At 39.9% G+C, this 115,343-nt stretch carries 100 protein-coding genes, 1 tRNA gene and 3 pseudogenes (1 of these 104 running past the window's edge); 52 read left to right on the top strand and 52 right to left on the bottom strand.

What is annotated here, in order from left to right; genetic code table 11:
* The 15 genes from SAE01_RS03930 to SAE01_RS03875 form a co-directional block, all read left to right on the top strand.
* Nucleotides 1-441, top strand: the 3' portion of a protein-coding gene (locus SAE01_RS03930; protein ID WP_147202356.1) for a hypothetical protein. Its footprint begins 198 nt before the window's first position; 441 of the gene's 639 nt are visible here — the last part of the coding sequence; its start codon lies off the left edge, out of view; its stop codon occupies nucleotides 439-441.
* The gene (locus SAE01_RS03925; protein WP_147202355.1) at nucleotides 438-1,259 is read left to right on the top strand and encodes an AAA family ATPase; all 822 of its coding nucleotides are present in this window, start codon (nucleotides 438-440) and stop codon (nucleotides 1,257-1,259) included. The genes SAE01_RS03930 and SAE01_RS03925 overlap by 4 nt, the downstream gene beginning before the upstream one ends.
* A gap of 370 nt (nucleotides 1,260-1,629) precedes the next feature.
* Nucleotides 1,630-2,283 carry a DUF4145 domain-containing protein gene (locus SAE01_RS03920; protein WP_218029084.1) on the top strand — a complete coding sequence of 218 codons (654 nt, stop codon included), beginning with the start codon at nucleotides 1,630-1,632 and terminating at the stop codon, nucleotides 2,281-2,283.
* Between the two features lie 1,191 nt (nucleotides 2,284-3,474).
* Nucleotides 3,475-3,702, top strand: a complete 228-nt coding sequence (locus tag SAE01_RS03915; RefSeq protein WP_147202353.1) for a hypothetical protein — start codon at nucleotides 3,475-3,477, stop codon at nucleotides 3,700-3,702.
* Between the two features lie 627 nt (nucleotides 3,703-4,329).
* Entirely contained in the window at nucleotides 4,330-5,793 is a 1,464-nt protein-coding gene (locus SAE01_RS03910) for a pentapeptide repeat-containing protein (RefSeq protein ID WP_147202352.1), read from the top strand.
* A 525-nt stretch (nucleotides 5,794-6,318) separates the two neighbouring features.
* A complete protein-coding gene (locus SAE01_RS03905; protein ID WP_147202351.1) occupies nucleotides 6,319-7,335 on the top strand; it encodes a methyltransferase in 1,017 nt (338 codons plus the stop codon).
* Nucleotides 7,336-7,576: 241 nt separating this feature from the next.
* Nucleotides 7,577-8,083, top strand: a complete 507-nt coding sequence (locus SAE01_RS24750) for an amidohydrolase family protein (protein ID WP_218029083.1) — start codon at nucleotides 7,577-7,579, stop codon at nucleotides 8,081-8,083.
* 42 nt (nucleotides 8,084-8,125) lie between these two features.
* The gene (locus tag SAE01_RS24745) at nucleotides 8,126-8,512 is read left to right on the top strand and encodes an amidohydrolase family protein (RefSeq protein ID WP_218029082.1); all 387 of its coding nucleotides are present in this window, start codon (nucleotides 8,126-8,128) and stop codon (nucleotides 8,510-8,512) included.
* 137 nt (nucleotides 8,513-8,649) lie between these two features.
* Nucleotides 8,650-9,312 carry an amidohydrolase family protein gene (locus SAE01_RS24740; protein WP_218029081.1) on the top strand — a complete coding sequence of 221 codons (663 nt, stop codon included), beginning with the start codon at nucleotides 8,650-8,652 and terminating at the stop codon, nucleotides 9,310-9,312.
* A 261-nt stretch (nucleotides 9,313-9,573) separates the two neighbouring features.
* The gene (locus tag SAE01_RS03895; protein ID WP_147202350.1) at nucleotides 9,574-10,089 is read left to right on the top strand and encodes a tetratricopeptide repeat protein; all 516 of its coding nucleotides are present in this window, start codon (nucleotides 9,574-9,576) and stop codon (nucleotides 10,087-10,089) included.
* Between the two features lie 210 nt (nucleotides 10,090-10,299).
* The gene (locus SAE01_RS03890; protein ID WP_147202349.1) at nucleotides 10,300-10,776 is read left to right on the top strand and encodes a hypothetical protein; all 477 of its coding nucleotides are present in this window, start codon (nucleotides 10,300-10,302) and stop codon (nucleotides 10,774-10,776) included.
* A gap of 15 nt (nucleotides 10,777-10,791) precedes the next feature.
* Nucleotides 10,792-11,310 carry a hypothetical protein gene (locus tag SAE01_RS03885; protein WP_147202348.1) on the top strand — a complete coding sequence of 173 codons (519 nt, stop codon included), beginning with the start codon at nucleotides 10,792-10,794 and terminating at the stop codon, nucleotides 11,308-11,310.
* Nucleotides 11,311-11,379: 69 nt separating this feature from the next.
* The gene (locus tag SAE01_RS03880; RefSeq protein WP_147202347.1) at nucleotides 11,380-11,733 is read left to right on the top strand and encodes a hypothetical protein; all 354 of its coding nucleotides are present in this window, start codon (nucleotides 11,380-11,382) and stop codon (nucleotides 11,731-11,733) included.
* Between the two features lie 52 nt (nucleotides 11,734-11,785).
* Nucleotides 11,786-11,920: a hypothetical protein gene (locus SAE01_RS25060; RefSeq protein ID WP_262713353.1), complete on the top strand. Its 135-nt coding sequence runs from the start codon at nucleotides 11,786-11,788 to the stop codon at nucleotides 11,918-11,920.
* A gap of 26 nt (nucleotides 11,921-11,946) precedes the next feature.
* On the top strand, nucleotides 11,947-12,480 hold the full coding sequence (locus tag SAE01_RS03875) for a DUF5063 domain-containing protein (protein WP_170234069.1): 534 nt from the start codon (nucleotides 11,947-11,949) through the stop codon (nucleotides 12,478-12,480).
* Nucleotides 12,481-12,931: 451 nt separating this feature from the next.
* Here SAE01_RS03875 and SAE01_RS03870 read toward each other — a convergent pair whose 3' ends face one another.
* On the bottom strand, nucleotides 12,932-13,735 hold the full coding sequence (locus SAE01_RS03870) for a hypothetical protein (RefSeq protein WP_147202345.1): 804 nt from the start codon (nucleotides 13,733-13,735) through the stop codon (nucleotides 12,932-12,934).
* A gap of 524 nt (nucleotides 13,736-14,259) precedes the next feature.
* On the opposite strand from SAE01_RS03870, the gene SAE01_RS03860 reads away from it, so the two are divergent.
* The gene (locus SAE01_RS03860) at nucleotides 14,260-14,949 is read left to right on the top strand and encodes a hypothetical protein (protein WP_147202343.1); all 690 of its coding nucleotides are present in this window, start codon (nucleotides 14,260-14,262) and stop codon (nucleotides 14,947-14,949) included.
* 70 nt (nucleotides 14,950-15,019) lie between these two features.
* On the opposite strand, the pseudogene SAE01_RS03855 reads toward SAE01_RS03860, so the two are convergent.
* Nucleotides 15,020-15,202 (bottom strand): annotated as a pseudogene (locus SAE01_RS03855) (hypothetical protein); the annotation flags it as partial.
* 232 nt (nucleotides 15,203-15,434) lie between these two features.
* Nucleotides 15,435-16,694 (bottom strand): tyrosine-type recombinase/integrase, encoded by a 1,260-nt coding sequence (locus SAE01_RS03850; RefSeq protein ID WP_147202341.1) that lies wholly within the window; start codon nucleotides 16,692-16,694, stop codon nucleotides 15,435-15,437.
* A 415-nt stretch (nucleotides 16,695-17,109) separates the two neighbouring features.
* On the opposite strand from SAE01_RS03850, the gene SAE01_RS03845 reads away from it, so the two are divergent.
* Nucleotides 17,110-17,184, top strand: a tRNA-Val gene (locus tag SAE01_RS03845).
* 296 nt (nucleotides 17,185-17,480) lie between these two features.
* Here the strand turns inward: SAE01_RS03845 and SAE01_RS03840 are convergent.
* The 13 genes and pseudogenes from SAE01_RS03840 to SAE01_RS03780 form a co-directional block, all read right to left on the bottom strand.
* Nucleotides 17,481-19,709, bottom strand: coding sequence for a xanthine dehydrogenase family protein molybdopterin-binding subunit (locus SAE01_RS03840; protein WP_147202340.1), 2,229 nt, complete (start codon nucleotides 19,707-19,709; stop codon nucleotides 17,481-17,483).
* A gap of 9 nt (nucleotides 19,710-19,718) precedes the next feature.
* Entirely contained in the window at nucleotides 19,719-20,702 is a 984-nt protein-coding gene (locus SAE01_RS03835; RefSeq protein ID WP_147202339.1) for an FAD binding domain-containing protein, read from the bottom strand.
* Nucleotides 20,699-21,340, bottom strand: coding sequence for a (2Fe-2S)-binding protein (locus tag SAE01_RS03830; protein WP_147202338.1), 642 nt, complete (start codon nucleotides 21,338-21,340; stop codon nucleotides 20,699-20,701). The genes SAE01_RS03835 and SAE01_RS03830 overlap by 4 nt, the downstream gene beginning before the upstream one ends.
* A 431-nt stretch (nucleotides 21,341-21,771) precedes the next feature.
* On the bottom strand, nucleotides 21,772-22,176 hold the full coding sequence (locus SAE01_RS03825) for a cupin domain-containing protein (RefSeq protein ID WP_147202337.1): 405 nt from the start codon (nucleotides 22,174-22,176) through the stop codon (nucleotides 21,772-21,774).
* 34 nt (nucleotides 22,177-22,210) lie between these two features.
* A pseudogene (locus tag SAE01_RS03820) lies at nucleotides 22,211-23,094 on the bottom strand (aldo/keto reductase).
* Between the two features lie 156 nt (nucleotides 23,095-23,250).
* Nucleotides 23,251-23,997, bottom strand: a complete 747-nt coding sequence (locus SAE01_RS03815) for an SDR family oxidoreductase (RefSeq protein ID WP_147202336.1) — start codon at nucleotides 23,995-23,997, stop codon at nucleotides 23,251-23,253.
* A gap of 19 nt (nucleotides 23,998-24,016) precedes the next feature.
* A complete protein-coding gene (locus SAE01_RS03810; RefSeq protein WP_147202335.1) occupies nucleotides 24,017-24,499 on the bottom strand; it encodes a cupin domain-containing protein in 483 nt (160 codons plus the stop codon).
* 11 nt (nucleotides 24,500-24,510) lie between these two features.
* Nucleotides 24,511-25,677: an alpha/beta hydrolase gene (locus tag SAE01_RS03805; protein WP_147202334.1), complete on the bottom strand. Its 1,167-nt coding sequence runs from the start codon at nucleotides 25,675-25,677 to the stop codon at nucleotides 24,511-24,513.
* Nucleotides 25,678-25,709: 32 nt separating this feature from the next.
* Entirely contained in the window at nucleotides 25,710-26,057 is a 348-nt protein-coding gene (locus SAE01_RS03800) for a cyclophilin-like fold protein (RefSeq protein ID WP_218029079.1), read from the bottom strand.
* A gap of 131 nt (nucleotides 26,058-26,188) precedes the next feature.
* Nucleotides 26,189-26,761: a DapH/DapD/GlmU-related protein gene (locus SAE01_RS03795; protein WP_147202332.1), complete on the bottom strand. Its 573-nt coding sequence runs from the start codon at nucleotides 26,759-26,761 to the stop codon at nucleotides 26,189-26,191.
* Between the two features lie 64 nt (nucleotides 26,762-26,825).
* Nucleotides 26,826-27,704, bottom strand: coding sequence for a helix-turn-helix domain-containing protein (locus tag SAE01_RS03790; protein ID WP_147202331.1), 879 nt, complete (start codon nucleotides 27,702-27,704; stop codon nucleotides 26,826-26,828).
* Between the two features lie 168 nt (nucleotides 27,705-27,872).
* Nucleotides 27,873-29,420, bottom strand: a complete 1,548-nt coding sequence (locus SAE01_RS03785) for a sensor histidine kinase (RefSeq protein ID WP_147202330.1) — start codon at nucleotides 29,418-29,420, stop codon at nucleotides 27,873-27,875.
* A gap of 17 nt (nucleotides 29,421-29,437) precedes the next feature.
* Complete coding sequence (locus SAE01_RS03780) at nucleotides 29,438-29,836, bottom strand: response regulator (RefSeq protein ID WP_147202329.1); 399 nt, start codon at nucleotides 29,834-29,836, stop codon at nucleotides 29,438-29,440.
* 227 nt (nucleotides 29,837-30,063) lie between these two features.
* Between SAE01_RS03780 and SAE01_RS03775 the strand changes: the two genes are divergently transcribed.
* The 9 genes from SAE01_RS03775 (at nucleotide 30,064) to SAE01_RS03735 (ending at nucleotide 37,898) form a co-directional block, all read left to right on the top strand.
* Entirely contained in the window at nucleotides 30,064-30,645 is a 582-nt protein-coding gene (locus SAE01_RS03775) for a Crp/Fnr family transcriptional regulator (RefSeq protein WP_147202328.1), read from the top strand.
* Between the two features lie 188 nt (nucleotides 30,646-30,833).
* A complete protein-coding gene (locus tag SAE01_RS03770) occupies nucleotides 30,834-31,769 on the top strand; it encodes a ring-cleaving dioxygenase (protein WP_147202327.1) in 936 nt (311 codons plus the stop codon).
* Between the two features lie 142 nt (nucleotides 31,770-31,911).
* Entirely contained in the window at nucleotides 31,912-32,532 is a 621-nt protein-coding gene (locus SAE01_RS03765; RefSeq protein ID WP_147202326.1) for an alpha/beta hydrolase, read from the top strand.
* Between the two features lie 70 nt (nucleotides 32,533-32,602).
* Nucleotides 32,603-33,316: a pirin family protein gene (locus SAE01_RS03760; RefSeq protein ID WP_147202325.1), complete on the top strand. Its 714-nt coding sequence runs from the start codon at nucleotides 32,603-32,605 to the stop codon at nucleotides 33,314-33,316.
* A 23-nt stretch (nucleotides 33,317-33,339) separates the two neighbouring features.
* Nucleotides 33,340-33,906: an NADPH-dependent FMN reductase gene (locus SAE01_RS03755; protein ID WP_147202324.1), complete on the top strand. Its 567-nt coding sequence runs from the start codon at nucleotides 33,340-33,342 to the stop codon at nucleotides 33,904-33,906.
* A gap of 256 nt (nucleotides 33,907-34,162) precedes the next feature.
* Nucleotides 34,163-35,080 (top strand): site-specific tyrosine recombinase XerD, encoded by a 918-nt coding sequence (gene xerD, locus SAE01_RS03750; protein ID WP_147202714.1) that lies wholly within the window; start codon nucleotides 34,163-34,165, stop codon nucleotides 35,078-35,080.
* Nucleotides 35,081-35,225: 145 nt separating this feature from the next.
* On the top strand, nucleotides 35,226-35,795 hold the full coding sequence (locus tag SAE01_RS03745; RefSeq protein WP_147202323.1) for an RNA polymerase sigma factor: 570 nt from the start codon (nucleotides 35,226-35,228) through the stop codon (nucleotides 35,793-35,795).
* Nucleotides 35,788-37,008, top strand: a complete 1,221-nt coding sequence (locus tag SAE01_RS03740; protein ID WP_147202322.1) for a carboxypeptidase-like regulatory domain-containing protein — start codon at nucleotides 35,788-35,790, stop codon at nucleotides 37,006-37,008. Before SAE01_RS03745 ends, SAE01_RS03740 begins: the two co-directional genes overlap by 8 nt.
* A gap of 47 nt (nucleotides 37,009-37,055) precedes the next feature.
* On the top strand, nucleotides 37,056-37,898 hold the full coding sequence (locus tag SAE01_RS03735) for a DUF2911 domain-containing protein (RefSeq protein ID WP_147202321.1): 843 nt from the start codon (nucleotides 37,056-37,058) through the stop codon (nucleotides 37,896-37,898).
* Between the two features lie 466 nt (nucleotides 37,899-38,364).
* On the opposite strand, the gene SAE01_RS03730 is transcribed toward SAE01_RS03735, so the two are convergent.
* Entirely contained in the window at nucleotides 38,365-40,101 is a 1,737-nt protein-coding gene (locus tag SAE01_RS03730; RefSeq protein ID WP_147202320.1) for a family 43 glycosylhydrolase, read from the bottom strand.
* 609 nt (nucleotides 40,102-40,710) lie between these two features.
* On the opposite strand from SAE01_RS03730, the gene SAE01_RS03720 reads away from it, so the two are divergent.
* Entirely contained in the window at nucleotides 40,711-41,859 is a 1,149-nt protein-coding gene (locus tag SAE01_RS03720) for a 1-acyl-sn-glycerol-3-phosphate acyltransferase (RefSeq protein ID WP_218029078.1), read from the top strand.
* A gap of 114 nt (nucleotides 41,860-41,973) precedes the next feature.
* Here the strand turns inward: SAE01_RS03720 and SAE01_RS03715 are convergent, their stop codons facing one another.
* Together SAE01_RS03715 and SAE01_RS03710 are read right to left on the bottom strand one after the other, a co-directional pair.
* The gene (locus tag SAE01_RS03715) at nucleotides 41,974-43,026 is read right to left on the bottom strand and encodes a VOC family protein (RefSeq protein ID WP_147202317.1); all 1,053 of its coding nucleotides are present in this window, start codon (nucleotides 43,024-43,026) and stop codon (nucleotides 41,974-41,976) included.
* Nucleotides 43,027-43,077: 51 nt separating this feature from the next.
* Complete coding sequence (locus SAE01_RS03710) at nucleotides 43,078-43,767, bottom strand: TIGR04283 family arsenosugar biosynthesis glycosyltransferase (RefSeq protein ID WP_147202316.1); 690 nt, start codon at nucleotides 43,765-43,767, stop codon at nucleotides 43,078-43,080.
* Nucleotides 43,768-43,962: 195 nt separating this feature from the next.
* Between SAE01_RS03710 and SAE01_RS03705 the strand changes: the two genes are divergently transcribed.
* Complete coding sequence (locus SAE01_RS03705; protein WP_147202315.1) at nucleotides 43,963-44,196, top strand: hypothetical protein; 234 nt, start codon at nucleotides 43,963-43,965, stop codon at nucleotides 44,194-44,196.
* Between the two features lie 302 nt (nucleotides 44,197-44,498).
* On the opposite strand, the gene SAE01_RS03700 is transcribed toward SAE01_RS03705, so the two are convergent.
* The 4 genes from SAE01_RS03700 to hppD all read right to left on the bottom strand — a co-directional run bounded on the left by SAE01_RS03700 (nucleotide 44,499) and on the right by hppD (nucleotide 49,152).
* A complete protein-coding gene (locus tag SAE01_RS03700) occupies nucleotides 44,499-45,374 on the bottom strand; it encodes a flavin reductase family protein (RefSeq protein WP_147202314.1) in 876 nt (291 codons plus the stop codon).
* A gap of 9 nt (nucleotides 45,375-45,383) precedes the next feature.
* On the bottom strand, nucleotides 45,384-46,397 hold the full coding sequence (locus SAE01_RS03695; protein ID WP_147202313.1) for a fumarylacetoacetate hydrolase family protein: 1,014 nt from the start codon (nucleotides 46,395-46,397) through the stop codon (nucleotides 45,384-45,386).
* Between the two features lie 197 nt (nucleotides 46,398-46,594).
* Complete coding sequence (locus SAE01_RS03690; RefSeq protein ID WP_147202312.1) at nucleotides 46,595-47,752, bottom strand: homogentisate 1,2-dioxygenase; 1,158 nt, start codon at nucleotides 47,750-47,752, stop codon at nucleotides 46,595-46,597.
* A gap of 266 nt (nucleotides 47,753-48,018) precedes the next feature.
* On the bottom strand, nucleotides 48,019-49,152 hold the full coding sequence (hppD, locus tag SAE01_RS03685) for a 4-hydroxyphenylpyruvate dioxygenase (protein ID WP_147202311.1): 1,134 nt from the start codon (nucleotides 49,150-49,152) through the stop codon (nucleotides 48,019-48,021).
* Nucleotides 49,153-49,539: 387 nt separating this feature from the next.
* Here hppD and SAE01_RS03680 point away from each other — a divergent pair, with 387 nt between their 5' ends.
* The 6 genes from SAE01_RS03680 to SAE01_RS03655 all read left to right on the top strand — a co-directional run bounded on the left by SAE01_RS03680 (nucleotide 49,540) and on the right by SAE01_RS03655 (nucleotide 53,232).
* Nucleotides 49,540-49,821: a DUF427 domain-containing protein gene (locus SAE01_RS03680; RefSeq protein ID WP_147202310.1), complete on the top strand. Its 282-nt coding sequence runs from the start codon at nucleotides 49,540-49,542 to the stop codon at nucleotides 49,819-49,821.
* Between the two features lie 183 nt (nucleotides 49,822-50,004).
* Entirely contained in the window at nucleotides 50,005-50,934 is a 930-nt protein-coding gene (mdh, locus tag SAE01_RS03675) for a malate dehydrogenase (protein ID WP_147202309.1), read from the top strand.
* A 291-nt stretch (nucleotides 50,935-51,225) separates the two neighbouring features.
* Entirely contained in the window at nucleotides 51,226-52,053 is an 828-nt protein-coding gene (locus tag SAE01_RS03670; protein WP_147202308.1) for a tellurite resistance TerB family protein, read from the top strand.
* A 31-nt stretch (nucleotides 52,054-52,084) separates the two neighbouring features.
* Complete coding sequence (locus SAE01_RS03665) at nucleotides 52,085-52,435, top strand: phage holin family protein (RefSeq protein ID WP_147202307.1); 351 nt, start codon at nucleotides 52,085-52,087, stop codon at nucleotides 52,433-52,435.
* A 13-nt stretch (nucleotides 52,436-52,448) separates the two neighbouring features.
* Nucleotides 52,449-52,796, top strand: coding sequence for a BON domain-containing protein (locus SAE01_RS03660; RefSeq protein WP_147202306.1), 348 nt, complete (start codon nucleotides 52,449-52,451; stop codon nucleotides 52,794-52,796).
* A gap of 16 nt (nucleotides 52,797-52,812) precedes the next feature.
* Nucleotides 52,813-53,232, top strand: coding sequence for an SH3 domain-containing protein (locus tag SAE01_RS03655; protein WP_147202305.1), 420 nt, complete (start codon nucleotides 52,813-52,815; stop codon nucleotides 53,230-53,232).
* A 184-nt stretch (nucleotides 53,233-53,416) separates the two neighbouring features.
* On the opposite strand, the gene SAE01_RS03650 is transcribed toward SAE01_RS03655, so the two are convergent.
* The 4 genes from SAE01_RS03650 to SAE01_RS03635 all read right to left on the bottom strand — a co-directional run bounded on the left by SAE01_RS03650 (nucleotide 53,417) and on the right by SAE01_RS03635 (nucleotide 57,835).
* Nucleotides 53,417-54,403 carry a glycosyltransferase family 9 protein gene (locus tag SAE01_RS03650; RefSeq protein WP_147202304.1) on the bottom strand — a complete coding sequence of 329 codons (987 nt, stop codon included), beginning with the start codon at nucleotides 54,401-54,403 and terminating at the stop codon, nucleotides 53,417-53,419.
* A gap of 249 nt (nucleotides 54,404-54,652) precedes the next feature.
* Complete coding sequence (locus tag SAE01_RS03645; RefSeq protein WP_147202303.1) at nucleotides 54,653-55,879, bottom strand: MFS transporter; 1,227 nt, start codon at nucleotides 55,877-55,879, stop codon at nucleotides 54,653-54,655.
* Nucleotides 55,876-56,571: a DedA family protein gene (locus SAE01_RS03640; protein WP_147202302.1), complete on the bottom strand. Its 696-nt coding sequence runs from the start codon at nucleotides 56,569-56,571 to the stop codon at nucleotides 55,876-55,878. Before SAE01_RS03640 ends, SAE01_RS03645 begins: the two co-directional genes overlap by 4 nt.
* A 10-nt stretch (nucleotides 56,572-56,581) precedes the next feature.
* Entirely contained in the window at nucleotides 56,582-57,835 is a 1,254-nt protein-coding gene (locus tag SAE01_RS03635; RefSeq protein WP_147202301.1) for a dicarboxylate/amino acid:cation symporter, read from the bottom strand.
* 287 nt (nucleotides 57,836-58,122) lie between these two features.
* Between SAE01_RS03635 and SAE01_RS03630 the strand changes: the two genes are divergently transcribed.
* From SAE01_RS03630 to rpsT, 5 genes are all read left to right on the top strand, one after another.
* Nucleotides 58,123-59,811 carry an amino acid permease gene (locus SAE01_RS03630; RefSeq protein ID WP_147202300.1) on the top strand — a complete coding sequence of 563 codons (1,689 nt, stop codon included), beginning with the start codon at nucleotides 58,123-58,125 and terminating at the stop codon, nucleotides 59,809-59,811.
* Between the two features lie 282 nt (nucleotides 59,812-60,093).
* Nucleotides 60,094-60,804 carry a YebC/PmpR family DNA-binding transcriptional regulator gene (locus SAE01_RS03625; protein WP_147202299.1) on the top strand — a complete coding sequence of 237 codons (711 nt, stop codon included), beginning with the start codon at nucleotides 60,094-60,096 and terminating at the stop codon, nucleotides 60,802-60,804.
* A 148-nt stretch (nucleotides 60,805-60,952) separates the two neighbouring features.
* Nucleotides 60,953-61,369, top strand: a complete 417-nt coding sequence (locus SAE01_RS03620) for a thiol-disulfide oxidoreductase DCC family protein (protein WP_147202298.1) — start codon at nucleotides 60,953-60,955, stop codon at nucleotides 61,367-61,369.
* A 219-nt stretch (nucleotides 61,370-61,588) separates the two neighbouring features.
* Nucleotides 61,589-64,843, top strand: a complete 3,255-nt coding sequence (locus SAE01_RS03615) for a T9SS type A sorting domain-containing protein (RefSeq protein WP_147202297.1) — start codon at nucleotides 61,589-61,591, stop codon at nucleotides 64,841-64,843.
* A gap of 149 nt (nucleotides 64,844-64,992) precedes the next feature.
* On the top strand, nucleotides 64,993-65,253 hold the full coding sequence (gene rpsT, locus SAE01_RS03610) for a 30S ribosomal protein S20 (protein ID WP_147202296.1): 261 nt from the start codon (nucleotides 64,993-64,995) through the stop codon (nucleotides 65,251-65,253).
* A 100-nt stretch (nucleotides 65,254-65,353) separates the two neighbouring features.
* Here the strand turns inward: rpsT and SAE01_RS03605 are convergent, their stop codons facing one another.
* Nucleotides 65,354-66,043, bottom strand: a complete 690-nt coding sequence (locus SAE01_RS03605) for a response regulator transcription factor (protein WP_147202295.1) — start codon at nucleotides 66,041-66,043, stop codon at nucleotides 65,354-65,356.
* A 30-nt stretch (nucleotides 66,044-66,073) separates the two neighbouring features.
* Between SAE01_RS03605 and SAE01_RS03600 the strand changes: the two genes are divergently transcribed.
* Nucleotides 66,074-67,798, top strand: coding sequence for a M14 family metallopeptidase (locus SAE01_RS03600; protein WP_147202294.1), 1,725 nt, complete (start codon nucleotides 66,074-66,076; stop codon nucleotides 67,796-67,798).
* 200 nt (nucleotides 67,799-67,998) lie between these two features.
* Here SAE01_RS03600 and SAE01_RS03595 read toward each other — a convergent pair whose 3' ends face one another.
* Complete coding sequence (locus tag SAE01_RS03595; protein WP_147202293.1) at nucleotides 67,999-68,715, bottom strand: head GIN domain-containing protein; 717 nt, start codon at nucleotides 68,713-68,715, stop codon at nucleotides 67,999-68,001.
* Nucleotides 68,716-69,000: 285 nt separating this feature from the next.
* On the opposite strand from SAE01_RS03595, the gene guaA reads away from it, so the two are divergent.
* The 4 genes from guaA to SAE01_RS03575 all read left to right on the top strand — a co-directional run bounded on the left by guaA (nucleotide 69,001) and on the right by SAE01_RS03575 (nucleotide 75,037).
* Nucleotides 69,001-70,539 (top strand): glutamine-hydrolyzing GMP synthase, encoded by a 1,539-nt coding sequence (gene guaA / locus SAE01_RS03590; RefSeq protein WP_147202292.1) that lies wholly within the window; start codon nucleotides 69,001-69,003, stop codon nucleotides 70,537-70,539.
* Between the two features lie 39 nt (nucleotides 70,540-70,578).
* Nucleotides 70,579-71,772, top strand: a complete 1,194-nt coding sequence (locus SAE01_RS03585) for an ABC transporter substrate-binding protein (RefSeq protein ID WP_147202291.1) — start codon at nucleotides 70,579-70,581, stop codon at nucleotides 71,770-71,772.
* Between the two features lie 212 nt (nucleotides 71,773-71,984).
* A complete protein-coding gene (lpxB, locus tag SAE01_RS03580; protein WP_147202290.1) occupies nucleotides 71,985-73,088 on the top strand; it encodes a lipid-A-disaccharide synthase in 1,104 nt (367 codons plus the stop codon).
* A gap of 362 nt (nucleotides 73,089-73,450) precedes the next feature.
* Nucleotides 73,451-75,037, top strand: a complete 1,587-nt coding sequence (locus tag SAE01_RS03575; protein ID WP_307725112.1) for a hypothetical protein — start codon at nucleotides 73,451-73,453, stop codon at nucleotides 75,035-75,037.
* Between the two features lies 1 nt (nucleotide 75,038).
* On the opposite strand, the gene SAE01_RS03570 is transcribed toward SAE01_RS03575, so the two are convergent.
* A complete protein-coding gene (locus tag SAE01_RS03570) occupies nucleotides 75,039-76,517 on the bottom strand; it encodes a M28 family peptidase (RefSeq protein WP_218029077.1) in 1,479 nt (492 codons plus the stop codon).
* A gap of 190 nt (nucleotides 76,518-76,707) precedes the next feature.
* Between SAE01_RS03570 and SAE01_RS03565 the strand changes: the two genes are divergently transcribed.
* Nucleotides 76,708-77,727, top strand: a complete 1,020-nt coding sequence (locus SAE01_RS03565; protein ID WP_147202288.1) for a glycoside hydrolase family 43 protein — start codon at nucleotides 76,708-76,710, stop codon at nucleotides 77,725-77,727.
* Between the two features lie 189 nt (nucleotides 77,728-77,916).
* On the opposite strand, the gene SAE01_RS03560 is transcribed toward SAE01_RS03565, so the two are convergent.
* The gene (locus SAE01_RS03560) at nucleotides 77,917-79,638 is read right to left on the bottom strand and encodes a tetratricopeptide repeat protein (protein ID WP_170234067.1); all 1,722 of its coding nucleotides are present in this window, start codon (nucleotides 79,636-79,638) and stop codon (nucleotides 77,917-77,919) included.
* Between the two features lie 261 nt (nucleotides 79,639-79,899).
* Here SAE01_RS03560 and SAE01_RS03555 point away from each other — a divergent pair, with 261 nt between their 5' ends.
* Nucleotides 79,900-80,103, top strand: coding sequence for a KTSC domain-containing protein (locus tag SAE01_RS03555; RefSeq protein ID WP_147202286.1), 204 nt, complete (start codon nucleotides 79,900-79,902; stop codon nucleotides 80,101-80,103).
* 37 nt (nucleotides 80,104-80,140) lie between these two features.
* On the opposite strand, the gene SAE01_RS03550 is transcribed toward SAE01_RS03555, so the two are convergent.
* The 3 genes from SAE01_RS03550 to SAE01_RS03540 all read right to left on the bottom strand — a co-directional run bounded on the left by SAE01_RS03550 (nucleotide 80,141) and on the right by SAE01_RS03540 (nucleotide 83,813).
* Nucleotides 80,141-80,941: a TspO-related membrane protein gene (locus SAE01_RS03550; RefSeq protein WP_147202285.1), complete on the bottom strand. Its 801-nt coding sequence runs from the start codon at nucleotides 80,939-80,941 to the stop codon at nucleotides 80,141-80,143.
* A gap of 259 nt (nucleotides 80,942-81,200) precedes the next feature.
* The gene (locus SAE01_RS03545; protein WP_147202284.1) at nucleotides 81,201-81,467 is read right to left on the bottom strand and encodes a hypothetical protein; all 267 of its coding nucleotides are present in this window, start codon (nucleotides 81,465-81,467) and stop codon (nucleotides 81,201-81,203) included.
* A 162-nt stretch (nucleotides 81,468-81,629) separates the two neighbouring features.
* Nucleotides 81,630-83,813 carry a family 1 glycosylhydrolase gene (locus SAE01_RS03540; protein ID WP_147202283.1) on the bottom strand — a complete coding sequence of 728 codons (2,184 nt, stop codon included), beginning with the start codon at nucleotides 83,811-83,813 and terminating at the stop codon, nucleotides 81,630-81,632.
* 855 nt (nucleotides 83,814-84,668) lie between these two features.
* Between SAE01_RS03540 and SAE01_RS03535 the strand changes: the two genes are divergently transcribed.
* Entirely contained in the window at nucleotides 84,669-86,357 is a 1,689-nt protein-coding gene (locus tag SAE01_RS03535) for a pectate lyase family protein (protein WP_218029076.1), read from the top strand.
* 247 nt (nucleotides 86,358-86,604) lie between these two features.
* On the opposite strand, the gene SAE01_RS03530 is transcribed toward SAE01_RS03535, so the two are convergent.
* Entirely contained in the window at nucleotides 86,605-88,632 is a 2,028-nt protein-coding gene (locus SAE01_RS03530) for a site-specific recombinase (RefSeq protein ID WP_147202282.1), read from the bottom strand.
* Nucleotides 88,633-89,528: 896 nt separating this feature from the next.
* Between SAE01_RS03530 and SAE01_RS03525 the strand changes: the two genes are divergently transcribed.
* Nucleotides 89,529-90,041, top strand: coding sequence for a DinB family protein (locus SAE01_RS03525; RefSeq protein ID WP_147202281.1), 513 nt, complete (start codon nucleotides 89,529-89,531; stop codon nucleotides 90,039-90,041).
* Nucleotides 90,042-90,253: 212 nt separating this feature from the next.
* On the opposite strand, the gene SAE01_RS03520 is transcribed toward SAE01_RS03525, so the two are convergent.
* The 3 genes from SAE01_RS03520 to SAE01_RS03510 form a co-directional block, all read right to left on the bottom strand.
* Complete coding sequence (locus SAE01_RS03520; RefSeq protein WP_147202280.1) at nucleotides 90,254-91,612, bottom strand: PhoPQ-activated pathogenicity-related family protein; 1,359 nt, start codon at nucleotides 91,610-91,612, stop codon at nucleotides 90,254-90,256.
* A gap of 326 nt (nucleotides 91,613-91,938) precedes the next feature.
* Nucleotides 91,939-93,024 (bottom strand): porin family protein, encoded by a 1,086-nt coding sequence (locus SAE01_RS03515; protein ID WP_170234066.1) that lies wholly within the window; start codon nucleotides 93,022-93,024, stop codon nucleotides 91,939-91,941.
* 233 nt (nucleotides 93,025-93,257) lie between these two features.
* On the bottom strand, nucleotides 93,258-93,767 hold the full coding sequence (locus tag SAE01_RS03510) for a PPC domain-containing DNA-binding protein (RefSeq protein WP_218029075.1): 510 nt from the start codon (nucleotides 93,765-93,767) through the stop codon (nucleotides 93,258-93,260).
* A gap of 397 nt (nucleotides 93,768-94,164) precedes the next feature.
* Between SAE01_RS03510 and SAE01_RS03505 the strand changes: the two genes are divergently transcribed.
* From SAE01_RS03505 to SAE01_RS03495, 3 genes are all read left to right on the top strand, one after another.
* The gene (locus tag SAE01_RS03505; RefSeq protein ID WP_147202278.1) at nucleotides 94,165-95,115 is read left to right on the top strand and encodes an SdiA-regulated domain-containing protein; all 951 of its coding nucleotides are present in this window, start codon (nucleotides 94,165-94,167) and stop codon (nucleotides 95,113-95,115) included.
* Nucleotides 95,116-95,186: 71 nt separating this feature from the next.
* Nucleotides 95,187-96,173 carry a YihY/virulence factor BrkB family protein gene (locus SAE01_RS03500; RefSeq protein ID WP_147202277.1) on the top strand — a complete coding sequence of 329 codons (987 nt, stop codon included), beginning with the start codon at nucleotides 95,187-95,189 and terminating at the stop codon, nucleotides 96,171-96,173.
* A gap of 522 nt (nucleotides 96,174-96,695) precedes the next feature.
* The gene (locus tag SAE01_RS03495) at nucleotides 96,696-97,136 is read left to right on the top strand and encodes a DUF5990 family protein (RefSeq protein WP_147202276.1); all 441 of its coding nucleotides are present in this window, start codon (nucleotides 96,696-96,698) and stop codon (nucleotides 97,134-97,136) included.
* 110 nt (nucleotides 97,137-97,246) lie between these two features.
* On the opposite strand, the gene SAE01_RS03490 is transcribed toward SAE01_RS03495, so the two are convergent.
* The 14 genes and pseudogenes from SAE01_RS03490 to dnaE form a co-directional block, all read right to left on the bottom strand.
* Nucleotides 97,247-97,588, bottom strand: coding sequence for a hypothetical protein (locus tag SAE01_RS03490; RefSeq protein WP_147202275.1), 342 nt, complete (start codon nucleotides 97,586-97,588; stop codon nucleotides 97,247-97,249).
* A gap of 774 nt (nucleotides 97,589-98,362) precedes the next feature.
* Complete coding sequence (locus SAE01_RS03485) at nucleotides 98,363-98,650, bottom strand: DUF3303 domain-containing protein (RefSeq protein ID WP_147202274.1); 288 nt, start codon at nucleotides 98,648-98,650, stop codon at nucleotides 98,363-98,365.
* 568 nt (nucleotides 98,651-99,218) lie between these two features.
* Nucleotides 99,219-101,597, bottom strand: a complete 2,379-nt coding sequence (locus tag SAE01_RS03480) for an ABC transporter permease (protein WP_147202273.1) — start codon at nucleotides 101,595-101,597, stop codon at nucleotides 99,219-99,221.
* 547 nt (nucleotides 101,598-102,144) lie between these two features.
* Nucleotides 102,145-102,807 (bottom strand): DUF805 domain-containing protein, encoded by a 663-nt coding sequence (locus SAE01_RS03475; RefSeq protein ID WP_147202272.1) that lies wholly within the window; start codon nucleotides 102,805-102,807, stop codon nucleotides 102,145-102,147.
* 143 nt (nucleotides 102,808-102,950) lie between these two features.
* Nucleotides 102,951-105,332 carry a hypothetical protein gene (locus SAE01_RS03470; protein ID WP_147202271.1) on the bottom strand — a complete coding sequence of 794 codons (2,382 nt, stop codon included), beginning with the start codon at nucleotides 105,330-105,332 and terminating at the stop codon, nucleotides 102,951-102,953.
* Nucleotides 105,333-105,336: 4 nt separating this feature from the next.
* Nucleotides 105,337-105,849 carry a MoxR family ATPase gene (locus SAE01_RS03465; RefSeq protein WP_147202270.1) on the bottom strand — a complete coding sequence of 171 codons (513 nt, stop codon included), beginning with the start codon at nucleotides 105,847-105,849 and terminating at the stop codon, nucleotides 105,337-105,339.
* Nucleotides 105,850-105,864: 15 nt separating this feature from the next.
* Complete coding sequence (locus SAE01_RS03460; protein ID WP_147202269.1) at nucleotides 105,865-106,365, bottom strand: AAA family ATPase; 501 nt, start codon at nucleotides 106,363-106,365, stop codon at nucleotides 105,865-105,867.
* A 7-nt stretch (nucleotides 106,366-106,372) separates the two neighbouring features.
* A complete protein-coding gene (locus SAE01_RS03455; RefSeq protein ID WP_147202268.1) occupies nucleotides 106,373-107,716 on the bottom strand; it encodes a toll/interleukin-1 receptor domain-containing protein in 1,344 nt (447 codons plus the stop codon).
* Nucleotides 107,717-108,145: 429 nt separating this feature from the next.
* The gene (locus SAE01_RS25180; RefSeq protein WP_371860447.1) at nucleotides 108,146-109,486 is read right to left on the bottom strand and encodes a helix-hairpin-helix domain-containing protein; all 1,341 of its coding nucleotides are present in this window, start codon (nucleotides 109,484-109,486) and stop codon (nucleotides 108,146-108,148) included.
* A pseudogene (locus SAE01_RS25175) lies at nucleotides 109,475-109,579 on the bottom strand (hypothetical protein); the annotation flags it as partial. The gene SAE01_RS25180 and the pseudogene SAE01_RS25175, both read right to left, overlap by 12 nt.
* Before the next feature lie 59 nt (nucleotides 109,580-109,638).
* A complete protein-coding gene (locus tag SAE01_RS25170; protein ID WP_218029074.1) occupies nucleotides 109,639-109,812 on the bottom strand; it encodes a type II toxin-antitoxin system death-on-curing family toxin in 174 nt (57 codons plus the stop codon).
* Entirely contained in the window at nucleotides 109,758-109,946 is a 189-nt protein-coding gene (locus SAE01_RS24730; RefSeq protein WP_218029100.1) for a Fic family protein, read from the bottom strand. The genes SAE01_RS25170 and SAE01_RS24730 overlap by 55 nt, the downstream gene beginning before the upstream one ends.
* Nucleotides 109,943-110,128, bottom strand: coding sequence for a hypothetical protein (locus SAE01_RS03440; protein WP_147202267.1), 186 nt, complete (start codon nucleotides 110,126-110,128; stop codon nucleotides 109,943-109,945). Before SAE01_RS03440 ends, SAE01_RS24730 begins: the two co-directional genes overlap by 4 nt.
* A gap of 237 nt (nucleotides 110,129-110,365) precedes the next feature.
* Nucleotides 110,366-114,004 (bottom strand): DNA polymerase III subunit alpha, encoded by a 3,639-nt coding sequence (gene dnaE / locus SAE01_RS03435; RefSeq protein ID WP_147202266.1) that lies wholly within the window; start codon nucleotides 114,002-114,004, stop codon nucleotides 110,366-110,368.
* A gap of 250 nt (nucleotides 114,005-114,254) precedes the next feature.
* Here dnaE and SAE01_RS03430 point away from each other — a divergent pair, with 250 nt between their 5' ends.
* Entirely contained in the window at nucleotides 114,255-114,995 is a 741-nt protein-coding gene (locus SAE01_RS03430; RefSeq protein ID WP_147202265.1) for a C40 family peptidase, read from the top strand.
* Nucleotides 114,996-115,343 lie beyond the last annotated feature (348 nt).

Here is a 115,343-nt window from a genome sequence, read left to right as displayed (position 1 = left end):
CAATCTGAAGATGAAGAAACCAACTACGTTGTGTATCAATCCGTTGCGTTTATAAATAACAAGCTAGTTTTAAATGACGTCGTTAGTTTAATTCATAAGGGATTTCGATTTACTGTTAATTTCGGACTTGAATCTTTCACCTTAAAAAAAATTAAATCTTATCTCACAACAACTACAAAGCAAAGTTATGACATAAGTTATGTTAGAAGAAAAACAAGTAAAGCAGGTACAAGCAAGACGTTTGAATTACTTGATTCTTATTATGAATTATTCCCAAGATTTGAAGACATTTTTCTGGAAGCTCTTTTTATGTTAGACATAATGACGAGCAATTTTATTGTTGCAACGAAAGATGAGTTAGAAGCATATTTTTTACAAGCGAAACTGAAAATTAAAAAAAAAATAAACAACCGAATAAAGAACAACCCAAGTTTGAAGTGAATGATAAAAGCGAGCAGTCAGATGAACAAATTGAACTTTCAAATCTAATCGGGTTGGACAAGATAAAGCTTGAAATAGAAGAGTTGAAAACTTTAGCTCGATTTAGAAAAAAAAGAATTGAATTAGGCTTACCTGTTACACCGTCTACATTGCATATCGTTTTTACAGGTAATCCCGGAACAGGGAAAACTACGGTAGCAAGACTATTAGGGCAAATATATTACGATATCGGTCTTTTGGCTTCAAATAGGGTTGTTGAAGTGAGCAGAGGCGACCTTGTTGGACAATATATCGGACATACTGCTCCAAAAACACAAAAGGTGTTTGAAAGCGCTTTAGGTGGAATTCTTTTTATTGACGAGGCATATTCACTTTTCAAAACAGGAAATGATTTTGGGAATGAAGCAGTTGAAACTCTTTTGAAATTAATGGAAGATAATAGAGAAAAAATTGTTATAGTTATTGCCGGTTACCCAAAAGAGATGGAAGACCTTCTCACTTCAAATCCTGGTTTAAAGTCAAGATTTTCGAAGACACTACATTTTGAGGATTACTTAAAGGAAGAACTTACTCAAATATTTCACAAAATGGTAGCGGACTATCACAATAAACTAACTGAAGGTGCAAAATACAAAATAGAATATTTAATTGACCGTTATTACGACTCAGGACTTTTTACATCAAATGCGAGAGCAGTTAGAAATATATTTGAGGACACAATTAAAAGGCAGTCAATTCGACTATCCAAAGTCGAAAACCCAACACAAGATGAAGTGACAGGTTTCATTGATAAAGATATACCTGACGCATTGAATTAGAAGTACGAACGACGAACAGGAGTATTGCCAATGGTGCTAAGCCGCCCAATGATAAATTTCCTAAAAATTTTTGAGTATGACTGATAATAGAATTAAAGACCTGGAAAAGCAACGTGATAGGCTTCTACATCAACCGTATTAAAGCTAAGTGGAGTTTTAAAGTACATTAATAGGTTAAAGACGGCCCGAAACGCAAAGAATAAGGCTACAGCTAAGAACATGAGTGTTTATAAAACTGCCACCCCACTTTAACCATCCAACTATAAATCGCTATTTTGCTTTTGTGGTTAATTGAACCTGATGTTTACGAATGCCAAAACTTGATAAACACTTAAACCTTGCCTGTAAGCTTAAAATTTCAAAATCAATAATGTCTGATAATCTTTCAAAACTTACTTCATGTGGACATTGTAATAATATTTCCCACATGAGAATTATTGGTAGCGTTAATGATACAGAAGTTTACGAAGACCCCGATTATGGACCTATGGGTGAAGGTGGGACCATCTATAGTGTGTTAGAATGCCCTGCTTGTAAAAGGGTAAATGTGGTCTCTTACGGCTGGCATGATGGCATAGAAAGCGACGACGAAATCAATTATGAAATCTTGTTTCCGCAAGAAAACAACTTCCCTATTGGACTTCCAGACAACATAGCAAGCACTCTTCGTGCTGCCGATAAAATTAAGACTATAGATGTAAATGCCTATGCCATTTTACTTAGAAGACTTTTAGAATTGGTTTGTTTAGATAGAAAAGCAAACGGTGCTACGTTAGCTTTAATGCTTAAAGACTTAGCAGACAACAATGAAATTCCTGAAAAGCTTGTAAAAGTTGCAAGCGGGTTAAAAGATTTTGGGAATATCGGAGCTCATGCTGGAATTGGAGAACTTAGTGAAAAGGAAATTCCCATAGTAAGGGCTTTAACTTCTGCTATTTTAGAGTACATATACAGTGCGCCACATCTTGCGACTTTAGCGGAAAATAAATTGAAAGCTATTAAAATGAAAGGAAAAAAGCCTTAAGTTGAAAGGATGAAAGCCAGCGGGCAAATTGGGTGTTTATGAAACTGTGGCCGTAGGTTAAACCTTTAATTATAAATCACTATTTTGCTTTTTTGGTTTATCGTACCTGACGTTTTTCCAATTGCCACAACTTCATAGAGATTTTAACTTTGCTAGGAAGTCTTCTCGACGACACCACATTAATTATACATCATAACAGGACATGAACTATTGGCATATGCAGCTACACCCTAACGACCAAAGTGGGCAAACTTATAAAAAGAAAAAAGTGAATTTACCATACACTACAGGACTTACTTTTATGCCTGTTTAGACCTGTTAAGGGATGACAAGGCCAATCAAAATCGTATTACAAATATCTAGGATGACTGGAGATACTGAGGATTGTTGCTTAATATTCGGGCAAAATAAATTGAAGAAATAAAACTCTAATCCTGTTGATGCCAGTCTATAAACTCTTATAAATTCCAGATTTTTTTTAAGACATTAGGAAAAGAAAACTATATAAACGGACTCATTCGTAATGAGTGGACTCGAGAAAGTAGCGGTATGCTGTCAATGAACGAAAACGGTTAATAGTGTTGGGAGTTATTAATGGTAGTTAGCTACGAAAGGGGCTATTTAAAACATAAAATTAGCAGAAAGCATGTCGGCTTTAAATATGAAAATCAAAGAACAGTGCATCATTAAATGCATTGGGAATTGAAAAGCTTAACCTAACAATCCTTTTACAAGAAAACCAAATAATACTTTTCCTTTAAAAATCAATTCAATAAGGAAGATGATGTCGATGCTCATAATCAGGAGGTCTATCAGCAAACTTTTGCTTGTACTTCGACTAAGGTTAAAATTAACCTTGCAGTCTTTTGAAAGCAGACAAAGTATCAATTGAACTTATAATAATGTCAACCTTTTTCACTCGTTGAGCTACTCTTAAACTAGGAACATTTTGGCGTCAAAATTATCTTAATGAATAACTTGCGGATTTAATACTTTTGGTAATATCCTTTGTATTGGTTAATGCAAGTGCTACAATTGCAGGTATGGCTGCGGGTAGATGAGGTCTTATCAAATGCATTTAGTAAAGAAGTCTACGTGCCCTTATTTAACAGGGAACCTCTATTCTCAAACTTCGTCATTAATAAAATTAACGGACAATGTGAGTATCTTTTAATAATTAAATTTAAAATTATGGACCCACAAACACAACAAGCTCTTCAAGCATTATACGCAACGCTGCAACAACACCAACAGGCAATAAACCAGCATCAACAAGCTTTGTATTTCCTTTTTGGAGAAATAAACAAAATAAAACAACGATTAGGCATACCAACAAGTGAAGTGGCGATAGCCGAAAAAATAGAATTCAAACTGCCAGACAACTGGCAAAGCTTGACTGAGCAACAAAACAACGTTTGAAAGCGAATATGTCCTAAAGTCCGAGACCAAACGATGACTTAACGGCCGGCAACAAGGGTATTTATGCTAGTGTGGCCGAACATCGTAAATCAGGCGGAAGCCTATAACAGCATCAACTTTATTCAACCGGCAGGAGTACTTCTATGGCAAAAAAAGTGCATTGAAAAGTGCATTCTATTCTGACTTATGCCTCTCTCATTCATCAATTATGCATTCAGAGTCAACAAGTTGCTATTGGAGGTTGAAACCTTTGTCCATCTCATAATCAAGAGCTCTACTAGCAGGACTTTCGCTTGTAGCTCTGGTAGGGTTAATATTAACTTTTGAAGTCTTTTTCAAAGTAGATAAAGTATTACTTGTAACCATTATGCTGGTTGCATTTAAAATGAACCTTTAATCCTGTAAAGAGTTTTGCTTAATGTGCTGCAAATAAGTTCCATCGGACTTGTTGACAAAAGGTGAACGTTTTTAAAACCGAACATTCCTCTGTTCGATTACGCATTTAAATATTTCAGCTGTATCTTTTGTTCCACTTACTATAAAAATTTATAATTCTTGTAATAAAAAGGTACGTAGCAAGTTGTGCAGTGTTTTGCGCATACATTAGAAACTTTAACTCAGGCTGTAATGTCACAGGAAATTTTTATCTCTTATAGAAGAAAAGACACCGGCGGCTATGCAGGCAGATTGTTTGATTATTTGAAAAAAGAATATGGAGCTGAAAATGTTTTATTTGATATAGAAGTTGATGCAACCGTTGAAGAATTACGCAGCTGGGTAAAAAGAGTAATTCCAAGGTCGGCAGTTGTAATAATACTCATTGGAGAAAATTGGCTCGAAAACAGTTTTAAAAGGAGGCGTTTGGATGAAAAGGATGATATTGTGTGCTTAGAAATTGAGCTTGCGATTAAAAATGAAGTACCTCTGATTCCGTTATTGGTGGATGGAGCTAACTTTCCAAACATTTCTGAACTCCCACAGTCAATCCAAAAAATTGCTCTTTATAAGGGTTATGAAATCAACAACAGTTTTTGGAAAGCCAAATTTCAGGTCCTTATACATGCAATATCAAGTATTATTAAAAATCACACGCCTATCATTAATAAAGGAGTAAAAAGTTGGAATTCCTGGCGTAAGGAAAACGAAAGCATACATCCAAACCTTGAGGGTGCTAATCTTGAAAAGAAGAACTTGGAGTATATAGATTTATCATTTTCTATTCTTAGGAGAGCTAACCTGCGTGGAGCAAACTTACGAGGAGCAATTCTTCATCATGCAGATTTTACCAACGCTATACTTGAAGATGTAAATTTAGAAAGCTCTGAGGGAAATGAAACTGACTTTATTCATGCAGACCTCACTCGAGCAAACTTCAAAAATGCTCTTTTTAATAAAGCCGATTTTAGTCACGCCAATATGAATGAGGCGAACTTGACTGGAACATTTTTAGAACAGTGCCAAGTTTTTGGTGTGTCAATCTGGGACGCTAAATTAGACAATGCGCAACAAAGAAATTTGTATTTGGGTGACCCTAAAACTGGAAATACTTTCGCTGTGGACAGCATTGAGACTGCAGTGGTTATACATTTATTACTTAGTGGTGGTGGCATAAAAAATATTGTTGACACAATTACTTCTAAATCTATTTTGATACTTGGCAGGTTTACACCTGAAAGGAAAGTTATTTTAGATGCCTTAAGGGATGCACTACGAAAGCATAATTATATCCCTTTACTTTTTGATTTTCAAAAACCTCAGCTAAGGGATATAACAGAAATTATTTCATTATTAGCTCACATGAGCAGATTTATTATTGCAGACCTAACAGACGCTACAATGATTATGCATGAACTAAGTTTTATCATTCCGAATTTACCATCAATACCTATTGTTTCAATTTGTGAAGCTAACTGCATAATAACATCCATGTTTGAAGCATCTCTTCGGTATCCTTGGGTACTGAAACCTGTTTTATATAAGGATGAGAAAGAAATTATAGAAAAGGTTTATGAAATTGTTATTGCTCCGGCTGAAGAAATAATAGCTGCAAGGAAGAATAGCTTAATCGAACGAGATAAAAATTTACAATAGCAGAGCGAACATTAATCCGCTTTTGTAAAAACTGTACTCGGATTATTAAAATTTTTAGATTGAAATAAAAGCAGAGATAGGACCTTACAAATTAGGCGGACGAACACTTCCTCGTCGTATTCTTTCAATCACCTCGAGTACTTTCTATGGCAAAAAGTGCATTGATTAATGCCTTACATTCACAGCTATTCCGCTTTCTACATTTATGGTTCGTTTTTAATGGGGTAATTGCTTTTGGATGTTAAAACCTGTATCCATCTCATAGTCAGGAGGTCTACTAGAGGGCTTTGGCTTGTATTCTCAGTGAGGTTAATATTAACCCTTGAAGTCTTAGGAAAGTAGATAATGTATCACCTGTACTCATAATAATACCACCCTTTTAACTCGTTGTGCTACTCTTAAGTGTGTAGGTATAGTCGCGAGAATTATTTAATTAAAACAACTTGCAGATTTAAGACTTTAGTAATATCTTTTTGAATAAAAGGGAGTTAGTAATTTATTAGGCTTCATAAAAAACAAATTAATATGACTCATGAACTTCCACCTCCCGTGCAATTAATGGGAATGCTATTTGGTTTTGCCGCATCACGTGCAATAGGAGTCACTGCCGAATTAAAAATTGCTGACTTATTAAAGGATGGGGCAAAAACTTCAGAGGAGTTGGCACAGGAAACTGGTGTTCACGCACGTTCACTTTATCGAGTGTTACGGGCTTGTGCAAGCGTAGGGGTGTATGCTGAAGACAATGAAAAAAAATTTTCGTTAACCCCTTTAGCTGAACCATTACGGAGTGATGCCCCCGGAAGTTTGCGGGCTTTTGCCGAAATGATAGCGTGTGATTGGCAATATCAGACATGGGCAGAACTTCCATACAGTGTTAAAACAGGCAAGCCTTCCTTTGAAAAAGTATTTGGTATGTCTTCGTTTGATTATTTCTGGAGTAACGAAAAGGCTGGGAAAGTTTTTAATGATGCAATGACTAGCAATAGTGCTTTTTCAAGTGTTGCTGTGGTTAATGCCTATGATTTTTCTCCCCTTGCAAAATTAGTAGATGTCGGTGGCGGACATGGTTTTCTATTAGCTTCTATCCTTGCTAAATTCAGCAACGTTAAAGGAGTTTTGTATGATACACCTGCTATCGTCACAGAAGCAGAAAAACTTTTAAAGGAACACGATGTAACAGACAGATGCGAAACGATAGGTGGGGATTTTTTTACATCTGTACCCGCAGGTGCTAACGCTTACATTATGAAACATATTATTCACGACTGGAATGATGAGCAATGTATTACCATTCTTCAAAATTGCGAGAAAGTAATGGCTGAGAATGGAAAGGTATTAGTGGTAGAGATGGTAGTACCCGAAGGCAATGAACCATCACCTGCAAAGTTTCTTGATTTACAAATGTTGCAATTTTTACCTGGCTGTGAAAGAACTAAAGAAGAATACAGTGTATTGTTTGATAAAGCAGGTCTGAAGTTATCACGCATAATACCAACCATGTCTCCTTTCAGTATTATAGAAGGAGTAAACAAATTATAAACGGCACTACCACGAACTACTGCCAACAAGAGTTATTGCCAATAGTGGGGGCTGGACTTTGGAGCAATCAGGAAGTAAATCACTACGTCTTTTGTTCGCCGAGGAACCACTTTCAAACCTCAGCATAAATAATGAACTGAGTTGGCAGTAAACATTTTTTAACTACAAACTATCGGAAATACTGGTTAGTGCGGTAATGCTATAGAGACCGAAAGACCTTTCAACCATTGAAATAATTTTTATGAAAAATAAAATATCATTTCTACTTTTTGCGACCATGTTTGGTTTTACAACATTTAGCCAAACATATGTTGCCAATGTAAATGTTGTGGATGTGATAAACAAAAAACTAATACCCGGCCAAACGGTTGTTGTAACAAATAATATTATTTCGGCAATCAAACCTATTGGTAAAATAAAAATCCCGGCTGATGCAAAAATAATTGAGGGTGTGGGGAAATATTTAATTCCGGGTTTAACAGATGCACATGTACATTTTTTTCAAAGTGGAGGTTTATACACAAGACCCGATGGGCTCGACCTTCGTAAATATAGTTCCTATGAAAAGGAAATGGATTGGGTTCATAGTAACATGGAAGATTTACTGCGACGTTATATGCAAATGGGAATAACATCTGTAATTGATGTGGGAGCAACTTATAGCTTTCTTAAACAAAGAGATTCATTTGTGAATAAAAATTATTCACCTACGATTTATATGACAGGTCCTTTGCTTACTTCATATTAGCCAAATGTTTTTAAAAACTTGCAAAATGACGAGCCCTTTAAATTGTTTACTTCAATAGAAGATGCAAGAAAAATGGTACTGGAGCAATTGCCTTTTCATCCTGACTTTATAAAAATATGGTACATCGTAAGCCCTGATAGTATTGAAGCGAGTGCAAAAAAATATGAACCTATTGTGAGAGCAATCGTTGAAGAATCGCATAAAAACAACTTGAAAGTAGCAGTACATGCAACAGAAAGAATTACAGCACAACTTGCGGTAGAAAGCGGATGTGATTATCTGGTACATGATGTGGAAGATGAAGTAGTCTCAGATAACTTTATCAAATTACTGAAAACAAAAAATGTTATCCTTTGTCCTACATTAATCGCTGCTGCTGGATATGATAACACATTTGGACAAAAAGCAATTACTCTTTTTACGATTTAACTAAATCAAATCCAAGGCAAATCGGTTCCCTGGACGACCTAAAGAATTTACCCGATACTGCCTATGTAAATCGTATCAAGCAATGGATTAATTCTCCAAAAAGCATTTCTACTTCTGCCCGTGCAGACTCCATTAGAATGATAAACCTTAAAAAGATGATTGATGCAGGAGTAACAATAGTAGCAGGCACCAATGCTGGCAATATAGGTACACAACATGCTACATCATTTCTGAGCGAACTTAAAGCCATGCAAAAAAGTGGACTAACCAATTGGCAAATTCTTCAGTCAGCTACAATTAATCCGGCAAAAATATTTAATAACAAAAACAATATAGGCAGTATCTCTATTGGCAAAAAGGCGGATATGGTTCTGCTAAACTCCAACCCTATAGACAATCTGGAAAATCTTACTAAAATTAATTTAGTATTTAATAAGGGCTATGCGATAAACCCGGACACGTTGGTGAAGGAAACACCATTGGCGTTGGTACAAAGACAACTAAATGCTTACAATGCAAGAAATATAGATGCTTTTTTAGAACCTTATTCGGAAGGCGTCGAATTGTATGAATTTCCCCAAAAATTGATAGGGAAGGGAAAAGAAAACATGAGAAAAGAATATAGCGAAATGTTTAATAATTTATCCAATTTACATTGTGAAATAAAAGAGAGGATAATTCAAGGCAATATTATTATCGACAAAGAAAGTGTCTCGGGCATAGGAAAAACAAAAGTGGAAGCAACGGCAATTTATCATATAGAAAATAACAAAATAGCAAAAGTTTACTTTGTTCAATAGATAAAAGCGCAGTGGGTAATGAGTATTAGTCTGGGGAGTAAATCAGTGTTCAGCTATAAATCCCTATTTTGCTTTTTGGGTTAATTGTGACTGAATGTTTTTCCATTGCCACAACTTCATAAACACTTTAACGTTAGTGGCCATATTATGATGACCCTGAAATTTTTAACTGCTTTCTTATTAATTGGATTTTGTTCATGTGGACAAGGCGCCTTAAAGTCCAAAGTTCACCCTGCTGCCGTTCAGCTAAACTATCAAGCAATGACACTCGTTGCTTACATACAAATTCCCGATAGCTCACGCAAAGCAATTTCCCTACTTGATAAAGCAACTACGGTTGATAGCAATTATTTCCTTGGACATTACAACAAATTGATATTTTATAATCAGCTCAAACAGTATGACAAGGCTATCTTTACCGTTAATAAATTGCTTCAACTCCGTCCTTCAGCACACGACCTTTATTTGACAGGTGGCATTTTGTATGAACGGGTTAGTGACACCGTTGCTTCTTCAGTCTACTTCAAGAAGTCTTTGGAAATCTGTAATCGTGTGTTGGACACGATGAATACGGAGAATAGAGATTATGAGATGTTGCTCGGCAACAAGGCAACAAATCTTATTATGTTGGAAGACCAGAAAAGTGCAAACTTGCTTTTAAAGAAATTTTATGATAACCAAACGGATGAAGAACAAAAAAAATGGTTGGCATCTTTAATGAATAAAAACAAAAAGCAATTGCTTGAGCTTTGGGCGAGTGTCCAATACAGCCACTAACAACAGCTTTTATGCAATAGTGGCTATAGGAATAACATTAACAGAATATCTTTAATGAGCTTAACAACAGTAGTAGACAGTAGAACAACAAATACCACTACTGCATAAAGCTGAAAAACGTTACCAGCAATACTTTTGGACACACCCAAATAACAATAAAGGGAGTAGCAATTTTAATTTATCTTACTTCTTAGGGACTAAACATTAATTATGAAAAAAATAATTCTGCTCACAATTTTTACTTGCTTATTCAGTAACGTTTTTACTCAAGTAACGCCATTTAAAAAAGAATATACAATACGGCAAACAAAAGATTGGATTGTTTCAAGTTTAACAAGCGTAGTCTTGTGGGAAAATAATAGCAAGATTAAACCGACGTTCCCGATTTCTGAAACAGCATTTACTATAGAGCTTAAAAACTATAGACGGATGAATAATATACCAGTGTCAATGGCATATGAATTTTCTCTAAAAAAGGCTGAAACATTAGAGGACCTTGATTTAATAATGGACGTAGGAAGCAACAGCGGCGAGGATTTTATTGTTTTTACTCGTAAATCGGATGATAAATCCATTTACCTAAATATTAATAAGGATAAAATGACCACAGAACAAAAACATCGATATATAAAACATCTCAACAACGCATTCTTAAAGCTGAGAGGATTGGAGTTTTTAATTTTTTAGTTTAAGAAAGGAAAAATGAAAAATATTTTGTGGTTCATCATTATTTGTGTTTCAATTTCATGCAATGTTGAGACTGTAAAACAGAAAGACATAACAATTGATAGCTTAAGAGCCGCAAACAGAAACCTTCAAAGCATAATAGATAATTATTCTTATACGGTCAGAGACCTTAAAGAGGAATTAAGTAAAAGCAAAGCGAACGAAGCTAAGGAAGTTCTTTATCAACAAAACTCTGCAAAATTTGCATATGTAGTTATAAACTTTACCCGAAGCTATCCCCCTTCAGCAGGAGGTGAAATAGTAAATTTTAATTACTGTACACCTATACAAGAAATTGAAGATTATTCTAACGATAAAAAGTATCGTCTAATTGACAACCAATTAAATTTTTTCAAAAGAAATAACAGTATGGATAAAGTCTATGATTTTCGATACGATAAAATTAATAAGGCAGATTGTTTCGTTTTCCATAATTATGCTGAAGCATCAATAAGTTTGAAGTCCGTGCAAAATAAAGTTGATTTGAGTTATTAAATTTAACGTCTTCCGAACATCCGAAACCGTGAATAAACTAAAAATGTTGAGAACTAAAAGAAATTCAGTATGAACTATCTAACTAAAGAAAAACATGACATTTGGTTAAAAGAAGAATTTCCCAAGCTTCAAATTTCTTTATATAGTGAGGAAGATGAAATGTTTTCAAAAGACACGGGACTGAAAAATGAAATATTTCCGATTATTGACACAATAAATAACAACACTAAGAACTTAGTGTATCGTGCGATTATTAAATTAACGAACGAAGAAATTCAAAAGCAATACAATGCAACAATGCGTGATTTGCAAATTCTAAACACTGTAGGTCGCATAACTTACCAAGTAGTTATCGTTCAGGTTGATAATGAATTAAAATATAAAGAACACGGACATTATACAATAGGTAGTATTCTAATGTAACATTCCGCTTAGTACATTGCAAAGTTCTTACCTTTTTTGCCATCGGTTTTGAGTGAAACAGGAAGTACTGCTGGTAACAGAGTATCCTATGCAAGTGTGGCAGGACGTTATAAATTGGGGGGACGAATATCACGGCATCAGTATTTTTTCAATCAGCAGGAGTGCTGCCAATACCACACCTGCATAAATACCTAATCGTTACCAGCAATATTTGTGACAGACACTAAACCTTTACCAATTGACGAAATTCTTAGAACAAAAGAGTTTAAATCCTTTGTTGAATGTGCAGAGAACTTCTGCCTGTTTATTGAGAAAGGCACTGCTGATGCAGAAAAGGAATTTCTAATTGCAACACAATATCATCTGCTGACACTTTATAATCTTGGTCGAAATCTTCCATCAGTTCAGCTTGAAACAGATACAGAGTTTGATGTAAAACTTGACGACAAAGAAATGAAGGCACAACTACAGCTTATTGCTAATCGAGTACCTTTCAGTTACTATTGGGCTGTTCTAAATCCAGTTGACCTTAATAATTTAGCGGAGACGGGTACAGGTGACTTGGTCGATGATTTAGGTGACATATATAAAGACCTGAAAGAAGCTTTGATTTTGCATGACAAATCTGAAATAGGAGCAATGGAAAATGCAATTTTTCAGTTCAAGTTTGGTTACGATAATCATTGGGGAGAACATTGCATTGAAGCTCTTTATGCTATTCATCACTACTTATCTCAAAACAGATAATACTGCTGGTAACAACAGCTTGATGCAATAGTGGCTTAATCAAGTAATTTAAACAGAATATCTTTAATGAGCTTTAGAACAGTAGGGAAACTACATAACAACGAATACCACTACTGCATAAAGCTGAAAATCCCGCCGGCGATAGAACGGCGAAATTGCTTCAGAGTAAACAGTTCAATAATCAGAACCGATTAACTTGTCCGTTAAACTTACTCCTTAACATCTGGATTTGCATTAGTTGCATTATTTGCACGTCGATTGGTAAAATGCAAGAAATGCAGAAAATGCAAGATTAGTAAATAATGCAACCAACATTCGGTTTTAAAAACATCAAAAACTGCCCGCATTAACAATTTCAAACTACATAAAGGATAGATATCAGGAGTAGTATTCAGGGTAGTGTTATCAGTTATAAGACTGATTAATGAATGTGCTAAACTTTATAGAGGTACTATATAAGAGTGAACTTTGCATAATTTAGCATTACTTTCTTTTCATCTCCATCGCCGAAAAATATGGTGGTTATGGGATTATTATAAGAGCCTTGCATTTTTGTAACTGTTCCTGTTCCAAACTTTTCATGTAAAATTTTATCTCCAACTTTAATTTTAGCAAGTTCATCAAGCGGGTAGGTGTGCCTGGGATTATAACTTATGATATTATTTATATCAGTACCATGTTTGGGTGTATCATTGACAATGGGATAATTAGATTGAACTCTTAGCTCTTCAAATCTTACTTGTAAACTCTTGATTGCATTCATTATTATCTCTGTATCAGGAGAAATTTGAACACTATTTTCAATTTTTGCTGGTTCGATACCTAACAAACTTACTAATGAGTTTATTTCTTGCCCAGCCGTTTCATAAGTATTTTTAATTGTATCAGCTATAACTTCAAAGTTTGTTTGAACAGTATCAACACGCAAAGATTCATCATAGGAAACATCCCTGAATCCTGATATATCAAAAATCCTTTCAGTTATTAAATCTTTAATTAGTGTAACTGGTTTATTAAATGCTTGCCGTATACCTAACTCGTACATAACATTTGGATTTCTACCACTTAAATCACACAGTGCCATATCTGCTTGAATGATGTTTTTCACAATATCTAAAGCAATATAATTGGTGTTTAATACATCATCCGCCCTAGTTGGTTTAAAACCTGCTAGTTCACATGCTGGCTTAATTATAAAATCGTAAACCCTTTTAAACTGACCTACTTCATAATTTCCATTATCACTTATAGGCATTATTATTAAAACAAATTTTGTCCATTAGGGCTAATATTTACAGGGAGATAATAAATAGGAGAACGAACAGCAATTTAAATGTTTTAATCTGACCGATAACATACCTATAATTTTTTACTATAGGGTTGAAATGATAGTTATATTGCCGGAAAATATATGCAACCTTTTAAAGCGACATTTAAAAATAAAAAAGACAGTAGCACTTTTGAAGGAATGGTGATTCATTTAAGTACAGAGTTAATTCCAAACGAAGGTATAAGACCGCTCGTTTGGTATCTGAACAAAGACAATAAATTAGACTGGATTGGTTTTAGAGAATACGAAATAACCAAAATAGATGATACTACTAATAAACCAATTTTTAATATTTATACTTAAATGGTATAATAAAAAGGTTATCAGCAGAGTAAATAAAGAAATTAGAAAATAAGAGCTTGTATAGGGGTCATACGTTGTTATAAGTTTATGTCTAATAGTAATTTAGCAAAAAAGATTTTCAGATTTGTCACATATAGTATTACAAGATGAAGAAGTTTCTACAATATACATGGCGTTTGTTGGCCATATTTACTATTCTTCTAATAATCTTTCTCATAATCTTCACTTTAAATTTTTATAATTACCCTATCTCAAAAAAAATAGAAGATTGGGCTTCTTTCGCAACATATATAACTGGTATTTTCAGTATAGTCATAGGAATAGCTAATTTAGGCTTAGTTGCATTTATTGCTAATGAAGTAAATAAGTATGACAAGGAAAAAGAAACAAAAAATATTAATAGGTCCGTAAGGCCTTTCCTTGATTTTGAGCTAAGGAATGGTTATAAGGAATTGTATATTAGATTGAAAAATGATGGATTAGGTGTTGCTGTCATTAAGGAAATAGTAGTGAACGATAGCTCAAGCAACAAAAGTTATACGAATATAAAAGCTGCTTTAGCAGTACCTATTGCCATTAACTTTACTGCTACCGGCGATATAGTAGGTGATAGTTTTAATCTCGGAAGGGATAAGTCTACCGACCTAATCGAAGTGTATTATGATACACAAGAACCAGAACATAAGGCTATATTTTCAGTTGAGGCTACAAAGATTTTACAAAGGATACAATTTTTTACCATAACAGTTAAATATACAGACATGTTTAACAGTGAAGTTTTTGAGGCAACTACTAATTGTGCAAATTCTTTCAAGGGTGCTGAAACACGAAGCTGATAGACTGAAGTTAGAAAAAGAATGACAAAAGCCATTCTTGAAAACTTCCTGCTAACACCTCAACAATCAATTAAATCACAAGCATTTTATTTGCTGGTTCAAATTCTAAAAGACTTGAAGACATCTCTTTCACATAAAAATCAGGAAGACTATGCAAATAATTTTCAGTAGTAGCAGTATTGGTATGACCCATTGCATCTGATATTGCCGACACATTCACATTATCCAATTTCATCTTGTTAGCAAATGAATGGCGAGCTAAATGCTAGAACAGATGAACTTCAAAACCTAGCTCCTTCCCTATCGGTGCTAACATCTTATTTGAAACTCTTTTATACCTTTGATAGCATTATTGATTTGCTCAGCGGTCATTCCATTCTTAGCTTAGATCCAAGGAAAGGCAGCGACAAACGAGGAGATGCTTAGTTAGAAAAAGAATGACAAAAGTCATTCTTACAAATTTCCTGCTATTAGTAAACAGTGAACTAAATGACAAGCAATTTATCTGCTGGCGCAAACTTTAAAAGGTTTGAAGACATCTCTTTAATATATTCATCAGGTAGGGACTTCATATAATGTTCGGTTGTGGTGGTGGTGGTGTGTCCTAAAGCGTCCGAAATAGCAGTAACAGCCACTCCATCAATTTTCATTTTTGTAGCAAAAGAATGTCTAGCTAGGTTTAAACACAAGTGGACTTCAAAACCGAGCTTCTTGCCGATAGGAGCTAAGAACTTATTTGAGATTCTTTTATACCTTATTATTGCTTTATTCATTTGTTCCTCCGTCATTCCTTTCTTACAAACAGGGAAAATATATTCATCAGGCTTTGTAGATACGTTCCCCCATTTTTTTATAATCTCTTTTGAGAGGTCATGCATGTACACTTTTATTTCTTTTTCTGATTGGGTAGTATGCCGGGTTTTATGACGGACAAAAATTATCATATTGCCTTGAACATTTTTCCACTTCAACATAGCAACGTCCCGAAAATTGCAGCCATTTGTCAGGTAGCAAAAAAAGAAATAAGCTTTTGCCCGAGTTTCCCGTTTGCCAACAGTAGGATAATTGAGTAAAGCTTTCAATTGTTCAGGATATAAAACGGATTTAGAACGCACACGGGAACTCATTATATACCCTCTAAACGGAAAATATTTCTCAGCTACAATTCCTGATTTTACAACGTCTGCGAATACAGTACGCAAGGCACGTAAATAAAAATTAGCAGTAGTTATTGTCTTTCCACTATTAACCATAAACTCAGTGTAGCCCTTCAAAAATTTTACATCGATTTCCTCAAAATAAATAACAGCCTTATACTTTAGCAAAGACGATAAAGCAAGCTTAGAATTAACCTTTTGTGAGAAGCGCTCCTCTTTGTGCAATTCCAAAATTTTCATTTGAAAGAAAGGCGTAATGCTTGTTTTAGTACTAGTTAATAAATCTGTATTTGATTTGAATAAGCGTGAGAAGCTTTCTTGTGAAGGGTTAATCAGCCTTTCTAGAATAGTTTCCGCTTTTGTCACATATTCATTAATCTCTGTTCTCAAAAACTTTGTTTCAGTATTTAAAGCCCTTGCTGATGAAATCGCTTTATCAAAGTCTTCTTTTGTAGACCTCAGCTTTAACGAGATTCGAAATTGTTTGGCCTGAAGATTAACTGTAAGCATCACCCGTGACATCTTTGTTTTTTGATCCACGGCTCTTTTATCCCAAAATAGAGATACTGAATAGTTTGGCTGACTCATGTTGTTTTGTTTTTTTTTAATTATGAAATAGGTTATCTAACCGACAGCACAATTATATTGTCCAAACACTTAGGAATTTCATGGCAGCCTAAAACGTCAAGAAACACATGGAGATAGGTACATGATTGATAAAAGATGAAAGGAATTGGTGCATCATTAAGTGCATTCAGAGGGAAATTAATTTGAACAAGACGTGTTTTGATACAATTTTATCTTGGGTTTTGAAATTTAAAAGATTGAGGAAATAAAGTGAAAGTTGAATAATAGTGAGCATATGGGTTCGAAACACGGACCCTCTGGAACACTGCAGCAACAAGGTTTTTTTAAAAATATTTTCTAGATAATTTTTGTTTTTCAATAAGGTTCATCCCTATATTTGCACTCCCAAAACGAAAGGAGTAGGGATAAAAGAAAAGGGAGCATAGCTCAGTTGGTTTAGAGCATCTGCCTTACAAGCAGAGGGTCCGCGGTTCGAACCCGTGTGCTCCCACACAGAAAAAGCACTTAGACAGGTAAAACTGCTAAGTGCTTTTTTATTTGCAATACTTGTTGCTTCCCTATACTGTCTGCCTGGTAATTGAGAAAGAGTAGAGATGATTTCAATTTTCATACTTGTCGCCCCATTTCCATATTGCCTTTTTAAGCCTGTTATCAATTCCAACAAGTTTAATTTTGCATATTGTGCCCGCGGTCTTCCAGCACTAATGGACAAACCATAAAATGGTAATATTATGGCTAACTCGAAACATTATATCGTCACCGAAACTTATTCCTCTATCATCCTTTTCAGACCTCTAATAACTTATCCCTTGTTATAGGTAGTTCACGAAGGCGTTTTCCGGTAGCATTGAAAACAGCATTCGCAATGGCGGGTGCTACTCCTACCAGAGCAATTTCGCCAAGACCCTTTGAACCCATAGGACCGATAATTGGATCTTTTTTGTTAACGAATAAAACGTCTACGGTAGGGATGTCGGCATTAACAGGAACGTGGTAATCAGCTAAGTTGTTGTTAATAGGCCTGCCGAAGCGTTGGTCAATTACCATGTCTTCCATCAGTGCCATACCAATACCTCCAACAGCACCGCCGATCATTTGGCTTTCCGATGTTTTAGGACTAACGATGGTGCCAGCGTCAGCACAAGAAACTACGTGATCAATCTTAATTCTGCCAGTTGCCGGATGAACTCTCAATTTCACAAAATGCACGGAAAACGAATAGCTGGAGTAAGGCTGTTCAGTTCCTTTAGACTCTTTGGTAACTTCCACCGCAGGCAACCCGTTTTGTTTAAAAAACTCGCTGTAGCTTAATCTAACTGACGTGTCGCTTTTTAATGACAGCCCGTTTTCTGAAAAAAGAAGGTCTTCCGCTTTTAATTGCTGCGAGTTCGCTTTGCTAAATACCGAACCTGCTTTGCTGGCGAGTGCTGCTATTTGTTCTTTCATTGCAAAACAGACATCGTGTACTGCCGAACCTACCGTTGCGGTAACATTTGAACCACCTTGCATCGGTCCGGGAGGTAAACCCGTACTGCCCATTTCTATAATAATTCTGCCAGGAGGCAAACCCATAATATCGGCAGCAACGGCTGTCATCATGGTAGCAGTGCCAGGGCCCATATCGTTAACCGAACATTGTAAGCGTAGCTTACCTTCTGGTTGCAATATGCCTTTTACAGACGCTACCCAACGCATCGCTCCAAACGATCCAGCACCCATTCCATATCCAACAAGCCAGTCGCCGTCTTGATTAGTCCTCGGCTGCAATTTCCGGTTTTTCCACCCGATCCGCTCGGCACCCATCTCATAGCACTCCTTTAAATATTTGCTTGACCACGGCAGGTTCTTTTCCGGGTCGCTGTCTGCATGATTGCGAACGCGGAATTCAACGGGATCTAATTTTAACGCATGCGCCAATTCATCCATCGCTGACTCTAAGGCAAATGCACCCGTGGCTTCGCCTGGCCCACGCATCCAAATGGGGGTGCAAACGTTTAGTGGTACAAGGCGGTAACGGGTAGTAACGTTAGGACAGGCATACATAAACCGGGAAATATTTACAGTTGCTTCTGTAAATTCTTCGTATGCAGAGGTATTTCCGGTGGCCTCATGTGTGAGACCAATTAATTTACCGTCTGCTGTTGCACCCAGTCCGATCTTTTGCTTTGTTGCAGGGCGGTAGCCTACATTGGTAAACATCTGCTCCCGATGTAAAACTAGCTTCAGCGGTTTGCCTACTTTTTTAGCCGCCATCACTGCTGCAATTTCATACGGCCAGGTTCGCAATCCCATCCCAAACGCTCCACCAATATGTCGGGCATGAACAGTTACATTTCCCAAAGGCAATTTAAATGCGTCACTAATCGATTTTTGCGTCGCTTGTACACCTTGTGTTTTTGTATAAACCGTTACCTTTTCCGCGCCTTCCCAAAAAGCTACGATGGATCCAAGTTCCATCGGGTTGTGCACTTCTACCGGGTGATAATATTCCTGCTCTATTTTAACGGGTGCGTTTTTATAACTGTCTGCTTCGCCTCGCGTGTAATCTTCCTGGCGCGGCCCTGTTGGAACTTTAGCGGTTGCCAGGTTATCTTCTAAACTCGTTTTGTGTGTTGCTTTCTCGTATTGGGCCTTCACCAATTTTGCTGCATGAAGAACACGTTCATAAGTATCGGCGACGACAAGCGCAATGGCCTGGTCATAATAAAAAATTTCATTGGTAGCAAAGAACCGCAGAGGTTGTCCCCCAGTTGGCGGTTTTGAAGGATCTTTTCCTGTAGTGTAACCGGGCAGTTTAGGGGTGTTGAAATAGGTAAGAACTGCGAGAACTCCAGATGCTTTTTCGGCAGCTTTTGTATCGATGCTTTTGATACGACCTTTTGCAACAGTACTGCCCACCAGGAGGCCATATACTGTGTTTTGTATTTTGTGATCTGCTGCATAAGATGCAGTGCCCGTTACTTTAGCCCTGGCATCTACACGATCGATACGATCTGGTGCTTTGTCTTTTTCCATAAAAGAATATTATGATTTTCCTGTTGCAGTTTTTAAAGCTTCCACAAGAGTGTTTGGTGCTAATTTTAGTTTGAAGTTATTAAGGCCGAATCCTTTGGCACCTCTAATTGCCAGTGCTGCTGCTTGTTTATAATTTACTTCGGTTGCAGCCTTTCCTTTTAAAAAATTCTCTACTTCAGTAAGCCTCCAGGGCTTATGCGCCACTCCCCCTAAGGCCAGCCGAATGTCTTTAATAGTACTTCCTTCTAGATCTACGGCTACCGCTGCAGAAACCAATGCAAAGGCATAAGAAGTTCGGTCGCGCACTTTTAGATAATGCACGTGCTTATTCAATTTGTTTTCCGGTATTTCAACTGCAACTATCAATTCTCCCCTTTCCAACGTATTGTCCTTTTGAGGCAAGTTTCCTGGCAGGCGGTGAAAATTTTGGAAAGGAATACGACGATCACCTCTTGGACCAGACAGAAGTACAGTTGCATCCAACGCAACAAGGCCTACGCTCATATCGCTGGGATGAACAGCAATGCACTTTTCAGTATCAGTAAATATCGCGTGCATCCTATTAAATCCTTTTAATGCACCACAACCTGTTCCCGGTTCACGTTTGTTGCACGGCATATCAGTATTGTAAAAATATGGACAGCGGGTACGCTGCATCATGTTTCCACCAACCGTTGCCATGTTGCGTAATTGTGCCGAAGCACCCGCTTGCACTGCCAGGGCAAGCAGAGGTTGTTCCTTGCGTACCAATTCATTGTCGGCCACTGTACTGTTTAGCGCAAGTGCGCCTATAATCAGTTTGTTGCCTTCTTTTTTTATTTCCTTTAGCGGAAGGTTGTTAATGTCTACCAGCTTTTGCGGAGTCATCACACCTTTTTTCATTAAATCCACGAGGTTGGTACCGCCGGCGAGCCAGAGGGAATTATTATCCTTCACTATTGCATCTACTGCGGCTTTTATTGTGGAAACACGGACGTAATCAAAGTTTATCATAACGTTTGCCCTCCCTTTTTTACATCTGCAATAGCTTTGACAATGTTGGGATAAGCGCCACAACGACAAATGTTCCCGCTCATATATTCGCGGATCTCATCGTCGGAGTTTGCGTGACCTTCACGAATACAGGCAATACCTGACATGATCTGGCCGGGCGTGCAATAACCACATTGAAACCCATCGTATTTTATAAATGCCTCCTGCATTGGATGCAGTTTTTCCCCATCGGCTAATCCCTCGATAGTCGTAACTTTTTTTCCTTCTGCCGTCACTGCAAGTGTTAAACAAGACAGAACCCGGTTGCCATTAACATGTACAGTACATGCACCGCACTGTCCGTGGTCACAACCTTTCTTAGTTCCCGGTAATGCCAATTGCTCCCGAATTAAGTCGAGCAGAGTGGTACGAGGTTCAACCGATAGATCGTGATTAACACCATTTATTTGGATAGCTAACGGCATTTTTTCGAAGTAGCCTGCTGCCTTTTCATCCAAACCCTCTTCAGCCGCTTTTAAGAAAGCAGGCGGCGTAACAGCAAGTGCTGTAAGCAACGAAGATTGTTTAAAAAAGTTTCGTCGACTTTCATTCAGATAATTTTCTTCAGCTTGATTCTGACCAGAACCTTTTTTTGCCATAATTAATTATTTTTTATTGGCTGATATAACCTGGAGTAATATGAACACTTGCATCTATATCGAGGTTTAAGAAATTAATGTATGCCCGGGTATCAAAGGTATTTTAGCCAATTTGAGGCCAGTTATGAAAATCAAACCAATGATTATCGAATTCAAATCTGTTCCAAAACCAACGAGACTGTGTTTAACGAAATGGCAGATAGGAAAAATGTACTGAAGAAAATTGTTTATTTGAAAAAACGTCATCATAAACACTCAAAGCTTGAAAGGACTCTATTTAGTGGTTTCACGAGCAATTGGGTCTTTAAACATTTCAGGCATAGCGTCACATTGTAACTTATTGTCGCTTGTATTTTTTAAAAACAAAGCTTGCGATACGGGATAAGCAATGAGTTTCAATCTTGCCCAGACCCTATGCTTTTAATTTCAATTTATAGTTTAGCATACGTTATGTCGTCAACAGGTTCCAACCATTCTGGCTTACCGGCAGTGATGGCGATATGTTCAAACCAACTATCTTTTGTTGCTCCGTGCCAGTGCTTAATGCCATCATGGGTAACAATTACATCACCGGCTCTTAAAAGTTGTGCCTTTTCTCCTTCCTGCTGATACAATCCTTCACCACCGGTTACCAGCAAGATTTGATAACCATCACGATGAATATGCCAGTTATTTCTGCAACCAGGTTCAAAAGTTACATTGCTAATGGAAACACCTACTTTGGGGTCAGCAACCAATGTCGCCAGGTAACTTTGTCCTACAAAATATTGTCCATAAGGATTTTTCTCACCTGAGGGAAATATGATACCGTTTTTAACTTCTTCATGTTTTGCCATTTTATACCTCCTTAAAGATTTACTAGATGCACGTTTACCGACCCGTTAGCTTTTCGCCAGCTTCTGTGTACCTCTCACCATGTACGGTGATATGAGAAGCAGCCGCGTTTATCTGTTGTAGGTCTTCGCCGGTCAGTTCAACATTTACCGCACCTAAGTTTTCTTCCAAACGGTTGAGCTTCGTTGTACCGGGAATGGGGACAATCCAAGGTTTCTGCGCCAGGAGCCAAGCCAATGCTACCTGTGCCGGTGTAGCGTCTTTCTGTGTGGCAATTGTGCTAAGTAGTTCTACCATTGCCTGATTGGCTTTGCGGTTTTCCTCTTGAAAGCGTGGCAGGGTGTTGCGAAAATCGCCTTTATCAAATTGAGTGCTTTCATCTATTTTGCCGGTTAGGAAACCTTGCCTAAAGGGCTGAACGGAACGAAGCCGATGCCTAATTCTTCGAGTACCGGTATTACATCCTCTTCGGGTTTTCTGTGCCACAAAGAGTACTTGCTTTGCAAAGCTGCTACTGGTTGTATTGCATGTGCTTTTCTAATGGTTTCAGCACCAGCTTCAGATAAACCAAAGTGTTTTACTTTCCCTTCCTGAATTAAGTCTTTCACTGCTCCTGCAACATCTTCAATCGGTACATTCAAATCTACCCGGTGTTGATAGAACAAATCAATGACATCCGTCTTTAATCGTTTTAAACTTTCTTCTGCCACTTTCCTAATGTTTTCAGGACGGCTGTCCAATTCAGACCACTTTCCATCAGCTGCAGCTTTCCAGCCAAATTTCGTTGCAATAACTACCCGTCCTTTGAATGGCTCCAATGCTTTACCAACCAGTTCCTCATTGGTGAAGGGGCCATACACTTCAGCCGTATCAAAGAAGGTCACGCCTTTTTCAACCGCTTTGCGGATTAAGCTTATCATTTCGCTTCTATCCGGAAGTGGGGTGTAACCAAAGCTCATACCCATACAGCCCAATCCAAGTGCCGCGACTTCAAGACCTCCGGTTCCTAACGTACGTTTTTGCATACAATAATTTTTTATTTGAATAAAGCATTACCGCTATAAACTCGACCTCTTTTAAAGTTCCTGCGATGTCGGACGGAAAATAATTTCATTGATGTCTACATCCTCGGGCTGGCTGATCGCAAAAGCCACCACACGAGCAAAACTGTCAGAACTAATTCCAACGGCTCCCACATAATCTTCGTTTGCCTGCCGAACGTTTGCATCTGTGATATGCTCCAGCAACTCTGTTTTAACAGCACCGGGACAAACAATTGTTGTGCGGATATTGTAAGGATTCACTTCCATGCGTAAGCCTTCTGTCAATGCACGAACGGCAAATTTGGTAGCAGAATAAACCGCAGAGCCGCTAAATACTTTATGACCTGCTACAGAAGATGTGTTGATAATTTGTCCTGACTTCTGCTCTTTCATGTAAGGGAGAACGGCCGCAATGCCATTGAGAACACCTTTAATGTTCACATCGATCATCTTATCCCATTCATCAAGATGGAGGCTCTCCATTAGCGATAGCGGCATAATACCAGTATTGTTAAGCAAGACGTCTACACGTCCAAATTGTTCAACAGCTGCATCCACCAGTTTCTTTACCTGGTCACGCTGTGTTACATCTACAGCAAAGGCAAGTGCTTTACCACCGTCGTCAACGATTTCCTTTGCCAACTTTTCAATTCTGTCGGCTCTTCTTGCTCCGAGTACTACAGTTGCTCCAAGCGCTGACAAATGTTTTGCAGCCGCTTCACCCATACCACTACTTGCTCCTGTAATTATTACTACTTTACCTTTTATATTATTTTCCATAACTCTATTTTTTTACTTCTTAATTACTGCTATTGTATTCCTCATCCCTCACTTTTTGTAACCAGGTAACAATACCTTTTTCTGTCTTAGGTAAAATATACATCTGTTGCACACCGGTATCAGGGCTTGCACCATGCCAATGCAATACATTCGGTGGACATTTTATTAAATCACCTTTTTTCATTGTTCGCCGCAGCTGCCCTTTTTCCTGATAGTATCCAACACCATCTGTTATAATCAGTATCTGACCTGATGGATGTGTATGCCAATTGCTCCTTGCTCCCGGTTCAAAATAAACGTTTCCTATAACCGTGTTATAGATACTGTCATCTGCAACCAATGGGGTGTTAAAGGCAGCGCCTGTAAAGTGTTCAGCAGGACCTTTTTCACCTTTGGGAAAAATAGCTTGGAACTCGGTTGACTTGTTTTCTGATTTATTTTCCATACAACTAATTGTTAGCAATGCCATAGAAGCAATTGCGGTTATCATTAATATTTTCATACTACCATTGTTTAATGTGTTGACAAATTAGTTTCTGCTGAATGTGGTTCATTGACCTTTGCTAATTTGTTCAACTTGACCTGGTTCAAATGTTGGTTAAAGAATGCTGTTAAATTATCAAAAGGAATTTTATCTAACCTATCATACAAATCAACGTGGTCTGCACCTGGTACAATCACCAACTCTTTAGGCTCTGATGCTAATTTGTAAATGTCTTCTGAATAGTAACGTGAGTGTGCATTTTCTCCTGCAATCAGCATAATTGGACGTGGTGAAAGCAACTCAAGGTTTGACATCATAGGAAAACTGAAGAAAGGCATTGGTGTTGTAGCTGTCCATGCAGCTACGGAGTTGATTGACCTTGGATGAAAACCTCGTGGTGTTCTGTAATAGTTAAAGAAAGCAGCTAAAACAGGGTTTGGATTAGCCGGTAGTGTATCAGGAAGTACGCGATTTCCTTTAACGATATTTCCCTTTTCATCAAACGGAACTTCATGTAAACCTAATGCAGCTTTACCCGTTTCTACATCTGCCCAACGTTGTTGGCTTAAATAATCAACCACCTTTTTACGCTGTTCCAAAGTATAGTTGTCTTTATAGCTGCGGCTAATGCTACGTGACATATCATACATAGAAGTGGTAGCTACCGCTTTGATACGGCTATCGCTTGTAGCGGCTGTAATTGCCATACCTGCCAAACCACAAATACCTATAGCGCCGATGCGGTTGCGGTCAACTGATGGTAGCAACCCAATATAATCTACCGCTGCACTAAAGTCTTCTGTAAAAATCTCCGGTGAGCCAACGTTGCGAACATCTCCGTCACTTTCACCTGTAAATGAAGGGTCAAATGCTAATGCTACAAAACCTCTGGATGCCATTTGGTTTGCATAAAAACCTGATGACTGTTCTTTTACTGCACCGAACGGTCCGCTTAGTATGATAGCTGCAAGTTTTTGATTACCTATATTTTTTGGTGTATACAAATCACCCGACACGGTAATACCATAACGGTTCTTAAATGTTACTGCTTGTCTTTTCACCTTATCACTTAACTGAAAGGTGTACTGTTCTTTTTGTTCTGAATTATTCATACTATTACTTTCTTGACTTTTTTGGGAATAAGCCTGACCGAACATCGCAATCCACAGGACTGCTATAATTGCTATTTGTTTCATTATTATTGTTTTTGTATTCTTTAATATAATTGCTATCCTATTTCAAACTTTACTGTTTTATTACCTGAACCTAATGCAGTTGCTAACCCTGTAGGATTTTCAATTCGTGCAAGCGTGGTGTAGTTATACCTTGTTGAAAATGTTTTGTAAAAAAGCACTAAAGTGTTTGAGCCGTATAACATTAAATCCCCTGCTTGAATAGTGCCTGGGTTTGAAGCATTAGCAGATAGATTTGCCGGCAAGTCAAAATACTTTTCATTACCGTTCAGTTCTTTCATGTTAATCGCCATCGGCAACTTTTTCTTAAATGCGGTTACAGTTGCGTTGTTATAAAGTGTTGCAGTGAAAGCATTTGCGCCGATGATTATTTTTAGTTTCATACTGTCAGTATTTAAAACGTTATTGGAAATGCTTGTCACCTCGTTAGTTTTATTGCAGCAAGCAAAAACCTGGATGCAGATTAAACAAGCTAAGAATGTCATTACTGGTTTCATAATGCTCTTTTACTGATTCAAATGTTTTTGATGTGCCTGGCTGGAACGCCACCAACAACACTATTTGCATCAACATCCTTAGATACTACAGCACCTGCAGCCACCACTGCATTTTCACCAATAGTAACTCCGGGCAGTATGGTTACGCCTGCACCGATCCATGCATTTTTCTTAACGTGAATGTGTCCGGGAACAAGTGATTGTCTGTCATTGGGATTAATTGGATGTCCTTCCGATAACAACTTAACGTTAGGAGCAATCAATACATCGTCTTCGATGGTAATTCCACCAAGGTCAAGGAAAACACAATCAAAGTTGATAAAGACGTTCTTGCCAATTTTCGTATTCTTCCCGTAGTTGATATAAAGCGGTGTGAAAACGGCAACGCTTTCGTCAATTTCTGAACCTGTAATTTGACTTAGTAAGTCGCGAATTTCTACAGCATTAGAAGAATTATTTAGCTGAACCAATAACTTCTTGGTGGCAAAAGAAGCATCCCGTAGCTGGAAGGCTTCCGGGTCTTTAGCTGAGATAGGTTCGCCATTCTGGAGCCGTTCAAAAATACCTTTTTTGTACTGATTTAATAACATCCCGCAAAGCTACCCTACCCTTTAGCCGAACCGGTAACGATAATCAAACCAATACTTAAGAATTTCAAACTTCCTGTAACCTTAACGTCTTTGGATTAGTCCCTGTAAGCCTTTTGAAAAAATTATTAAAGTAGGTAGTGTATTCAAAGCCAAGAGCATAAGCAATGTCTGCAATATTCCAGGCCGTATGCTGTAGCAGAGCTTTGGCTTCGCTCACAATCCGTTCGGTTATATGCGTTGTTGTTGACTTACCGGTTACTTCCTTCACTGCCCGGTTGAGATAGTTTACATGCACGTTGAGATGCTTTGCATAATCTTGTGCTGTTTTTAATCGCAACGGATGATCTGCGCTCTCAACAGGAAATTGCCTTTCTAAAAGTTCAAGGAAAACAGAAGTGAGACGTGTTGCCGCATTTTTGTGTTGGTCGTAATGTTCTGAAGGCTGCAGTTTCAACGCTTCATGAATAATTAGGTTGATGTAGTTACGTATAAGGTCGTCTTTGTAGGTGTAATCACTCTTTTGTTCCTCAATCATCTTTCGGAAGATGGTGTTTAGAAACTCCCTCTGCTGTTCGTCAATTTTTAAAACCGGTGTACCACCTATCTTAAACAAGGGAGAATTCTGCAAGCTTTCTGAACGGTCGGATGCTTTGAAAAAGTCTTCTGAAAAAAGAACTGTATAACCTACATAAGTAGTGGAGATTGTCTCCCAGGAATAAGGAATGTTCGGATTGCCAAAAAACAAAATACTGCCTTCCTGCTCAAAACTTTTATCGGAATAGTGGATTTTACTTTTTCCTGTAGTCAGGCAAATTTTGTAAAAGTCCTTCCTGCTGTATAGCCGAATAGCTCCACCATCACTTTCGATTTGAAAAACATTGAAGCCTTTCAACTTTAGCTCATTATTAAACGTGGACAGAGAGCGCACATTTTTGTTTTGCATTTAGCTAAGTTAAAAAAATCAAAACAAGCAGATGTGCTAAAACTTATACAATACTGTAATTAACTGTGTAAAAACGAACAAGTGATTGGTTTTAAGGAATTAATGGAGAGAATGGGTATGTAGCAAGAAAAATTCGCCGGCTTCCGTTTGTTTTGCCTTAGCACAGCTTCACCTTAAATCTACAACGGGTAAATAGACATAGAATACCGCCCCTTTACCTAACTCGCCTTCAGCACTTATAAATCCGTTATGGTTTTCTACAATTTTTTTGCAAAGAGCGAGACCAATACCTGTTCCTGCATAATGCTGTTTGCCATGCAGCCTTTGAAAGAGAGAAAATATTTTGTCGCGGTACTGTTTTTCAAAGCCGATGCCGTTGTCTTTAAACTGGATCAAACAGTATACACCGTTAGTAAGATTTTTTGGAGCATTCGTAATCTGACTCCTTTCAACGATTTTAGAATCTATAGTAATGCAAGGGGCTTCTTTTGAGAACTTAAGCGAATTACTGATAAGGTTAGAAAACAACTGTCCCAACTGCATATGATTACCCTGTACTTTAGGTAAAGGTTCATTGGCGATTGTAGCCCTTTTTTCCTCAATTAAAAGCTCGAAATCCAGCTTTACTTCCCGGAGCACCGCATTTAGATCCACTTCAGTAACATCCGGTTTGTCTTTCGAGAGACGGCTATAGTTTAATAACGAACGAACCAGTTCCGACATCCGCTTCGCTGATAAGTCTAATTTATTAAGATACTTCTCTGCAAATTCCCTGTCGTCAAAATTCTCTTTTATCAAGTCCGAGAAGGTCTGGATTTTGCGAAGAGGCTCTTGTAAATCGTGAGAGGCAACATAGGCAAATTGCTCCAGTTCACTATTTTGTATTTCAAGTTCAGCAGTATATTCAGCTAGTTTTTCTTCTGCAATTTTTTGTTGAGTAAGATCACGTGTTACTTTCGAAAATCCTATCACTGTGCCGCTCTTGTTATGCAAAGCAGTGATGGTGATACTACCCCAGAATTTAGACCCGTTCTTCCTTACGCGCCAACCTTCGTGCACTGCCCGGCCAGCTTCTTTTGCCGTCGATAAGAGATGCCAGGGCAATCCTTTTTCCCGATCCTCACTTGTATAAAAAATTTGAAAGCTGCGGCCAATAATTTCTTCGCTTGAGTACCCTTTTATCTTTTCAGCGCCCGCGTTCCAATTTTCAATAACCCCATCAACACTCAATAATATGATAGCATAATCCTGTACTTCAGCAATCATTTGATGGTACCGCTCCTCGCTTATTCGCAGGTTGTCTTCCGCCTCTTTTCTATCCGTTAAGTCCCTTGTAACCTTACAAAAGCCAATAACATTCTTGTTCTCGTCATGTATTGCGGTAATGGTGATACTTCCCCAAAACCTAGATCCGTCTTTTCGTTTTCTCCAACCTTCCTGGCTTGCCACCCCAGTATCTTCAGCTCGCTTCAATAACCTTTGAGGCAAATTGTCTTTAAAATCCTCCGGTAAATAAAAAATACTAAAATGCTTTCCGATGATTTCCTGTTCCGAGTATTGTTTAATTTTTTCAGCTCCTTTGTTCCAGTTTTGGATAAAACCATTTTTATCCAAAACAATAATGGCATAATCCTGAATTTCCTCGATCATCCTTCGATAAAGGTTGCCCTGGGTTGCAATGCTCCTTAGTTCCAACCGGTTTTCTCCCACACCCATATTATTATTGTTACGAATTATTCTACTGAAGATTGAAAAATATGACGAAGCTTTTCCTTCAGTTCCGACATTCTTATTGGCTTGACAATGAAATCTTCTGCTCCAAGTTTTTTGCTTTCATTCACCCTCTTTTCTTCTGCTGTAGTTGAATACATGAATATTCTTGTGTCGTTTAATTTTTCAATTTTTCTAATTTCCGTTAAACACTCAATGCCATTCATTCTTGGCATATTGACATCAATAAAAATGTAATCTGGCGCAACTTCCCCGTCGGAGCCAAGTAGTGCGATTGCCTCTACGCCATCGCCGGAGGTTTTACAGTCGATGCTGTTGTCCAGGTTTTTCACGCACATCATAAATATCTCCTGGTCGTCCGGATCATCATCGATAATTAAACATCTTTTTACTTCGCTCATGTTTAAGAAAGTTCTTTGAAAATTGCTGCAAGTATAAACAACCTTCTACGAAACTATTCATTAAAATCTTATCGCCGTAAGTATTAATGTATCACGTGGACGATTGGCGGTAAACAGAAATGGAAATCGGCGATGATGTTTAAAAGTGCGAAGATTGTATACGGCGTGCTCTTGCAGCAAGCCAGTTTTTTGAGTCTTACCCTAACTTCACATACCAATGCTTTCGAATGTTCGACCTACTTTATAACAAAATAAGGGCCTTTTCAAAAATTGATGAAAATCAGTTTGATCACCTAAAAACTTTCTTTGTTCTAAAGAAACTGAGGAAGCGGCAATATTTGTTGCAGGAGGGTGATGTTTGCAAGTACCAGGCGTTTGTTGACAAGGGACTCTTGCGTTCATATACTGTTGATGAAAAGGGCAACGAACACATTTTGCAATTTGCTTCAGAAGGTTGGTGGATGGCAGACTTGTCGAGCTACCTGACGAACGAACCCTCCTTTTTAAACATCGACGCGCTAGAGGACGTTGAGCTGCTACTTATAACAAAACCTTCGTGGGAGCAGGCAATGAAAGAAATCCCCCAACTCGAACACTACTTCAGAATTATTATTCAGAACCACCTTGTGGCAACACAAAAAAGACTGATGCAGTCATTGGCTGAAAGTGCAGAAGAAAAGTACAATCGATTTCTTGCCACTTACCCTGAATGCGTACAGCGTGTACCTCAACATATGATTGCGTCGTACGTTGGAGTCTCAAGAGAAACACTCAGTCGTATACGCAAACAAGTAGCGGCGCGTAAATAAGGTGATCTATGTCACATTAATTTATTGCGCTAGCTCAATGTATAAGCCATCCCCACCGTAGTAGCTTTGCTTTATCAAATAGAACCAATACATCGATACCCCGTTTACAGCAGCTGTAATTATCAGCTAGCGGTAAAAGATAAAATGGATGTAGAGGTTTAATTAATAAACAAGCTTAATTAAGATTTATGGAAAACAGAATATTAGGTCTTCACCACATAACAGCAATAGCTGGCAGCGCTCAGCGTAATTACAATTTCTACACAAAAGTATTAGGGCTCAGGCTGGTAAAAAAGACAGTAAATTTTGATGATCCTGGTACCTATCATTTTTACTTTGGTGACGAGCAAGGCACTCCCGGAAGTATCTTAACATTCTTCCCATGGGAAGGTATAGGCCAAGGTCATGCAGGTAGTGGCATGGCAACAAACATAGGCTACTCAGTTCCAGCTGGGAGCCTCGATTTTTGGGCTGATCGCTTTAAAAAGTTCAATGTAAAACAAGGAACTGTAGAGCAAAGGTTTGACGAACAGTTTCTTCCATTCCAGGACCCTGACGGTTTACAAGTTGATCTGGTTGTTTCACCTAATGCCGATAATAGAAAGGCCTGGGAAACGAGTGATGTAAAGGCAGATGTAGCTACAAAAGGTTTTCATAGCATTACCTTAACGCTACGAAATGTAACTCCTACTGCCGCCGTCCTTACCGACGTCTTTGGTTACAAATTGCTTAAGCAAGAAGGCAACCGCTACAGGTTTGTGACCGATGCAATAGAAAACGCATCTATAGTCGACATTATAGAAGCACCAAATCTGGCTCAGGGCAGAAGTGCGGCCGGCACTAATCATCATGTGGCTTTTCGGGTAAAAGACGACAACATCTTAATGGAGTTCAGGGAGAAGATAGCAAGTAAAGGTCTTCACATCACTCCCAAAATAGACCGGGATTATTTCTTCTCATTGTACTTCAGGGAACCAGGTGGTGTGTTATTTGAATTAGCTACAGACAACCCTGGTTTCACCAGGGACGAACCGCTGAGTGAACTGGGAACATCTTTAAAACTTCCTAAACAGTATGAGAACGATAGAAAACAAATAGAAAAAGTGTTACCCGTGCTACAATAGCAAGTCATGAGTGATTGGATGTTGTGAAATGAACTAAACGATTGGAACTTCCTTCGACATTGTTGTGTCACTCACTTCAACTTGTAGATCTTCTATTCATCATCCTGGCAGCATTTATAAAATTGAATAATTACAAATAATCATGCATCAAAAAAATATAGTCGCAGCAGGCAAGCCGGTAACGGCAACAAGCAAAGTGCTTGTCATGCTACATGGCAGAGGTGGAAGTGCTGAAGATATCTTAGGGTTCGCGACACACCTACATGTGAAAGAATTTTCATTGCTTGCTCCCGAAGCAACTAACAATACCTGGTATCCTTATTCCTTTTTAGTGCCCCCATCTCAAAATGAACCATGGCTTTCATCAGCATTAAAACTTATTGAAGAATTAGTTGATGATGTACTGGCCAAAGGTGTTCCTTTAGAAAATATTTATTTCTGCGGCTTTTCACAGGGTGCTTGCTTAGCGCTAGAATTCGTTGCCCGAAATGCAAAAAGATATGGAGGTGTAGCTGCCTTTACCGGTGGATTGATCGGCGACAAGATTTATAGCGAAAATTACAAAGGAGATTTCGAAGGCACTCCCATTTTTATCGGCACCAGTAATCCTGACCCCCACGTTCCTGTTGCAAGGGTGAATGCTACAACTATCACTTTGAGGAACATGAATGCAGCTGTGACAGAAAAGGTGTACAACAATATGGGCCATACCATCAATGAAGACGAAATTGAGCGTTCAAACAAGCTCGTTTTTAAAGCGTAGCCGCTAAAAGCAAATAAGAAAAATCAACTCTAATCAGGGTGTATCCAAAATAGTTTATAAAACCGCACGTATGAAATCACAAGTATTTAGGAAAGACGAAAGAGGCATTAAAGACATTGGCTGGTTAAAGAGCAATTTTTATTTCAGCTTCAGCGACTATTACAATCCTGTAAAAAGCGCATTTGGAACCCTGTTCGCTTTTAACGACGATTATGTTGAACCGGGCAAAGGTTTCGGTATTCACCCTCACGTAAATATGGAAATCATTTCTGTGTTGCTTAAGGGGAAGATGAACCACATCGACTCGTTAGGCTACAGTACTACAATTGAAGAAGGTGGTGTGCAAATTATGAGCGCAGGCACGGGACTACGACACGAAGAATACAACATTGGTGAAGAGGATGTAAATTTTTTGCAGATATGGATTTTGCCCAAGCTGCAAAACATCGCCCCGAGATACCAGGTACGGAGCTTTCCAAAAGAAAAAAGGATGAACCAGCTTAAGACGATCCTATCGAACGAAGAAGGCCTGGAACATTGCTGGATAAATCAAAATGCAAAGTTCTCTCTTGGACATTTTGATACCGCACAGGAAGTGGTTTACAACTTAAATCCGGCCAACAAATGCTTGTTCATTTTTTCTATTGAAGGAAAAATAAACGTAGATGGTACAGACATCAATGAACGGGATGCGATTGGTGTTTGGGAAACAGGCACAGTGCCTATTCACTGTGACGCCGGCGCCCACTTTCTTGTTATAGAAACTCCCGTCAATCAAAAGTAAGAACCAACTCAATCGAAGTAACCATGAACAACATTAAGATAATTACATCAACCACAAGGGAAGGAAGAAAAGGAATTTCTGTCGCAAATTGGATCACTGGCTTGGCTAAGCAGAATAACAAGTACGCTATTGAATTACTTGACCTGGCTGAAATCAATTTACCCTTCATGGATGAGCCTTATCATCCGCGTCTTCAAAAGTACCAGCATGAGCATACAAAAAAGTGGAGCGAGACAATTCGTACTGCAGATGCATTTATTATCGTATTAGCAGAATATAATTTCGGGTTCCCTGCCCCTATAAAAAACGCTATTGATTACCTATACAACGAATGGATGAATAAGCCCGTTGCTTTTGTAAGCTATGGCGGCGTTTCAGGCGGTCTTCGTTCGACGCAAATGCTGAAGCAGGTTCTTACAGCAGTTCACATGATGCCCGTGGTTGACCAGGTGAATATTCCGTTTTTTGCAAACCATATTGATAACAACGGAATTTTTGTACCCAATGAGACAGTAACAAAATCTGCAGAAGTCATGCTTAAGGAACTGGAGCGTTGGAGTGAGGCTTTAAAAGCCATGAGGACGGCGTAGCTGCGATTCAAATTACCTATGCGGCTACTTTGAATGTTTTACAGATGAAAAATGGTTTCACCAGAAAATAAAAGACGTTTCTTTTTAAAGGAACAATCGACTTATGGTGATTGTTCCTTTTTATTTTTCATCTATTTCCCTGTCGTCGTTTATAACCTTCGCTCCGCCCTCTTTAGCATTTAGCGTTTCAGCGAAAGACTTTAAAATTCATTTAAACCTTACTTTGCGTTCTCAACATAACTGGGGTAGCGTCAAGATGTGGGATTCGTACAAAAAAGGTTTTAAAGCTTACTTACAACTCGAAAAATCGTTGAGTGATAATTCAGTGGAAGCTTATTTGAGAGACATCGACAAGCTCACTTCTTTTTTGATAGCAACCGATGAAAAGATTTCTCCTGCCGAGGTCGACCTGAAATTGTTGCAGAAATTTTTAAAGTGGGTAGGCGAATTGGGAATGACTGCTTCCACGCAAGCGAGAACAATCTCAGGCATAAAAGGCTTCTACAAATATTGCTTAATTGAAGACGTGGTAACTACCGACCCGACAGCGTTGTTGGAAGCTCCTAAACTGAAAAGAAGTTTACCTGATATTTTAAGCTTTGATGAAATTGAAAAGATAATTGGTCAAATCGATCAAAGTAAGCCGGAGGGCGGCCGCAACAAGGCTATTCTCGAAACAATGTATAGCTGTGGATTACGTGTAAGCGAAATTGTAAACCTCCAGATTAGCTGTCTCTATTTAGATGTTGGTTTCGTACGCGTTATTGGTAAAGGAAATAAAGAAAGGCTTGTTCCGATTGGCACTGACGCTATCAAATACATAAAGCTCTACAAAGACAACATTCGGGTTCATGTACCGATAAAAAAAGGTAGTGAAGACATTTTATTTGTGAACAAGCGAGGCGGTCAATTGTCAAGGATCATGATATTTTACATCATTAAAGACCTGGTCAAAAAAGCAGGTATTACAAAAGTTATCTCACCCCACACGTTCAGGCATTCTTTCGCAACTCACCTCGTTGAAGGTGGTGCTGACCTACGAGCGGTGCAGGAAATGCTGGGTCATGAAAGCATTACTACAACTGAGATTTACACACATCTCGATCGCGATTTTCTCAGGAGTACTTTGCAACAATTTCACCCTGCTTTTAATCCACGAACAAAATCAGGTTAAAAAGAAAATTGCCAATGCAGGTAAAAGCTGAGCGAAGATTTCTAGTACAAGAGTGCGACGCAACGAATGTTGAAAGAAGGTATCAGGCCGGCTACCTAATCTGGCTTCTCTCTTTGTTTTTTCTTACATTCGACCGCAATTGTACATGGGAATATTAAAGAGCATACGTACTTCTCCCCTTTCTGACGCGGAGTTGCTGGAGCTATACCAGCAGAACCAGCAGCAAGATATTTTTGCACAGTTATTTCTCCGCTATTACGACCTCGTTTACGCTACGTCCGTAAAATATTTGGGCGACCAGGATGCTGCTAAAGATGCGGTGATGAATATCTACCAGGAACTTGTTGAAAAAGTAAAGGTCCACGCGATTGACAATTTTAAAAGCTGGCTGTATGCAGTGACAAAAAATCATTGCCTGATGCAGATCAGGAAGAATAAAAAGGCGGCTACTGTTGATTTTGACTCTGAAATTATGCAATCTAAAGACTTTTCGCATCTTGAAAACGTATTTGAAAAAGAACGACAGTTAGACAAGCTCGGCGGTTGTATGGAGAAACTGAATGAAGAACAAAGACGGACCGTGCGCTTGTTCTACCTCGAGAACAAATGCTATAACGAGATTACGGCCATCACCGGGTTTGATTGGAACAAGGTGAGAAGCCTGGTGCAAAACGGAAGAAGAAACCTGAAAATTTGTATGGAAGACAATGGCTGATACCCCGTCATATAATCACGCTGAAATTCAACGATACCTGCAACAAAAAATGTCGCGGCAGGAAATGCATGAATTTGAAAAAGCCCTTATGAACGACCCCTTCCTTGCTGACGCGTTGGAAGGATTTTCGGCCAGTGATCCTACACTTGCTCGGGAACACCTGGCTGAAATAGAGCAGCGGTTAACAGCTAGCCACGAAGAAGCCAAAGTGGTTCCGCTACCATCGAGCACTACCGAATGGTGGAAAATCGCTGCTATTATTTTAGTAATTATTTCAGCCGGAGCAATTACCTATTCGGTCGTAAATAATAGTAGCGTTTCAGAAAACGAGGAACAGGTAGCGGCTTCTACACCATCCACTCTTCCTTTTGAAAAAGATAGTCTCCGCCCTGCTGATCATTCTCTGGCAAGCGCAGCGCCTTTGAATAAAAAGGAGCTTTTAGCGAATAAGAAAAATGGCTCTCCAATTATTCATTCTGACGGAGAAGAATTATTAGATCGCCGAGAAACAAAAATTGATGCCGGTAAAGCTGAAGAAACAAACCAGGCCATAGCATCATTGGCACCAACTGCCAATCAAAATGCTGCTGCGCCTGAAATGATGAAACTCCAACGTGGGCTTGCTCAAAACGAATTCAAGGGAACGGTCGTAGATAAAGCAGGTGAACCCTTGCCTTTTGCTGCCATCAAAAGCAATAACGGCAATGCAGCTACAGTGTCAGACGGTAATGGGAATTTTAGCCTAAAAGCTTCTGACAGTGTTTTAGATGTCAATGTTATTTCCCCCGGCTACGCACCTAAAATTGCCAAATTAAGGAGTAACAAGCCAGACAATAAGATTGCTTTGCGGGACGAGGAATTATCATTATCTGAGATGGTGGTAAGTGACCAGTTGAAGAAGAAAAAAAATGTAGTCGCCTCTGTGCAAGTGGATACATCTGTTGCGGCAGAACCGATAGGTGGCTGGAAAAATTTTAAACAATACCTGAACCAGCAGATTGACAGCCTGAAAGCAACGGAACAGCATGAGGGCTTTGATGAAGACATTGTTTTAGAATTTTCAATCGACACGAAAGGACAACCAGTTAATATCAAAGCATCACCTGGAACTGACAAAGCGATCTCTGAAAAAGCCGCCCAAATTTTACGCAACGGACCTCGTTGGAATAATAAAAAGAACGATAAAAAAGTAAAAGTTATAATTGCGTTCTAAACTAAATTCTTACTTCTAGTTACCTTACGTTTGCAAAAATTACCATTATGAATAAATTTTTTCTTATCGGCTTAACTGCTGTTTCATTGTTTACAGCCAATGTAAAAGGGCAGGTTTCGATGCCTGCCGCCAGCACTACCCAGACAATTATCCAGGACTTTGGCATGGGTAGAATTGAACTTACCTACAGCCGTCCGGGTATTAAAGGTCGCCAGTTGTTTGGTGAAAAAACCGAGCTCGCTCCTTATGGTAAACCCTGGAGAACCGGTGCAAATGCAGCAACAAGAATTCGTTTTACCGACAAGGTTACCATCGGCGGTAAGACTTTAGACAGTGGCCGTTATGTTATTTATACTATTCCAGCTGCGGGCCAATGGGATGTTGTGTTTAGCAAAGGAACTGCTTATCCGGGCCAGGATGGCTTTAAGGAAAATGATGATGTGGTACGCTTAAAAGCACCAGCTGCTACCATCGGCGAAACCCTTGAAACTTTTACTATGCTTTTTAGTGAAGTAAAAAATGAGAGTTGCGAGTTGCAAATGATATGGGGTAATACAGCTGTAATAGTTCCGATTACCACAAACATTAAAGATCGTATTCGTACCCAGTTAGAAGCCGCTTTAAAAGGTGACAAGAAGCCATATCAACAAGCTGCTGGTTATTATTATGAGTACGAGAAAAACTATCCGAAAGCGTTGGAAAACATTAATAAAGCAATAGCTGAAAATCCTAAAGCTTATTATATGTACCTGACAAAAGCCAGAATTGAAAAAGACATGGGCAACAAAGCTGCTGCAAAATTGAGCGCTCAAAAAACTGTCGAACTAGCCAGGGAAGGAAAAAATGATGATTATGTCATTTTTGGAAATGAGCTGTTGAAAAATCTATAGTAGCTATTTTAATACTTTGAAGCCTCTGCATTTGCAGGGGCTTTTTTTATGGAGCCAGCGAAAGTAGTATGGGCAGCATTGTTGCGTCGCACACTTGTACGGAGGGAGGTTTGGGGAACGGGAGTTTGTGTGGTTTTGTAAAACTTCACTTTGCAGTGGAGGCCTCATCCTCGTTCCTTCTCCTCGGGGAGAAGGATGCCTCTCGGTAAGAGGTTTATAACTTTTTAAGGCAATTTTGAAAATTTGCAGAAATAAAAAAAGGTAGAGACCCCGATGCGAAATTCGGCAAACAGACAACAGTTATTGCATAAGGGACATCGGCCGGTTGGGTGCTGAGCGAAGCGAAAGCATTCAAAAACATGCGTAGCAGTTTTTGAAACAAGCGGGTGGAGTCCTGTTGCAATAACGAAGCCTTGCGGCTTGAGCAAAAAAGTTAGAAATTTTAAACGGTCAAATGCAAAGGCATCTATTTAACCTCCAAAACCTTCGCTCTTTGCGAAACTCCATTCTCATTGAATGCTTCGATAGAAAAGTAATATTGCTGATCAGTTGTAAGGGCTTTCAAGTTCAAAGAATTCTTTCCGTATACCATCCACGAGCTGTAAATTTTATCAGGAGCAATACCCCACAAAATATTATATCCTTGTGCCCCTGGTTGAGGTTCCCAGGTAATCATTGCATCTCTTCTATCAGTATGTCGTTTCACTGAAAAGTTCTTTACAACAGTTGGCACCTTTCCCTGCCCGATTCCGAAAATCCGTAAATCAGAGATGGACAGATTAGTCATAGGGACATTAATATTTTTGTATCGAACGTAGCGTACTATCTGTGGTGTTCCCAACTCCACATAATCATTTGGAACATCCTTAAAACTATTGCTGCGGTCAACTAAATTGCTCCAGTTTTTTCCATCTAAAGAACCTTCAATTGTATAGCGATGGTACAAGTTTGGAACGCGGCCGTACAAGTCGGATTTATAATCGTGATAGTTCACCTGTACTGCATACACCTTCCCCGGTTTTTCGAGGTCGATCTCCAGCCATTGTTGGTCGTCATTTTTTTCCGCTACCCAAAAGGTTTTTACATTTTCGTCGGTAGTAACCGTAGCAGGAAATTTCTCCATTGAAGACGAAGCTTTTACCGGCTTGTTATAAGACAGCAGCATCCAGCCGGTAAATTGACCCATCTTACCGGCAACGGTAGGCGCATGGTGCGGATAGTCGCCAAACGAAGTATTAGAATACATCAAACCATCCTTATCAAACCAGGCCGGGTACATGCAGATCCGTCTCTCCCATCCCACGTTTATATTTACAGCAGCAGAGGCAAAATGCCAATAGGTATTTGATGAACCAACAACTGTACTTCCATGACCTGCCCCGTTTGAAAAACCTCCGGGCTTATAAAAAACAGGATTATTAGGTGCATACCGATAAGGGCCAAGAACCGAGTCACTCATGTAAACTCCGTCAGCATATACATTAAACTCAGTACCGGGAGCGCCATATTGCATGTAATACTTATTGTTGTGCTTCGTCAGCCACGCCCCTTCCATATAGCCCCCAAGGACAGTATCAGAATGGTTTTCTCCGAACCGCTCCCACCCGTGCTTTTTCATGTCAAGACTAAACAATTGATAGGTAGAATCAGATGCACTAAAGCGATGGTTCTTATCCAATACTTTCGCCCTTATCGGAAACACGTTTGATGAGCCCCAGAACATATAAGCCTTCCCATCATCATCAATAAATAAATCAGGATCCTGTAAATCATTTAAAATTGAGGGTACAGCTTTCCAATCTCCTTTTTTAGGATTGTCAGTATATAACACACTCATAGAACCAGAAGGATCACCGGCAACATATAAAACTGAGTCTTTGTAGTTGTGAGCGGCGGGAGCGTTCGATCCCTGGAAATACCATTTTTCAGGAGTGATAAACGTCCATCTAAGCAGGTCAGTAGAATGCCAATAACCTAACGAACGGGTGACAAACATATAATACTCTCCTCTAAACTTCACCACTGCAGGATCAGCGCCCGAACGATAAGAAATATTTTTATCAGCATTGTAAATCATGTAAGTGTAATCGAGATTAACGGGATTACAATACGTGCTCATCTGAGTCTCCTGCGCGCTAAGCTTTAAAAGAAAACCGAAGCAAATTGTACAGGCGATTAAAAAAATAACCTTCGTTTTATTCATGGGGCAATTGTTGAGTGGCAAGAATACCTGTAAAAATAATGGCTACGGTAAGATAAATCTGAGAAGATTTACTTTGAGCATTTAATGGGTAAAAAGTAAAAAAGGAGAAAAAGGTTAGTCCCTGATGAGCAGATAAAAAGCAGAGGTAATTCCTATAAACAGCATCAAAATCAACATAAGTTTGGTCAGAGTGTTTTGATACTTTCTTCGTTTCCTCAACTCTTTACTTACCGTCATTTTCAATTGAATTTTTGTAAAATGGAAGAAAGTAATAGAGTTCCATTCCTTCTCATATTTGAAGAACAGAATAAATTTTAGGAGAAAGATTAGCGAGAAAATACAAACCAATACAATTTGACTTAACGGTATCAGCTCTCTTAAATTGATCATACTACAATTTTCGTACAGCCACAACAATAAGCGATACTACAAAACCGTGCCGATTATACAGTCGTAATTTAAAGACAAGGGTTGCCTCGAGTAACAATTGCATTGCAATAAGAATTGGCGGCCCTATTATTTGTTCCCTTTATACTAACCCAACAATTTCAGTACTTTCATTTTACAAATCAATTGTTTTCAGTGCTTTACAGCTTGGTAAAATATTTAGTGAGATGGGGACTATTGATTTTCTTCAGAAAAATTGTCTTCGAAAATAGGCTTTCACTAAACAAAGAAGGCCCTTTGTTGATTGCATGCAATCACCCAAACTCTTTTTTAGATGCACTTGTAATTGGTTCTCATTTTAAACAACCAATTCATTTTTTAGCACGTGGCGATGCATTTAAAAATCCGTTTGCAAAAAGATTATTAGGTGCGCTAAAGGTGATCCCTATCTATCGTTTAAGCGAAGGAAAAGAATACCTGGCGCTAAACGACACCACTTTTGAAAGGTGCACAGAAATCTTGAAGGAAGGTGGAATAGTATTGATCTTTTCTGAAGGGCTCTGTTTAAACCAGTGGAAGCTCAGGCCATTAAAAAAGGGAACTGCCCGCATTGCTTTAAATGCCTGGAAGGAAATAAAAATGGGCGACGACTTTCGTGTGCTGCCGGTTTCATTAAATTATAGTTCTTTTTGCCGTTTTAGAAAAAATGTGATTATTCGTTTTGGACGAGCAATAGAACGCAGTGAAATTCTATCAGAAAAATCCGAAGGAGAGCAAATTATTGAATTAAATAAATTGATTTATTCAAGGTTAAAAAAGGGGCTGGTACTGGAAGAAAATGATCAAGGAGTGATCACTTTTTTATTATCAAACTTTTTCTTGTTTAAAAAAAGTAAAACACAGCTGATAGCAGCTTTAAAGGAAAAACAAATCTTTCTTCAAAAAAGGTCAAAACTATCAATCAATAAGTTGAGAGGCACCAAGCAAGTTGCGTTCACCAGTGTCGATTTTATAAAGTCAGTTTCGATTCTTCTTGTACTTTTTATACCGGCGTCAGTGGGATTATTGCTCCACTTGCCTTTGTACATTCCTCTTGTGAGATTTATAAAGAAGAAGACTCGAGGAACAGTCTTTTATCATTCAGCGCTGTTTGGAGCCTCAATTCTTATCTACCCTCTCTATACTGTTATTATTTCCCTGGTGGTGGCGGTTTTCTTTGGTAGTATCACCTTCCCCCTAGCCCTTATTTTACTGCCAACTTTAGCCCTGATCGTTTTGATATGGCTAGATGCTTTAGAACGCACGATCAACTTTTACAACTTGTCCACAACCGAAAGAAAAGAGATACAAAGCTTAGTTTTTGAAAATTAAATAAGCTTTGGACATTGCTGATTTAATAACCAAAAGTATAAGTGAGTGACACAACAATGTTGAAAGAAGTGGCGTGGCTTGTTCAAAAGGATAATACAAAAATAAAAACGCCGACTATTTAACCTTGTTCAAAGCAAGCATCCCTATCATCCAGTCAGGTAACGGGGCTTCACTTTTTCGCGCTTTTAAATTCAGGCTCAGGTTTAGCTTTTTAAGTATAGGAACTTTGTGTGTTTCGACCAGCTCTATCAATGTTCCGTCAGGGTCTTCTGCATAACAAAATCTTCCGGCCGAAGAACCCATCGAAAAAGAATTGGCGCTGTCAACGCTAAAATTATATCCAAGTGCGAGCGATCTTTCTTTAAGCAGGTCCATATGTAATACGTCGAAACAAAGATGGATAAAACCACAGTCGCCCCAAAACCGATCCTCGTAAATTTTCTTTGGAGTAAAGTTCAACGCCTCGACCAATTCAATTTGCACGCTTCCCAGAAGTTTACTAAACGCCCCCTTATTGGCCAGTTGCTTTTTCAATAAAACGCGCTTAAACTGCTGGCCCTGCTGTTGTATAAATGGGAGGTCAATTGCCGGAGCGGTGCCACTATAAATGACTTCATCAATGCCTAATACACCTTGATAAAAACGGAGAGCTTTCTTCATATCTGACACGCCGATTACTGCACCCACTACTCCACCACAAATACTCTTTCCAGACTTAAACCATTCGTCACCTTCAACAATATTAAAGTGATTTCCGTAAGGGTCTTTAAGCCAAAAATGCAGCCGATCATCAGGACTGGCAAACAAATCAGAAATAGTTACTGAAGCAATGTTTTTAAAATGTTCATGCGCAGCCGCAACATTTTTAGATTTTATTCTTGTTGCAAATATTCCAAGATCGCCGAACCGATGCTCACTTTGCTGCCGAGGCGTTCTTGAAGTAAACTGCCATATTTCGAACCCGCCGCCGCCAAACAAATTCATGGAAAGTATTGCATGGCGTTTATGTACCTGGCTCCCAGTATACTTGGTCATAAGAGACGCTTCCGCATAATCATCAAAGATCAGGACGTTCATGCCGAACAAATCTTTATACAAATACTTCGCTTCGTCGGCATTTGTAACTCCAATGCCAACCTGTTGAATACCTGTAATCAAATTTTTCATACGCCTGGATATGAAATTATGTACGAGGGTGAAAGTCCATAAGATTTCTTCTTATCTATACACCAGCAATTCCTTGTATTTACTGACCATTTCTTGCTGCGAACGACCGTCTTTATACATCTTCACAATTGTTCTGTTAGCCCACTGTACTTTCAGCCAACTATTGGTATCATATTTCCGGGCTGAAACAAGTGCATTTTTTGCCAAGATTTTGTACCTGCCCATCTCTTTTGCCCTCGTGACAATGTCGTAATCCTCCATTATGAGCATTTGTTCATTAAAGCCTTTTACAGCATTAAAAGCCGATTTAGTCATAAACAAGGTTTGGTCTCCACCATAACAAACGAACCAATCAAAGCGGGTAAAAAAGGCATTGATTTTTAGAACGGCTTTTTTGCTGGCAAAAGCGGTTCGATAGCGTCCAAAAGCATAACCATCAGATACGGCTTGCTCAATATCTTTTGCAAAAGTTACCGGGGGAAAAGTATCGGCATGAATAAAATATAAAATATCTCCTTGCGCGATAAACGCTCCAAAATTCATTTGTGCGGCCCGGCCTTTATTTACAGATAACACAGCTTTTGCTCCCGCAGATTGCGCAATGCTTAACGTATCATCAGTACTTCCACCATCGGACACAATGATCTCACAAGCATTTTTGTTGCAGTTTCCTGCCAGGTAAGAAACAAGCCGGGCAATATTATCAGCCTCGTTATAGGTAGGAATGACGATGCTAATCATAAGCAATTTTAAAGGATTTTTGTGTAGCCTGCATTCGTTCTTTCATGATGCTCCGGTTGTGTCACTCCCTTGTACGGTATCTTTTATATCGGCAGTCGTTTCATTCGCGCCAAACTTCAGCTGCACTGCACTCCCTACTTAAATCAAAAACGTCAAGATCAAGATAAGGTGTTTTGAGATTTCCTATCTTTATTTATGCTTTTACAATTAGAAAATAATCATCGGGGCGACGTAGATAAGTTGCTGGAGTTTGCAAAACAAAATAATTTAAAGCTTTCGGTAGTCGACGAGAGTGATGCGCCTCATCTTCCCGGAAAACCTCTCACTAACGATCAGGTAAATCTCCTAATAGAAAAGAGTAGGAAAAGCGGAATGATCTCCTTACAAAACGCGCATCAACAAATCAGGGAAAGTTTCAATGCAGATTAATTATACATCTGATGCATTTGAAACATTGATACAACTCGTCAATTTCACCGAGACTACTAATACCACTGGGGCAGGACTAAGGTGGCTCAAAAAGTATGAAGCATTTTTAGAAAAGAAATTGTCAAATAACACTGGGATTAGACTATGTAACAACGCTGCTCTAAACAAACTACATCTACAGTGCATTTATTACAATGTTTGGCTAATTGCATACTCCGTAGAAACTAACCGTATACTAATAGAAGCAATCTTACATAAATCAAGAATAGTTGACTAATGGCCAAAGTTACTGAACGCCAGAACTAACTTATCAAAACCTGCCAAGCCTCATCAACCTTATTTTCATCCAATAGTCGTGCGGCATATTGATGCTTTTTTACTTCATAGTTCGGCTGATCTTCATCCGATTTAGTATCGAGGTTTTCAAGGTGTTTATTTGAAAAAGCCAAATCTGGCGAAGGAACTCGTTGCACGTTTGCAAGCATTCCCAAATGATTACCGGTAAGAATTTTACTGGTGCGAATACTTTCGGGAAGGGCATCTATTCCAATTCCTATAAGTGCATTCGGTTTAGGTACTATGAACAAATTTTCTTTTGAAACTTTACAATACCAATCACCCCCTAATCGTGCTACCAGTTCAAATCTTGTTTGATCAAACTTTTTTTCTGCTGTCAGTAAACTATCCTCTATATGCAAGTAGACCACTTCACAAATAACCAAATTTCCTGCGCCACTTTCTGTGCCTAAAGATTTTATTTCAAGCACTTTGCATTCAAGTTTTGCTTTGCTTTCTTTAACCATGGGCGGTGCTACCATAGTCGCCTGCTCTTTTGTAAAACCTACTTTTGTAAACTCATCCACCCCTTTAGCAAACTCACAACTTGCTAAGGAAGTTTGTTGTACCATATTGTAAGAAACGATATTAATTACTACCTCAGGCACTTCCATTACATTTTGTAAAGTGTGCTTAGTTGTGTTGTCTCTTACCCGCCGCGAAGGAGAAAAAATAACAATTGGCGGATTGGAAGAAAACATATTAAAAAAGCTGAAAGGACTAAGATTGACATTCCCTTCTTTATCGATGGTTGAGGCAAAACAAATGGGTCGCGGAGCAACAACATGCTGCAAATAATACTGCTTTTCTACCGTAGTTAAATCCTTTAAATCAAATTTCATCAGCAACGTTTAACTACTTACATGTTTTCTTTTAAGAATACTCCAGTCAGTTTCTTCAGCGATAATGGTGTTTTGCAATATTCCTAAGTGGGCTATCTCCATCTCTACCTTATCGCCGTTACTTAGCCACTGTTCCTGGTAACTGCTGTCTTTCAATTTGCCCGTTCCGTTTAGTTCGAGGAAACAACCCGTACCGACTGTGCCACTGCCAATGATATCGCCGGGATAAAGGTCAACACCATAAGAAGCACGTTCGATAATTTCGGCAAAAGTCCAATCCATGTCGGCGAGGTTACCTTCACTAACTTGTTTGCCGTTGACTTTGCAAGTCATTTTTAGGTTCCAGTTTTTGCCAATGTGGTTTGGTTTTGCAGGCGCTTCAAATTCTTTCAGTTCGTTAAGCGTCACAAGCCATGGGCCTGTGGTAGTGGCAAAATCTTTTCCTTTTGCCGGTCCTAAATTGAGTAGCATTTCTTCCATTTGCAACCGCCGGGCACTTAGGTCATTCATGATCATTAGCCCGGCTATATATTGATCAGCGTCTTCTGCTTTTATGTTTTTTCCTTTTTTGTTGATGACGATTGCAGCCTCCAGCTCAAAGTCAAGTTTCTCTAAATGATCAGGCATACACATTACGTCTCCGGGCCCTTCAACGCTACGATGGTTGGAAAAATAAAAGATTGGATATTGATCGAATTCAGGAATCATATCAACCTTACGGTTTCTGCGTGCGGCAGCGACATGTTGTCGAAAAGCATACGCATCTCTTAGCGAAGTTGGAAGCGGAACAGGAGCTAACAACTGAACGCTGTTATACGGAATAATATTTCCGGAATAAGGCGAACCTTCTCGCAATGCCGTTACAGCCTGTAAAGCCGTTTGATAATTTTTATCCCAGTTCTTTAAAAAGTCAGCCATGTTAGCTGGCAAATCAGGCGATAAGCTGTTTGTATCGTACAAGTACTCGTCATGCAACAATGCCAACTGGTCGTGACCCGATTTGAAGTAAGAAACTAGTTTCATGTGATGGCTTTTTTGGGTTTTAGAAAAACAGTGCTTCAAACATGAAAAGTAAGTAGCACCTGGTTGTTTTGTTACAGATACGAATACTGTTCCACCTTGTTGACTAAAAATGAAAAGTACAAGAGTGCGACGCAACGAATGTGAAATAGTAGCACAATTGCCAGGTAAAAAAAGATCTCTTTTAACCAGATCCCGAATTATTCTATCCAGCTTTCTGTATAACCCGGCTTCTCAATTTCTATCGCTTGTTGTGTAAGCATAAGGGGGTGAAAAGTGTCGACCATAACTGCCAACTCTTTGGTCTCTTTTGCTCCAATACTCTTTTCAACAGTTCCGGGATGAGGGCCGTGTGGAATGCCTGCAGGATGAAGGGTGATCATTCCTCGGGTTACATTTTTGCGGCTCATAAAATCGCCGTCGACGTAGTACAAAACCTCGTCACTGTCAATATTACTATGATTATAGGGAGCAGGAATTGACAGGGGGTGATAATCGAATAGTCGCGGAACAAAAGAACAGACGACAAAATTATTCGCCTCGAACGTTTGATGAACGGGCGGCGGCTGATGTACCCGGCCGGTTATTGGTTCAAAGTCGTGAATGGAAAACGCATAGGGATAGCAACAGCCATCCCAACCAATTACATCGAAAGGATGACCTGCATAATGAATATTGTACAGTACGCCTTTCTTCTTTGTTCGTACCAAAAAATCTCCTTTTTCAGTATGTGTTTGCAAATTCTGCGGCGGGCGGAGGTCTCTCTCAAAATAAGGAGAATGCTCCAATAACTGACCGTACTTACTCAGGTACTTTCGAGGGAAACGTATAGGGCTGAAAGACTCAACTATGAACAGTCGATTGTGTGCTGTATTGAAATCCACCTGGTAAATAGTGCCGCGAGGAATGATGAGGTAATCGCCATAAGAAAACGGGAGATCACCATACATGGTCTTTAACGTGCCGGTTCCTTCATGCACGAAAATCAACTCATCTGCATCAGCATTTTTGTAATAATAATCTAGCAGGCTTTTTTGCGGAGACGCTAAAACAATATGAACATCATTGTTAACTAAAACAGGAATACGACTTTCTAAAAAGTCAGCGGCCGGTTTAATATTAAAGCCTTCAAAACTTCGATGCTTCAGCATTTTTTCTTCTGCAATCCTTGGTGCTACATCGACAGGGTTTTCTGTTCTTATAATTTGAGTGGGCGGATAAACATGATATAAAAGAGAATAATCGTTTGAAAAACCTTCTGTAGAAAATAGTTCTTCTGAGTATAATGAACCATCAGGTTTTCGGAACTGGGTGTGGCGTTTTTGCGGTTTCTGTCCCAGGGAATAATAGTATGGCATGGCAAACGGTGTTGAAGGTGAAAAGGATGTAGTTCTAAACCATAGCAAAAACATCAGCGAAGGAGCTTTGCAACAACAAAATCACATATGATTATTTCATTTTCTAAACTTAAAAAAGCTACCATATACTTTTTCTTATAATTGATGCACCTATAACCCAGATTCTTCCAAATACGGCGGCGGCAATTACATATTTCTTCTTGTCCAAGGTTACAGTATTCATTCTATTTTATTATTTCGTTCTGCAAACGGCTTTCAGCTACAACTTACAAATTCCCTCTCGCTTCCTGCTCTCTTTCAATTGCTTCGAAGAGGGCTTTAAAGTTACCTTTTCCAAAGCTCTTTGCTCCCTTTCTTTGTATGATTTCAAAGAAAAGCGTCGGTCTGTCTTGAACAGGTTTGGAAAACAACTGAAGCAGGTAACCTTCATTATCCCTGTCAACTAAAATACCTAATTCTTTTAGAGGTTCAAGGTCTTCATCTATGTGTCCAACACGATCGAGCAAATCATCATAGTAAGTATTTGGAACTTTTAAAAATTCAACTCCGCGACTCATTAAGTCTCGTACTGTTTTTACGATGTCGTGTGTAGCCATTGCTACGTGTTGTACACCTTCGCCATCATAAAATTCAAGGTATTCCTCCACCTGCGATTTCCTCTTTCCTTCTGCCGGCTCGTTTATCGGAAACTTTACAAAACCGTTTCCATTACTCATTACCTTACTCATGAGCGCGGAATATTCGGTAGAAATATCTTCATCATCAAAAGTGAGAATATTCTTGAATCCCATCACTTCTTCGTAAAACTTAACCCACTGGTTCATCCGGTTCCGACCGACATTCCCAACGCAATGATCTACGTACAGCAAGCCTGTATCAGTGGGTTGAAAATGAGGAAGACTCCAGGCACGATAACCTGGCATAAAGACGCCGTTATAATTTTTTCTTTCGATAAACAAATGAGCTGTATCTCCGTAAATTTTTACTCCGCTCATAACAACTTCACCGTTTTCATCTTGCAGTCGATGCGGCTCCACATAGCTTTCAGCACCCCGAAAAGTTGTCTGATCCCACGCATCAGTTGCATTGTCGACCATGAGAGCTAAATGCTTTACACCATCACCATGTTTATAAACATGATCGGCTATTGGATTACCTGAGCGAATAGGTGTAGTGAGCACAAAAGTGAGTTTGTTTTGACGTACTACATAACTAGCCCTATCCTTTATCCCTGTCTCGGGGCCGGCGTAAGCAATGGCCTGGAAACCAAAAGCGCTCATGTAATAATGAGCGGCCTGCTTAGCGTTTCCCACGTAAAATTCTACATAATCCGTTCCCTGCAAAGGGAGAAAATCAGCATTATTTTCAATAACTCTTTTTTCTAAAGAAATGGTTGACATGGCAATTCGTTTTTTTAGTTAAATAATTGTAGCACACGGAACGAATGCTACATCAATTGAATAAGAAACTCACAATGCCGTGTCAATTGCAAGCGCCTGCATTAGGCAGACATAGTAATTATGCCTGGTAAAGAAGAGTTTATGTGGATAGTCCGGGCGCATCTTTTATAAAAATAGTTCTTCTTAATTACCTCAAAAATTATTCCTTTACTAGCAACGATTTAGAGCAGTACTTCCTAATTGCCCTTAACAATCTATACAGACGTTTTTAGCTTTGGATGTTTTTAGACCTTTATCCCCCATTCGGGTAAACAATAGGACGTTAAGAACGTAATGAGTCAAGTTCACTTAACAAACAATTTTTATAAACCGTTACAAACTCATTCTATGCAGGCAATTTGGAAAAACGAAATCTTAGCTGAAAGCGATAACACAATCGTTGTTGAAAACAACCATTACTTCCCTCCAGATTCACTGAATAGAAAATTCTTTAAGAACTCAAGTACACATACTACCTGTGCGTGGAAAGGCGAGGCGTCTTATTATTCCCTGGAAGTAAATGGAACTAAAAACAAAGACGCAGCGTGGTTCTACCCCAGTCCAAAGCAGGCAGCAAATCAAATAAAAGATTATGTCGCTTTTTGGAAAGGAGTAGAGATAAAGAAGTAACTGAGCTTTTAATCATTTTAGGAGCTTTTTATTACTTTCTCAAAACACGTATCTCCTGTTTTTAAATTCACTATCGTCCCTTAACCTGGCTCATTTTAAATCTCAAATAACAATATAAAAGCTTTTGCCTTCTACCCTACCTTTACACCTCAAATTATTTCTTACCAAAAATTGATTGTTACGATGAAAATTACTGTAGTAGGTGCAGGTGCCGTAGGTGCTACCAGTGCCGATAATATTGCCCGTAAAGAACTTGCATCTGAGCTAGTCTTGCTCGACATTAAAGAGGGAATTGCAGAAGGCAAAGCACTCGATATGATGCAGACCGCAGCATTATTTGGTTTTGACACTCGCATTACCGGTTCCACAAACGACTATTCTAAAACTGCTGATAGCGACGTTGTGGTAATCACTTCTGGTTTGCCGCGTAAGCCAGGCATGACTCGCGAAGAACTCATCGGCACCAATGCTTCTATCGTAAAAGGTGTAACAGAAAATCTTTTAAAATATTCTCCCAACGCAATTATCATCGTTGTTTCCAACCCAATGGATACGATGACATACCTCACTCTTACCAGCAGCGGCGTACCTAAAGAGCGCATTATTGGTATGGGTGGCATTCTTGATAGTGCTCGTTTTAAATGTTATTTAAGCCAGGCTTTGGGTTGCAGTCCAAACGACCTTAACGCGATTGTTGTAGGTGGTCATGGCGACACTACTATGATCCCGTTAATTCGTTATGCTACCTGGAACAGCGTACCGGTGACAGAATTTTTAAGCCAGGAACAACAACAGAAGATAGTAGCAGACACGATGGTTGGTGGCGCTACGTTAACCAAGCTTTTAGGTACTAGTGCATGGTATGCTCCCGGTGCTGCGGTTGCTGCTTTGGTTGAAAGCATCGTTCGCGACGAGAAACGTTTGTTCTCTTGTTCGGTCAGCGTAAATGGCGAATATGGGCAAAGCGATATTTGCTTGGGCGTACCGGTTATTATCGGTAGAAATGGATGGGAGAAGATCATCGATTATAAACTAAATGAACAGGAACAGACTACTTTTAGTAAGAGTGCAGACGCAGTCAGAAACATGAACGATGTTTTAAAGACTTTGTAGCACCAAATTAAAAACAGAAAACTTTTTCATATTCAAGCCTCAACGGATTTTCCTGTTGGGGCTTTTTATTTTTCTATTAGCCGGGCTGCTAAACCTTAAGAATCTTTTCTTGCGTCGCACACTTTTACTGACGTCCTTTATTCAGCCCTTAGAGGCTTACAGCAACCATAAACAGCTGCGGCAAATCAACTTGAAAATTTCTTCCAACTCCATCCACCCAAGCCGTTAAAAAAACAACCGTTTTTGTCGATTGGCACGAAAATTTTAAATCTATCAGTCAAATCTTTAAAAATGGAAACTTCACAAACAATACTACAAGGCTCAAGTGATACAGAGAAGGGAGCCTATCTCGGTGCCATTGCATCTATTGCAACTGCTGACCGGCAGGCAACGGAAGAAGAAATTGATTACTTAAGCCAGCTTGCCGATGCTGCAAATCTTTCACAAGAACAAAAAGAAGCGGTTATAAGCGCCGCACAGGAAATATCAGATGAAGACGCAAAACGTTGTTTGGATGTTTTAAAAACAAGCGAGCTGAAGTTTTCTCTTGTCACCGATTTAATCGCCTTTGCAAAGGCAGATGGCGAATACACAGACGATGAGAAACAGAACATTCAAAAGATGGCTGATTATTTAGGGGTGAATAAGGAACAGTTTTCACTCTTAGATCATTTTACTGATAAAGCTATTAATACTTCAACAGCTAATACAGCCACTCAACCAGGTTCTCAAAACATCAACACACTTGCTGGCGCCCTAGAGCCCGAGAAAACGGATTTCTTATCATCACTTGGATTGAAAGATAAATTACAAAGCGCCGGCATTAAGGGCGGCGGATTACTAAAAGGACTTATTGGCGTCGCGGCCCCGATGCTATTGGCGAGAATGGTTACCGGCGGACTGAACAGAAACCGTGGGGGTGGTATGTTTGGCGGCGGAGGTGGCATGTTTGGAAATAGTGGCGGCGGCATGTTCGGTGGCGGAGGAGGAATGTTTGGTGGCGGAGGAGGATTACTTGGGGGAGGTTTAGGTTCTATCTTCTCAATGCTAAATGGCGGCGGTGGCGGATACCGTAGATCCGGCGGCCTGCTTTCAAGGATTTTTGGGGGAGGATTCTAAAAACAAAATTATCAACAATTAAATAATAAATATGAACTGGATCTTACAATTACTGATCAATGCAGCAATCTTATTGCTTGCCTCTAAACTGATGACTACAGTTAAAATAAGAAGTTTTGGTACTGCAGTTTTAGTTGCACTGGTAATCGGAATATTAAATGCAACAATAGGTGCCTTACTAAGATTTCCATTGAACCTGTTTACATTTTTCCTGCTTTCATTCTTTGTCAGGCTTATTGTACTTGCTATAGTTATAAAAATAGCTGATAAATTCTTTTCAGGTTTTGAGGTCGCTTCGTTCACAACGGCAATCATACTAGCTTGTATTATGTCAGTCGCAGGAAGCCTCGTTTCTTATTTTTTAATCGGTAATACTTATTAAATCAAACCAAATTATGCACTATTCAAAAATCAAATTACTTGCTGTTGGACTACTGTTCTCAACAAGCATTTTCGTTACCTCTTGTAAAGGAAAGAAGGACAATCACGCAACAACTGATGTAGATACTACGGCTACAACCCCAATTCAGTCGGCTCCAGCTCCGGTAGAGATCTCAGCAGACGACGCGTTGACAACAGGGGCAAAAGATGCAACCAAGGATTATCCCGGGGTGAATGCAACCGTTAACAATGGAGAAATAACACTTACAGGTGAAATTCAAAGAAGCAGGCTGCAGAATTTAATGCAAAGTTTACAGTCTCTACGACCAAAGAAAATCAACAACCAGTTAACTATTAAATAAGCGGAGGAAACATTTTATGGCATTACAAGAAAAATATAAAGAGCTGATAGATGCAGCCGCTGCGGCAGGTGTTCAAAATTTACAGGTTAGGGAACAAGACAACGTGTTATACATTGACGGCGAAGCGCCAAGCGGGCAGGTAAAAGATAACCTTTGGAACATTTATAATAAGATTGATCCCGATTTTAGAGCGGCCGATGTAATTATGAACGTCAATGTTTCCGCAATGTCGGCGGGTTCAAAAGCAACAGTCACAACGCAATCATCTAACCTAAACGTAAGAAAGGGACCTGGTACAGATCAACCGATCGTAGGAAAAGCCGCGCATGGTGAAACGGTAACAATAGTCAGTAAAACTAACGACCAATGGTACCTGGTAAGAACAGATGCAGGGGAAGAAGGATACTGCTATGCACAATACTTATCCGAGGGATAATAAAAATTTCAGGTAAAACAAAAAGAGGCGGTGCACTTGCATGGCCTCTTTGTTTTATACTTTCTCTACTTAAATAAATATCCTGCGTTCTATGTGGAATTAAGATTAGAATTAGTCTCTCTCCCACCCGTTACTGACTAATCTAACTGCTCAAGCTCGAACCACTTCACTAATCTCCTGCTAATTAGAATTTCCCTTCTGCTTTCACTGCCACCTCCGACATGTTATGTTTTTCCATGCACTTGAAATGACCAAGCGGACACTTACTGTAACCAATTTTGCTGCAAGGCCGACACCATAGTTTTTTTATTTCAAAAAGGACGTGTTCGACATTGGTGTTACCAAAGTACGGGGTCATCCCAAAGGCAGGGACGGTATTACCCCAAACACTAATTATCGGTTTTTTGAAAGCAGCAGCAATATGCATCAAACCTGTGTCGTGTGTTACAATAACCTTTGCTCGTCTAACAAGATCTGCACTTTCGTTCAGGTTAAATTTTCCGCAGGAATTGTAAATTTTAATTGGATCGATAGAAGCAATCTCGTCACCAATTGCCCTGTCTTCAGGGCCGCCAAGAAGTACGATCGGATGATTAATTTTTGTGCACAACTCTTTCAGTTTATACAGGGGCAACTTTTTTGTGTTGTGAGCAGCGCCTATAACAATACCCGTATAACCAAGAGATTGAGCGGCAGGTATATCATGATCCGGTACCTTGTCTTGCACGGGAATAAAATAGTCTAACCCCTTTCCATCATTTTTAACCCCAAAAGACTCAACTGCTTCAAGATAACGATCGACAATATGAATAGGCGGCAACAAGTTAATTTTAAGAGCAGTAAGCAGCCACTTCTTTATATTCAATTTATTAAACGAAAAGGCAGGCACTTTACTAAGTGCCTTCTTCACCTTCAACGTACGAAGGTTGTGATGTAAGTCTATAATATGGTCAAACGCCTCTTTGCTTAGTTTATTTATCATCCCGTCAAAATCCTCTTCTAACACGTGCACTTTATCTATGTACGGATTGCTTTCAACTATTCCCTTAAAACTATTTTTTGTAAGGTAATGTACCTCTGCACCTTCCACCTGTAGCTTCAGACCTCTGATAACGGGGGTCGTAAGTACAATATCTCCTATCGAAGAAAACCGAATAATTAAAAATTTCATCGCGCGAAGTTAAGGGTGTTCCAGGTGGAAGACATGTAGGGAAGCCGACATAACTTCCTTTTTCAGCATCGTTGTGTCACTCACTTTTACTATTGATCTTTATTCAACCTATTCTATAAAGAGGCGAAATTATAAGCTTTAAGTTCGGAGGTTGGAAGAGTTGTTGAAATTCATTAAGTCGAACGGAGCGTCGCAACGATGTTGAGAAAAGAACAGATGCGTAATATCAAAATCCTCTTAGGAACAAAGCTACTCCACGTACATCAGATCTTTTCCGAAAGTCTCCCGGGTGAAGTAAGCGGCGATGAGGGTAATGATCATGATGATTACGGCAGTGATTATGCCTCCGGTTATAAAGCCGGATTTTTCACGGAGAAATTTAAACAACAAGATCATTAAAGGCAAAGCGCCTCGAACCATGTTGGGGACAGTGGTTGCGGCCGTAGCTCGTAGATTAGTTCCGAACTGTTCGGCTGCCATGGTAACAAAGATGGCCCAAAAGCCGGTGGAAAAACCGAGGCAAGCACAAATCAGGTACATGGTGAGTGCAGATGAGCCGTTTTGCATAAAGAAGAGAGCCATGCAAATCATCGTCATAATATAGAATATAAAAAGCGCTTTTCTGCGGCTTTTTAGGGCCTGGCTAACGAAACCGATAGCGATGTCCCCCAGCGAAATACCAACGTAAGCAAACATGATTGCCCTTCCCGGATCGATCGGCTCTGATATAGCCATGTTTTTTCCAAATTGGTCAGAAAAGGATACCATAACCCCTATTACATACCAGGTCGGCAAGCCAATTAGAATGCATTTCATGTACTTAAAAAATCTCTCCTTATCAGTAAAAAACATGAAGAAGTTTCCGCGGCTAACATTCATTTCCTTCACCTGGTTAAACATATTACTTTCGAAAACACTAATACGAAGAAGTAATAGCAGCAGCCCCATGCCGCCACCTATATAGTAGCATATGCGCCAATCGAATTGTTTGGAAATAAAATAAGCGACTACAGCGCCAGTAAGACCAAAGCCTGCAACCATAGAGGTACCGAGGCCTCGCTTTTCTTTAGGTAATAATTCAGAAACCAATGTGATCCCTGCACCTAGTTCTCCTGCTAAACCCACTCCGGCAATGAAGCGCAGCAAAGCATACTGATTGACAGTATGAACCATTCCATTAGCAATATTCGCAAGAGAGTATAAAATAATTGATCCAAATAGAACGCTTAGCCTGCCCTTCTTATCACCCATCACACCCCATAAAATTCCGCCAAGCAACAGGCCAATCATTTGTATACTAATGATGAATTCACCACTCGTTAATACCTCACGTTCCGATAGGCCTAAAGAAGTCAGGCTTGTTTTACGGATAATTCCAAAAAGGAGCAAGTCATAAATATCTACAAAGTAACCAAGGGCAGCCACGAGTACAGGAATCGAAAACAAGCCTGCCCTGGCATTTTCGTGTTGGCTCATAACAATTTTTTGTCTTTACCCATGTCTTTTATCAAATCTTCCGAAGCAGCAACTCCTTCGTCCTTTTTACCAAAGAACAATTTAAATAAAACAGGTAGAGTTGTTATAAGAATGATGACTATGGCGATCGCCTCGATATGGTCTTTCAAGCTAAAGTGAAACTGAGTTTCTACCCAACGCTGCAAATAGTACCCTCCGAGCATCATTGACAAAACCCAGGCAGCGCTGCCCAGAATATTGTAGAGAGTAAAAGCGGGTTTTTCCATTTTTACAATTCCTGCCACAATAGGTGCAAAGGTCCGCAGAATAGGAAGGAACTTTGCTATAAAAATTGTTGCCTTACCGTACTTCTCGTAAAATTCTTTGGCGCGCAACAAATGCTTTTTTCTAAAAAGAAACGAGTCTTTCCTTTCAAACAACTGAGAGCCGTATTTGTAACCAAACCAGTAGCCTACCATGTTCCCTAAAATAGAAGCTATTGTTACTAAAATAACAATGACGCTGAAATGTACTCCATAAAATGCCTTGGATAAATCCTGCACATAAATGCCGGCGGCAAACAACAGGGAGTCACCCGGAAGAAAGAAACCAACAAACAAACCTGTTTCAGCAAAAATTACCAGTAGAAGTACATACAGTCCACCGTTGTGTATGATCCACTCAATAAATTGCTGTACAAAACCTTTATCCATGCTAGCTAGATTAATTATTTTCTAAAGAATTCTCCCACTTACTTACGACTGTGGTAGCCAATGTGTTTCCTAAAACATTTGTACCAGTGCGAAACATGTCGCAAAAGTGGTCTATTGGTAGGATCAAAGCAATTCCTTCAGCCGGTATTTTAAACATTGCCAGGGTTGCAGTAACCACTACCAGCGAAGCTCTTGGTACACCAGCAATGCCTTTACTTGTAAGCATGAGTACTAACAGCATAGTTATTTGTGTGCCCAAATCGAGATGCACGCCATAAGCTTGGGCAATGGCAACACTGGCAAAGGTCATGTACATCATGCTGCCGTCGAGATTGAAAGAATATCCTAGCGGGAGTACAAAAGCGACAATTTTATCTTTACAACCAAACCTCTCCAATTCCTCGGTTAGCTTAGGAAATACAGCTTCACTGCTGGTAGTGCTAAAGGCAATTAAGAGCGGACCGGAAATTCGTCGTAGTAGGGCGGGAAGTCTTTTACCTAACACCAAAAACCCTACGCTTAACAGTACCACCCACAGCAATACAATTCCTAAAATAAACTCACTAAAGTAGAGCCCGTAAAACTTAAATATTTCCAATCCGTTCGTAGCAATGACGGCAGAGATAGCCCCAAATACTCCGAGAGGTGCAAAGTTCATCACATAGGTGACCATCTTTAATATAACATGAGCAACAGCATCTAAACCTCTGATTACAATTTTTCCATAATCACCAATGGCCGCTGTCGCTACGCCAAAGAAAATGCTGAAGACTACCAGTTGCAGTATTTCGTTTCCAGCCATTGCCTCGAACACACTTTTAGGAACCACATGCTCCACAAAGTTTTGAAGCGAGAAACCTGTTGTTTTTCCTATTAGGTCTTTCGCTGCATCTGCGTTTGGAGTACCAAGGTGAATACCTTCTCCTGGCTTGAAAAAATTTACCAGCACCAGTCCCAACAGAAGCGAAACAAGAGATGCAGTCACGAACCAAAGTAGTGACTTGCCACCAACTCTACCAACCGTCTTCAAATCTCCCAGTTTAGCGATACCAACCACCAGAGTTGAAAACACCAAAGGGGCAATGATCATTTGCACAAGCCGTAGAAATACAGTAGTTAAGATTTTTATATTGGTGGAGAAAGTAGCTCTCGTTTCAATTGGCGAATAACGGTTAATAAGGTAACCGGTACAGATGCCAAGAGCCATAGCAATCAAAATATAAAGAGTAAGGTTACTTTTAGGCTGCGGCGAGGCATTAAGCATTAAAGGCAGTTTGTTAGTGGTGCAATATAGTACTTATACCTAAACGCGATTAAATGCAAAATGGTTAATAGCAATAAAATTTATTGAGCCGTCAACCCCACAATTCATATTAAAATATTTGATATCAAAATTCGAAATTTCGACACTATTAACCATGGCGAGGTTTTATTGTTTAGAGATGATGCAGAACCTTGACTTTCATGCCTAAACTTCTTAAATATTTAAAGTTGCTTTTAAATAAATCGCTATTTTTCCGGCTAAATAAAACCTATAACTAAAATATCATTATGAGTCTGTTTGTAAGAAAACCAATGAATGTGTTACTAAATGAAGCGCAGGAAACAGGTACTCACACCCTTAAACGAACATTAGGCGCAGGTGGACTTGTAGCACTAGGAATAGGAGCAATCATTGGTGCCGGATTATTTTCAATTACAGGTATGGCTGCTGCTAACCATGCAGGTCCGGCTATTACTATCTCTTTTGTTGTTGCCGCTTTTGGCTGTTTGTTCGCTGGTCTTTGTTATGCAGAATTTGCGTCGATGATACCGGTTGCGGGCAGTGCTTATACTTACTCATATGCGACCATGGGAGAATTCATCGCCTGGATTATTGGATGGGATCTTGTGTTAGAATACGCAGTAGGTGCAGCAACCGTAGGCATCAGCTGGAGCCGATATCTTATAAAATTTTTAGAAGGATTTGATGTCCATCTACCAGTCTCTTTAACCCTCGGCCCTTGGGATGGAGGCATCATTAATCTTCCTGCTGTCTTCATTATAGTTTTAATGAGTTTACTACTAATAAAGGGAACTAAAGAAAGTGCACTGGTTAACGCAATCATCGTTGCATTAAAAGTGGCGGTTGTATTAGTATTCATCTTTCTAGGCTGGAAATACATAAACAACGATAACTACAATCCGTACATCCCTGATAATACGGGCAAGTTTGGCGAATTTGGATTTAGTGGAATTATCAGATCAGCTGCCATAGTGTTCTTTGCTTATATAGGTTTTGATGCAGTAAGTACGGCAGCGCAGGAAGCAAAAAATCCGAAGAAAGACATGCCTTGGGGAATATTAGGGTCCCTGGCAATTTGTACCGTACTATATATATTGTTCGCCCATGTTATGACCGGGGTAACTAGTTATTCAACTTTTGCCGGTAAAGATGGTATTGCGCCAGTTGCACTTGCCATCGACAAGATGGGTACGACAAACGCTGCCGGTGTTATAACGCCTGATTATCCATGGTTAAACCGTGCGATTATTGTCGCTATACTTGCAGGCTACTCTTCCGTTATACTTGTTATGTTAATGGGACAGAGCCGCGTTTTCTTCAGCATGAGTAAAGATGGATTAATCCCTAAAATTTTCTCTACTGTTAATCCTACAACACAAACCCCTGCAAAGAACAATCTATTGTTTATGCTATTCGTAAGCCTCTTTGCAGCATTCGTTCCTGCAAGAGTAGTTGGAGAGATGACCAGTATTGGAACCCTGTTTGCGTTCATTCTTGTTTGTATAGGTATTTGGGTAATGCGCAGAAAGATGCCTGAAATACCAAGAGCATTTAAAACGCCGTTAGTTCCTTTGGTTCCTATTCTCGGAGTCTTTACGTGTCTGTTCATGATGGCATTCTTGCCGATGGATACATGGATACGTCTCCTGGTTTGGATGCTAATCGGGATGGATATTTACTTGGCCTATGGAGCGAAAAACAGTCATTTGGGTAACGGTACTACCACAAGAAAAGGCATGAAAGTGGCCCGTTATACAGGTCTTGTTTTAGCTGCTCTACTAATTGTTGCAGGTCTTCTGCATCAGTATGGTGTCGGCTTTGACGAAGACAGAACCTTGCTTTATATCTCGATCGTATTTGCATTGGTTCACTTTTTTGTATTTGCTAACAGGCTTGGAAGGCCCGAACCAATAGACGATCACGAACCAGCCAATCCTCTAGAGGAAAGAATTTAAATACAGTTTGAATAAAATAAGAAGCCTTTCTGTAAACAGCAGAAAGGCTTCTTATTTTTAGGTTGGCGGGCTGATTCGGTTCTCTTAAATTTGCCACATTTCAATTGAAGACTCTTGGTACCCAGCTTAGGATCCTTAATCATTCTTTTCTTGCGTCGCACTCTTCAACTACTTAACGTTTGATGAACAAAGAATGGCAGTACAAGTGAGTGACACAACGAAAGCCCGGTAAAGAGAAAAAGCAAATCCAGAAAAAAAATTATCAAAAGTGAATTCATAATTATGGGAAGAATATTTGAAGTTCGGAAGTCGACCATGTTTGCACGTTGGGATCGCATGGCTAAACAATTTACCCGTATTGGAAAAGAGATCGCGATTGCTGTAAAGGCTGGCGGCCCAGACCCTGCAACTAACCCTGCTTTGCGCAGGTGTTTTGCTAATGCCAAAGGTGTAGGCATGCCCAAAGACCGCGTGGAAGCTGCGATAAAAAGAGCGCAGGGTAAAGACATGACCAACTATGAGGAAGTGATTTATGAAGGTTACGCCCCTCATGGGATTGCAGTGCTGGTGGAGACCGCAACTGACAATCCCACTCGTACTGTTGCAAACGTGAGAATGCATTTTAGAAAAGGCGATGGCAGTCTTGGTACCAGCGGTTCGGTTGCGTTTACTTTTCACCGGATGGGCGAATTCAAAATAAAAAATGAAGGCCAGGATCTCGAAGAACTTGAGCTTGATATGATTGATCATGGTTTGCAGGAAATAGGCGAAGACGAAGAAGGCAACATTGTCTTAAGAACAGAATACGACGATTTTGGAACTATGGCAAAAGCACTTGAAGACAAGGGCATTACGCCCATATCGTCAGAGCTTACCCGAATTCCGACAACAACTGTTGAACTTCCCGAGGAACAGGCGAAGGAGGTACTAGAATTAGTAGACAGGTTGGAGCAGGATGAAGACGTTCAAAAGGTGTATCATAATCTTAAATAGGGCTTTTATGTGATGTGCATCAAAACAATATTAGACAACTGTTGCGTCGCACACTGCCTCTTTTGCTCATCTTCAGCTGCAATTGCACAGCTTCTTATAAGATACAAATAGCGTTAACTTTGCTGGCCAGATCAATCTGGCCTTTTTTATGCCTCTTATAAACAACGATCAGCATCCCGTTATTTTGTTTGATGGTGTTTGCAATCTCTGCAGCAATGCCGTGCAGTTTGTTATAAAAAGAGATAAAAACGCCTGTTTTAAATTTGCCTCGTTACAATCTTCTTTCGGGCAAAATTTGCTGAACCAGTATCACCTTCCAACAACAGGCTTCGATTCTTTCATACTACTTGAAAACGAAACTATCTACACAAAATCTTCAGCAGCGCTAAGAGTTGTTAAGCAGCTGTCAGGAGCATGGCCCTTACTGTATATTTTTTCAATCATCCCCGCTTTTATCAGGAACACTGTTTACAACTTTATTGCCCGTAACCGATACAAGTGGTTTGGCAAAAAAGAAAGTTGTTGGATTGCTTCCCCCGAATTAAAAAACAGGTTCTTGGATTAGCGCTAAGCAACATTTCCAATACATTTTACTTCTTACTTTATTGCACCAGAATTTGATTCTTCCAAATATTCTATCGCAACACTTTACTCCATTTATTTCTGAAAATCTTCTGTAGCATTCTACAAATGCTACCATCCAATCTTTTGTCGAAAAGCAAAATGCCTATTATTTCCTCCAAACTATGTAAGAACGTAGTTCCTTAAAATTTAAATATCAATTATGAAAACAATGTTTACTTCCAGAAGATGGGTTTACATGCTTGCTTTTCTTTGCTCAACATTATTCAGCTACTCCCTGAGCGCACAGAAATCAGCAGCAAAGTGTGAAGACTTCACTGCAAAAGTTACCAATGGTTCTGTCCTCAACCTTTGTAGTGGCTCATCAATCTCACTGGCAGCAGAGCCTGCAATTTCAGGTTACACTTTTCAATGGCAGGTTCAAACCAATGCAGGGGGCCCTTTTATGAGTATTCCCGGAGCTACCGGCGCTACTTATGCAGTTAATAATCTCGGAGCTTATAGGGTGTACATTACTACCGGATCTTGCGTTGACACTTCTGGTATTACTTCTGTTATCAGGATAACACCTGAAGGAGGAAAAATTGTAGCAGCAACAAAAACAACCATTTGCCAGGGCGAGCCTGGTGGACTGATTGAAGGAAACCAGGTGCCTGGAGCAGATGTAGGAATAATCACTTACTCGTGGGAAAGAAATGAGGCCAACAGCGGGTGGACCACTATAAATGATGCCAGTACGCAGAACTTTACTGCAACACATATTTTCAAGACAACTTCTTTCCGCCGCGTTTCAAATGATAATTGCGGTAATAAAGCTTATTCGAATATTGTTACTTTATTAACCGCTCCCGATGTTATATCAGGATTGATTAGTCCCAAGTCTCAAACAATTACGGCTGGAGCAACACCTTCAACAATAACTTCAGGGAGCGCCCCCAGTGGAGGCAGTGGTAGTTTTTCTTATCAGTGGCAATCGTCGCTATACGAGAATGCAACTTTTACCAACATTGCAGGAGCCACTTCAGCAGATTATTCTCCAGGGCCTTTAACCCAAACAACCTTTTATAAAAGAATAGCTACAGATCTAAGATGTTATACCACTGCAGCAACTTCGGTAGCAACAATTTTCGTGGTTAATGCGCCCCTTCTGCCCGGTACTTACACCTTAAACTCTAGTTGTTTTTATAAGGATTATCCTCTAACAACTCCCATACGGCTGACAACAAATAATGCTCCTACTGGTGGTGTTCCCCCTTATAAGGTAGAGTGGCAATCAAGCACGGACGATAAAAATTTTGTTATCATTCCAAACCAATCAGGCGGGGTATACGAAGTAGGGCCTTTGACACAATCTACTTATTTCCGTAAAAAAGTTACCGATGCAGCAGGCAGCATTGCATATACAGGATCAGAAAAAATAACAATGGTTGAAACTCCACTTACAGGTGGTTCAATTAAGGCAGCCAGCAACGTGGCATGTCTTGGCTCCTCTCCTGCTGAAATTTCAAGTACAGGCTCTCCTACCGGTTATGGGGAGGGATTGTATTACCAGTGGCAGTACATGAACACTTCTTCAGGGGGATGGAAAGACTTCGTTGGACAAATACGGGCAAGTTTTACACCTGAACCAATAACAGAAAAAACCACGTTTAGAAGATTGGCGATAGACCAATGTGGTGCAAACAAAAGAAGCGTTGCGTCTAACGAAGTGACAATAGATATACGACCAGCACTTATCGCCGGAGATATAGAACCAACGTCTCAGACTATTCGTTCCGGAAGAACACCTGTTCCGCTGAAGTCAGTTGCCGATCCTTCCGGCGGTACGGGTTCTTATACTATTGCCTGGGAAAATGCAGATCTTGCTGTAGGGCCATGGGCAACCATTCCTTCACAGGTTGCAGTAAGTTATCAGCCACCTGCACTTACTAAATCTGCTTATTACAGAAGAGCGGTGACTGATAATAATTGCCTTGCCACTAAGTACACTTATGTAGTAGAGGTATATTTAAACACTGCGCCTCCAATTGATCCATGTCACCTTGGTGGTTCACAGTGCGTTTTCCCAGGTCATAAGCCGGGTGCAATTGACGGAGGTAATATGAAAGTTACAGGCGGGGTCCCTCCATACACTTATACCTGGGAAACAAAAGCAATTACAGCAGGTTTATGGAAAGTAATATCTGGAGCTACATCTGAAGGCTATCAACCAGAAAGCATTAGCCAAAGCACTCAGTACAGAAGAAAAGTTATTGATGCAGTAGGAGACTTTGCTTACAGCGATCCTTTCACCATTGAATACCACACGGCAGCATTAGTGCCCGGCAGTATCGCTATAAAATCTTCACATATTGTTTGTGCAGGTTCTGCTGCTGGTTTGATTGAAAGTATCTCTGGTGTTTCCGGTTACGGAGAAAATCCTTTATATCAATGGCAAATGAAGAAGGAAGGTGGTGACTGGATAAATATTGCTGGTGCAAATGAAGAAACCTACCAGCCTGTTAACATAACAGCAAGAACTTATTTCCGTAGAGTGGTAACAGATGCTTGTGGTGGTGTAATTCGTACAGCCACTTCAAATGAAGTCATATATGATTTGCCGGTAATGGTAAAATTGCATGCTGGCCTGGTTGACGGTCCTTTCATTACCTGTGCAGGTACAGCGCCTGGTACAATCAAAAGTGTTTTGGATGCATGTGGAGGTGGAAGCAGCCTTCATTATCGTTGGGAAATGCTACAAGGCGGTTCATGGCAAATGATTGCAGGGGAAACTTCAGCTAGCTATACTCCCGGCCCAATTAACGAGAACACTACCTACAGAAGAAGAGTGTATGATGATTGTGGCAATCTTGGATTTAGTAATGCCGTTGAAATATTTGTGTATCCGCCTATCGAACCAGGCGTAATTGGCACTGCTACACAGCTAGTTTGTTTGAACCAGGCTCCAGAAAAGATTAGGTTGATGACCAATTGCCATTATACTGACGGGGCGGTTACTTACCAATGGCAAACCTCTACCAGTACAAGTGGAGCATGGAGTAATATTACCGGCGCAACTACTTCGGAATACCAACCGAATGCTTCCCCTGTAAACATGTATTTCCGTTTGATGGTTAGAAGTACTACTTGTGCAGCCGTTGCTTATACTAACGTTGCTTCAGTCTTAGTAAATACCGGATGCAGTGCAGCAAACGCCCGCGTTACCCCGACATCATCTGAAATAAAGGTTTACCCCAATCCATTGACGGGAAATTCTATTAAAGTTGAAGGTGATTTAAAGGGTAAGGTTAGCGTAAGACTGCTTAATGCTGAAGGTCGTGCAATACCAACTACAGTATCACAGCAAGGATCAGGTCTGATGAATGTGTTCATACCAGGGGTTCGCTCAACGGGAGTTTATGTCTTAACTATTGCTGATGAGAAAGCAAGCTGGACAAAAAAGATCGTTATTCAATAGAGAAAATTTTTGAACAAAACCAAGAGAGCGTGGTGTACAACCATGCTCTTTTGGTTGTATGTAAATGGTAAGAAAATGCAAATAATGGTAATAAAAATTTGTAATTCTTATTACTTACTGCTACCTTCGCCGTCCTTAAAAAGAAAATTATGGCAAACCATAAAGCTACAAAGAAAGATGTGCGCCAGGCGGCAAAACGTAGAGATCGTAACCGTTACTATGGTAAAACAACCCGTAACGCTATTCGCGATATAAAAGAAATTACTGAACCAGGAGCGTTTACCGAGAAAATGCCTGATGTGGTTTCTATGATTGATAAATTAGCCAAGCGCGGAGTTATTCATAAAAACAAAGCATCTAACTTAAAAAGAAAACTAGCCAGAAAAGTACCGGTAACTAAGGCAGCTTAGTACTTGCATTTCTATCAATATCATCTATAATTAATCCCGCTAATGCGGGATTTTTTTATTGTCATTTGATAAACTCTTATGCCTGGTAGTTCGAAACTTTTTACAACTCCTTTACAAAATAGCCAAAACCCGGCTTGGTATGAATAAGCTTAGTATCGAAAGGCTTGTCTATCTTATTTCTCAAAAAGCTTATATAAACTTCAATAGTATTGGTGCCTGTATCGAAGCTAAGTCCCCAAACTTTTTCGAGAATATCCTGTTTTGAAATCACCTTGCCTTTTGATTTGGCAAGCAGTGCAAGTAATGCAAATTCCTTGGCGGTTAAGTTAATATTGGTTTCTCCACGAACCACGGTCTTGTTAAGTAAATCAATTTCCAGGTTCGAGATATTTAATTTGTCTGTTGGCTCCGCACCAGGTTCTGATCTTTTCAGAAACACTTTGATCCTCGCAAAAAGTTCGTTGAAATGAAAGGGCTTTACAATGTAGTCATCAGCACCTAGATTAAACGCGTCCATCTTGTCGCTTATCTCGCCAAGTGATGTCAGCATAATAATAGGAATGCTTTTTTTTGCTTCCCGAAATTCTTTGCATAGGGCTAAACCGTTTTTATAGGGAAGATTAACATCAAGCAGCACCAAAGAATATTGGTGTTCTTTAAACAGTTTTTCTGCAACAAGTCCATCATACGCTACATCCGTTTGGTATCCCTCTCGTGTAAGTTCTTCCTGAACGATTTGCCCTAACTTCGGCTCATCTTCCGCTAAAAGAATTCTATGATTTAACTCCATTTCTTTTAATAAAATTATAAGGACAAATTAATGAAAAAAACTTTCTTAATTGTAGCTATATTATTACTTACACTACAATCGAAGTCACAAAGACTAACTACAACATTTGAAACAACACAAGGAAGACAGACCACAACTTACTCCGAATGTATAAAATATTATGAAAAGCTTGACGGAAATTTTAATTCGATTTTAATCAAAAAAATTAATGTAACAGATGCGGGCTACCCGCTGCACCTGGTTTTATTTTCAAAGGATAACAACTTCGACATCGAAAAATGGCAAAAAGAAAAAGTGATCATACTGGTTAATAATGGCATTCACCCGGGCGAACCTGACGGAATAGATGCGAGTATGATGTTGGCCAGGGACCTGGCTACAGGAAAAATTAATGCTCCCGAAAATATTGCCATAGCATTTATTGCAGTATATAACATCGGCGGAGCACTTGACCGGAACAGCTTTTCAAGGGTTAACCAGGACGGACCTGGAAGCTATGGCTTTAGGGGAAACGCACAGAACCTCGACTTAAATCGAGATTTCACAAAGAACGACTCGCGTAACGCACGCGCTTTTGCAACTATATTTCATCTTCTAAAGCCAACCATTTTTATTGATAATCATGTAAGTGATGGTGCCGATTACCAACATACAATGACCTTGCTTACAACGCAGCATAACAAATTAGGAGGAACCGTCGGTGAGTTTCTTCATTCTACTTTTGAGCCAGCACTGTTTAAAAACATGGAGAAGAAATCATGGCTCATGTGCCCGTATGTAAATTTTGAAGACGGAAGTCCTGAAAAAGGATGGGTTGCTTTTTACGATCCTCCAAGATATAGTTCTGGCTATACAAGTTTGTTTCAAACAATAGGTTTTGTTCCTGAAACTCATATGCTAAAGCCGTTTAAGCAAAGAGTTGAATCCACTTACGCATTGATGGTAGCAATGATTGAGGAAAGTTCGAAAAAGGCCCCGGAATTGTTGAAAGCTAAAAGGTCTGCTGAAAAAGCAGTTTTGCAACAAACACAGTTCCCGTTACGATGGGTGGTGGATAGTAGCAGGTGCGACACGATCCATTTTAAAGGATATGCTGCTTCTTACAAAACAAGTGAGGTCACTGGCCAGCAGAGATTGTACTACGATCACTCAAAGCCTTTTGAGAAGGAAGTTAAGTTCTACGATTATTTTAGAGGTGTAAATATTGTTTCGGCTCCAAAGGCTTACATCATTCCGCAAGGATGGCACGAAGTAGTAGATATTTTAAAGTTGAATAAGGTTCAAATGGCGCGATTAAATAAAGACACGTCGATTGAAGTCGAAACATATAGAATTGAAGATTATAAAAGTGCTGCAAGACCTTACGAAAAACATCATAAGAACAGCGACGTGGTGGTAAGCACTAAGAATGTTGCGATGAGATTTTTAAAGGGTGATTATGTTATTAATACAAATCAGGCTGCTAAAAGATATCTCGTAGAAATGCTTGAACCTACCGGTGATGATAGCTTTTTTTCATGGAATTTCTTTGATGCAGTGTTGCAGCAAAAGGAAGGCTATAGCAATTACCGCTGGGAAGATGTAGCCGCACAATACTTAAAGCAGCACCCTGAATTAAAACAACAACTGGAAGAGAAAAAGAAAAATGATCCCGCGTTTGCAGCCTCAGCAAATGCCCAGTTGAATTTTGTTTATAAAAACTCGCCGTATTATGAGCCTGAACATATGAGATATCCTGTTTACCGACAATTATAAACCGTTTAGCTTACTACTCGCTACTGCAGAATTGACACAAAAAGTACAAGAGTGCGACGCAATGTGCGCTTAATAGCAGCAACAAAGCCGGGTTCAACAACAATGTTTAAGTACATCCCGAATTGACATAAAGCCTATTTAGCCCCAAATAAAAAAAGGATGCAAAAACAGCCTTTTTAAAAAATTGTAAACTTTTAAGCCTATTGACTCCTATTAACAGAACCACTTCCGGCGATATGAGAATCGACAGTCGCATTGCCTTTATACTTCACGTTTCCACTTCCTGCAACAGACGCTTTTAACCTGTTATCGACAAACAGGTTGGCATCTCCTGATCCCGCGATTGACACTTCAGCATTTTCTGCTTTCAGATCGCCCCCGTCATAATTTCCACTTCCTGAAATATGAATTTCAACATCCTTTGTCTCTCCTGCAATGTGAAGGTTGCCACTTCCTGAAATATGTGTTTCAACTTTCGGAGCATTAATATTTGCAGTAATGTCGCCACTTCCGGAGATGCTAAAAGAAGTGTTATTGTCGGTAGAAAACTTCGAATTGCTTTTAATATTACCACTACCACTAACATTAAGGTCTGTAATCTCGGGCGTAGTTACATAAACCTTTATCGGCTCGTTTGTACTGATGTTTATATTATCCCTGGTTTTAATTTCAAGCCAATTATCATCCATCACCGTTTCTATGTATTGAAGTATGTTATCGTCGCCTTCTATCTTTAACGACGTTGGTCCCTGCTCTATGTACACGTCCATGTCGCCCATAACTTTTATCTTCCTGGCCTCACCAACCTGTCGGTTTTCACTTTTTATGTTACCACTTCCCTTAACCCGTTCTCCCATATTTATACAGGAGCCAAAAAGCATTGCTGCAACAAAAGCAGCGTAAATTCCTTTTTTCATATCAATTAGTTTGTAGCACGAAAATTAGATAAATGATTTAAGAGTTTGAATAATTAAAAGACATATTTCCGCTAAACGGAAAAACAGCGAGCTACACTTTTTTTAATACCTGCATTCGTTTGCTATAGCTGCGTTGTTGCGTCGCAATCACTTCATCTGCATACCCTTTATCAACGGTAGCTTCTATTGCCGCAGGTACCCTAAGTCCCGCAGGTCTAACAGCTAGTAAAATAAATTACCTTCGCACGAACTTTTAGTCTTGACCGCAAGGTTATTTTTATTCTTATGAGCGAAAAAATTCTCATTCTTGATTTTGGCAGCCAGTACACCCAGCTTATTGCCCGTGCAGTGCGTGAGGCTAACGTATACTGCGAAATTGTTCCGTACTACAAACCTTTTGTTTTCGATTCTTCTATAAAAGGTGTTATTCTTAGTGGCTCACCGTTTTCTGTAAATGAAGAAAACGCGCCGGTAGTCGACGTAAGATCTTTTAATGAACAACTACCTGTACTTGGGGTTTGCTATGGTGCCCAGCTAGCTGCAAAACAATTTGGAGGCAGAGTTGAAAAAAGCAATAAAAGAGAATATGGAAGGGCTCAGTTGCAAATTCAGCAACAGCACGACGTTTTGCTTGAAGGCATTTCGAGCCATTCACAAGTTTGGATGAGTCATGGAGATACTATCCTTTCTCTGCCTGAAGATTTCGAAATTTTAGCAACCACAGATTCAATACCAGTTGCCGCATTCAGAAAAAAAGCGGATGATGGCCATCCACTACATGCACTTCAGTTTCATCCGGAAGTCTATCATTCAACCGAGGGGAAAAAAATAATCTACAACTTCCTTGTGAATGTTTGTGGTTGCACCCAAGACTGGACTCCTAATGCATTTGTGCACGAAGCGATTGAAGCCATTAAACAACAAGTTGGCGACGGGCAAGTTATTATGGCCCTTAGTGGTGGCGTGGACAGCACCGTCGCTGCTACTCTTATCAGCCGTGCAATTGGAGATCGCCTGCATGGAATTTTTGTAGACAACGGTGTTTTAAGGAAAAACGAATTTCAACAAGTACTGGACACATATAAAGAAATTGGTCTAAATGTAAGAGGCGTTGACAGAAAACAATTGTTTTACGACGCGCTAAAAGACAAAGTCGATCCCGAAGAGAAAAGGAAAGCAATAGGCAAACTATTTATAGATGTTTTTCAGCAGGAAGCATCAGATCTTACTAATATCAGTTTTCTCGGACAAGGAACTATATACCCGGATGTGATAGAAAGTGTAAGTGTGCATGGTCCTTCGGCCACTATCAAATCTCACCACAATGTTGGTGGACTGCCTGAGAAAATGCACCTGAAATTAATCGAACCTCTCAAATACCTTTTTAAAGACGAGGTACGAAAAGTTGGCCTTGAACTAGAAATTCCGCACGACCAGTTATTCCGCCACCCGTTTCCGGGTCCTGGTTTGGCCATACGAATCTTAGGCGAAGTGACTGCTGAAAAAGTTAAACTTTTACAGGATGCGGATGACATTTACGTAAGGGCGCTGAAAGAAAATAAGCTCTACTCCAGCATTTGGCAGGCGGGCTCCATTCTGTTACCTATAAAAAGTGTAGGTGTTATGGGCGACGAACGAACGTACGAGCATACGCTAGCACTGCGTGCGGTAACCTCAGTCGACGGAATGACTGCTGACTGGGCACACCTGCCTTACGATTTCCTCGCTCACATATCCAATGAAATTATTAATAATGTGAGAGGCATCAACCGCGTGGTCTACGACATTAGCAGTAAACCACCTGCTACAATCGAATGGGAATAGGCACCAATTTTGCAAAACATCAAAAAATTATTTTTATTAATGTCCAGCTTTTATCGTTTCGTTTTACTTACTATTTCTACTCTTTGTATTGTTGCACAATCTCATAGTCAGTATTATGATACGTCGAAACCTGTGAAAGTAGCAGTATTCATTCCTTTGTATGCTGATGATGTTTTTAATGGCACTTCCTATATTCTCGATAAAGAAAATCTCCCTAAAAATGTCCTGCCCGGGTTGGAGTTTTACAATGGAGTAATGATGGCGATTGATAGCTTAAACGCCGAAGGAGCAAAGGTGGAAATTTCTATTTACGACCTGAAGCAGAATAGTAAATCGCTGAGTGCATTGTTGAGATCGTCTGAGTTAAACAATGTAGGTCTTATCATTGCTGCAATCACTAACACTGCAGAACTGAAGTTATTCGCGGATCAGGCGTTAAATAAAAACATACCTCTTATATCTGCCACTTATCCCAACTATGTGGGCGTTAGTCAAAATCCTTTTTTTGTAGTGTTAAACTCTTCCTTTCAGGCCCATTTGCAAGGTTTGTACAAGCACATGCAGCGGTATTATGGCTCTCAAAATATTATCGCAGTAACTAGAAAAGGAGCAACGGAGGATTACGTGAAAAATTACTTTACGACGTTAAATAAGTCCGCACGTCCAGGGCCGTTGAAACTGAAATGGGTAACTGTTGATGATGCCTTTTCAAATATTAACCTGTTGCAAAACAATCTTGACAGTACAAAAAACAATGTTGTCTTTGTAGCGTCTCCGCTTGAAAGGTTTGGGTTAAACGTTGTTGAGTCACTTAGCCTTAATGATAGTTACCGCACAACCACTATTGGCATGCCCACATGGGATAACATTAAAGAACTCGACAAACCCAAGTACGGCAATATAGAAATTGTGTTTTCCACCCCGTTTTTGTATTACTCGCAAAATCAAAGTTTAAGCTCTTTGATTAACAAAAGATATAAAGACAAATACTACAGTCGGCCAAGCGACATGGTCTTTAAAGGTTTTGAGATGATCTACCATTTTACGAAGCTGCTGGATAAACACAGAAATAACCTGGTCAATAATTTGTCTGATAAAAGCTTCACACTTTTCAACCAGTTTATGTTAGAGCCCGTGCGCCTGAAAAGTACGAGCGTAAAGCCTGACTTTCTTGAAAACAGAAAATTGTACTTTATTAAAAAGCAGGGTGGAAACGTTAAAAGTATCATTTAGCAAAAGCTACCTACTCCCAAGCTTTGTAACATTATTATAGCAATTTTTTAATTGCTGGTAATTTTTGTTGTCATGATTTGAACTTCATTCAATATCGTTGTGTCACTCTCTTTTGCGGTAAATCTTTATTGAGCCCAGTCAATACTGATCGCCTCACAATTAGTTTTTTTTATTACAGTAATTTGCAACCGTTAATACTGTAGCACAAAAAAATGAAATACTACATCATCGCCGGCGAGGCGAGCGGCGACCTGCACGGTAGCAACTTAATTAAGCAATTACATCAACTCGATCAATCAGCTGACATCCGCTGTTGGGGAGGGCAAATGATGGAGGCAGCGGGTGCTACGCTTGTAAAAGATTACAAAGACCTTGCATTTATGGGGTTTGTAGAAGTTATCATGAATTTGCAAACCATTCTTAAAAACATCAAATTCTGCAAGCAGGATATCCAGTCGTTTCAACCTGATATTTTAATACTGATTGACTACCCCGGCTTCAACATTCGTATTGCTGAGTGGGCGAAAAAAACAGGGATAAAAACGGTTTATTACATATCACCGCAGATATGGGCCTGGAAGGAAAATCGAGTTCATACCATCAAAAAGTATGTAGATAAAATGCTGGTGATTTTGCCTTTTGAGAAAGACTTTTACAGCAAGTGGGAATACAAAGTCGAGTACGTGGGCCACCCGCTGGTAGAGGTGATAGAAAATTTTAAAGCCACTCATACAACACCACTAGGAGGAGAGAAAATAATCGCTCTACTTCCCGGCAGCCGTAAACAGGAGATTAACAAGAAGCTACCGGTAATGCTGGAGGTAAGTAAAGCATTTCCAGAATACCATTTTATTGTAGCAAAAGCACCGGGTCAGGAAGATGCCTTTTACAAGCCTTTCCTTGCACCTTATACAAATGTCTCGGCATTAGCAGGAAAAACTTATGACCTCCTCAATTGCGCAACCGCTGCGCTTGTAACAAGTGGCACTGCAACTTTAGAAACTGCGTTGTTTGAAGTACCCCAGGTAGTCTGCTACAAAGGCAATCCCCTCTCGTACCAAATTGCAAAAAGAGTAATTAAAGTAAAGTATATCTCGCTCGTTAACCTGATAATGAATAAGCCTGTAGTCAAAGAACTGATACAGGATGAAATGACAACCGAGAATTGTATTGAAGAATTAAGAAATCTGCTTCAAAATCCTTTAAAGCAACAGCAGCTGCAGGAAGATTATAGCCGATTGAAAAATCTTTTGTCAAAGGGTGGTAACGCCTCAGCGAACGCGGCGGAAATAATATACGCGTTTGTAAAAAGCTGATAAAAGAATATCTGTACAAGTGAGTGACACAACGAATGTTGCCTGAAGTTTAATTGTCGGCAAGAAAATACTTCCCCCAAAATCTAAATTTTAACTAAAAAAAAATGGCCTCCCCGTGGAAACGGGGCGGCCTCTAACGATTGCTTGCCATATGAAAATCTTCGAATACTTTATATTTGCGCTGACTGTTACAGCTTAGTTCTTTAACAAGAAGAAAAAGTGTTATTTTCCTTTCTTGTGCTACAAATGTAGCTCGTGTTTTTACGTCAGATAAAACATCTTAGTTGTTGTTTTATCATGGCAAGAAGGTTAAGAAAGTTGTTAAAAGCTTTGCCAGTACGACGTTTCACTATAATTATTAAATGATGCCCAACCGATATTCCGATACTTTATTTCAACTCATACACTCACTCGAAAAAGCAGAGAAAAGAAATTTTAAACTTTATATTAAAAGAAGTTCAGCCAAAGAAGACCTGAAAATTATCCAACTGTTTGATGCACTTGATAAACTTCACGAATATGATGAGAAACTCCTCCTAAAAAGACTTCCTTCCATAGAAAAGCCACAACTGTCTAATTTAAAAACCCATTTGTACAAGCAGGTACTTGCCAGCTTACGTTTACTGAAAACAAGCGAAAACATAGATCTTCAACTACACGAGCAATTAGACTATGCGCGGATTCTATACAATAAAGGTTTATACCTCCAAAGCCTAAAAATATTAGAACGGATAAAAGAACTGGCTCGCTCATTTAACCAAGACAGTTTTTTAATACAGGTTATATCATTAGAAAAGAAGATTGAAACACTGCACATCACACGCAGTATGCAGGACCGTGCAGACAGATTGACGGCCGAGGCAAACGAGATAAATGATAGAAGAAGAGTTATCACACAACTTTCTAATCTCGCCTTGCAATTATATAGCTGGTATATTAAAAACGGTCATGCAAGAAACGAAGAAGACGAAACAGGGGTCAAGAAGTTTTTTACTGAAAATCTTCCGGCCGATGCACATAAGCTAACCGGTTTCTACGAAAAATTATACCTCTGCCAGAGCTATTGCTGGTACGCGTTTATTCGCCAGGATTTTCTCATGTATTATCGTTATACACAGAAGTGGGTAGACCTTTTTAATGAGCAGGAATTTATGATTAGCGTAGAGACCGGCCACTACATAAAAGGAATGCATAACCTGCTAAATGCACATTTCGACTTGCGAAATTTTAAAAAGTTCGATATCACCTTACAGGAGTTCGAAAAGTTTGCTGCGACTGATCCATCTATGCACCACGACAATTTCCGCATTCAGACTTTTGTCTACATATACAGCTCTAAACTTAACCAGCATTTTATGATGGGCACGTTTAAGGAAGGCCTGTCACTGGTGCCGTATATAGAAGAAAAGCTGCACGAATATGCATTGTTCATCGACCCTCATCGTGTGCTGGTGTTTAATTATAAGATTGCCACTTTGTACTTTGGCAACGGCGATTACAGTACCTCGATCGACTACCTTCAAAAGATCATAAACACCAATGCAGATTTAAGAAACGACCTGCAGTGCTACGCCCGACTCGTGCACCTGATGGCTCATTTTGAGTTAGGGAACTTTGACATTATTGAGTACCTCATAAAGTCTGTTGTACGCTTCATGGCGAAAATGCAAAATCTTACCGTTATCGAAGAGGAGATGTTCAAGTTTTTGCGCAGCACCTTTCATATCTCAAGGAGAAAGCTGCAGCCTGAGTTTGTAAAGTTTCTTAATAACATAAAACAGTACGAAAAAAGCCGATTTGAGACTCGCTCATTCGCCTACCTCGACATTATATCGTGGGTAGAAAGTAAAGTTTATGGAAAAACAATGAGCGAAATCATAAAAGAAAAACATGTAAGCAACCGAAGGAAATCAGAACAAAAAACGAACATGGTTGCGATGGATGTGTAGGCTATCGCTCTAATTTAAACCCAGGCTCAACAGCAGGACGTTTGTTTGTATTGGCTACTTTCCAACCTGTTCGATACATCCAATCAGTCATCCTTTTCAACTTCGCGTAATCAATTCTTGACGCTTCATCCATAGGTGTATGATAGTCAGGATGCAAGAGCGTGGTAAAGAAAATAGCAGGATAACCGGCACGGGCATAAGGCAAATGATCGCTTCGGAAGTACCAACCTTCAACATGTGTGGGCTTATCCCATAAAGTATCCAGTTTAAATTTCGAACCTTCATTGTTTGACTGCATAGCCATATTGACCAACTCAGTAGAATTTTTATGAGGCGCTTGAGCTCCCAACAAAGCAGCACTATCGGGGTTATTCCGCCCGATCATATCACCGTTTAAAACAGCAACAATAGACGTCTTAGGAACGGTGGGATGCGAAGCGTACCACTTAGAACCAAGCAGCCCGCGCTCTTCGGCTCCATGCCATACAAATAACGCTGACCGTTTTCCCGGATTTGCTTTGAATGCACGTGCGATTGCCAGCAAGGCAACACTGACCGTGGCGTTATCATCTGCACCGTTATAAATAGAATCGGTGCCGTAAGCCAATCGAACGCCATCATGATCCTGGTGTCCGCTGAACAAAACATATTCCTTAGAAAGCTCCTTATCGCTGCCCTCAATTTTACCTATAATGTTTACTGAAGGGTATTCAAAATGTTCAATGTTAATAGTAGCATTTAACATAGCCCCTTCGTTCTTAACACGATTAATATCGCTTCCATGCAACCAGAAGACAGGAATACTGGAAGCGGCAACTGTGTTTGGTCCGCCCTCAATGTCATACAGACCTCTTTGCATCGCAGGCAATACCTGGTTCCAGCTTTGTTCTCCACGTTCATCTGTAATCAAAATAATAGCGGCAGCACCACGATTAATCAAGTCTGTTCTAAATTTATTCAACACGTAGCCCATGTATCGTCTTTCCCATAAAGACACATCCAGATTAATTCCTTCAGGCGAGGCTTGTATTGCCACAGCTTTACCCTTTACATCGGCTTTATCAAGATCTGCTTTTGCACCATTGCTAACAAAAACAACCGGTGCTGAAACCTTTGCAGGCGTAGTGATGGCTACCAACACATTTTTCCATAGTTGCAAAGAGTCGTTGCCTATAACAACACTTGAGTTCGCTGCAATGCGATTTCGTTTTAAGGAAAAGAACTGAAAATAGGTGCCGTCCTCTCCTACCGGTTTCAAACCTGCGGCGCGCAATTTTTCTGCCCACCACATCGACACCTTTAATTCATCGAGGGTTCCGGCTTCTCTTCCTGCAAAATGATCACTCGCCATTTCATACAGATCCTTTTTTAAGTCACCTTCTTTAATCGCCGATAGAGCTGGCGGTACAAGTGTACTTCTATTTGTTTGCGCATAAGTTGTCGTGCTGATCGCGAAAAAGACAATTGACAATACTTTCATTCTCATGTGTGATACTTGTTTGTGGAAGATGACCCAAAGGTAAAAGAGTATTTCAGAGGATGAGGAGATCGGCGGTAAAGAACTTTCACTACCTCCGGAATGAATAATGCGAATTGGTATGACAGTAGTTTGAAAATATCTTTATCGTCTTATAGAATAAACTGCTTCAAAAGCTTCAAACAACTCATTCATGTATTTGAATACACTGAAAAACAAAAACCTTTACCTATTACCATTGATAGCTGTTGTGTTCGGTTATTGTTCCAGAGGAACTATTCCAACAAAACAACAACTTATCGGAGACGAAGAATATTTGTACATCGCTGACCCTACAATATTCTACGACAAAGGAACCTACTACTTGTACGGAACAGGAGGAGTGCGATACAATGAAGGTTTTGCGGTGTATTCTTCGAAAAATCTAAAAACATGGAAAGGACCAGTTGGTGAAAAGGAAGGCTACGCCCTTCGTAAAGGAGATGCTTTTGGAACTGCACAATTTTGGGCGCCGCAGGTATTGAGGTATAACAATCAAGTTTACATAACATATGCCGCTAATGAGCATATTGGTATAGCTGCAGGAAGCGGCCCTTTAGGTCCTTTTTCATCCACCATTTTGAAGCCTATAGCTGAAGACACGAAACAAATCGATCCCTTTATTTTTATAGATGATGATGGCAAAAAGTATATGTACTACGTGGTTGTTGCAAATGGAGGTAATAGAATTTATGTTGCGGAGATGAGTGACGATATGCTATCCCAAAAGAATGAAACAGCAAAGCTTTGTATAGAAGCGGACACGCAGTGGGAAAACACGGCCAAGGATAAATGGTCAGTAACTGAAGGCCCTACAGTTATAAAACATAAGTCCCTTTATTACCTCATCTATAGCGCCAACGACTTTAGAAGTATTGATTATGCAGTAGGCTACGCCACAAGTGCAACACCTTTGGGTCCATGGAAGAAATACGAAAGTAATCCTATCATCCACCGTTCTGTTACCGGCCAAAAAGGAAGCGGTCATGGCGATATCTTTAAAGGCAGTAAAGAGCAATTATCTTATGTTTTTCATACCCACAATTCTCCCGACAAAGTAGCACCCCGTAAGACTGCTATCATGGGGATTAAGTTTGTCACAGATAGCAAAAGTGGTGTTGATAAATTGGTGGCAGACTCTGCATCATTTCGTTTCTTACGGCAGTTGAAGTAAGGGCTTAAAGACATGAAACTAGTTTTAAAAAAATTGACAAGCAGGGGAGCAAGTTTTTTATATTACATAAACTGTGAAATGCCACATTGGACGCCAGCCTTTCAAACGGGAGGAATATAATTTATCAGGCAGTTCAATACCTAACATTCAAGGTGTATTAACTCCTACTTTTCAATCTGAAAGCTTCCTTTAAAAAACTGCCTGTTTAATTTCTGTGTCTTTTATCAGCCATGCATTTTTGAGTCTTGCATTTGTGCTCGCCAATGCGGCAGCATTACGAGTTGACGTATAGACGGTCTTCAAACCAGTCAACGACCAGCCGTTGTTGGGATTTATAGAAAGGTCTTTTTTAAAAACTTCCTCCGCCATTGTATACTTTTTTGCTTTAAGCAATACATTTCCTAAATACTGTCTTGAGGGCAGTAACCAATCTCTTGGTTCATTATAGATCAGTTTATCTTCAGCATCTACGGCCAGTTGAAAATGAGTTATGGCAGTTGTATAATCGTGCTGCTCTTCCGCTATTATGCCCATTAGCAATTGCTCGGCAATTACAGCAGAGCTATAAGCTGAATTAAAGGGGACAAGAGGCTCTTTTAATGTTTCATTTTTCATCTTCAACTGCAGTGCTATTAACGATGCTCGAGCTTCTGATAATTTATTTTTTCTTGCAAACGCTACTCCTCTTGCAAACTGCTGCAATAGTCCTGTATAGGGCAAAGAGTCTACAATGGAGGTGGTTAAAATTTCGTCCCATTTTCCAAACCTGACATCAGTAAAAAGCTTTGATTGATCGAGGTATTGTACGAGGTTTCCCAGTGCACCGGGTATGGTTAGATAAAACGCCGGAATTTGCTTTGATAGTTCTTTCGATCCATCCATCGCCTCTTTATAATTCCCCGCCATTTGTGCACAATTCAATTTCATATGCAAATTGTGTAAACTATACAATGCAATATTTTCAGTAGTTGGTGCAAACGATGCGCTGTATTTAGCATAACCTTCAACCGCTTTATCATTTACCTGGATGCCTTTGTTATAGTACCCTGTACGAATAAAAATGTGGGAAGGCATATGCGTAATATGCGAAACACTGGGCATGCTTTCCGACAGTAACTCGGCACTCCTTAGAGCATCGGCTGGCCTTGAAGAAGCTTCAACTGCATGAATAAAATAATGATTAGCGCCAGGGTGTTTTGCATTTAAAGTAAGAGCTTGTTTTATCACCTGTACTAGTTCGGGCGTCCATTTTTTAGGCTGGTAATTGTGGTCATATAAATCCCACGGATGCAACAACATTAGCGCATCAGCATACAACGCATTTACATCAACATTGCTGCTGTGCGCTTTATAAACTTTAGCCATCTCATCTCTATAAAAAACATTCAGTTTAGACTGATCTGTTGCTGTATCCCTACTATATCGAACTGCGATAGCATCAATCAAATCCTTTTCGAGTTGCAGGCAATTGCTGGAAAGCTGCTTTGCCTTAACTGCTGAAGAATAAGCTTCAGAAGGCCGCTGGTAACCAAAGTCATTTATGTTCGGTCCAAACGCTAAAGCCTTACCCCACCAGGCCATTGCGCAGGTAGAATCGAAATAAATTGCTTTCTGAAATGACGCCCTTGATTCTATAATATGAAAGGCATAATACATATTGATCCCCTGGTCGAAATAAAACTGCGCGCTGTCGGAAGCTGTTGTGATCTTCCATGAGTAATTACCCCAACCTGATAATGCCGGTATCATGTCTTCGCCTGTCGGAATATATAAGGGAGAGCATCTGATACTAAAGGCTTTCTGTCGAAGTATACTTTGAATAGTTTGAGGAGTATCAACTTCTTTTAACTGTGCCTTTTTAAAAGCTGCAGCAGAAATGAATGCAGCAATTACCGTCAGTAATATGGGCATTTTTCTCATATAAAAAATTATAGGTAAGAAGACTAAAAGTTAGCAAACTAAGCTTGGATGTGCAAGAGGTTCAATTCGCATTTCTTCTATTAAGTACTTTTTTGGCCCAAAATCATTTAAACTAAAACTTCGGGAGGAAGGCAACAAAGAATAAATGCATTCCGCTTTTATGCCTCGGAAACACGAACACTTCGCAGCTTTTAATTGGTTCTTTTGGTACAGTTTTTAAAACGATTTAATAAGTGATAACAAACGTGCGCAATGCCATCAACAGTCATTTTAAAATCAAGCTATAGCGCTGAAACAAAAACGCTAACAATCACGTTTGTTTCCGGACTAGTATATAATTATAAAGATGTTCCCGAAGAAACGTATAGGGCGATGATTACTTCCGGTTCCAAAGGAATTTACTTCAACAATCATATAAAAGGAAAGTATGCTTTCGAAAAGGTAGGAGTTCAATAAAGGGCACTCATTTTAAGATCATCTAACTCAACTATCATCACCATTCACCCCGCTGGAGCTTTGCAACAGGACTGGTTTCCCTGTTTTTATAACCATGAATAGTGGCGGCTACTAATAAAACAATTGATGCAGTTATCGCAGTTATAGAAATAGTTTGATGTACCTGCCATTGTTTAATTGCAATTGCAATAAAAGCCCACACTCCTACCAGTGAAGCTTCTCTTAGATTCCGTTTTCGGATTAGGTAAAGGAACAGAGCAGTGGCAATAACGATCATGGTGATCGTCCACGTTTCTGGGGCAACAAAGCCACCTTGAAAACCAATAGAGACCAGCCACGCTGCAACACAAGCTATGGTAGCTACCATGATCCAGCCCAGGTAAACTGTGATTGGCCACCATACAAAAAATATGATTTGTACAGGGTCGTCATCTAGTTCAAGTCGAAGGCGAACGGTAAGAACACAGAGGCAGATTAAAAGCAGCACTATTACAATTACAGAAAGTCCAAGCCACTCGTTGAGCCAGCAAAACAGCCAGAGCATATTCATCACATTACTTAGCGTGAACCAGTAACTAGTGCGCGCAATAATATTTTTCGGATCACCCTTCCTGAACAAGTACCATTGATAAATGCAAAAGCAAATAGATAGTAGGAATATTAAAGACCAGATGATAAAGGCGTATCCGGCCGGCGTAAAAAGTGTATCGTATTTGTTGCTTATCTCACCGACTGTTTTGTTTATAAACTTTCCTGATCCGCCAACGAAGTTGGAAAACAACACTAGTATTAATGAAACTGTGTTTGCCAGCAATATGTTCCTCGAGCTACTTCGCATAGTATTTTTAAAACACTTTATGTCTTATACAGTTTTTCTGCATGAAAGGTTTAAAGCAATTTCTACGCCTTTAGTCGTCCTTACTATTTTGCTAAAAGAGAAGAGTAGGTTCGATAAGCTTCGGTGGATGAATATAAATAGGGAATATGAATGCGGAGCAGGCAAGAAGTCGTTAAGGAAAGCACTAAGCTTTTGTAATTGTTAGAACGATGTAACGTACTTGAGTGGATTAATAAAGGAAAACGGGAGGGGGTACCGCTTAGAAATTTTCAACAATAATTCTCCCTATTGCATCTGCCACCCAGGGATCAATCAGCTTTTTTTTATCGGGACACCAGTGGCCGTCACCGGTAGAATATAGTTGAAAAATTAAATACTCATTTTCATACGGTGGTTTTAAGATAACATGAAATTGTACGTCCGACTCTTTATACTCATCGCCCTCTTGGTTTGGAGAAATTACACACTCATACACAGAGCTGTTTTTTTCAAAACACTCATACAATATTTTGTTGGATTGAAACATTGAAACTTGTTTAAGTACTTTAAAGCAAATTCATAAAATATGCCAAAAAAGATTAATAGTACCGGGTCTGCTGGTCTGCTTCTAACGTTCAAGCAATCGCTATTACAGCGTAAATACTAACCGGGATTTCTTCACAGCACAGCTCAACCTGGCAATACATTGTTACACAGCAATACCAGTTTGATAATTGCTTCCGTAGGCTTCAAAATAGTGCTGCAATGCAGTTTCAAATGATGGAAGTTTGATACCCTTTTCACTTTCCAATAGACTATTCTGAGGTCGGGGAGCTAAATATCCCATTTGATCTATCGAAACGCCTTGTACGAGCGAAGTATCATAACCTGCCATCATTGCTATAAGCGTAGCAAAATTTGCCCATGATGTTTTTCCACTATTGCTTACGTGGTAAATCCCTTGTGCACAGTCCAGCAAAAGATCGAGAGACTCATGTACGAGGTCAGGCACATAGCCAGGCGAAATGGTTACATCGTCCGCGGCAGTTATTGTACGGCCTTCTCGTAACTCTGCAAGCGTTGTCGAAACAAAGTTCGCTTGATCCCACGGGCCAAAGAAATTACCTGTTCGAATAATCAATGCGTTAGGATTGTTTGCCCTAATCTTCTCCTCCGCCAGCGCCTTGCTTAACCCATAGATATTTAATGGGTCGACAACATCACTTTCTGTATACGCGCCATCCTTTGCGCCGTTAAAAACCTGGTCCGTCGAAAATGTAAGGAACCGAATGTTGTGTTTCTTGCAAATGGAAGAGAGCAAGACGGGGCCGTTGCAGTTCGTGTTGAGACATGCTTCTATATCTGACTCTGCCTCATCAAGTTGAAAGTAACCTGACGCATCCACTATGCTCCACGGCTTTAACTCCCTTATTACCTGCTCCACCGTTTGCTCGTCGTTAGTATTGAGCTCGGTACTGCTAATTAACAGGTGATGAATGTTGCGGTCCTCACAAATGCGGGCAAAGGCAGTTGCCAAAGTATCGTGGCCGAGTATGAGTAGTGGACTACAATTAGCCAGCTTTTTCCTCTTCATTTGAACCACCTTTTTTACACCGTATTGTTGCCTGTTTGCCCGCTGCCACCAGCCTTCATTATCTAATACCGGATGGTAGTAAACTTTATGTTGCGTTAGCTCCTGAATAAAACGGGCTAAGGCCGTGGGCCTCGGGCAGTTTGAACTAACGTTGAACACGCCCGGCTCATATACGCCCCATGGTTCTGTCACCAATTTATTCCAACCGGTTAATCCAAATATTGCCCATGCAGTAATGGCTCTTATGTCAACCCCTTCGTCTTTTACCTTGTTAACCGTCTTCCATACCGTGTTGAACCAGCGCATCTGGTCTTCGCGGGTACTATGGAGATGACATTCTGTAATCGCTAGTGGTATTTGTAAGTGTTCCCACGCTTCATGCAATAATACAGACAGGCCGTTTTCTTGTTTCAGCGGCACTTTTACAATCTCTATATCAGCATATGTATGTTTGCCGTTACCTCCATGATATTGTTCAGGATACTTGTTCATCTCATGGTCGAGATAGCGTTCGGAAGTGATGTAGTAATTGAAACCAGCCACATGTGGAACACAATTATTTTCAGTAAAATAAAGAATTTCACTTTCACTTATTCCTGCCTCAACCAAGGGTTCCCACATGGGATGTTGCTCGTTTACTTTACCGCAGAGGAGGTCATACGATATCCAACGACGTTGGTTTTCGAACTCGGCCTGGTATGCAAGTAGAGGCGTGCTGTAACTCTTACCAAGGTCCTCCGTTTGTATAAGCTTTGCATTAGGCTTAAACTTCCTGATTTCCTGCATCGCCATTACCGTTGCTTTACACTCGCTCAGCAATACTTTATAAAAGCTGTAATCGCTGGTACCATGTGGATACCAATGGCCGTATAGTCCACAGAATCTTGCAGTGGTTAAAGGTTCGTTGACAGGAGTAAAATACTCTAACCAAGGAAACTTTTCTATCACAAGCCTGGCATATTCTGCCAACCCTTTTTCGAAACTACCATCAAAAAAATTTACGTGTCGCGGGCCGCTTCCATGATGAACAAGTCCTGCAATAGGCACAATCTCCAGTTCTCTTAGCCTTTCTAAATTCTTTTCTATAAAGCTCCAATCTATTGCACCATCTTTTATTGGCTGGTGCTTTTCCCAAAGTACGGGGTACCGCAGCATTTTAATACCTAAGGAACCAATCAGATCAATATCATTTGTTCCCCTGTTATAATGCCCTGAATATTCTGATTGATCAAAATACTGCTCTCCTACCCTGTTTACGGTGCATTCCACTCCACCCCAAATCGCTATTTCCTTTTCCATAAAATCTTATTTTTTACTAACACTATTGTCTCCCGGTTTCGTCCAATATATTACTAGCACCCTTCCTTATCGAAAGAGTTCACGAAGCCTTTTTTGTGTTGGTTGAATTTTTAGTGATAAAGAAGAATACTTGCGGTAAGACCAGGTATATTCTTATGAGGAGTTTTAAGCGCTGCAAGTGAAGAAATAGCTTCCCCCCATACATCATCCCCTCATTACTACACCTATCTCCACACGCCTAATGTTTTAACATCTAATGGAAAACACATGCCAGTTTTAAACAAAAACTGGTTTCAATCTTTTTTCCATCATTACTTAAAAGAGTATAAAAAAAAAATCGTCGAATACGTGGCGCTTTTGGAGGCGCAAATAGCTGCTTTCCAGAAGAGTACCCTTACCGGAAATAAAAAGAAGCATTATTTATTATTGAAGCTCTAACAATGCACTAAAAGAAAAAGGCAGATGCGAGTGATCGTATCAGTTGTGTATTTTTTTACATATGTTTATTCTAATTGGCCCCCTCAACTTTCTCTGGTTTTATTGTCGTTGTCTATTGTAGCCATCACTTTGGGCTTCGTAATGTTTTTAGTTCTGGGTGACAAACTGTAGAAATCTATTAAGCATTGTTGTGTCACTCTCTTGTACTTTTTATTTTTTCCCCGGCCCTTACTGACGTTCGATTCATAACATAAAAAGCAGCTACATTTCTAGAAAGTTTTTCAATTTTGACCATTGTCTTGGGTTTGATTCAACAATACAGACGCACCACAGAATCAATATTAGTTCAGACAAAAAAAGGAATAATTTCGAAGGCCTGTAACGCAGAACAAAAACTGCTGACACACTTATTGCCATATGAAGAACTTGCTTGAACTCCTACCCTCACCAAAACTACCATTCAAAGGCACCTTCCTATTCATCCTATTCTTTGGGGCAATCTCGGCAACGGGGCAGAGCGAAAAGCCTATAGATAAGGTTATCATAACGACCCTAAATCAGAAAACCCAGGTAAGTACCAATGAAAACGGGCAGCTACAGGTGAACGTCTCACAAAATGATGTGAGTAAATTCAAAAGAAGAGGATGGATTCTGTATAGCGACTTTGGGGCTCGTGGTGATGGAAAGACCGATGATATTAATGCTATTGCCGGCGCCCACGCTTTCGCAAATCAGCAAGGCCTGTCGGTAAAAGCGAACGAGGGTGCTACCTACTACATTAGTGGTAAGGAGCGCACCGCTGTCATCCGCACTAATACAGATTTTGGAAAGGCATCCTTCATCATTGACGATACCGAAGTGCAGAATATTAATGCCTCAGTTTTCGTGATCAGTTCCAGTCTTGAAGCGTTCGAGTTAAAAGGAGTGTCTACTCTTAAGCGGAACCAGGAAAAGATTGACGCTTCCTTGCCCGGGCCTTGTTTGGTTACAGTAACAAATTCGCAGGTGAAGCGCTACATCCGGTTCGGACTGAACCAAAACAATGGAGCAGCTCAGACCGATATTTTCATGGTGGATAAAAACGGAAAGGTGGATATGAATGCTCCCATCATTTGGGACTTCGAGCAGATTACAAAAATCAGTGCCCTTCCCATCGATGAAAAACCTTTAACGATCAAAGGGGGACGTTTCACTACCATTGCAAATAAGGCGGAATCAAAGTATACCTATTACAGCCGAAACATCGCGATCAGACGCTCTAATGTTATTATTGATGGTGTAGAACATCGTATTACCGGCGAAGGAGACCAGGGAGCGCCCTACGGAGGCTTCCTTAATATTGGCGACTGCGCTTACGTCACCATCAGGAACACTATACTAACCGGCCACAAAACCTACAGTACTATTGGTGCTGCAGGCAAACCGGTAACAATGGGCACTTATGATCTATCTGCCAATCGCGCCCTAAATGTATCCTTCATTAATTGCAGCCAGACAAATGATATCAATGACCGCACATATTGGGGCATCCTGGGGTCAAACTACTGTAAGAATATGCTGTATGATAGTTGTGTCTTTTCACGCTTCGATGCTCATATGGGAGTAGCCAATGCTACCATTCGAAACTCGACGCTTGGACATATGGGCAACAACGCTATTGGCAGCGGCACTTTGACGGTCGAGAATAGCACTATTCGTGGTAGTACACTCGTTAATCTCCGGTCCGACTACGGCAGCACATGGCAGGGTACCTTCGTGATTCGCAACTGCATTTTTGTACCTGCGAATGGCAGACCTACCAGCGCTTCCCTCATTGGTGGATCTTATTCAGGGCAGCACGATTTCGGTTACACCTGCTACATGCCTGAGCGAATCATTATTGAAAACCTCCGTATCGACGACTCCAACCATCCTGAGAATTACCAGGGGCCAGCTATTTTCGCCAATTTTAATCCTGAAATGACTTCCGAATCTTATAAGGAGAAATTCCCCTACGTGATCACTAAGGAAGTTACACTGAGGAATGTGACTACTGCCAGTGGCAAGGCACTTAGAGTTAGCGACAATACTTATATGTTTAGAAATGTAAAAGTGGATGTGAGATAACTGTCGCAAATAAGAATATTTGCGGAGGCTTGTCTAGTAAATACAAAAAGGGGCAAAAAAGCTCTAAACCTCTTAAAGCCTCCAGGCATACAGGAGCAAGGATTTTTTACCCTTGTTGCAAATATTAAGAGTCTATGTTGAACAAGCAGCAGGCCCTACAATAAAATTTTTTTCGATTTAATGCTTGGTGTCTGCCCTCATAAAGTCCTGATTTAAATTATCAAAATGCCCTTTTACCAACTTTTCGCTAATCGAGGTTTTTTTTCATTTCAGACTTAGGCGGGTAGAAAAACTCTAAAGGGAACTTTAAGAAGTATTTTGTAACTACTGCCGCTAATCCCGGGTAGTCTTTTAAACGCACACCACGACTTCGTACAGCTACATAAAATGCAAGCGCAAAGCTTACGAGGAAATTAAATAATCCGATCAGCAAAATGCCGGCAAAAACAGTAAGCAAAAAAGTAATTCCGGGAGTATTCCCTGTGGTATAATAAGCCATTGCTGCGTTCCCGGAGGATATAGTAATGTGTCTTATATCGAATGGAAGGCCAAAAATCTTTCCAAAGAAACCTGCCATTCCAAGGAAAAATCCAAGTGCTACGTTGCCAACTAAGGCACCCATATTATTATCAACATACCCTGTTATTTTTTCAAGCGTCTTGGGAGATAACGAGTTCTTTAACTTAGGGCTATTTTTAAGTCGTTCTGCCACGTTTCCATAATGAATTCCATTTTCTATATAACCACCTATCAAGCCGCTTAAAAATAAAGCGACACCGGTAAAACATGCATACAAAATGGAAAGGCTCATAAAGGGATGTTGTTCCTTAAGCATATGAACGGCTTCCTTATTGTCGAGCAGATAGTGGCCTGTGATTAAGTGGTATAAAGCAGCCAGACCATACGAGAGTGGAAAAACAACTATGAGATTTCCAAAGAATGATGCAAGCTGGGTACGTGCAGTACGCGCAACAGTAATAGCAATCATATATAGTCCCGACTTTTGATATTCTTTGAAATAATCAACAGAAGCTGCAATTGCTGAGGCTGTATAAGCAGGTTGCTTCGTGGCGAGTGTAGTGTGTGTCTCGTGCATTAACTGAAAACCCAACGCATAATTAATACTATATGTAAAGCCGAGCCAAAAGGGAGGCAGAGGAACCTTAGTTATAAGATTTTTTATTAGTGCAGTGAACGATACTATAAACCCGCCACCCATTGAAGATTTTATCATCGACCAGTATTCCTTACGCGTAGCCGTAATGTATTTTTTACCCCTGTTACCACCATGTTCCGTTATCTTAAAAGCAAGAAAAGCAAGGTTTGTGCTGAGGAATTCGCGAATACTGTTTTTTTTCTTTTCGAAAGTAACCACTCTTATAAAATAATCTAAAAACCTGTCTTCATCAAAAGAATTGTCACGATCAAGCAGGTCCGCAATCAAGAGTATTCTTTCAAGGTGTTGTTCTATTCGTGTCAGAATATAGGTTTGCGAAAGACTCGTACCATTTTTAATGCGTCGATGACTTACATCATCCAACCTTTGTTTGCAAATTCTTACAGCATCAACTATTTTGGTAACTGCTTCTGTAATGTCATCCGATGGTTTTTTGCCGGTATATGAAATCAAATAATTTTGTACCGCCTCGTCAAGCAGAAAGAAAGAATACTCCTGGTAATTAATGTTGAGGTAGCTGCCCATCACTTCTTTCTCCAAGCCAAGTGTAACAGCTCGCTGATCTAAAATATGCAGGGCTTCATTCAACTGCTGCAGTATAATTTCATTCTTTACATTCAACTCAATACCTAATAACTTAAAGAATTCGATCCATAATTGCTTGTCAATGCGCTGCACCCAAATATGATCATCGTGTTTGTAAAAGACATGATTGATGACGTATAGAAAATTTTTTGGCTCCAAGAGAGGAGGTAATATTTTGTATTTTATTTTTTTGCCTAACTCGTGCATAAATCCCCTCCAAGCCGGCAAACCACTTTCTACAAGGGCAGGAACAAAGCTGCTGTTTAAGAGCTGCGACAACAGGGCTTTTTGCAACGAAAGCAAAGAATTTCTGTCTGTTTGCAGCTGGTAAAAGAGTGCTCGAAATTTAAGCTCGGCCTCTTTATAATTAGAAGCACGGGCAGGACGGATCTGCTTTACCAATTCAACGAGATACTCCAAACCGTTATAAATCGCATCTATTTTTATTACAGGCGCTTCAGCTCCCTGTTTAGAAACCGCCTCGTGTTTCCCTGCCCCGCTAGAGTACTCCATAGAATAAGGTGTAATATTTTTACTCGCTTAATTCCTAAATCGTGCCTCTTCATCAATAATGGTCATTCATTCCATATCTGCCGGAGAAATAATATTTGAACCAATAACAGGAATATTATAAGAACCAGTCGTAGAAGTAGTTATATGCGTTTAACCATAAATGTTAATCCAAAAAAACATTCTGCATAAGGGAGGAAAACCGAGCTGATGTTGGCGGGTAGAAAATTATTGAGGGCGAATTGAGGAGCTAACACCTCAAGCCGACAGTAATCTTGTAGTGAAAAATGCAGCTAAAGACAACTATTCCTTTTTATATTATGAGTGAAGAACAGTCATAGTTCTTCGCTGTTTTGTCTCGAAAGCTTTTGAACCAGTTCATTCGAATTGCTATTTAGCTGCCGTTGCGTCGCACATTGCTGCGGTAGTAGTTGCCTCGACACTTATTAGCGCGTTTCCCTTACTGAAGCTGACACGAGGAAGTTAATCAACTAAAATATTTTCAATCTATATCCTTAATCCGATGCGATAACGCAATATTGATTTAAAGTAACACGTCTTGACAAAGATAAATCTCCTGCCTATATTTATAAGCTGAACTCAAATCTCCCTTTCTGACGGAGGATGTTCTGCTCACACTATTTACACGATATAGTGTATGGATGAAGGGACCCGAAGTAAGGACTACATAATTTGCTTCTACAATTTAAGTTTTCAGAATTTGCGAGGACCGGCTAAGCCAAGGTGAGGACTACAAACATTGCTTTATCTAAATGCCTGGTACTATTTAAGACAACATAAAGCCAGGAAGTAACAAACCGGCTTACTGCATTGCACCCTATTAACACCTTAACACAAAAGGAATTTTCTATACCATCACAATTTAAATTTCAAAGAAAATGACAAACAAAGAATTTTTTATTAAAACCTGGGGAGCAGAAATGGAAAGAACGCTTGCTGCCGTAAGAGGACTGCCCACAGATATGAGCAAACTAGATTACAGATGCCATTCGAAGGCAAGATCAGCGTCAGAAATTATCGGGCACATGCTTTCTCATGCTGAAGCGATTTGCAATGCGGTAGATACTTCTATTGCCAATGAGGAGAACGGAAAAACCTTTGAAAGCATTGATGAGGCTGCTTCTTATTTTGAGAAATATGCTAAGCTCCTGATGGAAAAATTGCAGTCTGTAGATGACAAAACCTGGGACGATCAAATTGTTGAGTTCCGCGTCAACGGCAATAAAGTATTTGCTTATCCAATGATGAACATCTTTTGGATGTTCATGTTCGACATCATCCACCACCGCGGGCAGTTAAGTACGTACTATAGAAGCATGGGAGTTCGAAATCCTTCAATTTACGGCCCAACTGCCGAGGACATGGAGGCAATGGCTGCAGCAAGTAATTAAAGTTTTGAAATAAAGCAAGACTTCATTTGATGAATTTTGTAGCACCTATTTGTAGAAGGCAGGTCCTACAATAGGTGCTTTATTTTATTGATCACTTCACATGTTACTTTAGAGTCTTTGTTACTGTTCTACAGCAACAACTCTCAACATCATGTAGCGAGTAAAAAAAGCTTTTGGTGTTTGCCCTAAAATAAAAAATGCCGCAAAAAGGTTTAAAGAACTTTCTTATTATCGGTCATAAATACTCTTGTACTCTCTGCGTATTCACCGCCATTAGCATCTTTGTATTTTAAGTTCAAATAAAAAGCACGGTAGCCGTTTTCAGGATAAGCTTCTAACGCTTTCACTGTGGATGTGTTTTTTATACCCAAACTTTTAGAGGTCCATTTATCATTACGGAAGTCCATATCCTTTGAGTCAGCAGTCCAGATGATCACATCAGTCAGCTTACTTGCGGTTGCATTAATAGTTAGTTGTAGACCTTTGCTACTATTGGTGGCCTTCCAGGAACATACGGGATAACTTGTATGGTTAATTGTCATGCCAAAAAATGCGTTCAGGTTCATCATTGCCTCTTGCTTGTCTCCCATACTATGACCAACGTTGGGTATATAATGAATGAGGTTAGTACCGGGAATACTATCGTAGTAATTCTTGATATTATCGATGGGCCAGTACTCATCGTTGGTGCCCATAAAAATCATTTTAGGCATCGTCAACTTTTTACGGTAAGAATAAGGATCTATCATGGTAACAAGTGCTTTTCCCTTTTCATTCCCCATGTTTTGTACAATACCAAGCTTCACGTAATCTTCAATCTGGATACTGTAATCGTTCCAGACTTTCACCTGGTAATTCATACTTACAGGCATGTTTAGCATGTCAATAACCATAGGCGCGATGGCAGTAACACGTTTGTCACTCGCACCTGTAAGCCATGTTGTCCAACCACGTTTCGAAGCCCCAGATACAACAAAACGGTTGATAGTATGCGCCCGCTTATGTTTCGTAAATTCCTGCACTGCATCCATTGCACGGGTGGCACTTTTAACCATCGGAAAGAGCAACGGCCATGAATAGTCTCCATCTTTTTGGAAGTTATGTAGGGTAAAAGAGATCAAAGCATCCTCAGTAAGGTTATCATAAAGTGGCTGATTGGGTGCTTGCCTTAAAACGGCAACAACAGCGTTGTTTTTTTGAGCTATTGTACTAAAAGATTGTATCAGCGCATCGTCTTTACCGCTCCAGTTAGGTAACCCTTCTTTGTTAATACTACCACCCGTAATAAATAACAAGGCACCATCATATTTAATTTCATTAGGTACTAGTATGCTCAATTGATGCGTCCATGTATACTCGCGCCATTTCTGAGAAGTGAGCAGTAAACCGTATACTGTTACATTGTCAATTGTAGAAGAATCCCTGATCTTCCATTCATACGACTTGTCGCCATTATTTAAATAATGACTTAGTGCTGTCGCAGGTGTGATAGAGGTTTGAGCCTTTGTAGCAGATAAAAGAAAAATGAAGGAAAGAAGCGATATACCCGTTCTACAGTAAAATTTAATCATTGCTATTTTTTTTAGTCTTTTAAAAGTACTTCAGCACGTGGAGTAAAACAAGGATTACCGTTATCGATATACCATGCTGGGCGACGGAATGTTGCGTATCAAAGATGGAAAAGTTCTGTGAATGCTAAATAGAAGACGTTGTAGGCCGACACAATACTTTTCATAAGACTATACACCGACGACCTCTAGTAGCAATCAAAAAGTACCGGTTAAGACATTGCAGTAAAATAGGCTGTATAAATTATATCACGTTCGTGTAAAGAAGCTAAACATCATCCAACTACTGATTAATCACAACAACAGCCGATGCAGATATTATCTTCCATTTATTTGATTGAATAACCGAATGATAAAGAAGGATGTGGTAAATCCAGGAACTTAGGCATACGAACACCGATAAATTTTGTAAAACCCGCGCGAAAAACAAATTTTCTTTCTACGGGCTGGTACCTGTACCCGAGCCAGGCAAAGGGAGCCAGAAAGCTTGTTTTTAAAAAATTAAACGGGGCATCCTGGTTTGTTTCTTTGATATGATAAAAGCTACTGCCGGCAGCCAGTTCCAGGAAATGAGCTTTATCACCCAACAGGTAATTTAACGCAACCGGCACGGTAAACCCTACATCATTAAAATTGAAAATGATTCCAAAGCCGGCACGGATACCAGGTCCTTTAAAGGATTTGGTAAGCCGTCTGTCATAATTGAAAGACAGAAATCCGGGCCCCGCGAGTTCTGCATAAAAGGCGCTTGCAGGCCTCGAAGCCGATGTGGTTTGTTGCCTGATCGTTTTAAACACACTTCGCTCAGCAATGTCTTTTTGTTTGAAGCTATACCCAATGGTAAGAGCAAGGTGGCGGTTTTTTAAACTCTTATAATCAAAAGAATGGGTAGCCACGTCAACTAACCCTTCATTGTAAGCAAGGTTAACATTCACACCTGTGCTCAGCTCGTACCCGGCCAACACACCCAGCCCTAAATCACCCCGGTTCAATCCGCTCTCGATAAGTAAACTGGGAACAAGGCCCGCACCTAAAATAAACCGCGGTGCTCCGCTTCCTTTTGTTTTATAGAGTAACTGGATAGGGATATCGAACCCGACAAAGTTGTTGGTTTGTCGGTAAGGAGAAGATGTGCCGTTGAAGGTGTAAGTACCCTCTTCCAGTCCACCCTTTATCACCATTTCGACACCAGTTCGAAGAAAGAGTTTTTGGGCTAACCGGAAGTCGGCGCTGCCCCCGATGGTAAGCCCGGTCCTGTATGAGGTATTATTTATGGTTCGTGGCACAGCAGGATTGGCTTCACGATTACTAACGGCAGAATAGGTAGCGAATGCTAGCCCTGCTTTCACGCCGATTGTTTGGGCAAACAATGGTTGGGTCAGGAGTGCAATCGAAATCAACGCAAATTTTATCACGGAAAGAATTTAAGCAGGTAATAGAAGAGCACTACCAATCAAGCGGATTAGGAACTCTTACCTCTAATATAAAACATTACAAGATTTCTTGAAACAGTTAATTCCTTGTTATTGCGTTGCCCTGCATTGATAGCACGTTATAGACGAAATAAAGTTTTTAATTACAAGTAGATCCATTTCGGAACAAATACTTTAAACAATTCTATGGTCAAAAATTCATTTAGCCCAGAAGCTTAATGACTAACAGACTTTGGTTTTGGCTTTACAATTAACTCCTTATAACCGTAAGCTGGATCTGCCTCTCTGCTAAACTCCACGTCAGGCAGTATGCCTATTACTATTTCTGCTGTGGTATAAATGAGAGACCCATCCTGAAGATGCCCCCCGGTTGTTTTACCGCTACTGTCACTAACGGAGATATGAATGTGTGATCCAGACTCAGCCAGCGTGCCCGTTAGCGATACTATTTCAAGCTTGCCGGGAACCCTTGTAGCATTGGACAAATTAGCAAACCGAATAGATGCAACATCAAGGCTGCCTGCACATGTGATGATACAAGCCGCTTTTATTTTGTTTGTTTTTACAAACTTTTCCAGCGTGACCTTAAGATCCTCTTTAGGCTTTAGTCTTAAAGTCACAGTAGTCATTTTTGATTTCATACCGACAGATGTTTGCGCCTTCACTTTTGCAATCAAAGGCAGGATTAACAGTAAAATAAATAGCGAACGTAGAAATGATGTCATGTTATAAAGGTATTGGAGGAATAACAACAAAGCTTGAGTCTAAACACACAGAAAAAGATTTGTTCGAATCATATAAATTAAAAGCAAGGTGAAGGAATACTAGCAAAGGCAATTGGTAAGGCTGCGAGGAATACCAACAAGGGCGAAATAAGCTCTTCATTGCCTCCTACAGTCGCAGATGACTCACCATGCGTAACGGCAAAACATTATACTGCCACACTATGTTGAATTCAAATGCTACCTGATGCTAAGTGAAAATTTACGGAACCTGGTTTAGTATTATTTTTATTTAGAAAACCAGGCCTCTTCCATTATTGATAATAACCTAGGCAAGGTTATGAATAGGGATAAGTTCATGGAATGATATTTTGACAACAATCACCGTTAAACTACTAATATGAAAGTTCCGCTGATTATTCTATTAATTATTGCACTATTGGTGTTAGGACTTTTGGCTTATCAAAGTACTACTAATAATAGGCTTGATCTGAGGTTTTGGAACAATGAGAAATTGGACGATAAAAAAGACACAAAGGATAAGAAGGACAAGAAAGATAATAAGGATAAAAAGAACGATGAGAATGTAGAAGCAAGCACTTCTGCCTCCTATCTTATTGAAGAAAAATATATCATGCCCGAAGTGCTTTCTGAAATATCTGACATAAGTTACATGCACGGTAGTTCATTTGCCTGTGTACAGGATGAGTTAGGTACAATTTTTATTTATAACACCGCCGATAAAAAGATTGAAAGACAAATACCATTTGCAGGCCCGGGAGATTATGAAGGTATAGCGGTGGTTGGCACGAATGCCTATGTAGTAAACAGTAGCGGAACAGTGTACGAAGTATCGGGTCTTGAGGAAGCCAAACCTTTAGTAAAGGAGCATAAGACTTACCTGAATGCTAAAAACGATGTTGAAGCGCTTTGCTACGATAAGGTGAACAACCGGTTGCTACTTGCCTATAAAGGGGAAGAAGCAGGTGGAAGCAGAAAGGGAATTTATTCGTTCGACCTAAAGAATAAACAACTGGCAAGCACCCCCGTTTATTCCATAGACCTAAATAATTCTTTATTTGAGGACGGGGCTAAAAAGAAGAAGCAAAGCTTTAAACCGTCCGCTTTAGCCATACACCCTACCAATGGAGATCTTTATATAACAGAAGGAACAGATCCTAAACTTTTAATTCTAGATAGCCAGGAAAAAGTCAGATCTCTCGTGCAGTTTAGTGGTAGAGATTTTACACAACCCGAAGGAATTACTTTCAATGCAGCGGGTGAACTGTTTATTTCTAATGAGGGCAAAAAAGGCAATGGAAATATCTTAAAAGTGAAACTTCAGTCGTAATGATCGTTAGAACATTTTTTCGATGAAGCAGCTACGGCAGTTGCAGTATAAGTCATAATGATTTTTGCATAATGAAAAAGAAACTAACCTGGAAAGGCGTTTGGGGTCTGGTAAAAGATGCGTTCACCGGATTTATGGATGATAAAGTAGTGAAGCTTAGTGGTGCCCTGGCTTATTTTACAGTGTTCTCTATCGGCCCAATGCTGATCGTTATTATTTTTTTCGCCGATCTCTTTTGGGGAAGGGAGGCCGTGGAAGGGACCATATTCGGACAGATAAAGGGCCTGGTAGGTGCTACCACCGCTGCTCAAATACAAGAAATTATCCGGAGTGCATCGCTCAGCGGAAAAGGTCCTGTTACAGGTATTATTGGGATCATTACATTGCTCATAGGGGCCACCACGGTATTTGCTGAAATTCAAGACACCATCAATACCATCTGGGGGCTAAAACCAAAACCAGAAAAAGGATGGTTGAAAATAGTGGTTGACCGCCTTCTTTCTTTTTCAATTGTTGTCAGTATAGGCTTTTTATTACTGGTGTCCTTGGTTGTTACCGGCTTGGTAGAAGCACTAAGCAACCGCCTCATACATATCTTTCCCGACATAGCCTTGCTTCTTATTTACATCTTTAATTTGCTTATCACCTTTGGGATAGTAACACTTCTTTTTGCCATTATTTTCAAAGTATTGCCCGATGCGAAAATAAAATGGAAGGATGTTATTACAGGCGCCATGGTGACAGCTGGGCTTTTTATGCTTGGAAAGTTCGGGATCACATTTTACATCGGTTCAAGCAACGTTAGTACCGCCTATGGCACAGCAGGGTCATTTGTTATACTTATGCTATGGGTTTATTATTCTTCCATCATCCTTTATTTTGGTGCTGAATTCACTAAGGCCTATGCTGCTACATATGGGGGACTTATTAAGCCGAATCAGTATGCAGTATGGGTAAAGCAGATAGAAGTGGAAGATGAAACTGGTTCGTTAAAATACCAGGAGCAGAAAAAGAAAGAAGAGAACGAAGAAACAGGAGATAACATTAAAGTGAAGTAATGTTGGATGAGTGACAGGTTCTACAAGGAAGACGGTCACAGGCAGGCGAAAATTATTAAGTTGATGGTACGTACTATTTAAAAGAATTTTTGGGAGCAGTTGGCTGGATTTCTATTAAGCTTCCGTTGCGTCGCACTCTTTTGCAGTTGTAGTTGCTTGATCAATCAATGCCAGTTAAAAGCGCTCCTTTCTCCAATCAGGTAGTTGCAATCTGACTAGCCTTTACTTTAAAGCTTTCTAGTACTTTTTCGTGAAATTCCTTAAGTCTTTTACTCTCATCAGTAATACACTTCACGAACCATAATTATACTTCTTCATACGTAGCCTCTGTACTTGCAATATCACATGGAACATGCTTGCCTCTAATCCAAAAAAACCAGCTGGTTTTAAACGCTTTTCTTTTACCATAAATTCACTCTTGAAAAGTCATCTGCTTGTACTTATCTTGGTTATAAACATGCTTCGAACTGAGTATGGCAGCAGTAAAATATTTGTGAAACGTGTAGCTTTAATACTATTAAAATGAAGGAGGAATTAGCTGTAAGAATCATATTGGAAAGTCCACCCCCGGAAGTAGACTTTGGAATTCAAAAAGGCAGTGGAAACAAATATGAAACAATTTTAAAACAAAGATCAAGTGAGAACGACCTGGTCTTTGAGTTTACAATTTTGGTGAAGGACGGAAAAACGTCTTCTTATAATTTTACGGGGCCGTATGTTCACGGACCAGTGAACGAACGCTTTATTTATGTAGACATTGGAACTGCTGCAGGGCAATTTAATTCTCCGTGGACGCGACGATTAAAAATTCCATTAAGAGACATTTCATCAGAGACGGTTAAACAAATACTCGCTAATTCTTTTCTTATTCTCGAAACTAAAGTTCCCGGAACAGCCAAAGACGGAGGTCCAAATTGCGCCACAGTAAAACATTTTTCTGGCTGGCACTTGGTTGGGCGTTGAAGACCACAGCATACTACAAGCTATGCGCCTGCGTTACGTTCTTCACCAACAGCACTTTGTTCGGCTGTATTTGCAGGTGAGAAACCTGCAAAGGCTTCTGAAAAACATTTTTAGCGCTGCTCTAGGCGCTCAACGACTAATTTATGTTCCTCCGCATATTTAACTAGAATTTTATCTGCTTTGAGGGTATATTTTTCTTCCGTGCTGTTGTCCGTTAGAAAAAAGCCTGTCCTTCCTGCCCCGGCTATAATGTCAATAAGAATGCGATCTTCTTCTTTCTTTAAAATCATCATGTCTAACTGCGTCGTCATAGTGCTATAATTAAAATCTTCATACATCAAGACGGACATGTCAATACTGTGATTTTCATACATGAAAGTTATTTCTTCAATTAGAAAGTTTACCAGTTGGTCCAGGTCGATTGAGAGAATTTTTAATTTTAGTATCGTCATGCTTTATGCTTGATATCTAAGTTACAATAAACAAAGAAGCCTAATCACATTTCATTTGTTAGCCCGGCAGAGGTGTTTTCCGCCTTGGTTAGCGTTCTTCACCAACAAAATCTGCCTAGTTATTATACCGCAGAGGCAAAAAATGCAGTGTTCTTTACAGTAGCGTCATTTTGAATATAAGTTGGTAGATTACCGATGAAATTTATTACGGTGAAATTCTTAATTCAAATAGCTCTTTTTATTAGGAGAATATTCAATTATATAAGAAGTATCGAGATTGTAATACCACCAGCAACTGCCTCTTCCCTACGGCCACATGAAATAAATAGGATCTCAGGAAGTAGTAGTATTCATAGTTACAAGCTCCACCACCGAAACCAGCTATGCGGCAGATAATGATGCAGAAAGCACCCCTGACTTTAATGGTTTCGGAGGCGGAGATTTTGGTGGTGCTGGTGCGGGCGACTCATGGGATGATAATTCTGATTTGTCAAGCGATAGCAACGATAATTCGTCTGACAGCAGCGGCAATCAAGCAAGTGATTAAGAAATGAAGGCTTCTTTTAATTTACTGTGGTTTGGCATAGTCAACAGCGACAGTAGCGCTGGAAGATTGACCTTAGTGCTATGTTCATCTCTGCCTCCTCTACGGTTACAGGTGACAACACCTTGCAACGGCCAAGCCGAGGAAGACCAACAACGGCAAAAAAAAAGAACACCTGCAGCGGCGAGGCTAAGAGGAACACAACAAGGTGAAATTTACTTTCAAGATATTTAGCTTCTTGTTTTGCCAAGTGCTCTTGTCTCTTCATCATCAAGAACCGGGGTAACAACCGCGTCTAGAACTGGAATCCAGTTGAGAGCCCACTTTGATATAGCAATAGCGTCATCCGACTCGAAAATGGCAACGCCAGTCCCCCCTGCTACGTCATGCCAGCGACCTATTAGCCGAATATTATCTCCCATATCGGCTGCATCATCTGCAGCTGTCATTTCAGAAAATCCTTTAAGTGCTGCCTGCCTTTTTTCCTGGTGCAGACGCCAGCTCAACATAAATTTCATAGTCTTAATTTTTTAGATGTTAGTAAATATAGAAGGTGTGTAAAAGCGCCAATTAACGGGATAGGTAGCTGCAGCTTTTCAAGGATTGAAGGTTTTAAAGAATTCCTTCAGAATTAGACAGGACCAGGTTCTGAGAATCACTAACAAGATAATTAAAAAAGTACTTTTTTTCGCATGTATACAAACGATTATGTTACCAGTATTTTCCACCTTTGTTGGTGTTCTTCATCAACAAAATTTGCTTAGTCATTATAGTGCGTTATAAGTCCCATTCACTAGTTCCTTTCTTGTAAAAAGAAGCGGAAGAATATTTATAGTCTTCAGGAAAACGACATAGTCCTGCAACGACAGGACTATAGTGAACGTACCGGAGCTTTTGTTTGAAGACAGACTGCCTCCTAAGTGCAATTTAGATGACTATATATTCAGCATTAACAACCTTTTCCAGAGCTGTTGATGTTGTTCACCAACGCTCGTTGCTCGGCTGTATTTGCAGGTGAAGAACACCTGCAAGGCAAAAAAGGCAAAGGACGAAAGTAATATCGCTGATATCACCAGTCCCCGTATTTCATTCTGTTCTTAAATTCTCTACAGGGTTAGCATTTGCTGCTTTTAGCGTTTGCGACAGAATAGTTGCAAGCCCCAAAATCAACATAATTACCAGGCTAACAATTACCTCAAACAACCCGATTGTTATACTGTAGTGCTGGGTGTTTGCCAACATCTCGTTGAAGAGGAAGTAAATAACTGGTATGGTAATAACGCTGGCTATAGCCATCAAGAAAACAAAATCTTTTGACAAAAGAATTACGAGGCTTTTAGCACTTGCACCTAATACCTTTCTTACACCTATTTCTTTGAAGCGTTTTTTGTTGGTGAACGATACCGTGCCTAACAAACCAAGACATGCCACGGTAATCGCCAACAGGCCCAGGAAGCCCCAAAGCTTCATGATCATAATATAGAAACTGTAAGCGTCTTTGATCTGTTCCGAAAATAATTGCGCAGTGAATTTTCCCTGCCCGCCTATTTTCTTCCATAGCTTTTCCATATCGATGAGGCTACCCAAGGCATCCTTGCCTTCCAGCTTTATATTTGCGTAAGTGAATTTATCCGGGTTATATTCAAAAAAGAAAGGAGCAATAACATCTTCAAGTCCGGCATAGTGAAAACTCTTCAACACACCTGCAATGCGGAATTCGCTACTATCATTCAGGGTGATCATTCTATTGATAGCGGTAGAAGGCTCTGTAAGATGTAACGCTTTCACAAACTCTTCATTCACGATAATGAACCTCGAGTTCTCCGATTTATCCTGGCCAAAATCTCTACCTGCCAGCAAAGTTAACTTCATGTTCGAAATAAAGGCTTCATCCACAGACATTGAGGTTACTGCTATGGAATCAAACTCCCCTTTGGTCTTTATGTATCGTTTAGAAGCAGTCCCAAGTCCTAAAACATGCGACGACATGGAGATTCGATTGACCCCGGGCACCTTCTCAAACTCGGTTTTAAATATTTGCTGATTGATGTTTTGGAGCTCAACATCGAGAACCTGTTCTTGCTCAAATCCAAGGTTATAGTTAACGGAATATTGATACTGCCGCATCATAATAACCACTGCCATGATAAAGCCAAGAGAAATTACAAACTGAGTCGTCAATGCAAACTTGCGGAAGAACGACCGGCCACTCGTTTTTACTTCTTTACCTTTTAATGCAACAATTGGCGAAAGCTTTGAGAAATAGAGTGCAGGAACAAAACCTGAAACGGCGCCTACCAGCAATGCAAATACAAAGAAGCCAACAAAAGTTTCCCATGTAGGCGTTAGATCTAATGGGGTAGTTTCGATCATCGACATTAAAATATCTTTTCGTACTACTTCATAAATCAAATATGAAAGCATTAACGCCACTAACACAATGGTCGTAGCTTCTACGATAAACTGCAAAATGATTTGCTTCTTTCGCCCGCCCATTACCTTTCTCACCCCAATCTCTTTCATTCGCTCCAACGATTGTGCAATAGAAAGGTTGACATAGTTGGCACAGGCTGGCACCAATACAATCAGTGTTATTAAACCGGTAACCAATATCTCCAGGTAACTCCAGTTAGAACCGATGGGGTCCAACATGTCTTCAGAGCCGGGGGTAATTTGATCAAGAGGCTGGAGCTTGAAAGTAACCTTACTTTTTTCCCGGGCATATCGTTCTTTTGCTACGTTATTAAGAAAGCGTTCTAAGTTACCTGTGTTCGCATCTTTGCGAAGAAGCATATAAACAAAAGAGCCTTTATACGATTTCCAGCCTTCCTTCTTGTCGAGAAAAACAGACTTTGGGTGACCTACAATAGTTGAGTAGGAGACTATTGCCGAAAAATACATATGGCTGTTTTTGGGCAGGTCTTTACAAATACCCGTAACCAAAAAACTACCATAGCCTGGTATATTTATCATTTCCCCCATAGGCTCCTTATCGTCGAAAATTATTTTTGCCTCCGTTTCCGTAAGCACAATGCTGTTTGGATTGCCAAGCGCTGTTGCTTTACTTCCTTTTAGTAAGGGGAAATTGAACATTTCGAAAAAGCCGGGATCGGCAAAATAGCCACTTACCCCAATCTTCTTGTCGCCATAAGAGGCCTCACCATACAAGGATCTATGAATACGTACAACTTTTTCCACCCCGCTAAAATCATGTAGGTTTTCAGCAAGATGGGCCGGAGCTGAGGCGTACTTGGGATTTTCCTTCTTATCGAGTAATTGAGATGTTACCCTGTAAATGCGGTCCTTATTAGAATGAAAATCGTCGAACCGCGACAGAAAAGAAAGAAAGGCAATGAACAACAGGCTAAGTGACATGCCGAAAGCCAGGCCAATGACGTTTAATATCGTGAAGAACTTGTTCTTGGAAAGATTACGAACGGCTACTTTAAAAAAATTCCTGAACATAAGATGGTTGTTTTGGTTTGTAGAGTCTTGACGATCGACTAACGTTTAGTAGGACTATCTATAGTTACTGCGCTTTACTACTGAGATTGTGCCAACGCTGTTATGATTTAGCTGTTAATGCTTTACGTGCGATGTCCCTTTTTCTTGTGTGCGCTACCGAACACGAGGTGTACGGAACTGATACAGTCTTACTGGTCAAGATTAAAACCTCCCGATAATTTTTATTAAGAAATGTTTCTATTCAGTTGAGCTCTTGCTACTAATTGTTCTACGAACAACATTGATTTTATGTTTGAGGTGACTTGGGGAACACCGCGAACAACTAGAGGGTAAAAGAGACCCCAGCAGGACGAGGTAGTTTAGGCTTTAGTTCTATGCTCATCTATGCATGCGGCCGCTCGGATGATGATATGGTGCAACTCTTTCGCTCGAAGGAAGGCAGACAACGGAAAAAACGGCACGGCTACCGAAACACACACAACGGAGAAAATGAGTCCAACTAAAAACGTTCATTTTCTATGGTGCGGGTAAGTAGCAGTTATGATATCTAAATCAATAAAAAAGAAACGTTTTGTCTAATACCGTCATAACTATTATTCATTTTTTCTAGATCATTGATAAGGTCTTTCTTGAACAAGGCAGAATAACAATTAATTAAGACTATTCCTTCTTGCTTACTGCGAGCCAATTCATTTAAAAGGCCTTCTATTTCTTTTGTCACTTTACCTCCAAACGTTTTTTTTTGTTGCATCTTAATAAGGCCATTTAGTTCTATCAAGTTATCCTTGTAGCTCTGATTTTCTACTTCTGTGAGCCTTTTATTAACTGTATCAGAAATAGAATCAGCATCTTCAATTTTCATATTTTTCGTAGCGGCGGTTTCATCAAGAATGGGATAGGTTTCAGATGCTCCTTGAAAGCTTTCACCATATTCATTTGCTCCTGACGCACCGGCCGCAAATAAAAGCCACAAAACATAAAAAGGTACAAGTTGCCACCATCCGCTATTACCTAAGTCGTGGCACCTTTTGGTACCCTGCGCCCAAAAAAACCAAAGCATAGGAATATATGCAAGTCCAATAACAGAAGTACCGGAACCTGATTGCATAATTTCATTCACAATTACTGCGAAAACTACATAAATAATAAAGCTAATTGCATATTCAGTTCTTCCGATACGTCCGTAAAACGAGAACGGATTTTTGAACATATTCTGCTTTTTTAGTTTAAACGCTCTAATTTTTGCAATTCCAATGAGTAGGAACGACAATATCGCTGATTATTTCACTGCCACAATACTTGAGTGGAAACATCTACTTTAACAAGATAAGTACAATCCTGCGATACAGAAATTTAATTACAATCAAGCTTGAGTGTAACTACATGATAATTCGCTGGAATCTCTAAATTGTAAGGATTGTTGTCTTTGTCAATCAACTTCAATGTAATTGGACTTTCAGGATCTACATCTTCGATATTAATGTTTTCAGAAGCAGCATTTTTCTGTAATGGTACAGAAGTTACTTGGTCGGAGTTGATTTCCAAGTGGTCAAACTGCTTTTGACAGAGTGGATTTTTTTGGATAACCACTTGAAACGTTACTCTTTCTAACTCAAGATCATAAACAGCATGAGGTTTGAAAATGGAGAACAGTATATAAAGAAGTAAACTTGGTAGCAGTAAAACATAGGCTTTCGAAACCTTTAAATGTTGCACTTCAATTTCTCTTTCTTCGAGCATGTATTCATTAATAGTTTGGGGTTTACCAACTGCGTTTGGCGGCATGATCCCCGATAGTTGCTTTTCGACTCGCTCCTTCAATGCCCATTCTTTTAGGTTCTCCCAATACCCGGAAATCATTTTCTTGGTATAACTAAAAGTTTTATATTTCCATTCATCATGTGCAAAGAGAAAAAAGCGATTTAAAGTTAGTTGAACGTCTAATTCTGTATATGCTAAAGATTGCTTTGGTACCTCGGCTTGAATGTCTTTTAAAAGGTTCATTATAGTATCACGGGCAAGAACTTCGTTATCCGGTTCTAAGCAGTTGAGTAACTGAAGCCGCAAGGATTGTTCAAGTTTAGTGTCTTGTAACCAGGGAATTCGGGCAATTTTCAATAGGGCATTGTAATGAAATATCTCCCCTTTCCTCTCCTGAGGCCAAGTCTCTCCGAAAGCAGCTAAAAGGGCCAGAGTTAGATTCCAATCAAGCTTCGGATACACTGCTAAAGAGCAAACAAATTGAAATAAAACGTTATCGTCTAAATAATTTCGTATTTCATCAGAAGAATAAAAATCAAATTTTGCCGTAGAATAAAGCGCTCTTATTTTACGAACTATTTTTTTTCGAGGAACAAAAGATAGCTCAAGCATCGCCGTTGTCAATAACTCAATTGCTTCAATCTCTGCAGGAATTATTTGAAACTCGTGCTGATTTAATTGGTCCTCCATGTACGACCAGTCTTTCAGTGGGGTAGGTGTAATAATATATTTTTGAGGCCAGCTAGTAAGCAACCCAAGTACATTTGTTTTCAATTCAAATTCATCAGTAAACAAACTTCTGCCACTTCCCAATATCAAAAGGTGAGTACCGTTCGATTGTATTGATAGTTCGTGTAGAGATTGCCATTTTCCAGTGTCGTCTGAAAGTGTCTTAATGTCATTAGTAAAGTAAAATTTTCGAATTAGAACCTTTTCGGCTTGTAAGAAATGAATTAAATAATCGAAGAGTTGAGTAAGGTGGCCTTCCTTTTTACCCTCGATGAATACTACAAATTGTCGCTCCTCGATGTGTTCATCGTAGAGTAAGCTCAAAAATCCTGCTTTTCGAGTACTTGAGTAAATGCTTTTTGGTATATTTAAGGCTCGGCCTTCAATCATTACTGGCTTTTTAAGCGCTGTTTTAATACGCCTAAATTCCCTCGTACGTTGAATTAGGTAATTTTTAGGCGGAAAGCTTAAATTGGCAGGCTCCAGTTCCTTCACCAACCGTTCGTCCTCATCGTCGTAGTTACTACTGGCCCAACGATCGTCATTCCTATCTGGTGTTTCAACCTCTTTCTTTCTTTCCTCGCGTTCCATCAATTTCCTTTGTTCGTAGAAGATTATATGGTATAGGACAGCCGCGATCAAAATCCCAAGCAGCCCCGAAATCTGGAGATTTATATTTCTTCTTTGGAGTGTGATTGGTTGTTCATATATGATTTCGTGTTTGAATTCGATAGGCGTTTCCTTCGAAACGGGTGTGGTAGGTTTATCAGGCAATACGTCGGCTCTGTTATCTTTTGGCAAGGTATCTGCCAGGTTACCTGGCTTTTTTGTATCGGTTTTATCCGGTAGTGTAATCTCTTTTTTTTGTTTATCTGCGCTTTGAACAAAGTAAAATATTATGGCAGTGATCACAACCAATGTTAAAGTTGCAAATTTCACACGCAGCAGATACTTTCTGCTAAATAATTTTTTCCATAAGGACACCGCGGCCGTCTCAGTTTCTCTTGTTTTTGCTACAATATAATCATCAACAAGACGGTAGATATTCGCTTGTTCTTCTTCATTTTTCGCAAGAAGGGGAGCTAAAATAAATTTTAATTCCCCTGATTGTATTTTCTGAACTGATGAGGTTAAAAAAATCGATTGGAGGTGAAGGATGTGTTCAATTGAAACATCATATCCATTGGTTTTGAGTAAATGTAGCAGCTCGCCTAACGGAAAAGGATAATGTTGCTTGGTAGCCATGTAGCTATTTTAGCTGTAAGAAATCTTCCACTTCTTCCAGGTCTTCTTTTGTTTTAATCAAAGTGTATAGGCTCAATTGCAGAGCTTTTTTTTGTTCAGGCGGAAGAAACTGGGCGTTTCTTTCATCAAAATTATTATGAATAAGCCCTTCAAGATGCAATACCTTTACCCAATCCAACAATTCACTTGTTGAAGGGGGTTTCACCACAGAACGATCCCGGATGGCCTGAAAAATTTTAAGGACACGTCGGTATTGGTCTGCAAAATCAATTTGAGATCCTATTTCAATTTCAGTTAAGAATGGACTAAGGCGGTTTGTAACGATTTTCACCAACTCATCTTCCGAGGGAAAGTCAACATTATAAAAGAGACATCTTCGCAAAAACGCATCGGGAAGATTTTTCTCACTATTGCTGGTGAGAATCACCAGGATCCTGGCCTTACGGTCCGTGCTGCGAGTAATTTCCTGTTCGACTTCAGGAATGTAAAAACGGTTATTTTCAATCTCGTGCAGCAAATCGTTCGTAAAATCTCAGGGTGCTTTATCAATTTCATCAATTAAGAGAACAGAACTGTGCGGTTCCTCTGCTAATGCGAGCATATTGCGAACACCATCTATCTGATACTTCCTCGAAAAATTACGCAATCCCTCAGTTTGGGCGATGGCAAGGCCCATTGCGGAGAATGAAATAAATTCAGCTACTCTCTTTTTGCCCTCTTTGTCCTGAAAATGAGAAATAGCATCGTACTGATAAAATAAGTCTTTGCCGAGAGATGTGGTTTTGGTGTGGAAGATAAAAGGGCTTGGCAAAAAGGGGGTCAGGCTTTCATCTGTTTGGGCACTTAGGTACCAGGATGCCCAATGCGCCAACTGAGTTTTGCCAGTACCAGGCTCGCCTGTTATCAACAGCGGCTTTCCTAATTTTAAAGCCAAGAGAATTGTTGCTTTTAAAGGATTGTTTTCACTAAGGTAATAATACTGCGGATGGTTATCATAATGACCAAATGCGATTTTAAAATCGTCAACTTTCATAAGACAATCAATATTTTAAAAAGCTAGTAAGATTTTTTTCGACAATCCTCATTTTTGCTTGTTGCGCTGCACTAAATATTTTCTTCTTCACAACTTCAAAGTTATTGTCCATGTCGTCATCAATCTCTATGTTTTTTGACTCTAGCCATTGTTTATAGTCCTGTTCATACCAATCAATCAACGATTTTTGATCTGCTAACCGATGTTCACCTAAAAATATCAGGGGTAAACATTCTTTTGGGTATGCAATCAAATCTTCTTCGCCCTTCAGAACTTTTTCAACCCGTGTGTTTTTGCAATAATTTCCTAAAAAATCAACCACCTGTTGATCACAGTTTTGATCGTTGCTCTTTTCAAAAGTGAAGAGGTAAAAAATTTTTAGTTGGTACCTTGATTCTTGATTACAAAGCATATGGCAATTAAGCCATTTCAACATCTGAACAAAAGCTTCTGCTTGGAAAGCTGTACTTTCAATTTTGATGGAAATGAAGTAAACCTGTTTAGGGCCCTGCTTATTTAGTCGTTTTTTCAATTGCTGCAAAACTTGATCTATTGACCATTGCTTAACTTTACTAACGTCATACGCAATACTCAGGGAATTCAAAAATTGTTTCTTAAACAAGTACAAGTTTTGCTCTGGAGTGAAATAAGTGTTGACATCAATACCTGGCATCAATATGTCGTGAATCTCATAGTTCTTGTAGTCGTTAACAAGAACCTTTAGTTTGATCGCGTTGTGAAGGTTGTTCAGACTGTCTTCTTTGTCGCCAATAATCGAGTACGCTAATAACTCTTTTTCGGTAAACCTTTCCGTATATACCATTTGAAAAAACTGCGACTCGACTTTTCGATTACATTTATAGATAAACTCCTTCGGGGTACGAATGAAATTTTTGCCCTTGTCGGACGCATATTCAAATATTTCGCGACATTTTGTCGATAGGATTTTATTGATTTCTTCCTCTTTGCCGTTTTGGTATAGCTCATTTAAGCTAACAATGCGCTCCCCTTGCACCGTATTAGCACATTGCAGGTTAGCAAGACCGGTTTTATCCCAAAGGCAGGAGGACAAGAGAAACCAGTAGATCTTCACATCCCTTCGTTTCAACAGGGGATCCAATTCGTAACGCTTGATGTATTCTGATCCCAAATAACTGCTGCTCACCAAAAGTATCACGACCGTGGCAGTGGCCAAATGAGAATCAATAGCTTCCTGGAAGTCTTCCCCAGACGTTATGTTGGAGTCTTGAAAAGTAATTTTGCGGTTGTAAATGATTTCATTTTCCCTTAGGTGTTTAGTAATTCTTTCCCGCCATTGAATGTCATCTTTGCTATAACTAATGAAGATCATCTGGACGATTTGAGTGATTAAGTTTATTCCCGCGCGCCTTTTTTCAACTCCTTTTATAGGATTAAAGCTTTCAGTTAGAACAGATTTTGGATTCTATCAGAACGCGTCCCAGAATTTATAATCAGGTAGTTAGGCTATTGATTGAACACCCCCCTTGTCATAAATAGTTTTATTCTAAATCTGATATCCACCATTCTATTTTTGTAAAACAACAATCAGAAGGTAATATACACTTTTTAAGCTATGTTATATTCATTAAAATAAAAATTTTGTAGGTCCAATATGCTTTATAGCACTGGCTTCGCACTACCATAATTATCCCTTACCTTACCATAACAACAGCAACTACTTATTAAGTAGCTTCACCTGTTTATTTAGGAAATTGCTTCCTCGTTCCTCGTCGCAGTGACGAACGCCTTTCGACACCACCTACGCCACCACCACCTGCACGTCCACATCTTTATTCTCTTCTAACCAACCTATGATCTCATCATTCATCGTTACACCTTTTTCCAGCGTATACAGGCCGATTTTTACGTTATGTGCAGAGTCGTTGATGTTGAATTTAATAGATGTTTTACCCGGATACGCCTTTATGTTTTTGTCGAAGAAATCTACGAAGTCGGAGTTGATGATGCGGGTGGGTACATCGAGGATGAGCTGCTTTGTGAAGTTTTGCTTTGTTACTTCGAGCAGGTTGATGCTGGTGACTTTGAACTCGTATTGCTCGCTGTTGAAGCGGCTTTTGAATTCGCCCTGCACCATGATGCTCTTGCCTTTGTCGAGGTAGTTCTGGAACTTAACGTAATCGTCGCTCCATAGCATGAGCTCGGTCTTGCCGCTGAAATCTTCGATAGCCAACACACCAAAGTTGCGACCGGTTTTGGTTACACGTTGTTGTGCATCTACCACCAGCCCGGCAAGTTTGAAGGGCTTGTTCTTTTTGGGAGAGAGGTGAGGGGCTTCCTTTACCTGCGCAAACTCGTCGATAGGTGTGAAGCCGTAATGCCGCAGCTCGAACTTAAAATGGTCTAACGGGTGACCGCTCATGAACATACCGGTTACATCTTTCTCGTGGTCGAGCTTTTCGGTGAGTGTCCACTCGGGCACCTTAGGCAATTGAGGGGTTGGAATATCGATGGAAACCATATCGCCAAACAGGCTGTTGCTGCTGGTTTGTGCCTGCGCCTGGTAGCGCTGTCCAAACTGAACAATGATATCTAAACCTGTAGCCGTAGTGTCTTTGGCACAACCGAAATATTGTGCACGGTGGTATTCTTTAAAGCAATCGAAAGCGCCGCTGTAAGCAAGACTTTCCATTAAACGCTTATTGACCGCACGAAGGCTTACACGCTTTACAAGGTCGAAGATGGAAGTGTAAGGGCCGTTCTTTCTGCGTTCTTCCAAAATACATTCGATGGCTGCTTCGCCTACGCCTTTCAATCCCATCATGCCGAAGCGGATCTCGCCTTTCTTGTTTACGGCAAAGCCTTTCTGGCTCTCGTTGATATCTGGTCCGAGTACGTGCAAGCCCATGCGCTTACACTCTTCCATAAAGAAAGTGATCTTTTCGATGTTGCCGGCGTGGTTGAGTACGCCTGCCATGTATTCGCTGGGGTAGTGGGCTTTCAGATAAGCGGTCTGGTAAGCAACAAAGGCATAACAGGTAGAGTGCGATTTGTTGAAGGCGTATTGGGCAAAGGCTTCCCAGTCGGTCCAGATCTTTTCCAGCTTGTCGGCAGGGTGACCTTTCTTTTGTGCGCCTTCCATGAACTGCGCTTTCATCTTGTTCAGCACGGCGATCTGCTTTTTACTCATTGCCTTACGCAGCACGTCGGCGTCACCTTTACTAAAGCCTGCGGGCTTTTGGCTTAGCTTTGCTTAATTGAAATTCCTTTCACTATTATCTTTCAACCACTCCACTATCTTTTCAAACGGTAGAAGTTATCGGAGGTGGCGGTGAAACGGTAGTGGTAGCTTATTAATAAACTCGCCATAGCAAGCATACCTGTTCTTTTATTACCGTCTACGAAAGGGTGATTTATAATGAGGCTTTCTCCAAGTGCTGCTGCTTTTTCAATAATAGTAGGGTACAAGTCTTTCCCCGCAAAAGTTTGAAAAGGACGGCAATTGCAGATTCTAGTAAGCCCTGGTCTCTTACTCCATAAGAACCGCCAAAATCAATGATTGATTTGTTATGTAATTCTAGGATATCCTCTAAAGAAATCATTGTGCAAGTTTTTGCAAAACCACCCCGTAATGTTCTTTAATTGCGTCATAATTTTGACTTAGGTTTACGGGTTCCTTTTCATCTGCACTTTCCAGTAGCTTCAAAACATTTTGCAGAATTTTTTCACTTGCCAAAGTCGTGATCTTGTTGATGGCTTCTAATTTCATTTGCGCTACACTCATATCTATAATTTTTCGTACTCAAATTTAACGATAAAATCGACCAACAGAATTATTGCCGTATAAGAGTGGGACGCAAGGATGTCTAATAGTAGGACTCCAGCCGGCCCACAGAAACGGAGGTTTAAGGTTTAGGGTATAAGGTGTAAGGAAAACGTCTCAATGGCAGCCTTCACCTTAATATCCGTATTACGTGTTGCAACACACCTTAAACCTTACGCCTTCCCCCTTAAACCCTTCCTACGCCACCACTACCGACACATCCACATCCTTATTCTCCTCCAGCCAATGCACAATCTCATCATTCATTGTCACACCGGAAGACAATGTATACAAACTCAACTTCAAGTTATCTTTCGGCTCTATAATATTAAACTTAATAGACGTTTTGCCAGGGTAGCTTTTAACGTTTTTATCGAAGAAATCAATAAAGTCAGAATTGATGACTTTGGTAGGAACATCGAGAATGAGCTGTTTCGTAAAGCTCGCTTTCGTGATTTCGAGTAGGTTGATAGCCGTTACTTTAAACTCGTATTGGTCCTGGTTGAAGCGGGTTTTGAACTCGCCCTGCACTAGCACGCTTTTACCCTTTTCGAGGTAGTTTTGGAATTTTACATAATCGTCGCTCCACAACATAATCTCGACCTTGCCGCTGAAATCTTCGATACAAAGAACGCCGAAGTTGCGACCTGTTTTGGTAACGCGATGCTGTGAGTCTATTACGAGACCTGCTAATTTAAAAGGCTTATTCTTTTTGGGAGATAATTGCGGAGCTTCCTTTACATCGCAAAACTCTGCAATCGGAGTGAAGCCATAATGCTTCATTTCAAACTTATAATTGTCTAACGGGTGACCACTCATAAACATACCCGTCACATCTTTTTCGTGATCGAGTAATTCAGTCAACGGCCATGGTTCTACCTTAGGCAATTGAGGGATGGGAATATCCATTTGTACCATATCACCAAACAGGCTGTTGCTGGTACTTTGCGCCTGCGCCTGGTAGCGTTGGCCAAACTGTACTATCACGTCCAGACCTGTTGTATTAGTGTCTTTAAGGCAACCAAAATATTGGGCACGATGATATTCGGTGAAGCAATCAAAGGCGCCGCTATAAGCCAGAGATTCTAAAGATTTTTTATTGGCAGCACGCAGGTTGACACGTTTGATCATGTCGAAGATGCTGGTGTATGGGCCGTTCTTCTTTCTTTCTTCGAGTATGTATTCAATCGCATTTTCGCCTGCACCTTTCAATCCCATAAAACCAAAACGGATCTCGCCTTTTTTGTTTACGGCAAAACCTTTTTGCGATTCGTTGATATCCGGACCGAGCACCTTTAATCCCATGCGCTTACACTCTTCCATGAAGAAAGTAATCTTCTCAATGTTACCGGCATGGTTAAGCACGCCAGCCATGTATTCGCTGGGATAGTGAGCCTTTAGGTAAGCTGTCTGGTAAGCCACAAAGGCATAGCAGGTGGAGTGCGATTTGTTGAATGCGTATTGGGCAAATGCTTCCCAGTCGTTCCAAATCTTATTCAGTTTATCGGCAGGATGACCTTTCTTAGTAGCCCCTTCCATAAACTGCTCCTTCATTTTATTAAGGATCGCAATCTGCTTTTTACCCATTGCTTTACGCAACACGTCCGCGTCGCCTTTACTAAATCCGGCGAGCTTTTGCGATAGCAGCATCACCTGCTCCTGGTACACCGTGATACCGTAGGTTTCCTCAAGGTACTCAGCCATGTCAGGCACGTCGTAGGTGATCTCCTGGCGGCCGTGCTTACGCTCTACATAATCAGGAATGTAAGCCATCGGACCGGGCCGATACAAGGCGTTCATTGCAATAAGATCAGCAAATTTATCCGGCTTCAGATCACGCAAGTGCTTCTGCATTCCGGGGCTCTCGAACTGAAACGTCGCATTGGTTTCACCTTTTTGATACAACTGGTACGTTGCCTCATCATCCAAAGGAATTTCATCTATCTCTATCTCAACTCCATGATTTTGTTTGATTAGCTCAAGTGCAGTTTTTAAGATTGAAAGGGTTTTCAAGCCGAGGAAGTCCATCTTAATTACACCCGCTTCTTCAATTACGTTTCCTGCAATCTGTGTCACCAAAAGATCAGAATCTTTTGATGTAGCTACCGGAATAATATTTTTCAGATCGTCAGGCGCAATGATGATACCTGCGGCATGAAGTCCTGTATTTCGAACAGACCCTTCCAAACGCGCAGCTTCCTTCAGTACCTGTGCCTGCAGGTTTTGACCCGCATATATTTCACGAAGCTTCTTTACATTGTCTACATCTTCAGGATTAAGGCCTTCTTTTTCTTCGAGAGATTTTGGTCCTTCTTTAATCGTTAGCGGAGCAAAGAGAACCCTGTTCAAATTCGTTCCCGGCTTATCAGGAACGAGTTTTGCCAGCATGTTACTTTCAGCCAGCGGAAGGTCAAGCACACGAGCCACATCTTTAATGCTCATCTTGGCCGCCATTGTACCAAAGGTTACAATTTGTGCTACCTGGTTCTTACCATATTTCTGAACAACATAGTCAATTACTTTCTGCCTGCCGTCGTCATCAAAGTCGGTATCGATATCCGGCATGCTCTTACGATCCGGGTTAAGAAAACGCTCGAATAGTAAGTTGTATTTAAGGGGATCTATATTGGTAATACCGACACAATAAGCCACCACCGAACCGGCGGCAGAACCACGACCCGGTCCAACAAATACACCCAGCTCACGACCAGCTTTAATGAAGTCAGACACAATAAGAAAGTAACCGGCAAAGCCCATTGTCTTAATGGTAAACAACTCGAAGTCCAATCGTTCACGAACCTCTTCAGTTATTTCACTGTATCTTTTTCTTGCACCTTCGTACGTCAGGTAGTGCAGGTATTCCCACTGGTTCAGGTTACTGTTATCGTGCTGCTGAAACTCTTTTGGAATAGGGAAATTTGGAAGCAGGATATCTTTCTTCAGGTTAAGCAATTCAATCTTGCCAACTATCTCGTTGGTATTATCAATGGCTTGAGGAATGTCTTTAAAGAGTTCCTTCATCTCCCCTGTCTTCTTAAAATAAAACTGGTCGTTCGGAAACTTGAACCGACGATTTTTTACCTGGATTTCATCGTTTGCAAAATCATCAAAACCCGGGGTAGATTGTTTTTCGCCAGTATTGATACAAAGCAAAATGTCGTGTGCATTGTAATCTTCCTGGTCCGTATAGTGGCTGTCATTACTGGCGATCACCTTTACATTGTGCTTGATCGCCCACTTTACTAAACACTCATTCACCTTGTCCTGCTCTTTCATTCCATGTCGCTGAATCTCGATATAATAATCTTCCCCAAACATGTCGAGCCACCACTTGAATTCCTTTTCTGCAGCATCCTCGCTATCACAAAGGATTGTTTGAGGCACATAGGCACCGAGGCAACAGGTAGTAGCAATCAATCCTTCATGATATTGCGCCAATAATTCCTTATCAATACGGGGGTACTTGCTATACATCCCTTCCTGGTAACCAAGTGATGTAAGCTTTAAAAGATTATCGTAGCCTTTTTTGTTTTTGGCCAAAAGCACCTGGTGGTAGCGCTGATCTTTTTGTTCTTTGGTGAACGCTCTTTTATGCCTGTTCTCCACTACATAAAACTCACAACCTACAACTGGTTTCACCTTTAAAGTACCATCATCATTTTTATGTTTATAAGCTTCCGCCACGAATTCAAAAGCACCAAACATATTACCATGATCGGTAATGGCAAGCGCAGGCATATCATCATCAATTGCTTTTTGATAGAGGCTTTTTATACTTGCCGCTCCATCCAATAAACTGAACTGGGTATGAACGTGGAGGTGAGAAAATTTGGACATAATATCGAGTAATAAGTGGTAAGTTGTAAGTGATAAGTTGTATCAGCCAAGTTAAGTTGAGAAGCGAATTACTTATAACTTAACACTTACAACTTACTACTTACAGCACTACAATAGTGACCCACAAATATCGTTACCGAGGGTAAGAGTTCACTCCATTCTTATCCACAGATGGGGTTAACTAGCCGTTAAAAAAAAGCAAAAAGCCTTTGTTTTTGCTTTTTTAGTCGCTTACTTTGCCGCACCTAATATGAATGTAAAACAGCTGATATATACCCTTTTGTACGCAGTGCTTTTAAGTAGCTGCGCTCAACTGAAATCACTATCATCTCGCGACAGTTCTACAGCCACCAAGCCTTCTCAGAAATCCAACGCTAAAAAAGTAAAGTTCCTCGATAATATTTCGGTTAACCCAGGCCAGGTAGTTACTTCTAAGCACGCGATGGGTCCTGCAATGCCCTCTTTAGATAAACGTAAAAAGCAACGGGACAGTTATAATCAATACGTACGACCTATAGCGAATGCAGGTGACATTGAAAGAGCTGATTGGCTGCAGTTGAAGTACGCCATTCTTTTAGATGCTAATGTAGAAAAGCTTACCAACGTTAACCTTCTTAAGCTAATAGATGAGTGGTACGGAACAAGCTATTGCATGGGCGGCAGCACAAAAGATTGTATCGACTGCTCTGCTTTCACCCATATCATTATGCAGGATGTATACAGTGTAAATATTCCGCGCACTGCGCAGGAACAGTATAAGTCGAGCCAGCATATAAATCTCGAAGATCTCGAAGAAGGCGATCTTGTTTTTTTCAATACCGGCCGTGGAAACGACATGTCACATGTTGGTGTGTACATGCTTAACAACAAGTTTGTGCATGCTGCTACAAGTGGCGGAGTAATGGTGAGCGACCTCAATGACTCCTATTGGAAACCTCGTTACCGCGCTGCCGGCCGTTATACTTTGCCTACTGCATCTGTTGGAAAATAACTCTTCAAATAGTTGCTCCTTTAGCAGCAATCCTTGCTGGTTTTTATTGAGTGTTTTGCGACATCATTAGAATTTCTAATCAACATCGTTGTGTCACTCACTTGTACTGTATGATCTTGTAGGCTGCTTTAGTCATGCGAGTTAAGAGCATTTAAACAAGTATTTTCACCACACAGGCACATAGAGTACAAAGTTTCAGTTTTGCTTTTCATAGAATAGATGATACCTTTTTTCAACAACGCAATAACTCATTCCTATTTTTTGAACTAGAACTGTGCGGATTGCATATTATCTGACAACAGTTCTTGCATAAGTGACATCAGCCGGTTGGGTGCCGAGCGAAGCAAC

This window comes from Segetibacter aerophilus (genome assembly GCF_007991655.1).
GTDB classification, from domain to species: domain Bacteria; phylum Bacteroidota; class Bacteroidia; order Chitinophagales; family Chitinophagaceae; genus Segetibacter; species Segetibacter aerophilus.
The sequence above is the reverse complement of the archived record's forward strand: the minus strand, read 5'-3'. Positions and strand labels throughout refer to the sequence as shown.

What these genes read in the sequence shown, in the direction of transcription:
- SAE01_RS03615 (WP_147202297.1), top strand. Translation starts at nt 61,589, where the DNA reads ATGAAAACAATGTTTACTTCCAGAAGATGGGTTTACATGCTTGCTTTT.
- SAE01_RS03775 (WP_147202328.1), top strand. Translation starts at nt 30,064, where the DNA reads ATGTTCGACCTACTTTATAACAAAATAAGGGCCTTTTCAAAAATTGAT.
- SAE01_RS03570 (WP_218029077.1), bottom strand. Translation starts at nt 76,517, where the DNA reads ATGAAAGTATTGTCAATTGTCTTTTTCGCGATCAGCACGACAACTTAT.
- SAE01_RS03920 (WP_218029084.1), top strand. Translation starts at nt 1,630, where the DNA reads ATGTCTGATAATCTTTCAAAACTTACTTCATGTGGACATTGTAATAAT.
- SAE01_RS24750 (WP_218029083.1), top strand. Translation starts at nt 7,577, where the DNA reads ATGAAAAATAAAATATCATTTCTACTTTTTGCGACCATGTTTGGTTTT.
- SAE01_RS03740 (WP_147202322.1), top strand. Translation starts at nt 35,788, where the DNA reads ATGGCTGATACCCCGTCATATAATCACGCTGAAATTCAACGATACCTG.
- SAE01_RS03545 (WP_147202284.1), bottom strand. Translation starts at nt 81,467, where the DNA reads ATGTTTCAATCCAACAAAATATTGTATGAGTGTTTTGAAAAAAACAGC.
- SAE01_RS03765 (WP_147202326.1), top strand. Translation starts at nt 31,912, where the DNA reads ATGCATCAAAAAAATATAGTCGCAGCAGGCAAGCCGGTAACGGCAACA.
- SAE01_RS03860 (WP_147202343.1), top strand. Translation starts at nt 14,260, where the DNA reads ATGAAGAAGTTTCTACAATATACATGGCGTTTGTTGGCCATATTTACT.
- SAE01_RS03655 (WP_147202305.1), top strand. Translation starts at nt 52,813, where the DNA reads ATGGCATTACAAGAAAAATATAAAGAGCTGATAGATGCAGCCGCTGCG.
- lpxB (WP_147202290.1), top strand. Translation starts at nt 71,985, where the DNA reads ATGAAATACTACATCATCGCCGGCGAGGCGAGCGGCGACCTGCACGGT.
- guaA (WP_147202292.1), top strand. Translation starts at nt 69,001, where the DNA reads ATGAGCGAAAAAATTCTCATTCTTGATTTTGGCAGCCAGTACACCCAG.
- SAE01_RS03550 (WP_147202285.1), bottom strand. Translation starts at nt 80,941, where the DNA reads ATGCGAAGTAGCTCGAGGAACATATTGCTGGCAAACACAGTTTCATTA.
- SAE01_RS03705 (WP_147202315.1), top strand. Translation starts at nt 43,963, where the DNA reads ATGCTTTTACAATTAGAAAATAATCATCGGGGCGACGTAGATAAGTTG.
- SAE01_RS03660 (WP_147202306.1), top strand. Translation starts at nt 52,449, where the DNA reads ATGCACTATTCAAAAATCAAATTACTTGCTGTTGGACTACTGTTCTCA.
- SAE01_RS03490 (WP_147202275.1), bottom strand. Translation starts at nt 97,588, where the DNA reads ATGACGATACTAAAATTAAAAATTCTCTCAATCGACCTGGACCAACTG.
- SAE01_RS03430 (WP_147202265.1), top strand. Translation starts at nt 114,255, where the DNA reads ATGAATGTAAAACAGCTGATATATACCCTTTTGTACGCAGTGCTTTTA.
- SAE01_RS03680 (WP_147202310.1), top strand. Translation starts at nt 49,540, where the DNA reads ATGCAGGCAATTTGGAAAAACGAAATCTTAGCTGAAAGCGATAACACA.
- SAE01_RS03695 (WP_147202313.1), bottom strand. Translation starts at nt 46,397, where the DNA reads ATGAAACTAGTTTCTTACTTCAAATCGGGTCACGACCAGTTGGCATTG.
- SAE01_RS03880 (WP_147202347.1), top strand. Translation starts at nt 11,380, where the DNA reads ATGAACTATCTAACTAAAGAAAAACATGACATTTGGTTAAAAGAAGAA.
- SAE01_RS03510 (WP_218029075.1), bottom strand. Translation starts at nt 93,767, where the DNA reads ATGACATCATTTCTACGTTCGCTATTTATTTTACTGTTAATCCTGCCT.
- SAE01_RS03455 (WP_147202268.1), bottom strand. Translation starts at nt 107,716, where the DNA reads ATGATCTTCATTAGTTATAGCAAAGATGACATTCAATGGCGGGAAAGA.
- SAE01_RS03795 (WP_147202332.1), bottom strand. Translation starts at nt 26,761, where the DNA reads ATGTTATTAAATCAGTACAAAAAAGGTATTTTTGAACGGCTCCAGAAT.
- SAE01_RS03645 (WP_147202303.1), bottom strand. Translation starts at nt 55,879, where the DNA reads ATGAGCCAACACGAAAATGCCAGGGCAGGCTTGTTTTCGATTCCTGTA.
- SAE01_RS03440 (WP_147202267.1), bottom strand. Translation starts at nt 110,128, where the DNA reads ATGAGTGTAGCGCAAATGAAATTAGAAGCCATCAACAAGATCACGACT.
- SAE01_RS03745 (WP_147202323.1), top strand. Translation starts at nt 35,226, where the DNA reads ATGGGAATATTAAAGAGCATACGTACTTCTCCCCTTTCTGACGCGGAG.
- SAE01_RS03620 (WP_147202298.1), top strand. Translation starts at nt 60,953, where the DNA reads ATGCCTCTTATAAACAACGATCAGCATCCCGTTATTTTGTTTGATGGT.
- SAE01_RS03770 (WP_147202327.1), top strand. Translation starts at nt 30,834, where the DNA reads ATGGAAAACAGAATATTAGGTCTTCACCACATAACAGCAATAGCTGGC.
- SAE01_RS03605 (WP_147202295.1), bottom strand. Translation starts at nt 66,043, where the DNA reads ATGGAGTTAAATCATAGAATTCTTTTAGCGGAAGATGAGCCGAAGTTA.
- SAE01_RS03870 (WP_147202345.1), bottom strand. Translation starts at nt 13,735, where the DNA reads ATGCCTATAAGTGATAATGGAAATTATGAAGTAGGTCAGTTTAAAAGG.
- SAE01_RS03700 (WP_147202314.1), bottom strand. Translation starts at nt 45,374, where the DNA reads ATGAAATTTGATTTAAAGGATTTAACTACGGTAGAAAAGCAGTATTAT.
- SAE01_RS03895 (WP_147202350.1), top strand. Translation starts at nt 9,574, where the DNA reads ATGACACTCGTTGCTTACATACAAATTCCCGATAGCTCACGCAAAGCA.
- SAE01_RS03505 (WP_147202278.1), top strand. Translation starts at nt 94,165, where the DNA reads ATGAAAGTTCCGCTGATTATTCTATTAATTATTGCACTATTGGTGTTA.
- SAE01_RS03555 (WP_147202286.1), top strand. Translation starts at nt 79,900, where the DNA reads ATGCCATCAACAGTCATTTTAAAATCAAGCTATAGCGCTGAAACAAAA.
- SAE01_RS03850 (WP_147202341.1), bottom strand. Translation starts at nt 16,694, where the DNA reads ATGAGTCAGCCAAACTATTCAGTATCTCTATTTTGGGATAAAAGAGCC.
- SAE01_RS03885 (WP_147202348.1), top strand. Translation starts at nt 10,792, where the DNA reads ATGAAAAATATTTTGTGGTTCATCATTATTTGTGTTTCAATTTCATGC.
- SAE01_RS03670 (WP_147202308.1), top strand. Translation starts at nt 51,226, where the DNA reads ATGGAAACTTCACAAACAATACTACAAGGCTCAAGTGATACAGAGAAG.
- SAE01_RS03730 (WP_147202320.1), bottom strand. Translation starts at nt 40,101, where the DNA reads ATGAATAAAACGAAGGTTATTTTTTTAATCGCCTGTACAATTTGCTTC.
- SAE01_RS03690 (WP_147202312.1), bottom strand. Translation starts at nt 47,752, where the DNA reads ATGCCATACTATTATTCCCTGGGACAGAAACCGCAAAAACGCCACACC.
- SAE01_RS25180 (WP_371860447.1), bottom strand. Translation starts at nt 109,486, where the DNA reads ATGGAAGGCGCACAAAAGAAAGGTCACCCTGCCGACAAGCTGGAAAAG.
- SAE01_RS03595 (WP_147202293.1), bottom strand. Translation starts at nt 68,715, where the DNA reads ATGAAAAAAGGAATTTACGCTGCTTTTGTTGCAGCAATGCTTTTTGGC.
- SAE01_RS03825 (WP_147202337.1), bottom strand. Translation starts at nt 22,176, where the DNA reads ATGGCAAAACATGAAGAAGTTAAAAACGGTATCATATTTCCCTCAGGT.
- SAE01_RS24740 (WP_218029081.1), top strand. Translation starts at nt 8,650, where the DNA reads ATGATAAACCTTAAAAAGATGATTGATGCAGGAGTAACAATAGTAGCA.
- SAE01_RS03800 (WP_218029079.1), bottom strand. Translation starts at nt 26,057, where the DNA reads ATGAAACTAAAAATAATCATCGGCGCAAATGCTTTCACTGCAACACTT.
- SAE01_RS03755 (WP_147202324.1), top strand. Translation starts at nt 33,340, where the DNA reads ATGAACAACATTAAGATAATTACATCAACCACAAGGGAAGGAAGAAAA.
- SAE01_RS03600 (WP_147202294.1), top strand. Translation starts at nt 66,074, where the DNA reads ATGAAAAAAACTTTCTTAATTGTAGCTATATTATTACTTACACTACAA.
- SAE01_RS03495 (WP_147202276.1), top strand. Translation starts at nt 96,696, where the DNA reads ATGAAGGAGGAATTAGCTGTAAGAATCATATTGGAAAGTCCACCCCCG.
- SAE01_RS03535 (WP_218029076.1), top strand. Translation starts at nt 84,669, where the DNA reads ATGAAGAACTTGCTTGAACTCCTACCCTCACCAAAACTACCATTCAAA.
- dnaE (WP_147202266.1), bottom strand. Translation starts at nt 114,004, where the DNA reads ATGTCCAAATTTTCTCACCTCCACGTTCATACCCAGTTCAGTTTATTG.
- SAE01_RS03630 (WP_147202300.1), top strand. Translation starts at nt 58,123, where the DNA reads ATGAGTCTGTTTGTAAGAAAACCAATGAATGTGTTACTAAATGAAGCG.
- SAE01_RS03520 (WP_147202280.1), bottom strand. Translation starts at nt 91,612, where the DNA reads ATGATTAAATTTTACTGTAGAACGGGTATATCGCTTCTTTCCTTCATT.
- hppD (WP_147202311.1), bottom strand. Translation starts at nt 49,152, where the DNA reads ATGTCAACCATTTCTTTAGAAAAAAGAGTTATTGAAAATAATGCTGAT.
- SAE01_RS03650 (WP_147202304.1), bottom strand. Translation starts at nt 54,403, where the DNA reads ATGAAATTTTTAATTATTCGGTTTTCTTCGATAGGAGATATTGTACTT.
- SAE01_RS03635 (WP_147202301.1), bottom strand. Translation starts at nt 57,835, where the DNA reads ATGCTTAATGCCTCGCCGCAGCCTAAAAGTAACCTTACTCTTTATATT.
- SAE01_RS03910 (WP_147202352.1), top strand. Translation starts at nt 4,330, where the DNA reads ATGTCACAGGAAATTTTTATCTCTTATAGAAGAAAAGACACCGGCGGC.
- SAE01_RS03525 (WP_147202281.1), top strand. Translation starts at nt 89,529, where the DNA reads ATGACAAACAAAGAATTTTTTATTAAAACCTGGGGAGCAGAAATGGAA.
- SAE01_RS03830 (WP_147202338.1), bottom strand. Translation starts at nt 21,340, where the DNA reads ATGGCAAAAAAAGGTTCTGGTCAGAATCAAGCTGAAGAAAATTATCTG.
- SAE01_RS03715 (WP_147202317.1), bottom strand. Translation starts at nt 43,026, where the DNA reads ATGAAAAATTTGATTACAGGTATTCAACAGGTTGGCATTGGAGTTACA.
- SAE01_RS03905 (WP_147202351.1), top strand. Translation starts at nt 6,319, where the DNA reads ATGACTCATGAACTTCCACCTCCCGTGCAATTAATGGGAATGCTATTT.
- SAE01_RS03575 (WP_307725112.1), top strand. Translation starts at nt 73,451, where the DNA reads ATGATGCCCAACCGATATTCCGATACTTTATTTCAACTCATACACTCA.
- SAE01_RS03470 (WP_147202271.1), bottom strand. Translation starts at nt 105,332, where the DNA reads ATGGCTACCAAGCAACATTATCCTTTTCCGTTAGGCGAGCTGCTACAT.
- SAE01_RS03805 (WP_147202334.1), bottom strand. Translation starts at nt 25,677, where the DNA reads ATGAAACAAATAGCAATTATAGCAGTCCTGTGGATTGCGATGTTCGGT.
- SAE01_RS03480 (WP_147202273.1), bottom strand. Translation starts at nt 101,597, where the DNA reads ATGTTCAGGAATTTTTTTAAAGTAGCCGTTCGTAATCTTTCCAAGAAC.
- SAE01_RS03665 (WP_147202307.1), top strand. Translation starts at nt 52,085, where the DNA reads ATGAACTGGATCTTACAATTACTGATCAATGCAGCAATCTTATTGCTT.
- SAE01_RS03735 (WP_147202321.1), top strand. Translation starts at nt 37,056, where the DNA reads ATGAATAAATTTTTTCTTATCGGCTTAACTGCTGTTTCATTGTTTACA.
- mdh (WP_147202309.1), top strand. Translation starts at nt 50,005, where the DNA reads ATGAAAATTACTGTAGTAGGTGCAGGTGCCGTAGGTGCTACCAGTGCC.
- SAE01_RS03530 (WP_147202282.1), bottom strand. Translation starts at nt 88,632, where the DNA reads ATGGAGTACTCTAGCGGGGCAGGGAAACACGAGGCGGTTTCTAAACAG.
- xerD (WP_147202714.1), top strand. Translation starts at nt 34,163, where the DNA reads ATGTGGGATTCGTACAAAAAAGGTTTTAAAGCTTACTTACAACTCGAA.
- rpsT (WP_147202296.1), top strand. Translation starts at nt 64,993, where the DNA reads ATGGCAAACCATAAAGCTACAAAGAAAGATGTGCGCCAGGCGGCAAAA.
- SAE01_RS03485 (WP_147202274.1), bottom strand. Translation starts at nt 98,650, where the DNA reads ATGAAATTTATGTTGAGCTGGCGTCTGCACCAGGAAAAAAGGCAGGCA.
- SAE01_RS03585 (WP_147202291.1), top strand. Translation starts at nt 70,579, where the DNA reads ATGTCCAGCTTTTATCGTTTCGTTTTACTTACTATTTCTACTCTTTGT.
- SAE01_RS03565 (WP_147202288.1), top strand. Translation starts at nt 76,708, where the DNA reads ATGTATTTGAATACACTGAAAAACAAAAACCTTTACCTATTACCATTG.
- SAE01_RS03540 (WP_147202283.1), bottom strand. Translation starts at nt 83,813, where the DNA reads ATGGAAAAGGAAATAGCGATTTGGGGTGGAGTGGAATGCACCGTAAAC.
- SAE01_RS03790 (WP_147202331.1), bottom strand. Translation starts at nt 27,704, where the DNA reads ATGCAAAACAAAAATGTGCGCTCTCTGTCCACGTTTAATAATGAGCTA.
- SAE01_RS03815 (WP_147202336.1), bottom strand. Translation starts at nt 23,997, where the DNA reads ATGGAAAATAATATAAAAGGTAAAGTAGTAATAATTACAGGAGCAAGT.
- SAE01_RS03840 (WP_147202340.1), bottom strand. Translation starts at nt 19,709, where the DNA reads ATGGAAAAAGACAAAGCACCAGATCGTATCGATCGTGTAGATGCCAGG.
- SAE01_RS03500 (WP_147202277.1), top strand. Translation starts at nt 95,187, where the DNA reads ATGAAAAAGAAACTAACCTGGAAAGGCGTTTGGGGTCTGGTAAAAGAT.
- SAE01_RS03640 (WP_147202302.1), bottom strand. Translation starts at nt 56,571, where the DNA reads ATGGATAAAGGTTTTGTACAGCAATTTATTGAGTGGATCATACACAAC.
- SAE01_RS03760 (WP_147202325.1), top strand. Translation starts at nt 32,603, where the DNA reads ATGAAATCACAAGTATTTAGGAAAGACGAAAGAGGCATTAAAGACATT.
- SAE01_RS03475 (WP_147202272.1), bottom strand. Translation starts at nt 102,807, where the DNA reads ATGTTCAAAAATCCGTTCTCGTTTTACGGACGTATCGGAAGAACTGAA.
- SAE01_RS03780 (WP_147202329.1), bottom strand. Translation starts at nt 29,836, where the DNA reads ATGAGCGAAGTAAAAAGATGTTTAATTATCGATGATGATCCGGACGAC.
- SAE01_RS03810 (WP_147202335.1), bottom strand. Translation starts at nt 24,499, where the DNA reads ATGAAAATATTAATGATAACCGCAATTGCTTCTATGGCATTGCTAACA.
- SAE01_RS03625 (WP_147202299.1), top strand. Translation starts at nt 60,094, where the DNA reads ATGGGAAGAATATTTGAAGTTCGGAAGTCGACCATGTTTGCACGTTGG.
- SAE01_RS03835 (WP_147202339.1), bottom strand. Translation starts at nt 20,702, where the DNA reads ATGATAAACTTTGATTACGTCCGTGTTTCCACAATAAAAGCCGCAGTA.
- SAE01_RS03890 (WP_147202349.1), top strand. Translation starts at nt 10,300, where the DNA reads ATGAAAAAAATAATTCTGCTCACAATTTTTACTTGCTTATTCAGTAAC.
- SAE01_RS03915 (WP_147202353.1), top strand. Translation starts at nt 3,475, where the DNA reads ATGGACCCACAAACACAACAAGCTCTTCAAGCATTATACGCAACGCTG.
- SAE01_RS03560 (WP_170234067.1), bottom strand. Translation starts at nt 79,638, where the DNA reads ATGCCCATATTACTGACGGTAATTGCTGCATTCATTTCTGCTGCAGCT.
- SAE01_RS03460 (WP_147202269.1), bottom strand. Translation starts at nt 106,365, where the DNA reads ATGAAAGTTGACGATTTTAAAATCGCATTTGGTCATTATGATAACCAT.
- SAE01_RS03785 (WP_147202330.1), bottom strand. Translation starts at nt 29,420, where the DNA reads ATGGGTGTGGGAGAAAACCGGTTGGAACTAAGGAGCATTGCAACCCAG.
- SAE01_RS03710 (WP_147202316.1), bottom strand. Translation starts at nt 43,767, where the DNA reads ATGATTAGCATCGTCATTCCTACCTATAACGAGGCTGATAATATTGCC.
- SAE01_RS24730 (WP_218029100.1), bottom strand. Translation starts at nt 109,946, where the DNA reads ATGATTTCTTTAGAGGATATCCTAGAATTACATAACAAATCAATCATT.